The sequence below is a fragment of the Cellulomonas sp. URHE0023 genome (assembly GCF_000688475.1).
GTDB lineage: Bacteria > Actinomycetota > Actinomycetes > Actinomycetales > Cellulomonadaceae > Cellulomonas.
Genome location: NZ_JIAN01000010.1, coordinates 56,382 through 171,724 on the forward strand (window position 1 = coordinate 56,382; position 115,343 = coordinate 171,724).

General features: G+C 71.2%; 103 protein-coding genes, 1 tRNA gene and 1 riboswitch (2 of these 105 cut by a window edge). Of the genes, 45 read left to right on the plus strand and 59 right to left on the minus strand.

Translation table 11 applies throughout. The features are described from left to right. Positions 1 to 862, plus strand: the 3' portion of a protein-coding gene (locus N553_RS0118605) for a bifunctional UDP-sugar hydrolase/5'-nucleotidase (RefSeq protein WP_028047777.1). 974 nt of this gene lie to the left of the window's left edge; only the last 862 of its 1,836 coding nucleotides appear in the window; the start codon falls outside the window, past its left edge; the stop codon is at positions 860 to 862. 124 nt (positions 863 to 986) lie between these two features. On the opposite strand, the gene N553_RS0118610 is transcribed toward N553_RS0118605, so the two are convergent. Beyond that, the gene (locus tag N553_RS0118610) at positions 987 to 1,535 is read right to left on the minus strand and encodes a DUF1269 domain-containing protein (RefSeq protein WP_028047778.1); all 549 of its coding nucleotides are present in this window, start codon (positions 1,533 to 1,535) and stop codon (positions 987 to 989) included. Between the two features lie 56 nt (positions 1,536 to 1,591). Continuing rightward, positions 1,592 to 2,173, minus strand: coding sequence for a DinB family protein (locus N553_RS0118615; protein WP_028047779.1), 582 nt, complete (start codon positions 2,171 to 2,173; stop codon positions 1,592 to 1,594). Positions 2,174 to 2,259: 86 nt separating this feature from the next. Here N553_RS0118615 and N553_RS0118620 point away from each other — a divergent pair, with 86 nt between their 5' ends. From N553_RS0118620 to N553_RS0118660, 9 genes are all read left to right on the plus strand, one after another. Next, positions 2,260 to 2,583, plus strand: a complete 324-nt coding sequence (locus N553_RS0118620) for a helix-turn-helix transcriptional regulator (protein WP_034623437.1) — start codon at positions 2,260 to 2,262, stop codon at positions 2,581 to 2,583. Further along, positions 2,580 to 3,011, plus strand: a complete 432-nt coding sequence (locus tag N553_RS23660) for an SRPBCC domain-containing protein (RefSeq protein WP_034623439.1) — start codon at positions 2,580 to 2,582, stop codon at positions 3,009 to 3,011. Before N553_RS0118620 ends, N553_RS23660 begins: the two co-directional genes overlap by 4 nt. Next, on the plus strand, positions 3,008 to 3,790 hold the full coding sequence (locus N553_RS0118630; protein WP_028047781.1) for an alpha/beta fold hydrolase: 783 nt from the start codon (positions 3,008 to 3,010) through the stop codon (positions 3,788 to 3,790). The genes N553_RS23660 and N553_RS0118630 overlap by 4 nt, the downstream gene beginning before the upstream one ends. A 96-nt stretch (positions 3,791 to 3,886) precedes the next feature. Then, positions 3,887 to 4,513, plus strand: a complete 627-nt coding sequence (locus tag N553_RS25480; protein WP_028047782.1) for a hypothetical protein — start codon at positions 3,887 to 3,889, stop codon at positions 4,511 to 4,513. 106 nt (positions 4,514 to 4,619) lie between these two features. Continuing rightward, positions 4,620 to 6,764, plus strand: coding sequence for a glycogen debranching protein GlgX (gene glgX, locus N553_RS0118640; RefSeq protein WP_028047783.1), 2,145 nt, complete (start codon positions 4,620 to 4,622; stop codon positions 6,762 to 6,764). 411 nt (positions 6,765 to 7,175) lie between these two features. Further along, a complete protein-coding gene (locus tag N553_RS23665) occupies positions 7,176 to 8,303 on the plus strand; it encodes an ABC transporter substrate-binding protein (RefSeq protein ID WP_034623440.1) in 1,128 nt (375 codons plus the stop codon). Between the two features lie 32 nt (positions 8,304 to 8,335). Further along, positions 8,336 to 9,091, plus strand: a complete 756-nt coding sequence (locus tag N553_RS0118650; protein ID WP_034623506.1) for an ABC transporter ATP-binding protein — start codon at positions 8,336 to 8,338, stop codon at positions 9,089 to 9,091. Next, positions 9,081 to 10,001 carry an ABC transporter permease gene (locus N553_RS0118655; RefSeq protein WP_034623441.1) on the plus strand — a complete coding sequence of 307 codons (921 nt, stop codon included), beginning with the start codon at positions 9,081 to 9,083 and terminating at the stop codon, positions 9,999 to 10,001. Before N553_RS0118650 ends, N553_RS0118655 begins: the two co-directional genes overlap by 11 nt. A 55-nt stretch (positions 10,002 to 10,056) precedes the next feature. Next, complete coding sequence (locus N553_RS0118660) at positions 10,057 to 10,884, plus strand: alpha/beta fold hydrolase (protein ID WP_028047786.1); 828 nt, start codon at positions 10,057 to 10,059, stop codon at positions 10,882 to 10,884. Here N553_RS0118660 and N553_RS23670 read toward each other — a convergent pair whose 3' ends face one another. The 3 genes from N553_RS23670 to N553_RS0118675 are packed head-to-tail and all read right to left on the minus strand — an operon-like array spanning position 10,885 to position 14,204. Then, a complete protein-coding gene (locus tag N553_RS23670; protein WP_034623442.1) occupies positions 10,885 to 11,580 on the minus strand; it encodes an alpha/beta fold hydrolase in 696 nt (231 codons plus the stop codon). It abuts the gene before it with no gap. Between the two features lie 34 nt (positions 11,581 to 11,614). Then, positions 11,615 to 12,976, minus strand: a complete 1,362-nt coding sequence (locus tag N553_RS0118670) for an NtaA/DmoA family FMN-dependent monooxygenase (protein ID WP_028047787.1) — start codon at positions 12,974 to 12,976, stop codon at positions 11,615 to 11,617. Positions 12,977 to 12,992: 16 nt separating this feature from the next. Then, on the minus strand, positions 12,993 to 14,204 hold the full coding sequence (locus tag N553_RS0118675; protein WP_028047788.1) for an LLM class flavin-dependent oxidoreductase: 1,212 nt from the start codon (positions 14,202 to 14,204) through the stop codon (positions 12,993 to 12,995). Between the two features lie 33 nt (positions 14,205 to 14,237). Next, a riboswitch (SAM riboswitch) is annotated at positions 14,238 to 14,349 on the minus strand. Between the two features lie 394 nt (positions 14,350 to 14,743). On the opposite strand from N553_RS0118675, the gene N553_RS0118680 reads away from it, so the two are divergent. The 3 genes from N553_RS0118680 to N553_RS0118690 all read left to right on the plus strand — a co-directional run bounded on the left by N553_RS0118680 (position 14,744) and on the right by N553_RS0118690 (position 16,323). Next, on the plus strand, positions 14,744 to 15,202 hold the full coding sequence (locus N553_RS0118680) for a DUF6325 family protein (RefSeq protein ID WP_028047789.1): 459 nt from the start codon (positions 14,744 to 14,746) through the stop codon (positions 15,200 to 15,202). A gap of 31 nt (positions 15,203 to 15,233) precedes the next feature. After that, positions 15,234 to 15,557: an SHOCT domain-containing protein gene (locus N553_RS0118685; protein WP_028047790.1), complete on the plus strand. Its 324-nt coding sequence runs from the start codon at positions 15,234 to 15,236 to the stop codon at positions 15,555 to 15,557. A gap of 76 nt (positions 15,558 to 15,633) precedes the next feature. Then, a complete protein-coding gene (locus N553_RS0118690; protein ID WP_156043908.1) occupies positions 15,634 to 16,323 on the plus strand; it encodes a hypothetical protein in 690 nt (229 codons plus the stop codon). A 67-nt stretch (positions 16,324 to 16,390) separates the two neighbouring features. Here the strand turns inward: N553_RS0118690 and pyk are convergent, their stop codons facing one another. The 20 genes from pyk to N553_RS0118790 form a co-directional block, all read right to left on the minus strand. Next, positions 16,391 to 17,830: a pyruvate kinase gene (pyk, locus tag N553_RS0118695; protein WP_028047792.1), complete on the minus strand. Its 1,440-nt coding sequence runs from the start codon at positions 17,828 to 17,830 to the stop codon at positions 16,391 to 16,393. A gap of 98 nt (positions 17,831 to 17,928) precedes the next feature. After that, positions 17,929 to 19,395, minus strand: a complete 1,467-nt coding sequence (locus tag N553_RS0118700) for a glutamate synthase subunit beta (RefSeq protein ID WP_028047793.1) — start codon at positions 19,393 to 19,395, stop codon at positions 17,929 to 17,931. Continuing rightward, entirely contained in the window at positions 19,388 to 23,950 is a 4,563-nt protein-coding gene (gene gltB, locus N553_RS0118705) for a glutamate synthase large subunit (protein WP_034623445.1), read from the minus strand. Before gltB ends, N553_RS0118700 begins: the two co-directional genes overlap by 8 nt. Positions 23,951 to 24,068: 118 nt before the next feature. Continuing rightward, complete coding sequence (gene lgt / locus N553_RS23675) at positions 24,069 to 24,971, minus strand: prolipoprotein diacylglyceryl transferase (protein ID WP_051640361.1); 903 nt, start codon at positions 24,969 to 24,971, stop codon at positions 24,069 to 24,071. Next, the gene (trpA, locus tag N553_RS0118715; RefSeq protein ID WP_028047795.1) at positions 24,968 to 25,777 is read right to left on the minus strand and encodes a tryptophan synthase subunit alpha; all 810 of its coding nucleotides are present in this window, start codon (positions 25,775 to 25,777) and stop codon (positions 24,968 to 24,970) included. Before trpA ends, lgt begins: the two co-directional genes overlap by 4 nt. Beyond that, the gene (gene trpB / locus N553_RS0118720) at positions 25,774 to 27,051 is read right to left on the minus strand and encodes a tryptophan synthase subunit beta (protein ID WP_369796728.1); all 1,278 of its coding nucleotides are present in this window, start codon (positions 27,049 to 27,051) and stop codon (positions 25,774 to 25,776) included. Before trpB ends, trpA begins: the two co-directional genes overlap by 4 nt. A 35-nt stretch (positions 27,052 to 27,086) precedes the next feature. Beyond that, positions 27,087 to 27,899, minus strand: coding sequence for an indole-3-glycerol phosphate synthase TrpC (gene trpC, locus N553_RS0118725; RefSeq protein WP_028047797.1), 813 nt, complete (start codon positions 27,897 to 27,899; stop codon positions 27,087 to 27,089). A gap of 222 nt (positions 27,900 to 28,121) precedes the next feature. Continuing rightward, positions 28,122 to 28,430: a DUF2752 domain-containing protein gene (locus N553_RS0118730; RefSeq protein WP_231505323.1), complete on the minus strand. Its 309-nt coding sequence runs from the start codon at positions 28,428 to 28,430 to the stop codon at positions 28,122 to 28,124. Positions 28,431 to 28,533: 103 nt separating this feature from the next. Continuing rightward, the gene (locus tag N553_RS25875) at positions 28,534 to 29,295 is read right to left on the minus strand and encodes a DUF4190 domain-containing protein (protein ID WP_156043909.1); all 762 of its coding nucleotides are present in this window, start codon (positions 29,293 to 29,295) and stop codon (positions 28,534 to 28,536) included. A 156-nt stretch (positions 29,296 to 29,451) separates the two neighbouring features. Beyond that, a complete protein-coding gene (locus tag N553_RS0118740) occupies positions 29,452 to 29,757 on the minus strand; it encodes an HGxxPAAW family protein (RefSeq protein WP_028047799.1) in 306 nt (101 codons plus the stop codon). A gap of 80 nt (positions 29,758 to 29,837) precedes the next feature. Then, entirely contained in the window at positions 29,838 to 30,419 is a 582-nt protein-coding gene (locus tag N553_RS23685) for a Trp biosynthesis-associated membrane protein (protein WP_051640363.1), read from the minus strand. After that, on the minus strand, positions 30,416 to 31,996 hold the full coding sequence (locus N553_RS0118750) for an anthranilate synthase component I (RefSeq protein WP_028047800.1): 1,581 nt from the start codon (positions 31,994 to 31,996) through the stop codon (positions 30,416 to 30,418). Before N553_RS0118750 ends, N553_RS23685 begins: the two co-directional genes overlap by 4 nt. Beyond that, entirely contained in the window at positions 31,993 to 32,391 is a 399-nt protein-coding gene (gene hisI / locus N553_RS0118755; RefSeq protein WP_034623447.1) for a phosphoribosyl-AMP cyclohydrolase, read from the minus strand. Before hisI ends, N553_RS0118750 begins: the two co-directional genes overlap by 4 nt. Before the next feature lie 44 nt (positions 32,392 to 32,435). Continuing rightward, positions 32,436 to 34,235: an ABC transporter ATP-binding protein gene (locus tag N553_RS0118760; RefSeq protein ID WP_028047802.1), complete on the minus strand. Its 1,800-nt coding sequence runs from the start codon at positions 34,233 to 34,235 to the stop codon at positions 32,436 to 32,438. After that, positions 34,232 to 36,133, minus strand: a complete 1,902-nt coding sequence (locus tag N553_RS23690) for an ABC transporter ATP-binding protein (RefSeq protein ID WP_051640364.1) — start codon at positions 36,131 to 36,133, stop codon at positions 34,232 to 34,234. The genes N553_RS0118760 and N553_RS23690 overlap by 4 nt, the downstream gene beginning before the upstream one ends. A gap of 100 nt (positions 36,134 to 36,233) precedes the next feature. Then, positions 36,234 to 37,127, minus strand: a complete 894-nt coding sequence (locus N553_RS0118770) for an FKBP-type peptidyl-prolyl cis-trans isomerase (protein WP_028047803.1) — start codon at positions 37,125 to 37,127, stop codon at positions 36,234 to 36,236. 141 nt (positions 37,128 to 37,268) lie between these two features. Continuing rightward, positions 37,269 to 38,630 (minus strand): Pup--protein ligase, encoded by a 1,362-nt coding sequence (pafA, locus tag N553_RS0118775; RefSeq protein ID WP_028047804.1) that lies wholly within the window; start codon positions 38,628 to 38,630, stop codon positions 37,269 to 37,271. Positions 38,631 to 38,660: 30 nt separating this feature from the next. Then, positions 38,661 to 39,356: a proteasome subunit alpha gene (gene prcA / locus N553_RS0118780; RefSeq protein ID WP_028047805.1), complete on the minus strand. Its 696-nt coding sequence runs from the start codon at positions 39,354 to 39,356 to the stop codon at positions 38,661 to 38,663. Beyond that, positions 39,353 to 40,189, minus strand: coding sequence for a proteasome subunit beta (prcB, locus tag N553_RS0118785; protein ID WP_028047806.1), 837 nt, complete (start codon positions 40,187 to 40,189; stop codon positions 39,353 to 39,355). The genes prcA and prcB overlap by 4 nt, the downstream gene beginning before the upstream one ends. After that, complete coding sequence (locus N553_RS0118790; RefSeq protein WP_028047807.1) at positions 40,186 to 40,383, minus strand: ubiquitin-like protein Pup; 198 nt, start codon at positions 40,381 to 40,383, stop codon at positions 40,186 to 40,188. The genes prcB and N553_RS0118790 overlap by 4 nt, the downstream gene beginning before the upstream one ends. A gap of 166 nt (positions 40,384 to 40,549) precedes the next feature. Between N553_RS0118790 and N553_RS0118795 the strand changes: the two genes are divergently transcribed. After that, positions 40,550 to 44,179, plus strand: a complete 3,630-nt coding sequence (locus N553_RS0118795) for an SCO7613 C-terminal domain-containing membrane protein (protein ID WP_028047808.1) — start codon at positions 40,550 to 40,552, stop codon at positions 44,177 to 44,179. A gap of 2 nt (positions 44,180 to 44,181) precedes the next feature. On the opposite strand, the gene dop is transcribed toward N553_RS0118795, so the two are convergent. The 4 genes from dop to N553_RS0118815 form a co-directional block, all read right to left on the minus strand. Continuing rightward, positions 44,182 to 45,789, minus strand: coding sequence for a depupylase/deamidase Dop (dop, locus tag N553_RS0118800; RefSeq protein WP_028047809.1), 1,608 nt, complete (start codon positions 45,787 to 45,789; stop codon positions 44,182 to 44,184). 58 nt (positions 45,790 to 45,847) lie between these two features. Beyond that, positions 45,848 to 47,482: a proteasome ATPase gene (gene arc, locus N553_RS0118805; RefSeq protein WP_028047810.1), complete on the minus strand. Its 1,635-nt coding sequence runs from the start codon at positions 47,480 to 47,482 to the stop codon at positions 45,848 to 45,850. A gap of 163 nt (positions 47,483 to 47,645) precedes the next feature. Further along, complete coding sequence (locus tag N553_RS0118810) at positions 47,646 to 48,656, minus strand: tRNA (adenine-N1)-methyltransferase (RefSeq protein WP_034623451.1); 1,011 nt, start codon at positions 48,654 to 48,656, stop codon at positions 47,646 to 47,648. An 11-nt stretch (positions 48,657 to 48,667) separates the two neighbouring features. After that, positions 48,668 to 49,804, minus strand: a complete 1,137-nt coding sequence (locus N553_RS0118815) for a site-2 protease family protein (protein WP_028047812.1) — start codon at positions 49,802 to 49,804, stop codon at positions 48,668 to 48,670. A 92-nt stretch (positions 49,805 to 49,896) separates the two neighbouring features. Here N553_RS0118815 and N553_RS0118820 point away from each other — a divergent pair, with 92 nt between their 5' ends. Continuing rightward, the gene (locus tag N553_RS0118820; RefSeq protein ID WP_028047813.1) at positions 49,897 to 50,814 is read left to right on the plus strand and encodes a PD-(D/E)XK nuclease family protein; all 918 of its coding nucleotides are present in this window, start codon (positions 49,897 to 49,899) and stop codon (positions 50,812 to 50,814) included. A gap of 8 nt (positions 50,815 to 50,822) precedes the next feature. Here N553_RS0118820 and N553_RS0118825 read toward each other — a convergent pair whose 3' ends face one another. Then, positions 50,823 to 51,515 carry an HAD family phosphatase gene (locus tag N553_RS0118825; RefSeq protein WP_028047814.1) on the minus strand — a complete coding sequence of 231 codons (693 nt, stop codon included), beginning with the start codon at positions 51,513 to 51,515 and terminating at the stop codon, positions 50,823 to 50,825. Positions 51,516 to 51,599: 84 nt separating this feature from the next. Here N553_RS0118825 and N553_RS0118830 point away from each other — a divergent pair, with 84 nt between their 5' ends. After that, positions 51,600 to 52,454, plus strand: a complete 855-nt coding sequence (locus tag N553_RS0118830) for a PAC2 family protein (RefSeq protein ID WP_028047815.1) — start codon at positions 51,600 to 51,602, stop codon at positions 52,452 to 52,454. 4 nt (positions 52,455 to 52,458) lie between these two features. On the opposite strand, the gene mshC is transcribed toward N553_RS0118830, so the two are convergent. Beyond that, complete coding sequence (gene mshC, locus N553_RS0118835) at positions 52,459 to 53,706, minus strand: cysteine--1-D-myo-inosityl 2-amino-2-deoxy-alpha-D-glucopyranoside ligase (protein ID WP_028047816.1); 1,248 nt, start codon at positions 53,704 to 53,706, stop codon at positions 52,459 to 52,461. Between the two features lie 56 nt (positions 53,707 to 53,762). Here mshC and N553_RS23695 point away from each other — a divergent pair, with 56 nt between their 5' ends. Next, positions 53,763 to 54,788, plus strand: a complete 1,026-nt coding sequence (locus tag N553_RS23695) for a CorA family divalent cation transporter (RefSeq protein ID WP_051640365.1) — start codon at positions 53,763 to 53,765, stop codon at positions 54,786 to 54,788. Positions 54,789 to 54,792: 4 nt separating this feature from the next. Here the strand turns inward: N553_RS23695 and N553_RS0118845 are convergent, their stop codons facing one another. Next, a complete protein-coding gene (locus N553_RS0118845; protein ID WP_028047817.1) occupies positions 54,793 to 55,671 on the minus strand; it encodes an undecaprenyl-diphosphate phosphatase in 879 nt (292 codons plus the stop codon). 78 nt (positions 55,672 to 55,749) lie between these two features. On the opposite strand from N553_RS0118845, the gene N553_RS0118850 reads away from it, so the two are divergent. Next, on the plus strand, positions 55,750 to 56,709 hold the full coding sequence (locus N553_RS0118850) for an aldo/keto reductase (RefSeq protein ID WP_028047818.1): 960 nt from the start codon (positions 55,750 to 55,752) through the stop codon (positions 56,707 to 56,709). A gap of 8 nt (positions 56,710 to 56,717) precedes the next feature. Here the strand turns inward: N553_RS0118850 and N553_RS0118855 are convergent, their stop codons facing one another. Then, positions 56,718 to 57,005 (minus strand): hypothetical protein, encoded by a 288-nt coding sequence (locus tag N553_RS0118855; RefSeq protein WP_028047819.1) that lies wholly within the window; start codon positions 57,003 to 57,005, stop codon positions 56,718 to 56,720. Between the two features lie 111 nt (positions 57,006 to 57,116). Here N553_RS0118855 and N553_RS0118860 point away from each other — a divergent pair, with 111 nt between their 5' ends. Continuing rightward, entirely contained in the window at positions 57,117 to 57,371 is a 255-nt protein-coding gene (locus N553_RS0118860; RefSeq protein ID WP_028047820.1) for a DUF5703 family protein, read from the plus strand. 33 nt (positions 57,372 to 57,404) lie between these two features. On the opposite strand, the gene N553_RS0118865 is transcribed toward N553_RS0118860, so the two are convergent. The 4 genes from N553_RS0118865 to ald form a co-directional block, all read right to left on the minus strand. After that, positions 57,405 to 57,746, minus strand: a complete 342-nt coding sequence (locus N553_RS0118865; RefSeq protein WP_028047821.1) for a hypothetical protein — start codon at positions 57,744 to 57,746, stop codon at positions 57,405 to 57,407. An 88-nt stretch (positions 57,747 to 57,834) separates the two neighbouring features. Beyond that, a complete protein-coding gene (locus tag N553_RS0118870; protein WP_028047822.1) occupies positions 57,835 to 59,166 on the minus strand; it encodes a M20/M25/M40 family metallo-hydrolase in 1,332 nt (443 codons plus the stop codon). Positions 59,167 to 59,188: 22 nt separating this feature from the next. Then, the gene (locus N553_RS23700) at positions 59,189 to 61,261 is read right to left on the minus strand and encodes a M3 family metallopeptidase (RefSeq protein WP_034623454.1); all 2,073 of its coding nucleotides are present in this window, start codon (positions 61,259 to 61,261) and stop codon (positions 59,189 to 59,191) included. 74 nt (positions 61,262 to 61,335) lie between these two features. Next, positions 61,336 to 62,442: an alanine dehydrogenase gene (ald, locus tag N553_RS0118880; protein ID WP_028047823.1), complete on the minus strand. Its 1,107-nt coding sequence runs from the start codon at positions 62,440 to 62,442 to the stop codon at positions 61,336 to 61,338. Positions 62,443 to 62,543: 101 nt separating this feature from the next. Here ald and N553_RS0118885 point away from each other — a divergent pair, with 101 nt between their 5' ends. Next, on the plus strand, positions 62,544 to 63,068 hold the full coding sequence (locus tag N553_RS0118885; protein WP_051640366.1) for an Lrp/AsnC family transcriptional regulator: 525 nt from the start codon (positions 62,544 to 62,546) through the stop codon (positions 63,066 to 63,068). 168 nt (positions 63,069 to 63,236) lie between these two features. Here the strand turns inward: N553_RS0118885 and N553_RS23705 are convergent, their stop codons facing one another. Then, positions 63,237 to 64,139, minus strand: coding sequence for an aminoglycoside phosphotransferase family protein (locus N553_RS23705; RefSeq protein WP_034623456.1), 903 nt, complete (start codon positions 64,137 to 64,139; stop codon positions 63,237 to 63,239). A 131-nt stretch (positions 64,140 to 64,270) separates the two neighbouring features. Here N553_RS23705 and N553_RS23710 point away from each other — a divergent pair, with 131 nt between their 5' ends. From N553_RS23710 to N553_RS24505, 6 genes are all read left to right on the plus strand, one after another. Beyond that, the gene (locus tag N553_RS23710; RefSeq protein WP_051640367.1) at positions 64,271 to 65,182 is read left to right on the plus strand and encodes a matrixin family metalloprotease; all 912 of its coding nucleotides are present in this window, start codon (positions 64,271 to 64,273) and stop codon (positions 65,180 to 65,182) included. A gap of 48 nt (positions 65,183 to 65,230) precedes the next feature. After that, on the plus strand, positions 65,231 to 65,932 hold the full coding sequence (locus N553_RS23715) for an alpha/beta fold hydrolase (protein ID WP_231505324.1): 702 nt from the start codon (positions 65,231 to 65,233) through the stop codon (positions 65,930 to 65,932). Between the two features lie 48 nt (positions 65,933 to 65,980). Next, positions 65,981 to 67,315 (plus strand): DNA polymerase IV, encoded by a 1,335-nt coding sequence (locus tag N553_RS23720; RefSeq protein WP_051640368.1) that lies wholly within the window; start codon positions 65,981 to 65,983, stop codon positions 67,313 to 67,315. A 128-nt stretch (positions 67,316 to 67,443) separates the two neighbouring features. Further along, positions 67,444 to 67,809 carry a cupin domain-containing protein gene (locus tag N553_RS0118910; protein WP_028047825.1) on the plus strand — a complete coding sequence of 122 codons (366 nt, stop codon included), beginning with the start codon at positions 67,444 to 67,446 and terminating at the stop codon, positions 67,807 to 67,809. Positions 67,810 to 67,886: 77 nt separating this feature from the next. Next, entirely contained in the window at positions 67,887 to 68,501 is a 615-nt protein-coding gene (locus tag N553_RS0118915) for a dihydrofolate reductase family protein (protein WP_028047826.1), read from the plus strand. Between the two features lie 60 nt (positions 68,502 to 68,561). Beyond that, a complete protein-coding gene (locus N553_RS24505; RefSeq protein ID WP_028047827.1) occupies positions 68,562 to 69,269 on the plus strand; it encodes a peptidoglycan-binding protein in 708 nt (235 codons plus the stop codon). A 149-nt stretch (positions 69,270 to 69,418) separates the two neighbouring features. Here N553_RS24505 and N553_RS0118925 read toward each other — a convergent pair whose 3' ends face one another. From N553_RS0118925 to N553_RS0118935, 3 genes are all read right to left on the minus strand, one after another. Continuing rightward, on the minus strand, positions 69,419 to 69,907 hold the full coding sequence (locus N553_RS0118925; RefSeq protein ID WP_028047828.1) for a flavodoxin domain-containing protein: 489 nt from the start codon (positions 69,905 to 69,907) through the stop codon (positions 69,419 to 69,421). Positions 69,908 to 70,032: 125 nt separating this feature from the next. Continuing rightward, a complete protein-coding gene (locus tag N553_RS25490) occupies positions 70,033 to 70,359 on the minus strand; it encodes a hypothetical protein (RefSeq protein WP_028047829.1) in 327 nt (108 codons plus the stop codon). 586 nt (positions 70,360 to 70,945) lie between these two features. Further along, entirely contained in the window at positions 70,946 to 71,554 is a 609-nt protein-coding gene (locus N553_RS0118935; protein WP_028047830.1) for a hypothetical protein, read from the minus strand. A 97-nt stretch (positions 71,555 to 71,651) separates the two neighbouring features. Between N553_RS0118935 and N553_RS0118940 the strand changes: the two genes are divergently transcribed. From N553_RS0118940 to N553_RS0118950, 3 genes are read left to right on the plus strand one after another with little or no spacing between them, the layout of a single operon-like run. Continuing rightward, entirely contained in the window at positions 71,652 to 71,951 is a 300-nt protein-coding gene (locus N553_RS0118940; protein WP_156043910.1) for a hypothetical protein, read from the plus strand. Then, positions 71,948 to 73,657 carry a TNT domain-containing protein gene (locus tag N553_RS0118945; RefSeq protein WP_028047832.1) on the plus strand — a complete coding sequence of 570 codons (1,710 nt, stop codon included), beginning with the start codon at positions 71,948 to 71,950 and terminating at the stop codon, positions 73,655 to 73,657. The genes N553_RS0118940 and N553_RS0118945 overlap by 4 nt, the downstream gene beginning before the upstream one ends. After that, entirely contained in the window at positions 73,654 to 74,163 is a 510-nt protein-coding gene (locus tag N553_RS0118950; RefSeq protein WP_028047833.1) for a hypothetical protein, read from the plus strand. The genes N553_RS0118945 and N553_RS0118950 overlap by 4 nt, the downstream gene beginning before the upstream one ends. A 566-nt stretch (positions 74,164 to 74,729) precedes the next feature. On the opposite strand, the gene N553_RS0118955 is transcribed toward N553_RS0118950, so the two are convergent. Then, positions 74,730 to 74,812 (minus strand) — tRNA-Leu (locus N553_RS0118955). 140 nt (positions 74,813 to 74,952) lie between these two features. On the opposite strand from N553_RS0118955, the gene N553_RS0118960 reads away from it, so the two are divergent. After that, on the plus strand, positions 74,953 to 76,173 hold the full coding sequence (locus N553_RS0118960; RefSeq protein WP_028047834.1) for an AI-2E family transporter: 1,221 nt from the start codon (positions 74,953 to 74,955) through the stop codon (positions 76,171 to 76,173). Positions 76,174 to 76,177: 4 nt separating this feature from the next. Here N553_RS0118960 and N553_RS0118965 read toward each other — a convergent pair whose 3' ends face one another. The 3 genes from N553_RS0118965 to N553_RS0118975 are packed head-to-tail and all read right to left on the minus strand — an operon-like array spanning position 76,178 to position 82,435. Continuing rightward, the gene (locus tag N553_RS0118965; protein WP_051640369.1) at positions 76,178 to 79,840 is read right to left on the minus strand and encodes an error-prone DNA polymerase; all 3,663 of its coding nucleotides are present in this window, start codon (positions 79,838 to 79,840) and stop codon (positions 76,178 to 76,180) included. Continuing rightward, positions 79,833 to 81,659, minus strand: coding sequence for a DNA polymerase Y family protein (locus N553_RS0118970; RefSeq protein ID WP_028047836.1), 1,827 nt, complete (start codon positions 81,657 to 81,659; stop codon positions 79,833 to 79,835). The genes N553_RS0118965 and N553_RS0118970 overlap by 8 nt, the downstream gene beginning before the upstream one ends. Next, positions 81,656 to 82,435 carry a hypothetical protein gene (locus N553_RS0118975; RefSeq protein ID WP_028047837.1) on the minus strand — a complete coding sequence of 260 codons (780 nt, stop codon included), beginning with the start codon at positions 82,433 to 82,435 and terminating at the stop codon, positions 81,656 to 81,658. The genes N553_RS0118970 and N553_RS0118975 overlap by 4 nt, the downstream gene beginning before the upstream one ends. 223 nt (positions 82,436 to 82,658) lie before the next feature. Between N553_RS0118975 and N553_RS0118980 the strand changes: the two genes are divergently transcribed. From N553_RS0118980 to N553_RS0118990, 3 genes are read left to right on the plus strand one after another with little or no spacing between them, the layout of a single operon-like run. Continuing rightward, a complete protein-coding gene (locus N553_RS0118980) occupies positions 82,659 to 83,324 on the plus strand; it encodes a Pr6Pr family membrane protein (RefSeq protein ID WP_028047838.1) in 666 nt (221 codons plus the stop codon). A 7-nt stretch (positions 83,325 to 83,331) separates the two neighbouring features. Continuing rightward, entirely contained in the window at positions 83,332 to 83,874 is a 543-nt protein-coding gene (locus N553_RS0118985; protein ID WP_028047839.1) for a YbhB/YbcL family Raf kinase inhibitor-like protein, read from the plus strand. After that, positions 83,871 to 84,437, plus strand: coding sequence for a YbaK/EbsC family protein (locus tag N553_RS0118990; RefSeq protein WP_028047840.1), 567 nt, complete (start codon positions 83,871 to 83,873; stop codon positions 84,435 to 84,437). Before N553_RS0118985 ends, N553_RS0118990 begins: the two co-directional genes overlap by 4 nt. Here the strand turns inward: N553_RS0118990 and N553_RS0118995 are convergent. The 9 genes from N553_RS0118995 to N553_RS0119035 form a co-directional block, all read right to left on the minus strand. Next, on the minus strand, positions 84,412 to 85,497 hold the full coding sequence (locus N553_RS0118995) for a bifunctional 2-polyprenyl-6-hydroxyphenol methylase/3-demethylubiquinol 3-O-methyltransferase UbiG (protein WP_028047841.1): 1,086 nt from the start codon (positions 85,495 to 85,497) through the stop codon (positions 84,412 to 84,414). The genes N553_RS0118990 and N553_RS0118995 overlap by 26 nt on opposite strands. Next, a complete protein-coding gene (locus N553_RS0119000; protein WP_028047842.1) occupies positions 85,497 to 86,336 on the minus strand; it encodes an RNA methyltransferase in 840 nt (279 codons plus the stop codon). The genes N553_RS0118995 and N553_RS0119000 overlap by 1 nt, the downstream gene beginning before the upstream one ends. Positions 86,337 to 86,340: 4 nt before the next feature. Next, positions 86,341 to 87,579 (minus strand): sugar MFS transporter, encoded by a 1,239-nt coding sequence (locus tag N553_RS0119005; protein WP_028047843.1) that lies wholly within the window; start codon positions 87,577 to 87,579, stop codon positions 86,341 to 86,343. A 17-nt stretch (positions 87,580 to 87,596) separates the two neighbouring features. Next, the gene (locus N553_RS0119010) at positions 87,597 to 89,594 is read right to left on the minus strand and encodes an ABC transporter ATP-binding protein (RefSeq protein WP_028047844.1); all 1,998 of its coding nucleotides are present in this window, start codon (positions 89,592 to 89,594) and stop codon (positions 87,597 to 87,599) included. Continuing rightward, complete coding sequence (locus N553_RS0119015; RefSeq protein WP_028047845.1) at positions 89,591 to 91,327, minus strand: ABC transporter ATP-binding protein; 1,737 nt, start codon at positions 91,325 to 91,327, stop codon at positions 89,591 to 89,593. Before N553_RS0119015 ends, N553_RS0119010 begins: the two co-directional genes overlap by 4 nt. Then, positions 91,327 to 92,007 (minus strand): TetR/AcrR family transcriptional regulator, encoded by a 681-nt coding sequence (locus tag N553_RS23730; protein ID WP_051640370.1) that lies wholly within the window; start codon positions 92,005 to 92,007, stop codon positions 91,327 to 91,329. The genes N553_RS0119015 and N553_RS23730 overlap by 1 nt, the downstream gene beginning before the upstream one ends. 111 nt (positions 92,008 to 92,118) lie before the next feature. Then, complete coding sequence (locus tag N553_RS0119025; protein ID WP_028047846.1) at positions 92,119 to 93,258, minus strand: SPFH domain-containing protein; 1,140 nt, start codon at positions 93,256 to 93,258, stop codon at positions 92,119 to 92,121. Positions 93,259 to 93,329: 71 nt separating this feature from the next. After that, positions 93,330 to 93,764: an NfeD family protein gene (locus N553_RS0119030; RefSeq protein ID WP_028047847.1), complete on the minus strand. Its 435-nt coding sequence runs from the start codon at positions 93,762 to 93,764 to the stop codon at positions 93,330 to 93,332. Positions 93,765 to 93,835: 71 nt separating this feature from the next. Next, a complete protein-coding gene (locus N553_RS0119035) occupies positions 93,836 to 94,627 on the minus strand; it encodes an ABC transporter ATP-binding protein (RefSeq protein WP_028047848.1) in 792 nt (263 codons plus the stop codon). A gap of 99 nt (positions 94,628 to 94,726) precedes the next feature. On the opposite strand from N553_RS0119035, the gene N553_RS0119040 reads away from it, so the two are divergent. Then, a complete protein-coding gene (locus tag N553_RS0119040; RefSeq protein WP_028047849.1) occupies positions 94,727 to 95,515 on the plus strand; it encodes a hypothetical protein in 789 nt (262 codons plus the stop codon). 3 nt (positions 95,516 to 95,518) lie between these two features. Here N553_RS0119040 and glgA read toward each other — a convergent pair whose 3' ends face one another. After that, a complete protein-coding gene (glgA, locus tag N553_RS0119045) occupies positions 95,519 to 96,745 on the minus strand; it encodes a glycogen synthase (RefSeq protein ID WP_028047850.1) in 1,227 nt (408 codons plus the stop codon). 108 nt (positions 96,746 to 96,853) lie between these two features. Between glgA and glgC the strand changes: the two genes are divergently transcribed. Further along, a complete protein-coding gene (glgC, locus tag N553_RS0119050; RefSeq protein ID WP_028047851.1) occupies positions 96,854 to 98,098 on the plus strand; it encodes a glucose-1-phosphate adenylyltransferase in 1,245 nt (414 codons plus the stop codon). A 39-nt stretch (positions 98,099 to 98,137) separates the two neighbouring features. Next, entirely contained in the window at positions 98,138 to 98,794 is a 657-nt protein-coding gene (serB, locus tag N553_RS23735; RefSeq protein ID WP_034623459.1) for a phosphoserine phosphatase SerB, read from the plus strand. Between the two features lie 33 nt (positions 98,795 to 98,827). Here serB and N553_RS0119060 read toward each other — a convergent pair whose 3' ends face one another. The 3 genes from N553_RS0119060 to fabG are packed head-to-tail and all read right to left on the minus strand — an operon-like array spanning position 98,828 to position 100,937. Next, positions 98,828 to 99,349, minus strand: a complete 522-nt coding sequence (locus tag N553_RS0119060; protein ID WP_028047852.1) for a histidine phosphatase family protein — start codon at positions 99,347 to 99,349, stop codon at positions 98,828 to 98,830. Positions 99,350 to 99,395: 46 nt separating this feature from the next. Next, the gene (gene fabI / locus N553_RS0119065) at positions 99,396 to 100,163 is read right to left on the minus strand and encodes an enoyl-ACP reductase FabI (protein WP_028047853.1); all 768 of its coding nucleotides are present in this window, start codon (positions 100,161 to 100,163) and stop codon (positions 99,396 to 99,398) included. 42 nt (positions 100,164 to 100,205) lie between these two features. Beyond that, entirely contained in the window at positions 100,206 to 100,937 is a 732-nt protein-coding gene (fabG, locus tag N553_RS0119070; protein WP_028047854.1) for a 3-oxoacyl-ACP reductase FabG, read from the minus strand. A gap of 175 nt (positions 100,938 to 101,112) precedes the next feature. On the opposite strand from fabG, the gene N553_RS24510 reads away from it, so the two are divergent. From N553_RS24510 to N553_RS25210, 4 genes are all read left to right on the plus strand, one after another. Then, positions 101,113 to 101,481 (plus strand): DUF3099 domain-containing protein, encoded by a 369-nt coding sequence (locus N553_RS24510; protein ID WP_156043911.1) that lies wholly within the window; start codon positions 101,113 to 101,115, stop codon positions 101,479 to 101,481. Beyond that, entirely contained in the window at positions 101,478 to 101,720 is a 243-nt protein-coding gene (locus N553_RS0119080; protein ID WP_028047855.1) for a hypothetical protein, read from the plus strand. Before N553_RS24510 ends, N553_RS0119080 begins: the two co-directional genes overlap by 4 nt. Continuing rightward, a complete protein-coding gene (locus N553_RS23745) occupies positions 101,717 to 102,730 on the plus strand; it encodes an SURF1 family protein (protein WP_034623461.1) in 1,014 nt (337 codons plus the stop codon). Before N553_RS0119080 ends, N553_RS23745 begins: the two co-directional genes overlap by 4 nt. Positions 102,731 to 103,055: 325 nt before the next feature. Beyond that, positions 103,056 to 110,657, plus strand: a complete 7,602-nt coding sequence (locus tag N553_RS25210; protein WP_051640371.1) for a choice-of-anchor D domain-containing protein — start codon at positions 103,056 to 103,058, stop codon at positions 110,655 to 110,657. A gap of 57 nt (positions 110,658 to 110,714) precedes the next feature. On the opposite strand, the gene N553_RS0119095 is transcribed toward N553_RS25210, so the two are convergent. Next, positions 110,715 to 112,313 (minus strand): ABC-F family ATP-binding cassette domain-containing protein, encoded by a 1,599-nt coding sequence (locus N553_RS0119095; RefSeq protein WP_028047856.1) that lies wholly within the window; start codon positions 112,311 to 112,313, stop codon positions 110,715 to 110,717. 160 nt (positions 112,314 to 112,473) lie between these two features. Between N553_RS0119095 and N553_RS0119100 the strand changes: the two genes are divergently transcribed. From N553_RS0119100 to N553_RS0119120, 5 genes are all read left to right on the plus strand, one after another. Continuing rightward, positions 112,474 to 113,142: a biotin transporter BioY gene (locus tag N553_RS0119100; protein ID WP_028047857.1), complete on the plus strand. Its 669-nt coding sequence runs from the start codon at positions 112,474 to 112,476 to the stop codon at positions 113,140 to 113,142. Between the two features lie 3 nt (positions 113,143 to 113,145). Continuing rightward, on the plus strand, positions 113,146 to 113,868 hold the full coding sequence (locus N553_RS0119105; RefSeq protein ID WP_028047858.1) for an ABC transporter ATP-binding protein: 723 nt from the start codon (positions 113,146 to 113,148) through the stop codon (positions 113,866 to 113,868). Further along, positions 113,865 to 114,500: an energy-coupling factor transporter transmembrane protein EcfT gene (locus tag N553_RS0119110; protein WP_034623463.1), complete on the plus strand. Its 636-nt coding sequence runs from the start codon at positions 113,865 to 113,867 to the stop codon at positions 114,498 to 114,500. The genes N553_RS0119105 and N553_RS0119110 overlap by 4 nt, the downstream gene beginning before the upstream one ends. Before the next feature lie 96 nt (positions 114,501 to 114,596). Then, positions 114,597 to 115,067 (plus strand): TM2 domain-containing protein, encoded by a 471-nt coding sequence (locus tag N553_RS25495; RefSeq protein WP_028047860.1) that lies wholly within the window; start codon positions 114,597 to 114,599, stop codon positions 115,065 to 115,067. 36 nt (positions 115,068 to 115,103) lie between these two features. Beyond that, positions 115,104 to 115,343, plus strand: the 5' portion of a protein-coding gene (locus tag N553_RS0119120) for a neutral zinc metallopeptidase (protein ID WP_028047861.1). It continues 651 nt past the right edge of the window; the window shows 240 of its 891 coding nt (coding positions 1-240); the start codon lies at positions 115,104 to 115,106; its stop codon lies beyond the right edge, outside the window.

Consider the following 115,343-nt stretch of genomic DNA (forward strand, 5'->3'; position numbering starts at 1 on the left):
GTCGTTCGCGCGCGGCCGCTGGACCGTGCAGTCGGTCGGCGCCCAGGTACTGAACTCGAACACGGTTCCCGAGGACCCGAAGATCGTCCAGCTGCTCGCGGCCGACCAGCAGAAGGTCGTGACCTACGTGAACGGCGTGATCGGCACGGCGACCGAGGCGATGTCTGCGGCGACGGCCCGCTACGAGGACACGGCAGCACTCGACTTCATCAACTACGTCCAGGCCGGCGCCGTGAAGGCCGACCTGACCGGCGCTGACGCCGAACTGCCGGTGCTGTCCATCGCCGCGCCGTTCAACAAGGACGCGGCGATCCCGCAAGGCGACGTCTCGGTCCGCGACATCGCGGGGCTGTACATCTACGACAACACGCTTGTGGGCATCAAGCTGACCGGTGCGCAGGTCAAGGCGTACCTCGAGAAGTCGGCGGAGTACTTCAAGGCCGCACCGAGCCCGGGAACCTACGCCGCCGCGGACCTCACCAACGCGGTGACGCCCACGGCACCGAACGGGACGCCGGACTACAACTACGACGTCATGGGCGGACTGGACCAGCCCTTGACCTACGACATCGACCTCGCACAGCCCGTCGGCAGCCGCGTCACGGGGCTCGCCTACGGCGGGGTCCCGGTCACGGACGCACAGGAGTTCGTCGTGGCGATCAACAACTACCGGCAGTCCGGTGGCGGCAACTTCCCGGGCGTCGTGGGGGCGCCCGTCGTCTACAACCGGCAGGTCGAGATCCGGCAGCTGCTCATCGACTGGGTGACCCAGAACCAGGTGGTCGACCCGGCGACGTTCTCGGCCTCCAACCCTGACTGGCGGCTGACATCGGGCGGGGAGCCGCTCGCGATCACCCCCTGAACGTCCCTCAGACGTGCGGGCGCCGCGCCGGGCCTGGCTCCCGGCGCGCAACGAGGCCCTACACGCAACGGTGCCCTGGACGTCATGTCCAGGGCACCGTGTGCGGGTCAGAGGCCGACGACGACTAGGCGTCCGCTGCCTTCGCAGCGGCCTTGATGTCCTTGGCTGCCACGTCCTCGATCGCCTCCTCGACGATCTTGTCGGCCTTCTCGAGCGCCTTGCGGATCTCCACCTCGCCGGGATCGGAGACGAGCGCCAGCAGACCGGAGTGACCGGGCTGGACCACGTCCTCGAGCGACTTGAGGAGCTCGGCCCTGTTCCGCAGCTCGCGCACCTTGCCGGCCGCCGATCCGGCGCCACCGAGGACCGCAGCACTCGCGAGGATCGCGGGCGGGAAGATCGCACCGAGCACGACGCCACCGACGACGCCCCACTTCAGGCCCGAACGGGTGCTGTGGTCCGTCGCCTTCTGGACCTCCAACGTCCCGTCGGCGTCACGCTTCACCACGACGACGCCCTCGATCTCGACGCTGCTGCCGTCCTCGATCGACTTGAGGGTCTCGTACGCCTCCCAGGCGGCGTCGATGGTCGGGTAGTCCGCCAGCAGGAGCGTGTACGCCCCATCGCTCAGGACCGCGACTGCCTCGCTGTCGGGTGCAACCTCGTCTGACATGATGTCTCGCTCCTTCGGGTTGTGCACGATCCGGGCAAACCGACTGTAGCCGCCGGTCAGGCGCCGGTTGCCTCCGCCTGACGCGCGGCCGTCTCGATCCCTGCGACGTAGGCCACCCAGTCGATCTGAGGGATGTTCGGGTCGTCGGGGCGGCTGCCTACCGCGCCGTCGACGAGCTCCCGCACGATGTCGGCGTGCCCCGCGTGCCGCGCCGTCTCGACGCACATGTGGACGAGCACCTGCTGCAGGGTCACGCGGCGCCTCTCGGCGCTCCACCAGGACACCGTGCCCACCGCGTCCAGCGGCAACGCGTCGATCGTGGCGTCGCTGTGGGCAGCGCACCGGTGGTGCAGGTCGACGATCTGCTCGCGGCTCTCGTCGGCGGTGGCCCACATGTCCGCGTTGTCGGGCGCACCGTCAGCGAACCACGGGAGGTCGATGCCGGACGGCCGGTCGAACACCTCGCCGAAGTACCCGACCTCGACGCTGGCGACGTGCTTGACCAGGCCGAGCAGGTTGGTGCCCGTGCGGGTCAGCGGCCGGCGGATCCCGTACTCGTCCAGACCGTCGAGCTTGCTCAGAAGACTTGAGCGCTGGGCGCGAAGGTACCGGTGCAAGGTCTCCTTCTGGTGGTCCATCCGGACACTATGCCGTCGCCCTCGCGGGTGTGCGCTTTCACAACCAAAACGTTGTGCAACTTCACGGTTGTGGCTATTGTGCGGGGATGGCTGTGCTGGAGGACGACCTGACCCTGGTGTTCACCGCGCTCGCGGACCCGACCCGGCGCGCGATCCTCGAGCGCCTCTCGCACGGCGACGCGACCGTGCACCAGCTCGCCGCCCCGTTCGCCATGTCCCAGCAAGCGGTGTCCAAGCACCTGCTGGTGCTCGAGCGCGCCCAGCTCATCTCGCGTGCCCGAGTCGGCCAGTCACGTCCGTGCTCGCTGGACGCCGGGCGCCTCGCCGAGGCCGTGAGCTGGATCGAGACCAACCGGCAGGTCTGGGCCGAACGCCACGACCGCCTCGCTGCCCACCTGGAGACCCTGTGACCGAGCTGACCTTCCGTCGGATCCACCGGGCGACGCCCGATCTGCTGTTCACCTGCATGACGACCCCGGAGCACCTGAGCCACTTCTGGGGGCCGGACGGCACGACGACCCCGCTCGAGAACATCACCGTCGACCTGCGCCCCGGCGGCGCCTTCGAGACGACGATGGTCAACCAGTCCGACGGCAGCGCGTACACCATGCGCGCCGTCTACCTCGAGGTCGAGCGGCCGGTGCGGCTCGTGTGGCAGGACGTGGACAGCGACATGCTCACCAGGATCACGTTCGTGGACCTGCACGACGGCCGTACCGAGGTCGTGACGCACCAGAGCCGCGTACCGGCCACGGTCGCGAGCCCGCAGGCACAGGCCGGCTTCGTCACCAGCCTGGCCCGGTTCGCCGCCTACATCACGGACGGAGCACGAGCATGACCGTACTGACCTCCCCCGACGGCACGACCATCGCCTACACCCGCAGCGGCGACGGTCCCCCGCTGATCCTCGTGGACGGCGCGATGTGCTATCGCGGTGCCGGACCCATGGACGCCATGGCCGCGCTCATGCAGGACGCGTTCACGGTGTACACCTACGATCGCCGCGGCCGCGGGGCGAGCGCCGACACACTCCCCTACGCCGTCGAGCGCGAGGTCGAGGACCTGGCAGCACTGGTGGAGGTGGCGGGCGGCGAGGCCGGCGTCTACGCGATGTCCTCGGGCGGCGCCCTGGCACTGGCGACCGCCGCCGCGACGCCCGGGATCGCCCGCCTGGCCCTGTACGAACCTCCTTACACGGCCGAGGCCGGCCTGCAGGACCGCGCCGACCAGTACACGACCGAGCTGACCGACGCCCTCGGCGAGAACAGGCGAGGGGACGCCGTCGCCGCCTTCATGTCCTACGTCGGTGTGCCGGCACCCGTCGTTGCGGGCCTGCGGGCACAGCCCGGTTGGGAGCGCTTCGAGGCGATCGCTCCGACGCTCGCCTACGACAACGCCCTCATGGGGGGCAGCCGCATCCCGCGAGCGCTGACCGCGTCGATCGGCGTCCCGGGCCTCGTCGTGACCGGTGGCGCGAGCCCTGAGTTCCTGCAGAACGCCGGATCGGCTGTCGCTGACGCGTTGCCCGCGGGCGCGCACGCCACGCTCGCCGGCCAGACGCATGACCTCGACGCGTCCGCCCTGGCGCCCGTCCTGCGAGAGTTCTTCCTCCACTGACCGGTCGGATCCCCGTCTTCGACTCCCACGGCTGTTGACGGGCGCGCCGCGGGCAGCGAGTCTGCCTAGGGAGACTCGTCGAACCGGAGGCCGTGCATGCGTTCGTCCGCCCGCAGACCAGCGCTGAGCCTGCTCGTCGTCGCGCTCCTGACGCTCGCCGGCTGCTCGTCCGGCGAACCCGACGCCGAGCCCGCGCCCACACCCTCGTCCACCCCGACGCCGACGCCGACGGGTCTGTCCGCGTCCGCGTGGGCTGACAACGTGTGCGGCGCACTGGGCGACCTCACCACCGACATCCGCTCGGTCGCCGACGGCCTGAGCGTGCAGCTGGGCGGAGGCGACGCGCTCGACCAGCTGAAGTCCCAGCTGACGACGAACGCCGCGAAAGCCGGCCAGTCGCTCGAGGACCTCAAGACGGCCGTCGGCGACGCCCCGGACACCGAGGAGGCCACGGCACTCAAGGAGAGCCTCCAGAGCAGCTGGAGCGACATGACCTCGTCGACGCAGGATGCCAGGCAGGCCGCGCAGGACGCCGCCGACTCCGCGAACGCGGCGGAGTTCCTGGGGTCGGCGGGCACGGCGCTGTCCGAGACCTCGGCGGCCCTGGCGGCGGCGGAGGCGTACGCGACGACGCTCCTGGCAGCGGCCTCGGGCGCCCGCGGGAGTGTGCGGTCGGCGTTCGCGGACGCCGAGAGCTGCGCTGCGCTGCAGCAGAGCTCCTGAGGCGCGCACCGCAGACCGGCTCGTCCAGGAGCACGGCCGTGCCACGCTGGTGCCCGCACCGGAGCACCACCTGTGCCGGACCCACCACGCCCGCGAGGACGAGACCTTGAGCGCACCAGGCACGGCACCCACGACCGTCCGTTCCGCCACTCCTGGGTCGGCGTTCCCGCTCGGGGCCACGCTGATGCCCGACGGGACGAACTTCGCGGTGGCCTCCGACATCGCCGTCGCCATGACGCTGTGCCTCTTCGAGGCCGACGGCACCGAGCACCAGGTGCCGCTCCTGGACAACGACGCCGGGGTCTGGCACGCGTTCGTCCCGGGCGTCGGGGCGGGTACGGCGTACGGCTTCCGTGCGGCCGGACCGTGGGAGCCCTCGCGCGGGCAGCGGTGCAACCCGGCCAAGCTGCTGCTCGACCCCTATGCGCGCGCCATCAGCGGAGAGGTCAGCTTCGGCCCGGAGCTCCTCGACTACACGGTCGGCGACATGGACGCCCCCAGCACGCTCGACTCGGCGCACCACGTGCCCCGCTCGATCGTCGTCGACCCGGCGTTCGACTGGGAGGGTGACGTCCACCCCGGGACGAACTATGCCGACACCGTCTTCTACGAGGCCCACGTCAAAGGTCTGACGGAGCTGCACCCGGAGGTCCCGGCGGAGCTGCGTGGCTCGTACGCGGCGCTCGGGCACCCGGCCGTGATCGCGCACCTGGTGGACCTCGGCGTGACCGCGGTCGAGCTGCTGCCCGTTCACCAGAGCGTCCCGGAGGAGTTCCTCGTACAGAGCGGCCGCACCAACTACTGGGGCTACACCACGATCGGCTACCTGGCACCTCACGAGAAGTACTCCGCGCACGCGCGTGCCGGCCTCGTGGGCGGACAGGTGTCGGAGTTCAAGACCATGGTCAAGCGGCTGCACGCCGCAGGGCTGGAGGTGATCCTCGACGTCGTCTTCAACCACACCGCCGAAGGCGGTCACGGCGGCCCGACCCTGTGCCACCGAGGGCTCGACAACCCGGCCTACTACCGGCTGAGCCCGGCGGACCCCCGCTACTACGTGGACACGACCGGCACCGGGAACTCGCTGAACGTCGACCACGCGACGACGCTGCGGCTGATCATGGACTCCCTGCGGTACTGGATCCTCGAGATGCACGTGGACGGCTTCCGCTTCGACCTCGCGACGACCCTGGCCCGCGAGGACGGGAGCTTCGAGAAGACCGCCTCGTTCTTCGACCTGATCACCCAGGACCCCGTGGTGGGCCGGACCAAGCTCATCGCGGAGCCGTGGGACGTGGGGCAGATGGACAGCTACAGCCTGGGCCGCTTCCCGCCCCTGTGGAGCGAGTGGAACGGAAGGTACCGCGACAGCGTCCGGGACTTCTGGCGGGGGGCGGACGGGATGCTCGGAGAGCTCGCCACCCGGCTCTCGGGATCGTCCGACCTGTTCGGCGGCTCGGTCCGGCGCCCGTCGGCGTCCGTCAACCTCGTCACGGTGCACGACGGCTTCACGTTGCGGGACCTCGTCAGCTACGACCACAAGCACAACGAGGCGAACGGCGAGCAGAACCGTGACGGGTCGACCGACAACCGGTCCTGGAACAGCGGCGCCGAGGGCGTCACGCAGGACCCGACGGTGAATGCCGTGCGAGGGTTGCGCACCCGGGCGATCCTCACGACGCTGCTCACCTCGCTGGGCACGCCGCTGCTGCTCGGCGGCGACGAGCTGGGTCGGACCCAGGACGGCAACAACAACGCGTACAGCCAGGACGGCCCGATCACCTGGGTCGACTGGGCCACCGCGGACCAGACGCTGCTCGCCTTCACCCGTCGCCTCGTCGCGCTGCGCCGCGAGCACCCGGTCCTGCGCCGGCGGCGCTTCCTGACGGGCGCGCAGAGCGAGGAGATCGGCTGGTACTCGCCGACCGGCCGGTTCATGAGTGGTGCCGACTGGTCCGATCCTCGCGCTCGGTCGGTCGCCCTGTACCTCGACGGCGCGGACGCCCCTGACCGTGACGACCACGGCAGGCCCCTGGTCGACTCGGACCTGCTGCTGCTCGTGAACGGCTGGTCGGGCGCGGTCGACTTCACGCTCCCCGACCCTCGCCCCGGCGCGTCGTGGACCATCGCCCTCGACTCCTCCAGCCCGCTCGGCGAGCCCGCCGACGCAGCACGGCGGGGTGTCGGTGAGCAGGTGCGGGTGCCGGGATGGTCGGTGCTCGTACTCACGAGTCCCGTTCCGGGGCTCTGACCGCAAGTATCAAATTCCGACCTGCTTAGTCCAATATTCGAGACGCGGGTGTTGCGCGCGCCCTCGGACGGTCATCCTTCTTCACATGCAGACCATCCGCGCGGCCTCGACGTGCTGTCACGTCGCCATGGCTCCCGCGCGCACCTGCTGTCCGCGGACCTTCTGAACCTCGGCCCCGTCCCCCCTCGGCCGCACGTTCACCGCTCGGCCTTCGTCCTGCAGGACGGCCAGGCAGAACCGCGACCACCCCCGTCCCCCGCGGAGGAAACGCCCTCATGGCGTCCACCCAGATCGTCCCTGCCCGAGTCCGCGACCACGCCGTCGCGCCTGCACGCGCCGCCGCGCGATGTCGACGATGTCCGTCGCCCGCCCACCGCACGCGCTGACCGACTCGATCCCCAAGGACCCGACATGACTGCTCGCCCCGCGCACCGCGCGCGCCGCCTCGCCGCCACCCTCACAGCCCTGCTCACCGCGGGTGTCCTCACCTCTCTCGCGGCGTGCTCTGCCGACAGCGGAGCCGCCGCAGAACCGTCCGCGACGGCGTCGGACGACGCGCCCGCAACACTTGCCGAGGCCGACGAGCTGCGTCTCGGCTACTTCGCCAACGTCACGCACGCGATCCCCGTGATCGGCGTCGAGGACGGCACCTACCAGGAGACTCTCGGCGACACGAAGCTGACGACCGAGATCTTCAACGCCGGACCGGCGGCCGTCGAGGCGCTGTTCGGCGGCGCGATCGACGCCGCCTACGTGGGCCCGAACCCCGCGATCAACGCGTTCTCGAAGTCGGACGGCAAGGCGATCCGGATCGTCTCGGGCGCGACCTCGGGCGGCGCACAGCTCGTCGTGGTCGACGCCATCACGAGCCCGGCGGACCTCAAGGGCAAGACCCTCGCCACGCCGCAGCTCGGCAACACCCAGGACGTCGCGCTGCGCGCCTGGCTCGCCGACGAGGACCTGACCAGCTCGCTCACCGGCGCCGCATCCGACGTCAACGTCGTGCCGCAGGAGAACTCGCAGACGCTCGACGCCTTCAAGGCCGGCCAGGTCGACGGCGCGTGGCTCCCCGAGCCGTGGGCGTCGCGACTGGTCGACGCGGGGGCGCACGTGCTGGTCGACGAGAAGGACCTGTGGCCGGACGGCGACTTCGTCACCACCCAGCTCATCGTCTCCACCGACTTCCTCGACAAGTACCCCGGCACCGTCAAGAAGCTCATCGAGGCGGAGTACGCCACCAACGAGTGGATCACGGCGAACCCGGACGAGGCCAAGACGGCCGTCAACACGAACATCGAGAAGCTGACGGGCAAGCCCCTCGCAGACGGCGTGCTCGACCGGGCGTGGGACAACCTGCGCCTCACGCTCGACCCGATCGCCTCGAGCCTGCAGACGTCGGCGGACCACGCCGTCGCCGTGGGAACGTCCAAGAAGACGGACCTCACGGGCATCTACGACCTCGCGCTGCTCAACCAGGTGCTCGAGGCCAACGGACAGGAACCGGCCGACGACGCCGGGTTGGGAGCTGGCGGGAAGTGACCACCACCGCGACGGCGGCCGGCGGCCCGGGCATCGACGCCCCGGCCGCTGTTGCGGCGCGCCTCACCGACGTCACCCAGCACTTCGGTGAGGCCTCGCGCCCGCCCGTGCTCGAGCACATCGACCTGACGGTCCAGCCCGGCGAGTTCGTCTGCCTGCTCGGCGCCTCAGGGTGCGGCAAGTCGACCCTCCTGTCCCTGGTCGCCGGGCTCGACAAGCCCGTCTCGGGTCAGGTCGACGTGCCCGGTGGCCGACCGGCGCTCATGTTCCAGGAGCCGGCGCTCTACCCGTGGCTCTCCGCGGGCGCCAACGTCGAGCTCGCCCTGCGTCTGCGCGGCGTGCCGCGCAAGGAGCGCAAGGCCGAGGCCCAGCGGCTTCTGTCGCTCGTCCGGCTCGACGGCGCCGCTCCGAAGCGCGTCCACGAGCTCTCCGGTGGCATGCGCCAGCGCGTCGCACTGGCCCGTGCGCTCGCGCAGGAAGGCGACCTGCTGCTCATGGACGAGCCGTTCGCGGCTCTCGACGCGATCACCCGCGACGTCCTGCACGAGGAGCTCACCCGCATCTGGTCGGAGACCGGACGCGCCGTGATCTTCGTGACCCACAACGTCCGGGAGGCGGTGCGGCTCGGTCAGCGCGTCGTCCTGCTGTCGTCGCGACCCGGACGGGTGGTGCGCGAGTGGCGCATCGACATCCCGCAGCCGCGTCGCATCGAGGACGCCGACGTGTCCGCGCTCAGTGCCGAGATCACGGAGCACCTGCGTGAGGAGATCGCCCGCCATGGCCACTGAGACCAGCACCCCCGCCGCACCGGCGGTCCACGGCCGCCCGTCGGACAGCGCACTTGCCGCCGGGCTCGATGCGCTCGAGACGCCGATCGTCAACCCGCGCCCCTCGTTCGCCGTGTCCGTGTGGCGCTCGGCGTGGCCCGTGCTCGCCGCCCTCGCTGCGCTCGTCGTCGTCTGGCAGGTCGCGTACACGCTCGAGCTGAAGCCGCCCTACGCGCTGCCGAGCCCCGCCGACACCTGGCAGACGTTCGTCTCGACCGTCCAGGACGGGACCGCCTGGCTTGCCATGAGCACGAGCGTGCGCCGCGCGGCCGTCGGGTTCGTGCTGTCGGTCGTCGTGGGTGTCGCGATCGGCACGGCGCTCGCTGCGTCGCAGCTGTTGCGCCGTGCGTTCGGACCCATCATCACCGGACTGCAGTCCCTGCCGTCGGTGGCCTGGGTGCCCGCAGCGGTCATCTGGTTCGGCCTGACGGACGCCACGATGTACGCGGTCGTCCTGCTCGGTGCGGTGCCGTCGATCGTCAACGGCCTGCTCACGGGCACCGACCAGGTACCGCCCTTGTTCCTGCGCGTCGGTCAGGTGCTCGGGGCCCGCGGCTGGACCCGGATCCGGTACGTGCTCCTCCCGGCGGCGCTCCCTGGCTTCCTCGGAGGCCTCAAGCAGGGCTGGGCGTTCGCGTGGCGCTCGCTCATGGCTGCCGAGCTCATCACCGTGGCCATCGGCGGTGGCCTCGGCCAGCTGCTGGACACCGGCCGGAGCCTCAACGACATGTCCTTGGTGATCGTGTCGATCTTCCTCATCTTCCTGGTCGGCATCGCGATCGAGCTGATCGTCTTCTCGCCCCTCGAGCGCGCGGTGCTCCACTCGCGCGGCCTGACGGGTCAGACATCGAGCACGGGCCGCCGCAAGTAGTGCCGACCGGCGGTTCAGGCTCGATCTGAGTCGCACCCTCTGCCACCATCAGCACGTGACCACCCGCGATGCGATCTGGACCCAGGCACATCTGAGACTCGCCGGCCACGACGTCTTCTACCGACGTAGCCCCGACGTCGAGGGCGGCATCCCGATCGTGCACGTCCACGGGTTCGGGATCTCCGGCTCGTACCTCATGCCGACGGCCCGGCTGCTGACCGACAGGGGCGCCAACCTGGTGCCCGACCTGCCGGGCTACGGCCGGAGCGAGCGCTGGGACCGCACCCTGGGCATCCCTGCGCTCGCGCACGCCCTGCTGGAGATCCTCGACATCCTGGGGTTCGAGAAGGTCATCCTCGTGGGGAACTCTCTGGGATCGGTCATCAGCCTCGAGGTCGCGCACGCGGCGCGCGAGCGCGTGCACCGGCTCGTGCTCGTCTCCCCCGCCGGTGGCCAGCACAACCAGCCGCTGCGGCGCGCTCTGATGCAGCTCGCGACGGACGGCATCCGCGAGAGTCCGCAGATGGCGCGCGTCGCCGTGCCGGACTACCTGAAGTTCGGCCCGATCAACACGCTGAACCTCCTCTCCGAGCTCACGCGGTTCCCCTCGCTCGAGCGGCTCCTGCGGGTGCAGGTGCCCTCGCTCGCGGTCATCGGCTCCAAGGACCCGCTCATGCCGGCCCCGCCCCGGGTCCGGGAGGTCGGCACGAGCGCCCCCGACCACGTCACCGTCGTGCTCATCGAGGGCGCCGCCCACGCGATCAACTTCAGCCACCCGGGCGAGCTCGCGCACGTGATCACGTCGTGGTTGGACGACAAGGAGATCGTGGACGACCCCGACCAGCCGGGTTTGACGCGGGTGCTGCGGCTGCCGCGCGGCTGATCAGCCGGTCAGCCGCTCCAGCAGGAGCGCCCGGAGCTGCGGGTCTGCGAGGGGTCTGAAGTGCCCGGGGGTCTGCAGCACGACGTCCTGCGCACCGTCCAGGTGGCTGCCGGCCGGGATGTGCGGGTCCCAGAACGCGTGCGCCGACGTGATCCGGTGGTTGACCTCGACCTCCGCGGCCAGGGCCACGATCGTGGCGTCGGACGGGACGAACGCCCGGACGGACCGCATCGGGATCCAGCGCGCGTAGACCGAACCCGAGAACGGCGTGTTGACGGCCACCATCGAGGAGATCCGGCCCTGCGGGTCGTGCTCCAGCATGGCGAGCTTCCCGACGAGACCGCCCTTGCTGTGCGCGACCAGCACGACGTCGCGCAGGTCGTGCTCCTCGAGGAACTCGGAGAGCACCCGCGCGGTGTCGGGGACGGGTCGTCGGTTGTAGCCGAGCGTCGGCACGGCGTACACCCGCACACCGTGCGCGTAGAGCATCTCGGCGACCGGTCGCAGGAACTGCCAGGGCTCCCACACGCCCGGCACGAGCACGACGGGCGGGCCGACCGGCTGCTCAGGCTCGAGGTAGTCGTCCGAACCACGGGGGCTGCCCGCCTGCCAGCGCAGCACGCTGGCGTAGTCCCGGACCCGCCACCACAGGTGACGCACCGCCCCGGGGGCTGGTGGCGCGTCGGCGTCCGGCATGCGGCCATAGTGCCGCATGCCGGACCTCCGAGTCTCAGACTCGTGCAGGCTCTCGCACGCGGACGGGCACCGGCAGACCGAGGTTGTCGCGCAGCGTCGTCCCGGTGTAGTCCGCCCGGAGCGAACCACGCTCCTGAAGCAGCGGAACGACCTTGTCGACGAACTCGTCGAGCCCGGTGGGGACGAGGTGCGAGCCGACGATGAACCCGTCGGACCCGTCGTCCTGCACGAAGTCGTCGATCTGGTCGGCCACCTGCTGCGCCGTCCCCACGAACTCGGCCCGCGTGTACTGGTCGATCACGACCTCACGGGCGGACAGGCGCTTCTCGGCCGCCACCGCGCGCAGCCGCTCGGCCCAGACCAGCAGGTCGGACTCGAGCCGGGCACGGCCCTGGATGAACGGCGGTGCGTCGACGTCCGGATCGAACGACGGCAGCGGGCCGTCAGGGTCGAAGTCGGACAGGTCGCGGTTCCAGACCAGCTCGAGGAGTACGCGCGCGGTCTGCGGGGTGACCTGCTGCTCCCGCACCCAGACCGCCTTCTCCTGCGCCTCGGCCTCGGTGTCTGCGAGCACGAACGACCCGCTGGGCAGGAGCTTGACGTCCTGGGGTCGGCGCCCGAACGCGACCGCCCGCCGTTTGATGTCGGCGTAGTACGCCTTGGCCTCCGGCAGGTGCGTGAACGGCGAGAAGATCGCGTCCGAGTTGGCAGCGGCAAAGTCCCGGCCCTGAGGCGAGACGCCGGCCTGCAGGATCACCGGCTGCCCCTGCGGCGACCGCGGGACGGTGAACCGTCCGTGGACGTCGAACTGGGGCCCGGCGTGCCGGAACGCCCCGACGTCGCCCGAGCGCACGAACTGCCCGGTCGCCTTGTCAGCCACGATCTCGTCGTCGGCCCACGAGTCCCACAGCTCGCGGACCAGGGCCAGCGACTCCGCCGCCCGCTCGTACCGCGCCGACCGGTCGAGGAAGCCGCCGCGGCGGAAGTTCTGGCCCGTGAACGCATCGAACGACGTCACGATGTTCCAGGCCGCACGTCCTCCTGACAGATGGTCCAGGGACGCCAGCTGACGGGCGAGCTCATACGGCTCGTTGAAGGTCGCGTTGATCGTCCCGGCGAGTCCGAGGTGATCGGTCACCGCCGCGAGCGATGCGAGCACCGTGAACGTGTCCGGCCGGCCGATGATGTCCTGGTCGAAGATCTGCCCGCCGCGCTCCCGCAGTGCGAGCCCCTCGGCAAGGAAGAAGAAGTCGAACTTGCCGCGTTCGGCGGTCCTCGCCGTGTGCTCGAAGCTCGAGAACTCGATCTGGCTGCCCGACTCGGGCAGGCCCCACAGCGTGTGGTGGTTCACCCCGCCCAGGTAGGCACCGAGGATGATCTGCTTGCGTGTCGTCATGGTCGTCGTCCTCGTCTCAGCGGGCTGTCGCGTAGCGGTTGGGCACGTCGGTCGGCAGGCCGATCAGGCCTCGCAACGAGCCGGCGTCGTAGGCGGGGCGTGTCAGACCACGCCGCCGCAGCTCGGGGGCGAGGTCCCGGGCGATCAGGGCCAGGTCGTCGGGCAGCGTCGCGGGCCGCAGCCGCACGCCCGCGTAGCCGAGCTCGTGCCACGCAGCGATCTGGTCCGCGACGACGGACGCGCTGCCCGCCACCACCACGGCGTCCGTGAACCACGGCTCACCGGTCGCCGCGTCGAGCCGGGCCTTGCGATCGGCACCAGCCTCCTGCGGCGTGTCGAGCACGACCACGAGGTCGGCCCACACCTGCAGCGGCAACCCCGGGCGCCCGACGCGTTCCTCCGCGTCGCGCACCTCCCTCAGCGTCGCCACGGCACCCTCGTCGTCGTGCGGTGTCACGAAGACGAGGTCCGCGGCACGCGCGGCCAGCTCGTACGGGATCCGGGAGTGTGCCAGCACGGTGACCACAGGCTGTCCCTGCGGCGGTCGGGGTGTGATGGACGGACCTCGGACGGAGAACCGCGCACCCTGGAACTCGACGTGGTGCAGCTTGTCGCGGTCGATGAACCGGCCCGTGCCCACGTCCCGGATCTCCGCATCGTCCTCCCAGCTGTCCCAGAGCCGGCGGACCACCTCCACCACGTCGGCCGCCTCGTCGAACGTCTCGCTGACGTGCGGTGCGATGGCGGGGTCGTCGAGGTCGATGGGCGGGGCGAAGCTCGGGAACTCGCGACGACCGAACAGGTCCGCCTGGGAGGCTCCGGCGGACACGCGCACCTGCCAGCCGGCCCGACCGTGACTCGTGTGGTCCAGCGTCGCCAACGCCTTCGAGACGTGGAAGGGCTCGGTGTGCGTGACCGTCACGACCGGCACCAGGCCGATGCCCCTGGTGACGGGTGCGAGCCTCGCGGCGACGAGCTCGGCATCGAGGCGGCCCCGGACCTGGTCGGTGCGGTCGTCGGGGCCTTCGAACCGGGATGACTGCAACGCGAAGGTGTCCTCGATCGTGACGAGGTCGGCCACCGCCTCCTGAGCGGTGTGGACCAGGTCGGCCCAGTATCCGGCGGTGAACAGGTCGCCCGGTCGGGCGTGCGGCTCGCGCCAGGCCGCGGGGTGCCAGCCCGCGCCGTCGAGGGCGATCGCGAGGTGGAGACGGGCAGTGTCGGACATGGAGACGACCTCTCCGGGACGCTCGGGCGCCCCGCATCGCGCTTGCCGGACGAGAACCGCCCGGCCAGGTCTGCACCTGGAGGCACCCACCGTGCGGAGGGGTTGCCGACCGGCGAGCCAGGGCCCTCGCGCCGGTCTCGTGACCTTGGCGCGGAAAGTAGCAGCGAGTCTGGCGTGTGCAAGGTCCCCGGCACGACGTCTCGTCCATCGGACACGCCCGTGTCCTGCCGTTCGACATGCCCGCCCCGGAGGACGTCCACGCAGGCCTCCTACCAGGCCGGACCCTGTCATCGGCGGCCGGCTGACCTCCGGAGGGCCGCTCCCGAACGGATGAATGTGCCACCCGGACGAAGTCTCACAATTCGTCCGAACTGCGGCTAAGGTCGCAATGACGCACCACCTCATCCACGGCGGGTGAGGCGGGCGGGTACGTCGGCATCGTCCGATCCGGGCGAGGCTTGCGGGCACGCCTGGCACCGGTGGGTCGACCCCGGGCGACGAGCGCGCCCGGCAGAGAGCGCGACGAAAGGACTGCCCCCATGACCGACGAACTTGCCGGCTCGGCCAGCCTCGATGAGACCGGCCCCATCGACTACCTGGTCGTGGAGTTCCCCGGCAGCAAGTTCAACGGCGAAGCGTTCCCCCTGCTCCTGGACCTGGTGGACCAGGGTCTGATCCGGATCCTCGACCTCGTGTTCATCTCCAAGGACGAGGACGGCAACGTCGGCGCCCTGACGCTGGACCAGCTCGACGGGGGCGGGTTCGACCTGACGATCTTCTCGGGCGTCCAGTCCGGCCTGATCGGTGACGACGACATCACCGAGGCCGGTGTGGCGCTCGAGCCGGGCAGCGCCGCGGGAGTGCTCGTCTACGAGAACGTCTGGGCCGCGCCGTTCGCTGCCGCGCTGCGCCGCACCGGCGGCCAGCTCGTCGCCAGCGGCCGCATCCCCGTCCAGGCGCTTCTCGCGTCCCTGGACGCCCTCGACACCCTCGAGTGACCGACCCGCAACCTGAGAGAGAGGCCAGAACATGCCAGGACTGATCCGCGGGGTCGCCCGCACAGCCGTTGTCGCAGGAACCGCCACCGCCGTGTCCAACCGGGTGTCCCGCCGCCAGGCAGGTCGGTGGAACGACCAGGCGCAGCAGCAGGCGGCCCCGCAGTACGCGGAGCCGCAGTACGCGCCGCCGCCGCCCCCGCCGCCCGTCTACGCCGCACCCGCAGCGCCAGCACCCGAGGCTCCGGACATGGACGCCAAGCTCGCCCAGCTCGCGCAGCTGGGTGCGCTGCGCGACGCCGGCGTCCTGAGCGACATCGAGTTCGAGGTGCAGAAGAACAAGGTTCTCTCCTCCTGAGAAGACCCACGCAGGCACGCCCGGGGACGCCACGTCCTCGGGCGTGCGTGCGTCCGATGCCGGAGAGAGGTACCTGGTGACCGACGAGGTCCCCGCATCGGTGGCCACCTCGCCACGTTGGCACCGACACCTGGAGCTCACTGCGACGATCATGCTCGCGGTCGCCACCGTGATGACCGCCTGGTCGGCGTTCCAGGCCAACAAGTGGAACGCCGTGCAGACCCGCTCCTACAGTGCCGCGGGCGCCCACCGCACGGAGTCCACCAAGGCCTCGACCCTCGCGGGACAGCAGCAGATCATCGACGTCCTGCTCTTCACCGACTGGCTGCAGGCCACGGCCGACGAGACCGGCGGACGACTCCCCACCACGTACGTCGAGGACCCCGGCACCTACTCGACGTTCCTGTACCGCCGGTTCCGTCCGGAGTTCGAGCCTGCGCTGCAGGCCTGGTTGGCCGCCGACCCGGGCACCAACGCCTCGGCACCGTCCAGCCCTTTCGTCATGCCGGAGTACAAGCTCGAAGCACGGGAGAAGTCGGCAGCCCTGGAGCGCGCCGCCGAGGCGTCCGCCGCCACGGCTCGACAGGCGACGGCGCGGGCGGGCAACTACGTGCTCGCGACCGTCCTGTGCGCCTCGGTGCTGTTCTTCTGCGGCATCGGCCTCAAGCTGAGCTCACCGAGACGCCGAGCGTGGATGGTGGGCTGCGCCGCAGTGCTGCTGCTCACCACGCTGATCGTCCTGGCCACGTTCCCGGTGCAGCTCTAGCGACCGCGGCAAGCACGACGAAGGGCCCGGAGGCGATCCCCCGGGCCCTTCGTCCTACGCGTCTAGCTCAGGCGACGCGGCCGTTCGCTCGCTCGTCGTCACCGATCTTGTGCACCACGATCGAGTTGGTCGAGCCCACGACGCCGACCGGAGCTCCCGCGACGACGACGACGTAGTCGCCGATCTCGGCGAGACCGTTGGCGCGCAGGGTCGAGTCGACCTGGTTCACCATCTCGTCGGTGCTCTCGACCGACGGCGAACGGTACGTCTGGACGCCCCAGCTGAGCGACAACGTGTTGCGGACGCCGTCGATCGGCGTGAACGCGAGCAGCGGGATCGCCGAACGCAGTCGCGACATGCGCCTGGCGGAGTCGCCGGACTGGGTGAACGTGACGAGGTACTTCACGTCGAGCGTCTCGCCGATCTCGGCGGCCGCGCGCGTGATGGCCCCACCGCGCGTGTGCGGCGTGGAGCCCAGGGGCGCCATGCGCTCGCGACCCATCTCCTCGGTCGCCTCGATGATGCGTGCCATCGTGCGCACGGTCTCGATCGGGTAGTCGCCCACCGACGTCTCGCCCGAGAGCATGACGGCGTCGGCACCGTCGAGCACCGCGTTGGCGCAGTCCGAGGTCTCGGCGCGCGTCGGACGCGGGCTGGTCGTCATGGACTCGAGCACCTGGGTGGCGACGATGACCGGCTTGGCGTTGCGACGTGCGAGCTCGACCGCACGCTTCTGGACGAGCGGGACCTGCTCGAGCGGCAGCTCCACCCCCAGGTCACCGCGGGCGACCATGATGCCGTCGAAGGCGGCGACGATCTCGGCCAGGTTCTCGACGGCCTGCGGCTTCTCGATCTTGGCGATCACCGGGACGACCCGGTTCTCCTCTTCCATGATCCGGCGCACGTCGGCGTAGTCCTCGGCGGACCGCACGAACGACAGGGCGATGATGTCCGCCCCGACACGCAGGGCCCAGCGCAGGTCGTCCTCGTCCTTGTCGCTCATGGCGGGCACGGAGACCGCGACGCCCGGCAGGTTCAGACCCTTGTTGTTCGAGACGGGACCGGGGACCTCGACGCGGGTGACGACGTCGGAGCCCTCGACAGCGGTGACGCGAACCAGCACCTTGCCGTCGTCGATGAGGATCGGGTCGCCGACACGGGCGTCTCCGGTCAGACCCTTGTGCGTCGTGGAGACGCGCTGCTTGGTGCCCTCGATGTCGTCGGTCGTGATGGTGAACACGTCGCCGACCGCGAGGTGGTGCTTCTCGTCGTCGATGAACCGCCCCAGGCGGATCTTGGGGCCCTGGAGGTCGACGAGGACGGCGACCGAACGTCCTGAGGCCTGTGCCGCGGCACGGACGTTGTCATAGACGCGCTGGTGGACCTCGGTATCGCCGTGGCTGCGGTTGAGTCGCGCCACGTCCATCCCGGCGTCGACGAGGGCCTGAATCTGCTCTGCTGATTCTGTTGCGGGGCCGATGGTGCAGACAATCTTCGCTCTACGCATGAGGCGAGCCTATGCCTTCCTGGTTTTCGATGGTCGGGCCGAACGTCCCGTCCGACCCCATGGGTCAGACGGTTGTCGACGCCGGTCGATCGGGTGGTCTACGGCCGCAGCGCGACTGTGGAGGCGGTGACGGGCGACGGCAGCTCCGTGCTGCCCGAGAGATAGGTGTCGACGGCGGCGGCCGCGGCGCGCCCTTCCGCGATCGCCCAGACGATGAGCGACTGCCCGCGGCCGGCATCGCCGGCGACGAACACCCCGGGAACCGACGTCGCGAAGTCGTCGGACCGCGTGACAAGCCCTCGCGGGCTGAGCTCGATGCCGATCTGGTCGGTCAGCGGAGCCGTCTCCGGGCCCGAGAAGCCCATGGCGACCAGGACCAGGTCGGCCGGGATGTCGCGCTCGGTACCCGCCTGGGGAACCCGACGACCATCCGGGAGGTATTCCGTCGTGGCGAGCCGGAGCCGGTTCACGGCACCGTTCTCGTCCCCGACGAACTCGACCGTGGACGCGAGGTAGTCGCGGTCACCGCCCTCGGCGTGCGACGACGACACCTCGAACAGGATCGGGTCGGTGGGCCACGGCTGGTGCTCGGGACGGTCCAGCGGAGGACGCTTGCCGATGGCCAGCGTCGTCACGCTCGCCGCACCCTGGCGCAGGGCCGTGCCGAGGCAGTCCGAGCCGGTGTCGCCGCCGCCGATGATGATGACGTGCTTGCCGGTCGCGGTGATCTGGTCGGCGACCGGCTTGCCGGCCGCCACCGCGTTCGCCTGGTGCAGGTAGTCCATCGCGACGTGCACGCCGCTGAGCTCCTTGCCGGGCACGGTCAGCTCGCGCGGAACGGTCGCGCCGGTCGCGATGACGATCGCGTCGTACCGCGCCTGCAGCTGCGGCCACGTCACGTCACGTCCCACCTCGACGCCCGGGCGGAACCGCGTGCCCTCGGCCTCCATCTGCTCGAGGCGTCGGTCGATGTGGATCTTCTCCAGCTTGAAGTCCGGCACGCCGTACCGGAGGAGCCCGCCGATCGCGTCGTCCCGCTCGTACACCGCGACGGTGTGCCCAGCCCGCGTCAGCTGCTGGGCGGCAGCCAGGCCCGCCGGACCGGATCCCACGACCGCGACGGTGTGACCCGTGAGCCGCTGTGGGACCTGCGGCGTCACCAGACCCTGCGCGTAGGCCTCGTCGATGATCGAGACCTCGATGTTCTTGATCGTCACCGCGGGCTGGTTGATGCCGAGCACGCAGCTCGACTCGCACGGTGCCGGGCAGATCCGACCGGTGAACTCCGGGAAGTTGTTCGTCGCGTGCAGCCGGTCGATCGCGTCCGACCACTGCCCGCGCCACACCAGGTCGTTCCACTCGGGGATCAGGTTCCCGAGCGGGCAGCCGTTGTGGCAGAACGGGATCCCGCAGTCCATGCAGCGGCCGGCCTGCTCCTTGAGATACGGCTGCCCCTCCTGCAGGTGCTCGTGCACGTCTGCCCAGTCACGCAGACGCACCTCGACGGGCCGGTTGGGCGGGAGCTCGCGGTCACGGACCTTGAGGAAGCCGCGGGGGTCAGCCACGGGCCACCTCCAGGATCGTGTCCCACACGCCGGGCGCGGCAGGGTCGAGGCCGTCCGCCTCGGCCTGCGCGAGCGCGCGACGGACGCGGGCGTACTCGGTCGGGAGCAGGCGCGTGAACCGCGCCCGCGTGGACGGCATGTCCTCGAGGAGCTCGGCCGCCACCGGCGAGCCCGTCTCCTCGTGATGTGTGCGCAGGAGCCGCTCGACGACCGTGGCGTCCTCGTCGTCCAGTGGGTCCAGGGAGAGCTCACTGGTCCGCACGGCGTCGACGTTCACGAGTGCGGGCACGAGGTCGAGCACGTAGGCCGTGCCGCCCGACATGCCGGCGCCGAAGTTGCGGCCCGTCCGGCCGAGCACGAGGACCGTGCCGCCGGTCATGTACTCGCAGCCGTGGTCGCCGACGCCCTCGACGACGAGCGTCGCGCCCGAGTTGCGGACGCCGAACCGCTCGCCGACCAGTCCACGCAGGAAGATCTCCCCGGTCGTGGCGCCGTAGCCGATGACGTTGCCTGCGACCACGTTGTGCTCGGAGGAGAGCACCGCGTTCCGGTCGGGGCGGATCACGATGCGACCGCCGGACAGGCCCTTGCCCACGTAGTCGTTCGCGTCGCCGAAGAGCCGCAGCGTGACACCACGCGGCAGGAACGCCCCCAAGGACTGACCCGCTGAACCGGTGAGCGTGACGTCGATGGTGTCGTCGGGCAGTCCCGCACCGCCGAACCGCTTGGTCACCTCGTGCCCGAGCATCGTCCCGACCGTGCGGTTGACGTTGCGCACGGGTAGGTCGATCCGGACCGGCTCACGACGCTCGAGGGCGTCTGCCGCGAGCGAGATGATCCGGTTGTCGAGCGCACGCTCCAGGCCGTGGTCCTGCACCTTCGTCTGGTGCAGCTGGGTGCCCGCGACGGGCGCCGGGACGGCGAGCACGGGAGCGAGGTCCAGGCCCTCGGCCTTCCAGTGGTCGATCGCGGCGCGCGTGTTCAGCAGCTCGACGTGGCCGACAGCCTCGAGCAGCGTGCGGAAGCCGAGCTGCGCGAGCAGCTCCCGAACCTCCTGCGCGATGAACTCCATGAACGTGACGACGAACTCCGGCTTGCCCGTGAACCGCTCGCGGAGCTCGGGGTTCTGGGTGGCCACGCCGACGGGGCAGGTGTCGAGGTGGCAGACGCGCATCATGATGCAGCCCGACACGACCAGCGGGGCGGTGGCGAAGCCGAACTCCTCGGCCCCGAGCAGCGCGCCGATCACCACGTCACGGCCGGTCTTGAGCTGACCGTCGACCTGGACGACCACCCGGTCGCGCAGGTTGTTCAGGACGAGGGTCTGCTGCGTCTCGGCGAGGCCGATCTCCCAGGGCGTGCCGGCGTGCTTGAGCGACGTCAGGGGCGACGCGCCCGTGCCGCCGTCGTGCCCCGAGATGAGCACCACGTCCGAGTGCGCCTTGGCGACACCTGCCGCGATCGTGCCCACGCCGAACTCGCTGACGAGCTTGGTGTGGATGCGGGCCCGCGGGTTCGCGTTCTTGGCGTCGTGGATCAGCTGCGCCAGGTCCTCGATCGAGTAGATGTCGTGGTGCGGGGGCGGGGAGATGAGCCCGACGCCGGGCGTCGAGTGCCGCGTCTTGGCGACCCACGGGTACACCTTGTGCCCCGGCAGCTGGCCGCCCTCACCGGGCTTGGCGCCCTGTGCGAGCTTGATCTGGATGTCGTCGGCGTTGGTCAGGTACTCGCTGGTCACGCCGAACCGGCCGGACGCGATCTGCTTGATCGCCGAACGGCGCACCGGGTCGTGGAGCCGGTCCGCGTCCTCGCCGCCCTCACCCGTGTTCGACTTGGCGCCGATGCTGTTCATCGCCACCGCAAGCGTCTCGTGCGCCTCCGCCGAGATGGAGCCGTAGGACATCGCACCGGTGTTGAACCGCTTGACGATCTCGCTGACCGGCTCGACCTCGTCGATCGGCACCGGCGTGCGCACGCCGTCGTTGAACTCCAGCAGGCCGCGCAGCGTCATGAGCCGCGAGGACTGCTCGTCGACCCGCCTCGTGTACTGCTGGAAGATGTCGAACTGCCGCGTGCGCGTCGAGTGCTGGAGGCGGAACACGGTCTCCGGGTCGAACAGGTGGTCCTCACCGTCACGGCGCCACTGGTACTCCCCACCGACGGCGAGCCGCAGGTGTGCCTGGCGGTTCCCGCTCGCCGGGTACGCGTCGGCGTGCCTGGCCGCCACCTCGGCAGCGATGACGTCCAGGCCGATGCCACCGAGGCGGCTCGTCGTTCCCGTGAAGTACCGGTCGACCAGCGCCTGGGACAGGCCGATGGCCTCGAACACCTGCGCGCCGCGGTACGACGCGATGGTGGAGATGCCCATCTTCGACATGACCTTCAGGACACCCTTGCCGAGCGCCTTGATGAGGTTGGCGACCGCCTTCTCCGGGCCGACGCCGGGCAGGTACCCGGAGCGGGCGAGGTCCTCGACGGTCTCCATCGCCAGGTACGGGTTCACGGCTGCCGCGCCGTAGCCGATCAGCAGCGCGGTGTGGTGCACCTCGCGCACGTCACCGGCCTCGACGACGAGCGAGATCATCGTGCGGGTGTGCCGGCGCAGCGTGTGGTGGTGCACCGCGCTCAGGAGCAGGAGCGACGGGATCGGCGCCAGGTCGGCGTCCGAGTTGCGGTCCGAGAGCACCAGGAAGCTGACCCCGTCGGCCACCGCCGCGTCGACCTCGGCGAAGATCTCCTCGAGGCGCGCCTCGAGAGCCTCTCCCCCGCCGCTGACCTTGTAGAGCCCGCGGATGATCGTGGAGCGGAAGCCGAGGGACGGCTCCTTGGCCACGTGCACGATCTTGGCCAGCTGGTCGTTGTCGATCACGGGGAACGGCAGGATCAGCTTGCGGGCGTGCCCCGGACCGTCCTCGAGCAGGTTGGGCTCCGGGCCGATCGCGCCGCCGATCGCCGTGACCAGCTCCTCGCGGATCGCGTCCAGCGGCGGGTTGGTGACCTGCGCGAACATCTGCGTGAAGTAGTCGAACAGCATCCGAGGACGGCTCGACAGGACCGCGACAGGCGTGTCGGAGCCCATGGCGCCCAACGGCTCCGCACCCGCTGCGGCCATCGGGCTGAGCAGGATCTTGAGCTCTTCCTCGGTGTACCCGAACGCGCGCTGGCGGCGACGCACCGACGCCGCCGAGTGCGCCACGTGCTCACGCTCGGGAAGCTGGGCGAGGTAGACGGAGTTCTCGCGGACCCACTCGGCGTACGGCTTCTGCGCCGCGAGGGTGGCCTTGATCTCCTGGTCGTCGATGATCCGGCCCTTGCCGGTGTCGACGAGGAACATGCGACCCGGCTCGAGACGGCCCTTGGCGACGATCGTCGCAGGGTCGATGTCCAGGACGCCGGCCTCCGACGCGCAGACGACCAGACCGTCCTCGGTGACCCAGTACCGACCCGGGCGCAACCCGTTGCGGTCCTGCACCGACCCCACGAGGGTGCCGTCGGTGAACGTCATCGCGGCCGGACCGTCCCACGGCTCCATGAGCGTCGAGTGGTACTCGTAGAACGCGCGGCGTGCCGGGTCCATCTGGGCGTGGTTCTCCCACGCCTCAGGGATCATCATCATCACGGCGTGCGGGAGCGACCGACCCGAGAGGTGCAGGAGCTCGAGCACCTCGTCGAAGCTGCCCGAGTCGGAGCCGCCGGGAGTACAGACCGGCAGGAGCGGCGCGAGGTCGCCCAGCTCGTCGCTGGCGAGCGTGCCCTCGCGGGCCGCCATCCAGTTGCGGTTGCCGCGCACCGTGTTGATCTCACCGTTGTGCGCGACCATCCGGAACGGCTGCGCGAGCGGCCACGACGGGAACGTGTTGGTGGAGAACCGCGAGTGCACCAGGGCGATCTCGGAGGCGTACCGCGGGTCGGACAGGTCCGCGAAGAACGGCTCGAGCTGGCCGGTGGTCAGCATCCCCTTGTACGCGAGGGTCCGCGCGGACAGTGACGCGAAGTAGAGCCCGTGCTCGCGCTCCGCGCGCTTGCGCAGGCGGTAGGCGCGTCGGTCGAGGTCGACGCCGGAGAGCTCACGCGACGGGTCCGCCACGACGAGCTGGCGGAACACCGGCATGGATGCGCGAGCGGTGGGGCCGACGAGGTCAGCCGTGACGACGACCTCGCGCCAGGCGAGCACGTCGAGCTTCTCCTCGGCCGCGATGGACTCGATCGCGGAGACGGCGGAGCGCTGCTCGGCGTCGTCGACAGGCAGGAACGCCATGCCGATCGCGTAGTAGCCCGCGGGCGGCAGCTCGGCGTCGACGACGTCCCGCAGGAAGGCGTCCGGGATCTGCGTCAGGATGCCCGCGCCGTCACCGCTGTCCTCCTCCGCGCCCACGGCGCCGCGGTGGTCGAGGTTGAGCAGCGCGGTCAGTCCCGCGTCGACGATGTCGCGGCCGGGCGTGCCACGCAGGGTGGCCACGAATGCGAAGCCGCATGCATCGTGCTCGGCGGCTGGGTCGTACAGACCTTGCGGCGATGGCGCGTGCGCGCCAGGGCTCACCGGCGACGTCGACATCAGCACCGTCCTCACGGTCCCCGAGGGTCGGGGAATAGCACGAACATGGGGGGAACGTGGGACGCCGTCGGCCCAGACGTGGTGACGATACAGCGCGGTCCGCGGACCACACGCATCATCAGAGCTGAGAAGCGCTTCCGGCTTCCCGCGGGTCTGCGGGTGGGTCGGTCGTTGTCTTCTCGTCGTCCTGCGCGGTCGGGGGTGCCAGCAGGAGGGTCGTATCACGTCCGGGATGGCGGCGCCCGACCACAACGAACGCTACCAGCGCTCCGACGCCCACGATGATCGACGTCCAGACGTTGAGTCGAAGGCCGAGAATCTCGTTGGCCGGGTCGATGCGCAGAAGCTCGATCCAGAGGCGACCCGTCGTGTACATCACCACGTAGAGCCAGAAGACCCGGCCGTGACCGAGGCGGTAGCGGCGGTCGATCCAGATCAGCAGGGCTGCTGCGGCGAAGTTCCAGAGCATCTCGTAGAGGAACGTCGGGTGGAACAACGTCCCGGAGACCGCGCCCGCAGGCAGGTGCGCGTCATCGATGCGCAGGCCCCACGGCAGGGACGTCGGGCCACCGAACAGCTCCTGGTTGAACCAGTTGCCGAGCCGGCCGATCCCCTGAGCCACCAGCAGGCCGGGAGCGAGCGCGTCCGCGTACGGCGCGAGCCGTACCCCTTGGCGGCGGCAGCCGATCCAGGCACCGACCGCCCCGAACGCGACGGCACCCCAGATGCCGAGCCCGCCCTCCCAGATGTACAGCGCCCGGACCGGGTGTCCGCCTGCACCGAAGTACGCCTGGGGAGAGGTGATGACGTGGTAGATCCGACCGCCGACGATCCCGAACGGGACCGCCCAGAACGAGACCTCCAGAACCGTGTCGGCGTCGCCGCCGCGCTCGACCCAGCGCCGGCGCGTCATCCAGAGTGCGGCCGCGATGCCCAGCAGGATCGCGAACGCGTACGCGCGCAGCGGGAACGGGCCAAGGTGCCAGACGCCCTGCGAGGGACTCGGGATGGCGACGATCATCGAGCGGACCTCACACCGTCTGCGAGGGCGGACGTGACTCGAGCGAGCTCCGCGCGTCCGGCCGCGGCATCCGGTGCCTCGACCAGCGTCCGCACGAGCGCCGAGCCGACGATGACCCCGTCGGCGTAGCGCGCCACCTGAGCCGCCTGCTCCGGCAGGGACACCCCGACTCCCACGCACACCCGTCCTGCGCCTGCGGCGCGCGTGTCCGCGACCAGCTGCTCCGCCCTGGTTCCGAGGGTCGCACGCTCACCCGTCACGCCCATGGTCGACGCCGCGTAGACGAACCCGCGCGAGGCCGCGCTGGTCGACGCGAGCCGCTCGGGCGTGCTGCTCGGGGCCACCAGGAAGACGCGGTCCAGGCCGTGCGCGTCCGACGCGGCGACCCAGTCGGCAGCCTCGTCGGGAACGAGGTCCGGCGTGATGAGACCGGCGCCGCCCGCGGCAGCGAGGTCGCGCGCGAACGCGTCGACGCCGTAGCGGAGGACGAGGTTCCAGTAGGTCATGACGAGGATCGGCGCGCCCTGTCCCGCGACCTGCTCGACCGCCCGGAGGGTGTCGCGAACCTTGACGCCGCCGGTCAGGGCGGAATCGACGGCCTTCTGGATCAGCGGGCCGTCCATGACGGGGTCCGTGTACGGCATGCCGAGCTCGACGACGTCGGCGCCGGCGTCGATCATCGTGCGCACGGCGTCGATCGAGCCGTCGACGTCCGGGTACCCGACCGGCAGGTAACCGATCAGGGCCGACCTGCCCAGGGCGTCGAGGTGCTCCGCGACCTGCGAACGGACTCCGACCGCGGTCACAGCTGCTCCCCCTCGTCGGCGAGCACGACCGGCTCGTCCTCGATCAGGTCGAACCAGGCCGCCGCCGTGGCCACGTCCTTGTCGCCACGTCCGGAGAGGTTCACGAGCAGCACCGGCTCGTGACCGTCGTCGCCGGTCCAGCCTGCGAGCTCCTGGCCCAGCGCCATGGCACCCGCGAGGGCGTGCGCCGACTCGATCGCCGGGATGATGCCCTCCGTCCGGCACAGGATGCGGAAGGCTTCCATGGCCTCGACATCGGTGACAGGGCGGTACTCGGCACGGCCGATGTCGTGGAGCCACGCGTGCTCGGGTCCGACGCTCGGGTAGTCCAGACCCGCGGAGACCGAGTGGCTGGGCAGCGTCTGGCCGTCCTCGTCCTGCAGGAGGTACGACTTCGCCCCGTGCAGCACCCCGAGCTCACCGCCGGAGAACCGCGCCGCGTGCCGCCCCGACGCGATGCCCTCGCCGCCCGCCTCGAACCCGAACAGCCGCACGTCGGGATCGTCGAGGAACGCGTTGAAGATGCCCATCGCGTTGGAGCCGCCGCCCACGCAGGCCGCCACGGCGTCCGGCAGGCGGCCGATCTCCTCGAGGAGCTGCGCCTTGGCCTCCTCGCCGATGATCTTGTGGAAGTCACGGACCATCTCCGGGAACGGGTGCGGTCCCGTGACGGTGCCGAGCAGGTAGTGCGTCGTCTCGACGTTGGCCACCCAGTCGCGCAGCGCCTCGTTGATCGCGTCCTTGAGCGTGCGCGTGCCGATGGTCACCGGGATCACCTCGGCGCCGAGCAGGCGCATGCGCGCCACGTTCAGCGCCTGGCGACGCGTGTCCTCCTCGCCCATGTACACCGTGCACTCGAGATCGAGCAACGCGGCGGCGGTCGCGGTGGCGACGCCGTGCTGGCCCGCGCCCGTCTCGGCGATCACGCGCGTCTTGCCCATGCGCTTGACCAGGAGCGCCTGGCCGAGGACGTTGTTGATCTTGTGCGATCCCGTGTGGTTCAGGTCTTCGCGCTTGAGGAAGACACGCACACCGTCCGCCACGTGCCGCGCGAACCGTGGCACCTCGGTCAGCGGGCTCGGACGTCCCGTGTAGGTGCGGTGCAGCCTGGCCAGCTCGCGACCGAACGCCGGGTCGGTCAACGCCTTGTGGTACTCGGTGTCCAGCTCGTCCAGGGCCGCGATCAGGGCCTCCGGCACGAACCTGCCACCGAACTCACCGAAGTACGGACCCGCGTGCGTCGACAGCGGGCCGCCTGCCACGGCCTCGAGCAGCTTGTCGGACAACGGCCCGACCGACGGCCGACCGCTCACTGGCGCACTGCTCGCAGAGACGGGTGGGACCCTGCGGCGACGAGGTCCGCGACCGACTCACGGGGCGCGTCGTCGGTGACCAGGGCCTCGCCGACGAGGACCGCGTCCGCGCCGGCGCGGGCGTAGTCCATGACGTCGTGCGGACCGCGGACGCCCGACTCGGCGATCTTGATGATGTGCGCCGGGATGGCCGGGGCGACGCGCGCGAACGTGGTGCGGTCCACCTCGAGCGAGCGCAGGTCGCGGGCGTTCACACCGATCACTCGCGCGCCGGCGTCAGCCGCGCGCGCCACCTCCTCGACGTCGTGCACCTCGACCAGGGCCGTCATGCCGAGCGAGTGGACCCGCTCCACGAGCGACTCGAGGACGGTCTGCTCGAGCGCGGCGACGATGAGCAGCACGAGGTCCGCACCGTGCGCCCGCGCCTCCCAGACCTGGTAGGGCGTGACGACGAAGTCCTTGCGGAGGACGGGGATGTCGACCCGGGCGCGCACCGCGTCCAGGTCTGCCAGCGACCCGTGGAAACGGCGCTCCTCGGTGAGCACCGAGATCACGGCGGCGCCACCCTTCTCGTACTCGGCGGCCAGTGCGGCGGGGTCCTTGATGGCAGCGAGTGCGCCCTTGCTCGGGCTCGAGCGCTTGACCTCGGCGATGACCCGCACGGCGTCCTCGGCACGCAGCCGGTTCAGGCAGTCGAGCGCGGACTCGCGACGGTCCGCCTGCTCCTTGACCAGCGCGAGCGGCGTGGCCTCCTCGCGGACGGCAAGGTCCTGCCTGACTCCGGCGATGATGTCGTCCAGCACGGTCATCGAAGTCTCACTCTCTCCCCTGTCGGCACGGCCCGTGCACACCGTCGTGACGTGGCTCGGGACCGGGATCCATCGTAGAGGCGCAGAACCGGTGACCTGGACCACAACCGGTGGGTGGGACGCCACCCCTGCGACGCCGCCGGAGCGAACGCCCAGCCCACCGCGTCGGGGCCGGGCGGTGACGATCACCACGGGCCCGACGGCCCCCGCCCGCCGTCGCCGTCAGGGCGCGAGATACGGAGCCAGTGCAGGCAGGTTGCGCAGGACGCCGAACGCGACGAGGACGCCGAGCGTGATCCACGGCAGGCCTGCAGGGAGGCGACGCACCGTCTGTCCCCGGGCCCCCGCCACGAGCCAGCGCAGCCAGCCGAGCACGAGCAGCGGTGCGGCGACGACCCAGAGCGGGTTCATGCCCCACGCCGCAGCGACGTCTCCATGACCGAGGTCGTACGTGGCGCGCAGCCCGCCGCACAGCGGGCACCACAGGCCCGTCGCCGCATACAACGGGCAGACCCCGTAGCTCCCGGCCACGTGCGGATCGTGGAGCACGACCGCGAGCGCGCCCACCGCCACGGCGGCGCCGACGATCAGCGGCGCGCGGGGTGTACCCCGGCCGACCGTCGACAGCTCACGGCTAGAACTGGAAATCGCGGCTGAACCCCCGGACGGAGAACAGGCTCCAGTAGGCGAACCCGAACACCAGACCGATGATGCCCAGGACGAGTGCTGCCGTCGCCATCGACCCGTTGGTCGCCTCGCCGCGGGCGACGGCCTTGCGAGCGAGCGCACCAAGGACGACGGCGGCGATCGACAGAGCGAACACGCTGCAGAAGCACGGGATCACACCGACGATGCCCGTCACGAGCCCCCACACCGCGAGGGCGTTCTTGTTCTGCACCGGGTACGCCGGCGGGCCGTAGCCGCCGGGGTACTGCGCCGGCTGCCCGTACTGGGGCACCTCGCCGTACTGCGGAGGCTGCCCGTACTGGCCGTACGGCGGCGGCGGCCCGTACTGCGGGGCCTCGCCGTACTGCGGCTGGCCGTAGGGAGCGGACGTGCCGTACTGCGGTGAGCCGTACGGGCTAGGCGCCGGGTACTGCAGCGCACCAGGATCGACCGGAGGCGAACCGTACGGACTTGCCGGCGAGGGCTGTGGAGCGCCTGGGTCGACTGACGACGGCCCATAGGGATCGGGAGGTGAGGCCGGCGGCTCAGACGGTTCCGACGGCGCCGCGGGTTCCTGTGGCTCGCCCGCCTCACCCTGTGGATCGACCGGCTCGACCTGTGGCTCGACCGGCTCACGCTGTGGCTCGGCCGGCTCACCCTCTGACTCGGCCGCCGGTCCCTGCCGCTCACCGTCCCCGTGAAGGTCCTGCGGTTCGTCGGGCGTCGACATCTGACCTCCTGGGTCGCGGCTGCTCGGCATCCGAGGTCATGGCCTGGCGGCCGGGCGTCGTGAGGTGCCCGGCACTGTCCCATGACTGGTCGTGCGCCTCATCGTAGGGGCGGCCGGCGAACCGACACGGTTCCACACCTCGCGAGGGAGAGTGGGTCAGTGGCCGCCGTGGCTCGCCTGGGAGGCGCGAGTCTTGGCCCCGCCCTGGCCGTACCCGGCCGAGACCAGGAGCCGTGCCACGATCAGGCTCAGAGCGATGAGACCGATGCCTGTCCAGAAGAGCCACACCTGCGCGAAGGCGACGCCGAGCCCCGCCACCGTGAACGCGATGATGACCGCGTAGGTGGTGAACCACGCAGCGACGGTCTTGCCGTGGTTGGCCGGTGCCGCGGTGGGCGGCAGGTTCAGCTTCTCGGTGACGGTGACGTTCTGCGCGCGGTGCGCGAGGGTGTTGTCGGCCATGGTTGTTGCCTTCCGTGCTCGGTTCTGCGGCTCACCCTAGCCGACCGGACGCCCCCGTCGGTCGAGGTCGGACGTCACGCTCAGGACGGGTCGTCGCCGCGGCTCAGAGCGTCCCAGTCCGCCCGTTCGTCCGGGGCCGTCGCGAGTGCGGCGGGATCGGGCGTCGCCTGGTACCGGCGGGTCGGAACGTTCCAGCGACGCGATGCCACGACGAGCCAGACGGCGGCCACGAGGTCGACCACTCCCACCACCAGGGCGATCGTCGGCCAGGGGGTCGCGGTGACCGGTCCGGCAAGGTGTCCGACCCCGGTCTGCGTGGCGACCTCGGATGCGACGGCGGCTGCCGGGTCGGCGAGTGCGGACGCCGCCGTCGCGACGACGAGGCCCCCGCACGCTGCGACGACCAGAGCGACCACCCAACGCCCCGCACGACCGACGAGCCCGGTCGCCGCACCCGCGGCCAGGATCGCCACCGCCGCCGCGAGGATCGCCGGCGCGACGTCCGTGCCGCGAACCGCGATCTGGACCGTGCCCTCGAGTGCGGTCGTGCCACTCGTCGTGAACCACACAGGCACCGCCGTCAACGCGGTCAGGCCGGCGAGGACGACCAGCACGCCCGCGGCCCGGCCGCGACCGGCCCGTGCGCGAGCCGGATCGCTCACGCGCCTGCGCGCCGCAGCCGGGACGCGACCTGCACGGCGCGCACCGCGGCTGCGGCCTTGTTGCGGGACTCCTCGTACTCCAGCGCCGGCACCGAGTCGGCGACGATCCCGCCACCGGCCTGGACGCTTGCGCGGCCCTCCCGGATCAGGGCCGTGCGGATGGCGATGGCCATGTCCATGTCGCCCGCGAAGTCGAAGTAGCCGACCGTCCCGCCGTAGATCCCACGCCGGGACGGCTCGATCTGGTCGATGAGCGCGATGGCGCGGGGCTTGGGGGCGCCCGAGAGCGTGCCGGCAGGGAACGTGGCGATCAGCGTCTGCAGCGCGGTCGCGCCCTCCCGGAGCCGACCGACCACGGTCGAGCAGATGTGCATGATGTGCGAGTAGCGCTTGACCGCCATGAACTCGACCACCTCGACGCTGGTCGGTTCGCACACCTTGACGAGGTCGTTGCGCGACAGGTCCACGAGCATCACGTGCTCGGCGCGCTCCTTGGGGTCCGCTAGCACCTCGTCCTGCAGGCGCAGGTCCTCCTCCGGCGTCGCGCCGCGGGGTCGCGACCCCGCGATGGGGAACGTCACGACGCGTCCGGACGTGACCTTGACCAGCGTCTCCGGGCTCGAACCGACGACCGCGAAGTCGCGGCCGTCCGCGTCCTGCAGCTGCAGGTAGTACATGTACGGGCTCGGGTTGATGGTGCGCAGCACCCGGTAGACGTCCAGCGGGTCCGCCGGGCAATCGAGGTCGAGGCGCTGGGACAGGACGACCTGGAACACCTCGCCGTCCCGGATGGCCTCCTGGCCGGTCCGGACCGAGTCCTCGAACTCGTCGCGAGTGGACCGGAAGCTCAGCGCCGGTTCCTCGATGTCGGCCAGCACAGCCAGGCCCGGCTCCACAGGGCGCAGGAGCGCGTCCTGCATGGCGTCGAGCCGCGCGACGGCGTCGGCGTGCGCGTCGTCGACCCGCTCGTCGGTGTCGTCGAAGTTGATCGCGTTGGCCACCAGCCAGACCGAGCCGTCGTGGTGGTCCATGACCGCGAGGTCGGTGGCGAGCAGGAGCGTCAGCTCGGGCACGCCCAGCTCGTCGGGCGCGTTCGCGGGCAGCGTCGGCTCCCAGTGCCGGACGATGTCCCAGCCGAGCGCGCCCACCAGTCCGCTGGTCAGGGGCGGCAGCCCGCCGATCGCGGGCGTCCTCAGCGCGTCGAGCGTCCCCGCCAGCACGTCCAGCGCGTCACCGTGGGTCGGGACGCCGACCGGCACGTCGCCGATCCAGACCGGTGCTCCGTCGCGGACCGTCAACGTCGCGCGGGAGTGCACGCCCACGAACGAGTAGCGGTCCCAGGTCCCGTCGGCCTCAGCCGACTCCAGGACGAACGTCCCGGGACGACCTGCCGCGAGGGTGCGGTACAGGCCGACGGGCGTGAGGTCGTCGGCGAGCAGCCGACGGACCACGGGGATGACGCGGCGTTCCGCTGCGAGCGCTCGAAACGTGTCCAGGGAGGGCCACGTGCCGCCCCACGGGACCTCCGCCGCGGCGACGTGGGCAGGCGCCTGGACGGGCGCTGTGGGGGCGGTCATCTCGATCCTCCGGTCTCGGTCGGGCGGGCGCCGACCAGGGCGGGCAGGGGGCCGCCCGCCTCGAAGCACGTGCGGCTGCCGGTGTGGCAGGCGGCTCCGACCTGGTCGACCTCGACGAGAAGCGCGTCGCCGTCGCAGTCGAGACTGACCGCCTTGACGTACTGGGCGTTGCCGGAGGTGTCGCCCTTGCGCCAGTACTCCTGCCGCGACCGGCTCCAGAACACCACGCGACCGCTGGTCAGCGTCCGGTGCAGGGCCTCGTCGTCCATCCAGCCGAGCATGAGGACCTCGCGCGTGTCGTGCTGCTGCACGATCGCCGCCACGAGCCCGTTCGGGTCGTGGCGCAGGCGTTCGGCGACGGCGGGATCGAGCGTGGGGACAGGTGCGGACGACACCCCACGAATCCTGCCATGCGGCGGCCGCGGGTCCGGATGGCGTCTTACCGGGTCTGCGAGACCCAGGCGGCGTGCAGTGCGGCGTAGTGCCCCTCGCGGGCGACCAGGTCGTCGTGGTGCCCGGTCTCGACCACTCGGCCTGCGTCCACGACGACCACCGCGTCCGCCGCCTCCGCGGTGGACAGCCGGTGCGCGATCGTCACGGTGCTCCGGCCCTGCGTCAGGGACTCGAGCGCACGGGCGATGCGCACCTCGGTCGCCGGGTCGACCGCCGAGGTCGCCTCGTCGAGGAGCAGCAGGTCCGCGTCCGCGAGGTACGCACGGGCCAGCGCGACCAGCTGCCGCTCCCCCGCGGACAGCGACTCACCACGCTGGCCGACCTGTGTGCCGAGGCCCGCGGCGAGGTCGTCGACCCAGTCCGCGAGACCCAACGCGTCGACCGCTTCGCGTACCCGAGCGTCGTCGGGCGCGGCAGCGTGCGCGTCGCCGTCGGGCCGCAGGCCGTACGAGATGTTCTCCGCGAGCGTCCCGTCGAACAGGAAGCCCTCCTGCGGCACCAGCACGATCCGGCGGCGCAGCTGGTCCACGGGAATGTCGCGCAGGTCGACGCCGTCCAGCAGGACCGCGCCGGCCGTCGGATCCATGAAGCGGGCGACGAGCTTCGCGATCGTCGTCTTGCCCGAGCCCGTCGCCCCGACGACCGCGACCGACGACCCGGCGGGAACGGACACGTCGACGTCGACCAGCACGGCAGGACCGTCCGGGTAGTGGTAAGCCACGTCGCGCAGCTCGAGCGTCGCCGGGCCGCGCGGGCTAGGCACGCCGGCGGCGCCCGCGTCGACCACCTCGATGGGCGTCTCCAGAACACCGAGCACGCGGCGCCAGCCGGCGACCGCGTTCTGGAGCTCGTTGAGGACCTCCGTCGCCATCTGGACGGGCCCGGTGAACAGCTGGACCAGGAAGAGGAACGCGAGCAGCTTGCCGACGGACATCTGGCCGGCGACCCCGAGGTAGGTGCCCACGACGACCACCACCGCGAGAACGAGGTTCGCCACGAGGACGCCGCTGGAGAACACCACTCCGACCAGGTTCTGCGCGCGGACCATCGCAGCACGCGTCGCACCGACGGACGCGTCGATCCGTCGCTGCGTCCGCTCGCCGACACCGTAGGCGCGGATGGTCTCCGCGCCGACGACGGCCTCCGAGATCGCGCCGAGCATCGCGCCCACACGCTCGCGCACCACCGTGTACCGGCCGTTGACCCGTTTCTGCAGGGGGCGCAACGCGAGGAACAGCGGAACGAAGCCCGCCCAGACGACCAGCGTGAGCTGCCAGGAGTAGACCGCCATCAGGATGGTCGCGACGCCGATCTGCAGCACGGAGACGAGCAGCATGATCCCGCCCCACTGCACGAACAGCGAGATGGTGTCGACGTCCGACGTCACCCGGGAGACCAGCGATCCACGTCGCTCCGTGTTCTGGGTCAGGACGGACAGGTCGTGCACGTGGCGGAACGCCTGCGTCCGCAGCGAGAGCAGCCCGCTCTCGCTGGACCGGAACAGCCGGACGTTGACGTACCCGGAGCAGACCGCACCGACCAGCAGGCCTGCTGCGGCGACGCTCGTCAGGACGGCGACCCGACGGACGTCCGGGCCGCCCGGCGCGAGGATCCCGGTGTCCACCGTCTGCTGCACCGCGATCGGGACGAGGACGCGTCCGAACGACGCCACGACGGCCAGCAGGAACGTGACCTTCCAGCCGACGACGAGCTGCGGTGAGGCCGACAGCCCTCGCCGGAGCGTCGCGACGACGCCGAGCGAGCTCGCGGGTGCCATCGCGCTCATGCGGGGTCCTGCACGAACGAGTCGACGACCTCGTCGAGCGCCAGGGCGTCGGCCGACTCCGCTGCGCGTCGCGCTGACTCCTGCTCGTAGGCCGTGGCCAGCTCGCGGTACCCGGGATCGCGGGCCAGCAGCTCGTCGTGGGTCCCCCGATCCACCACGCGGCCGCCGGCGACGTGCACGACCTCGTCGGCGAGGAGGACGGAGGACATCCGGTACGCGACGAGCAGGACCGTCGGGCCACCCTCGCCCCGCAGACCCCGCAGGATCGCCTGCTCGATGCGCGGGTCGACCGCTGAGGTCGCGTCGTCCAGGACCAGCACGGCGGGCTGCCGCACGAGCGCCCTGGCGAGCGCCAGCCGCTGACGCTGCCCACCGGACAGGTTGGCGCCGCGCTCCCCCAGCTTCGCGTCCAGGCCTCCCGGCAGCGCACGCACCACGTCGTCGACGCGGGCGACGCTCAGAGCAGCCCACACGGCGTCGTCGTCCGGGACGCCGTGCTCGGACTCGTCGGCGAGCGTGACGTTGCTGCGCACGCTGTCCTCGAACACGAACGTCGACTGAGCGACGAGTGCGACGTGCCGGGCAAGGTCAGCTGGTCGCAGGTCACGCACGTCGACCCCGTCGACCCGCACGACGCCCGACGTCGGATCGGTCAACCGGCTGACGAGCGAGACGAGCGTGGTCTTCCCAGCACCCGTCGGCCCCACGATCGCCACCGTTCGGCCGGGAGAGATGTCCAGGTCGATGTCCTTCAGGAGTGCCAGCTCACCGCCGCCCGGCAGGCCGACCGTGAGCCCGACGTCGCGCAGCTCGACGCGTGCCCCGCCGCTCGGCGTCCAGGACCGACCACCGGGTGGGAGCTCGCTGCGCGCGTCGAGCACCCGGGCGATCCTGTCGTAGCCGACCAGCGCGCGAGGCACCTCGCCGAGCACCCAGCCGAAGGCCCGGACAGGGATGGCGAGGAGGGTCAGCAGGTAGGCCGCCGCGACGACGTCCCCCGTCTGGATGTGCCCGGCGCGGACCTGGACGGTGCCGACGACCAGGACGAGGAGCGTGCCCAGCCCGGGCAGGACGTCGATGACCGGGTCGAAGAGCGCACGCACGATGCCCACCCGGACGTTGGCGTCCCGCAGCTCCTGCGCCCTCTCGGTGAACCGCGCCTCCTCGCGCCCAGCGGTGCCCAGCGAGGTCACGAGCACAGCAGCCTCGAAGCTCTCGTGCGCGATGTCCGCGACGTCCGCACGCAGCTGCTGCGCGCGGATGGCCGCCGGCGACATCCGACGCTGGAAGACCAGGTTCGCGACGACGGCCACGGGCAGCACGACCAGCGCGGCCAGTGCCAGCCAGACGTCCGTCCGGAACAGCGCGACGGTGGCGACCACCAGCATGACGGCGACACCGAGCGCGAACGGCAAGGGGTTGAAGATGTTGGTCGCGGCCTCGACGTCCGCGCTGGCGTTCGACAGCAGCTGCCCGGTCGGGTGCTGACGGTGCCAGCTCATCGGCAGGTGCAGGTACTGGCGGGTCACACCCGAGCGGTGGTCCTCCTGGATGAGCGCGAACCCACGGCCGGCGAAGATGCGTCGCATCGCGACCGTCACGGCGAGCGAGACGGCAACGAGGGCGATCGCGGCTCCTGCGAGCCAGATCCGCCCCTGTGCCTCCTTCGAGCCCGCGATCGCGGGGACGACGACCTCGTCCGTGATCGTGCCGAGCACTCGGCTGACTCCCACGGTCAGCACACCGAACACCGCCGACGTGCCTACGGCGGTCACGTAGGTGCCCTTGTGCGCGCACATGCCTCGCCAGATGAGCTGCGTCGCACGGCGAGGAACGGACCCGGTCAGCGTCGTCGGTCGCGGTGGCTGGGCTCGCGTGGGCACGACACAACCTTCCATGGTGCACCGGGGGGTTACCAGCAAGTTTCGCACCCGCCAGGACCGGTCGCCCGCGGCGCGGACACCGCGCGCCTCGTGCTGAGGCGGCCCTGCGTCCGGATCAGCCGGCGGAAGCGCCCGCCGACGGGTGTCCTGTGTCGAGGATGTCGACCACGTACACCACCGTCTGCCCGGCCATCTCCTCGCTCTGGGTGATCCCCAGCGCGTAGGTCGGCGGCACCACGAGCATCACCTGGCTGCCGACCGGCTGGTCGACCAGCCCCTCGGACCAGGCCTGCACGTCCTGCAGGGAGAACGACACCGGCAGTCCGGTCCGCGACCACGTCGAGTCGAACGACTCCCCCGACGTCCATGAGAAACCTGTGTACTGGACGGTCACCATGTCGTTCGCCTGGACCTGCTCACCGGTACCCCGGATGAGCGGCTGCGCGACGAGCGCCCCAGGAGGCTCCGTACCCGTCGGGGCGATGCTCGGTGCGCCCGAGGGGTCGAGGGTCACGACGGGAAGGTCGGCGCGCACCGGGGCGGGCTCGCCCGATGCGCGGGTCGGCAGCACGTCGATCACGGTGACGGTCGGGTAGTCCGTGGCTCCGGTGCCGCTGCCTGGGCTGATCTGGAGCAACCGGGCTCCCACCTTCTGGCCCTGCAGGGTGTTGTACAGGTCCTTGCCCAGGTCGACCTCGGTGAGCAGCAGCGCCGTGGGCTTCGTGCTGAAGGACTCCTTGACCAGCGACGCGTCGGAGGCGTCCTCGAGCCAGAAGTCGATGAGCACGGCCTGCCCGTCGACGAGCGACGGTCCGTCGCCCGGCCAGATCTGCTCCGTGTGCGTCGACGTGACGTCCAACGGGGTGAGGTACGTGATCGTCGGCGCTTCGCCCGGCTCCCCGGTCACGTTGACGTCAGGGACGAGCGAGTCCTGGGGGCTGCACCCTGCGAGTCCGACGAGCGTCAGCGCCAGTGCCGCAGCCGCCGCCAGGGCACGCAGTCGTCGCACGTGTTTCCTCCTCGTGGTCGCAGCCCGCGGCGCGGACACGGCGTCGACCGGGACCACCGGACGACGCACCGGGACACTGTACGGTCCCGACCTGGGGCTCGAGGACTCCGTGCCGAGCAGCCACCGAGGCTGCCCGCACGCTCACATCGACTCGATGAGCCGGTCCACCCGCTCGTCGACACTGCGGAAGGGGTCCTTGCACAGGACCGTGCGCTGGGCCTGGTCGTTGAGCTTGAGGTGCACCCAGTCCACGGTGTAGTCACGCCGTGCGTCCTGCGCGGCGCGGACGAAGTCACCGCGCAGCTTGGCGCGCGTGGTCTGGGGCGGGACCGCGGTGGCCTCGAAGATCTCCAGGTCGGTGGTGACGCGCTCGACCATCCCGCGGGCCGCGAGCAGGTTGTACAGCCCTTCGGTCCGGGAGATGTCGTGGTAGGCCAGGTCGAGACGCTGCACGCGGACGTCCGACAGCTCGAGGTTGTGCTTGGCCCGGTAGCGCTCGATCAGCTTGTACTTGATCACCCAGTCGAGCTCCCGGTCCACGAGCGACAGGTCACCGGTGCGCAGCGCACGCAGCCCGCGCTCCCACAGGTCCAGAACCTGCTTGTTCTCGGGCGTCGGTCCCCCCTCGGAGGCCAGGAAGTCGCCGACGCGCGTCAGGTACTCCTCCTGCAGGTCGACGGCCGTGACCGTCCGCCCGTTGGCCATCGTGATCGGGTGCATCCCGGTCATGTCGTGGCTGATCTCGCGGATCGCGCGGATCGGGTTCTCGAGGGCCATGTCACGCATCGGAGCGCCGGCCTCGATCATGCGCAGCAGCAGGTCGGTCGTCCCCACCTTGAGCATGGTCGTCGTCTCGGACATGGACGAGTCGCCCACGATCACGTGTAGACGGCGGTAGTGCTCGGCGTCGGCGTGCGGCTCGTCGCGCGTGTTGATGATCGGACGCGACCGCGTCGTGGCGCTGCTCACGGCCTCCCAGATGTGGTCGGCGCGCTGCGAGAGGCAGTAGACGGCACCTCGGGGCGTCGCGAGGACCTTGCCCGCGCCCGTGAGGATCTGCCGCGTGATGAGGAACGGCACCAGAACGTCCGAGAGGCGCGAGAAGTCTCCCTGGCGCCGGACCAGATAGTTCTCGTGGCAGCCGTAGGAGTTCCCGGCAGAGTCGGTGTTGTTCTTGAAGAGGTGGATCTTGCCCGGAAGGCCTTCGTGCTCCAGCCGCTGCTGCGCGTCCGCCACGAGACCCTCGAGGATCCGCTCACCCGCCCTGTCGTGGGTGACCAGCTGCCGCACGTCGTCGCACTCCGCCGTGGCGTACTCGGGGTGCGACCCGACGTCGAGGTAGAGCCGCGAACCGTTGCGCAGGAACACGTTGGACGAGCGCCCCCACGCGACGACCTTGCGGAAGAGGTACCGCGCGACCTCGTCGGCCGACAGCCCCCGCCCGTCCTGAGCCGCGCACGTCACGCCGTACTCGGTCTCCAGACCGAAGATCCGCCTGTCCATCGCCATCCCTCCTTCGTGTGGTGCACGCCGTCAGTCGAGCAGGTCCTCCAGCAGGGCGCCGGCCAACCGACGGAACGTCCGGCGCGGTCGCGTCCGGTCCAGCACGGCCACCTCGAGCTGTGCGGCCGGGATCGCCCGCTGCTCACCGCCGTCCTCCGCCGGCGACCCGAGCGCCCCGACGGCCAGAGCGAGAACCTCGGGCAGGGTCATTCCTGCGTGCCAGCCGTCGGACACGACAGAGCCGAGACGTTCGGCCTGCCCGCCCATGACCACGAAGCCGTGCTCGTCGGTCACCGAGCCGTCGTAGGCGAGGCGGTAGATCTGGTCGCCCGACGCCTCGCGTCCGACCTCGGCCACGACGATCTCCACCTCGAGCGGCTTGGACTCCGTCGTGAACACCGTGCCGAGCGTCTGGGCGTACGCGTTGGCGAGGCCGCGCACGCTGACGTCCTCGCGGTCGTAGGAGTACCCCCGCAGGTCGGCGTAGCGGACACCGGCCACGCGCAGGTTCTCGAACTCGTTGTACTTGCCGACGGCTGCGAAACCGATCCGGTCGTAGATCTCGGAGATCTTGTGCAGCGCCCGTGAGGCGTTCTCGGTGGCGAACGCGATGCCGTCGTCGTACTGCAGCACGACGACCGAACGGCCCCGCGCGATGCCCTTGCGCGCGTAGTCGGCGCGGTCCTTCATCAGCTGCTCGGGCGACACGTAGAAAGGCATGCTCATCGCTGGCCACCTCCCCGCGCCCGGTGGGCACCCCGCCGCTGCTCCTCGACCTGCTCGACGATCGCCGCGAGCTGGTCGTCCGGCGCGCGCAGGTAGCCCGCTTCGGTGACGGTCGCGACAACCGGCCAGATACCCCGCGTCCGGTCCGGGCCGCCCGTGGCCGAGTCGTCGTCGGCCGCGTCCCACAGCGCCTCGACCGCCACGCGCACCGAGCTCTCAGCGTCCAGGTCGTGCTTCCACAGCTTCTTCAACGACCCGCGCGCGAACACGGAGCCCGACCCCACCGCGTGATGGTCGTGCTCCTCGTAGCGACCGCCCGTGACGTCGTAGGAGAAGATCCGGCCGGCGCGCCTGTCGAGGTCGTACCCGCCGAACAGCGGCACCACGGCCAGGCCCTGCATCGCGAGCCCGAGATTCCCCCGGATCATCGTCGCCAGCCGGTTCGCCTTTCCGTCGAGCGACAGCAGCGAGCCCTCGATCTTCTCGTAGTGCTCGAGCTCGAGCTGGAACAGCCGGACCAGCTCGATCGCCAGGCCGGCGGTGCCCGCGATGCCGACCGCCGAGTACTCGTCAGCCGGGAACACCTTCTCGATGTCCCGGCTCGCGATCATCGAGCCCATCGTGGCGCGACGGTCGCCCGCCATGACGATGCCGCCGTCGAACGCGAGCGACACGATCGTGGTGCCGTGTGGTGCCTGCAGCTCGCCGGCCGGTCGGTTGCCCGGGAGCAGGTGCGGCGCGTGGCTGGACAAGAACTCCACGAACGACGACGAGCCGGGCGTCGTGAACGCGTGCGGCAGCCGCCCGGAGGCGGACGTGTCGTACCGGTTCACTGGCCGCCCTTCTGGACGAACCCGCGGACGAACTGCTCGGCGTTGGACTCGAGGACGTCGTCGATCTCGTCGAGCAGGGCGTCGACATCGGCGTCACGGGACTGCGCGCTGGCGCTGGCAGGCGCCGGGGTGTCCGGCCCGTCGTCCGGCTCCTCGTCCTCGCGACGTGGGCGTACGTGTTCCTGACCAGCCATCGTGGGCCTCCCGGTGTGCCAGCTGACGCGTTCAGCTCCACCCTAGGCCCATCATCGGACGCACCTGGCTCCGGCGCTCGGCAGGCGGACGGCTGGATGGGCGAACGTTGTGCACAGTCGGGCCGATGCCGCGTCGCGGGGCCATCCGTACTGACACGATCTCCCGATGACGGACCCGGAGATCCACCTGACGCCCGCCCTGGCTCATGCACGGCGTCTGCTCCTCGACGCCAGACTCTGCCCTGGCTGCGACAGCACCATCGCCGGACCCACGTGCGGAACGTGCCGGCTCGAGCTGTCGGGCGACCGCGGAGCGCGACTCTGGCGGTCGTCGCTGGACGCCGTCGCCGCACTCGAGGCCCGTGCCGTGCTGGTGGCCGACCTCCGCGCCGCTCAGGCCGTGTCAGCACCCCGTGCCGCGACCGTCGTGCCGACTCCGCCCGACCGGCCGACACCCGTCTCGCTCCCCGCCTTCGCAGCTGCGCAGCCCGCCCACGCCGCCGGTGTACCCGTCCCACGCCCTCCGGCACGACCGTTCAGCGGGCCGCCACGGACCTCCGCTCCGCCCTCGGCGCCGTGGCGGGTGCAGACGGTGCTCCAGGTCCTGGGAGTCGCTCTGCTCGCCATGGCGAGCCTCGTGTTCCTCGTCTTCAGCTGGGACGTGATGAACGTGAGCCAGCGAGGTGCGGTCATCGGCCTCGGGACGGTCGTCGTGCTCGTGCTGGCGGTGTGGCTCAACCGGCGCGGCCTCGGTGCGTCGGCCCAGGCGGTCGGCGTCCTCGGCTCGGTGCTCGTGGTGCTCGACGCCTGGGCGGTCTACGCGATCGGCGTCCTCCCGGACGTCGACCCCGCGGCGTACGCAGCCGTCGCCTGTCTCGTCTGCGCGACCGGCCTCGCAGCGTACGGCTGGGCGACGGGGATCCGGTCGGGGACCGTCGGCGCGAGCCTCCTGCTCCCCCTCGCACCCGTGATGGTGCTCGTGCACGCGCAGAGTGCCGCCCAGGGTGGAGTGATCCTGCTCACCGCGACCGTCCTCGCCACCGTGCGCTTCGTGCCCGCGCTGACGCCGCTCAGGGCCGAGCGCACGCTGCTCTGCGTCGCGGCGACGTCCGGCGTCGTCACCGGCTGGATCGCGGCGCTCATCGGGGTCGCCTCGGACGGCGAGGCGTGGCCCCCCATCGGCGTCCTCGGAGCCGCGGCGGTGCTGGCGGTGCTGCAGGCCGTACTCGCGGCACGGGCAGCCGGCTCGGCCGGACGGCCCGCCAGGGCTGGTCGCGCCTGGGCCGCAGCTGCCGGCATCGCCGCCGTCTCGGCCGCGACGGCAGCGTCGGTCGAGCTCGACCTTGCCGGAACGGCGCTGCCGGCGCTGCTGGCCGTCGCACTCGTCGCAGCGCTGCCCCGTTGGCCGGTGACCCGGCCCGGACGTGGGCTCCTGCGCGCATGCGCTGACGGTGCGACGATCGCGACGCTCGCGGTCGGTGCACCGAGCGTGGTGCTCGCGCTGACGGCCGGGACGGACGTCGTCGCAGGGCTCGACGGCCTCGACCGGTCGGCGGCCGTCGAGCAGGTCGTCGGGTCAGCGGCTCTCGTCCTCATGCTCGTCGCCGACGCGATGTGGCGCGGTGGCCGGGCAGCGGCGGCGGCTCGCCATGCGTCGGCGGTGCTGACGATCGAGGTCGTGCTCGTCTCCGCCGCGCTCGTCGGTGCAGAGCGCGCGACGATCACCCTCCTCGCAGCGGGTGTCGTCGCGACGGTGGTCGGGCTGCTGCGGATCGGTTGGCTGCGCTGGTACGTCCGTGCCGGCGCGGCGCTCGGCGTGGCCGGTGCGCTCGCCGCGAGCCTCGGTGAGCCGTGGTGGACCGGCCTGGCCCTGGCTGCGTGTGCAGCGTTCGCGTTGTCCGCCCGCTGGTGGACCGACGCGGATCCTGCGCGTGCCAGCTCGACCTTCGCGACCGCGGTCCTCGCCTGGGCTGCGGTCGCCCAGCTGCTGTTCGCGGGTGACGTGGCGGCACCGGTGATTGTGGCCGCAGCGGTCGCCGTAGCGGTTCTCACGACGACGGCTCTCGGCCTGGCGCGGAGCGACGGGGACCGGCACGCGGCGCTCGCCGTGGCTGCCCTGGTCGGTGCGGGCTGCTGGGTGACCGGCGTCTCGCCCACGCCGGCGGTCGTCGGCCCGACCGTGGTGCTCGGAGCCGTGGTCGCCGCGGCGGTGCTGGCCGTCGCCGTCTGGGGGCAGGGTCGCCTCGTCGGGCCGGTCGTCGTCGTCGCCACCGCAGCCGTCGCCCCGGTGACGGCGCTCGCACTGGTCACCGCCCAGGCGCTCACGGGACAGCCGCCGGTGGTGGTCGCCTGCCTCCTGACCGTCGTCATCGGTGGAGCGGCAGCGGTGGCTGCTGGGGCGCTACCGCCGACCGTGGCCGACCGACGCATCCCCGTGGAAGCCGTGGGGTGGCTCGTGGTCGCCGCCGGGATCCTCGCCTCGGGCGCGCAGGGCGTCTCCACTGCCGCACTGGGCTTGGTGCTGGCCTCGGTCGTCGCCGCCGCGTGTGCGGCCCGGCGGGACCGGCGGGTCGAGCTCTGGGTGGCCCTCGGGCTGCTGGTCGCGGCATCGTGGTGCGCGCTCGTGATCAGGGATGTCGGCGTGCCCGAGGCGTACCTCGCCCCGCTCGGGGTGGTCCTGGTCGGGGTCGGCCTCGTGCGCTGGCGTTCGGGCGGTGCTGCGGCTGCCGAGCTGCTCGGCTGCGGGCTCGCCCTCGCGACCGTGCCGACCTCCGTGATCGCCGACCCACTGGTCGTAGGTGCGCTGGCTCTCGACCGGGCGGTTCTCGCGACCGCATCGTCCGCCGTGCTGGTGCTGGCCGCCTCCCTCGTCGTTCGCCGAGGTCATGCGCCCCCCACGGTGGGCCACGACCCCGTGCTGGCCCTCGCTGCGGTCGGGGGCGCTCTCGCGCTGCTCGGCCCGGCCCGCCGCGCCGTCATGATCACCGTCGAGAGCTGGACCGAGCCTCAGGGGTCCGTCGAGCTGTGGGCCCTTCCCGCCGCCATGCTGCTCGCCGGCGCGTGCACCACGTGGCTGCTGGCTCGGCCGGGACGCGACGCACACCTGCGACGGGCAGCCCCGTGGGCCGTGCTTGCGCTCGCGACTGTGCCCGCCCTGCTCACGCACGACGAGGGGCCCGCGGGACTGGTCCGGATCTGCGTGGGCGCCCTTCTCGGCACGTACCTCGCCGGCCGTGGGGCCGCGGGACGCGCCGTGCTGCCGGGCGTGCGCTGGTCACCGCCCGCGGACGACGTGCTCGGGATGGGGGCGATGGTGCTCGTCGCCAGCGCGGTTGCCGCTCTGAGTCGCACGTGGGCCGTGCCGCACGACGCCGTGCTCGTGGTGCTCGGGCTGATCGTCCTGCTCGTCGGCGGGGTGCGGATGCGCACGCGGCCGGCTACGGCCACCTGGCTGGCGTTCGGTCCCGGACTCGCCCTCGCCCTGGGGGTACCCACGCTCACGGCGCTGGCCACCGGAACCACCTGGCGAGTGGGGGTCGTGATCGCCGGTGGGATCCTCGCCGTCGTCGTCGGCGCCGTGCGGCGGTGGCAGGCGCCGTTCGTCGTCGGGTCGCTGGCGCTCCTGGTCCAGCTCGTGGTCCAGCTCGCTCCGGTGACCCGCGAGGCGATCGGCGGGCTGGGCTGGTGGCCGGTGCTCGCCCTCGGCGGCGCGGCGCTGCTCGGCCTGGGGCTCACCTACGAACGGCGGCTGCGGGACGCCAAGGAGGCTGTCCGGTACGTCGGGCAGATGAGCTGACGTCAGGCGCCGAGGGCCGCCAGCAAGGACGCAGCGTCAGGGCTGCGGTCGAGCAGGTCGCCGACGTGCGCGGCCGTCCCGCGTAGGGGGTCCCGCATGGGCACCCGCTGCAAGGTCGCGGCACCCTGCACGTCGAACACGACCGAGTCCCAGCTCGCCGCAGATATCTCCGCGCCGTAGCGCGCGACGGCCTCGCCGCGGAAGTACGCACGGGTGTCCCGTGGCGGGTGGAGCACCGCCTCACTCACCTGCTCGGGGGTGACGAGCAGCTCGACGGCCCCCGCGTTGACGAGGCGGTGGTAGAGCCCCCGCTCGGGCCGGACGTCCGACCACTGCAGGTCCATCGCGGCGAGGCGCGGGTGGTCCCACGCCAGGTGGTCACGATGGCGCATCCCTTCGAGCAGCCTCAGCTTGGCGAGCCACTCGACCTCACGTGCGCAGCTGGCGGGGTCGGTTGCCAGACGGTCCAGCAGCGACGCCCACCGCTGGAGGACGTCCTCGCTCTGCTCGTCGAGGTCGTCCCCGGTGTGCGCGAGCGCGGTCCGGACCGCCATGAGGTACTCACGCTGGATCTCCAGCGCCGTGAGGTGCCTGCCGTCCACCAGCTCGACGCGGGCGGTCAGGGTCAGGTCGTGGCTGATCAGGTGGACGGCCTGCACCGGGTCGCGGAGGGTCAGCCGGTCGACCGTGGCGAGCGCCCCGCCCGCACCACCTTCAGCGACGGCCCGTTCGATGAGCCACAGGACCAGCGACGTGGTGCCCAGGCGCAGGTACGTGGAGACCTCGAGCATCGTCGCGTCACCGATGATGACGTGCAGCCGGCGCCACCGGTCCGGGTCGGCGTGCGGCTCGTCGCGCGTGTTGATGATCGGACGCCGCAAGGTCGTCTCGAGGCCGATCTCGGCCTCCATGTAGTCGGCGCGCTGAGACAGCTGGAAGCCGGCAGCCTCCCCGCGCTGCCCGACGCCGACCCGGCCGGCCCCCGTGAACACCTGTCGGGTCACGAAGAACGGGATCAGGCGGGCGGCTAAGTCGTTGAACGGCACCGCGCGGTCCACCAGGTAGTTCTCGTGCATGCCGTAGGTGGCGCCCTTACCGTCCACGTTGTTCTTGTACAGCGCCACGTCCGGAAGAGCCTGGGTCGAGGCGAGGGCCCGTACCGACGCGAGCATGACGCGCTCGCCGGCCCGGTCCCACCGCACGACGTCGAGCGGGTTGGTGACCTCCGGCGAGGAGTACTCCGGGTGAGCGTGGTCGACGTACAGGCGAGCACCGTTCGTCAGGATGACGTTGGCCGCGCCCGGGTCCTCGTACTCGTCGGCGGTCGCCCGCGGCAGCGCTTGGGGCCCGTCGCCCGAGGGTGCCGGGGCCTCCGGTTCGTCGGTGAGCATCGACGGGTGGGCGGACGCTCGCTGCAGGTGGAACCCGCGGGCGTCGTGCAGCGGGTCCTCGTCGTCGTAGTCCCACCTGGCCCTGGTCCGCGCGCCCTCGCGAGCAGCCGCGTGCACCGCGACCACGTGCGACGACAGCAGCATCGGGTTGGCCAGCGGGCGTCCGGGCTGGAGGATCCCGTACTCGGTCTCGATCCCCATCACGCGGCGCACGGTCACGACACCACCCTAGGGTCGTCCCGCGACCGTGCGTCGACGTGTCCGCCGCGGCGGTGGTCTACAGGTACTGCCCGGTGCTCGTCACCGTCTCGATCGTCCGCGAGCCCTCCGCACCCTTCTTGCCCTGGACGATCGTCCGGATGAAGACGATGCGCTCGCCCTTCTTCCCGGAGATCCGCGCCCAGTCGTCGGGGTTGGTGGTGTTGGGCAGGTCCTCGTTCTCGCGGAACTCGTCGACGCACGCCGTGAGCAGGTGGTCGACGCGGATGCCGCGCGTGCCGCTGGCCAGGAAGTCCTTGATGGCCGACTTCTTGGCGCGGTCGACGACGTTCTGGATCATGGCGCCCGAGTTGAAGTCCTTGAAGTACAGGACCTCCTTGTCGCCGCTGGCGTAGGTGACCTCGAGGAAGCGGTTCTCGTCGCTCTCCGTGTACATCCGCTCGACCACGCGGCTGATCATCGCCTCGACCGCCTCGTTCGGCGACCCACCGTGCTCGGCCAGGTCGTCCGGGTGGATGGGCAGGCTGGGCACGAGGTACTTGGCGAAGATCTCGCGCGCACCCTCGGCGTCCGGCCGCTCGATCTTGATCTTCACGTCCAGGCGGCCGGGCCGCAGGATGGCCGGGTCGATCATGTCCTCGCGGTTCGAGGCGCCGATGACGATGACGTTCTCGAGCCGCTCGACGCCGTCGATCTCGGACAGGAGCTGCGGCACGATCGTCGTCTCGACGTCGCTCGAGACACCCGTCCCACGGGTGCGGAAGAGCGACTCCATCTCGTCGAAGAACACGACGACGGGGTGCCCCTGGGACGCCTTCTCCCGGGCGCGGGCGAAGATCAGGCGGATGTGCCGCTCCGTCTCGCCGACGTACTTGTTGAGCAGCTCCGGACCCTTGACGTTCAGGAAGAAGCTCTTGGTGTCGGCCGTGTCCTCCCCACGGGCAGCGGCCGCGGTGGCCGCGAGAGAGTGCGCGACGGCCTTGGCGATGAGCGTCTTGCCACACCCGGGCGGGCCGTACAGCAGGACACCCTTCGGCGGCTTCAGACCGTGCTCGCGGAACAGCTCAGGGTGCAGGAACGGCAGCTCCACAGCGTCACGGATCGCCTCGATCTGCGGGCCGAGGCCGCCGATGTCCTTGTAGTCGATGTCCGGCACCTCTTCGAGGACCAGGTCCTCGACCTCGGCACGTGGGATGACCTCGAAGACGAATCCGCTGCGCGAGTCGATGGTGAGCGCGTCACCGATGCGCACGTGTGCGTCACGGACCTGCCCGGCGAACCGCACGACGCGCTCCTCGTCGCCGCGTCCCACCACGAGCGCACGGTCGGTACCGAGCAGCTCCTTGACGGTGACGAGCTCGCCGACCTCTTCGTAGCCGCCCGCCTCGACGACCGTGAGGGCCTCGTTGAGCATGACCTCTTGGCCAGGACGGAGCCTGCCGACGTCGAGCGACGGGCTCGCGCCCACGTGCATCTTGCGACCTGCCGAGATGATGTCGACGCTTCCGTCGTCACGCGACCCCAGGTAGGTGGCGTAGGTGCCCGGCGGCTTCGCGAGGTCATCGACCTGGCGCTTGAGGTCCACGATCTGCTCACGTGCGGCCACGAGCGCGTCGCTCAGACGCTCGTTCTTGGCCGTCAGGACACTGAGCTCTCGCTGCAGGTCTCGCTCAGGGGCACCCGGATCTGTCATGTCGTCGGCCTCCGTTCCGCTCGCATGGTCTCCGTCGTCGACGCTCCGTCTCCATCGTGCACCGCGCTGTGCCTGCTGGTCCGACGACCCTAACCACAAGTGTCAACACCGGGCAGCGCGACGCGGCCGACTCGGCCGAACGTCCCGCTCCGCGGACAGCTGCTCAGGTGGTCGGTGCCTGGCCGACGTCACGGCGGGCACGGCGCAGCTTCTTGTCCGAGACGGCGCGCTCCCCCATGGCCTCGGACGACCAGAGCTCGGCGTCGTCCACGGCGGGTGCCCCGTCGGCCGCGACCGGGTACGCGCCCTTGGCCGGTCGACGCCGACGCTGCGGTGCGTCGACACCGTCCGCGAGCCGACGCGTGGTGAGCAGGAACCCCGTGTGCCCGATCATCCGGTGCTGCGGGCGGACCGCGAGACCTTCGAGGTGCCACCCGCGCACCATCGACTCCCACGCCTCGGGCTCGGTGTACCGCCCGTCGGAGCGGATGTCCTCGGCCAGGCGAGAGAGCTGCGTCGTCGTCGCGACGTAGGAGATGAAGACGCCGCCGGGGGCCAGGGCGACGGCGACCGCGTCGAGGTTCTCCCAGGGCGCGAGCATGTCGAGGACGACCCGGTCGACACTTCCGGGCCCTGCCACCGTCGGCAGGACGTCCGACAGGTCCCCGACGGACAGCTCCCACGCCGGGTGCGGGCCGCCGAAGAAGCCCTCCACGTTCCCGCGCGCGATGGCTGCGAAGTCCTCGCGCCGCTCGATGGAGTGCAGCGAGCCGGCGTCGCCGACGGCACGCAGCAGCGACATCGTCAGTGCGCCGGACCCGACGCCGGCCTCGATCACGCGCGCGCCGGGGTAGATGTCGGCCATCGCGACGATCTGGCCCGAGTCCTTCGGGTAGACCACGGCTGCGCCGCGCGGCATCGACAGGACGTAGTCGGCGAGCAGCGGGCGGACCGCGAGGTACTCGATGCCCGAGGTGTTGCGCACGACCGTGCCCTCCGGCGCGCCCAGGAGCGAGTCGTGCGTCAGGTAGCCGCGATGCGTGTGGAACGAGCCGCCCTCGGCCAGCGTGATGGTGTGAAGACGTCCGCGCGGGTCCGTCAGCTGCACGCGGTCGCCCGCTCGGAAGGGGCCGCGGCGTTGCGCGGCACCGGTGGACGTCTGCTCGGGGGTCACGGTCCCCGAGTCTAGGAGCGGATGGCCGCCACGACGTCCATCGCGCGGATCAGCCCGACCACCTTGCCGTCGACCAGAGCCGCGACGACCGGCGAGTGCCTCGTGGCCTCGCCGATCGCGCCCACGAGCGCCTGCCCGCTCAGCGTCCCGTCCACGAAAGCCCCGACGGGCAGGGGGATGGCGACGGCCGTGACCGGCGTGGCGCCGGCCGCCTCGGCCGGCACCGAGGCGGCCGCGGCACGGTCCACGTAGGCCGCGGGTCGGCCGTCGGGCGAGAGGATGACCACCTCGTCGGCCCCGGCTGCGGCCGCGACGGCCCCCGCGTGCGCCAACGAGTCGGTGTGGCCGACACCGACGGCGCGGCGGCCGACCGAGTCCAGCGTGATCTGCTGGACGGCCTTCTGCGAGCGCCCGCCCCGGACGGCCGTCGACGCCCCTGACCACAGGAACGCGCCGATCAGCGCGGACCACATGACGCTGCTGATCTCCGGCTGCCGACCGTTCAGGAGGGGAACCACGAGGGCCCAGGCCAGGACGCCGACTGCGACGACGCGCCCGGCCCACCCCGCGACGACGGTGCCCGTGTGCCGGTTCTTGGTGATGCCCCACACGGCGGCCTCGAGCACCCACCCGCCGTCCAGAGGCAGGCCGGGGATGAGGTTGAACAGGCCGAGGAACCCGTTCGAGACGGCACCGGACCACAGCAGCAGACCGCCGACGGTGTCCGTGCCGACCTGCGCCGCGAGCCAGGTGAAGACCCCCGCGAGCAGGAGGTTGCTCAGTGGGCCGACGATGGCGACCAGAACGCTGGTGAGCGGAGTCGGGGACACGCCACCGAAGCTCGTGTGGCCGCCCCACAGCGTCAGGACGAACTCGCGTGGCTGCTGCCCGCGGGCGCGGGCCATGAGACCGTGCGCGAGCTCGTGCACGAGCACCGAGCCGAAGAGGAGCACGACGAACCCGAGGGCGACCACGTAGATGCGGACACCGACGTCTCCGCCGAGCCAGCGGCGCACGCTCGGTGCGATGAACAACGTCAGCACGACCGCTGCGAGCACCCAGCTGGGCGCCAGGATGATCGGGGCGCCGACGACTCGGCCGATCACCCAGCCTGGCGTGCGACGTTCCGAGGGGCGGTCTGTGCTCACGTGCCCAGCGTAGGTGTGCGTCGGTCCGCGCCCGTGTCGGTGGTGACGCCTACTGTCGGAGGCATGCACCTCCCTGACCCGCCGGCTCCCTCATGAGCGCCGACTCCCTCGAGCTCGAGGTCGCGGACGAGGCGGTCGAGGACGCGGTCGAGCAGCTCGTCACGGGCGGCCGACCGCCGTCGCGACCCGGCCTGTCGCCGTCGCGGGCCAACGACTTCCTGCAGTGCCCCCAGCTGTTCCGGTTCCGGGTGATCGACAGGCTGCCCGAGCCGCCCAGTCCGGCTGCGGCCCGCGGCACCCTCGTGCACTCGGTGCTGGAGCACCTGTTCGACCTGCCCGCTCTCGAGCGAACCGTCGAGGCCGCCCATGCGCTGCTGCCGGTCGAGTGGGAGATGCTCCTCGAGCGGGACCCGTCCATCGGTGAGCTGTTCGCCGAGCCGGCCGACCTGACCGAGTGGCTGACGAGTGCAGAGTCGCTCCTGGCGACGTACTTCACCCTCGAGGACCCCACGCGACTCGAACCCCGTGAGCGCGAGCTGATGGTGTCGACCGAGCTCGACGAGAACGGTCCGCAGCTTCGCGGGATCATCGACCGCGTCGACGTCGCGCCGAACGGCTGGGTGCGCGTCGTCGACTACAAGACGGGCCGGTCTCCCCGTGCGGGGTTCGAGAGCTCGGCGCTCTTCCAGATGCGGTTCTACGCCTACGTGATCTGGCGCACCCGGGGCGTCCTGCCCAAACGCCTGCAGCTCGAGTACCTGGGCGACGGGGTGATCCTCACGCACGAACCGTCGGAGTCCGAGATGGCGACGATCGAGGCACGGGTGCGCTCGATCTGGGGCGGGATCGAGGATGCTGCGCGGTCGGGCGACTGGCGCCCCCGGCCCTCCAAGCTGTGCGACTGGTGCTCGTACAAGGCACTGTGCCCGGCGTTCGGCGGGACACCGCCCGAGGTGCCTGCGGGAGCGGTCGAGCGGTCGATCGGCATCGTGCCCGACGTCCGCCCCTGACCGCCCTCTCAGCCGGCGGTGCGCAGGTCGAGCACGGCGCCCTCGGCGACCCGCACCAGGTCGTCCAGGGACACCACCTCGAGGGACGCGACCCGGCTGAGGCCCTCGCGGTGCTCGACGCGGTGGTGCACCTCGATGGCGACCGTCCGGGCGCCCGAGCTGACCGCCGACGCGATCCCTGAGCGGGAGTCCTCGACCGCGACGCACGTGGCGATGTCGACCCCGAGACGTCGTGCGGCCAGCAGGTAGGGCTCCGGATCGGGCTTCGGCCGGCTGACCTCGTCGCCGCTGACCACGACGTCGAACAGGCCGACGGCCGCGGCGAACGGTTCGGCGAGCACCGCGAACGACGACGTCACGAGCGCCATCGGCACACCCGCCGCGTGCAGCGCGACGAGGAGCTCATGTGCTCCGGGCTGCCACGGGATACCGGCCGCGACGGCGGCCGCGACCCGCAGGTTCAGGAAGTCGACGATCTCGTCGTACGGCAGGTCGACACCGCGCGCGGCCAGGGCCTTGGCGCTGACGATCATCGGGTTTCCGACCATCGCCAGCCCGTCCTCATGCGTCCACACACCACCGTGGGCCTCGACCAGCTCGGTCTCCGCCGCGATCCAGAACGGCTCCGTGTCGATCAGGGTGCCGTCCATGTCCCACAGGACGGCGCTCAGACGGGGATCGTGGCCGGTGGCTGGGTTCACCGCGCCATCCTAAGAGGGGGCACCGACTCGCTCGCGCACGGTCCCGTCCGGCGGCTCGGCAACACCGCGCCCTAGGCTGGTCGGATGAGCACGCCACCCGCGGACCTTCCTGCCCACGAGACGGTGCTGCTCGCGGCGTTCGAGGGGTGGAACGACGCCGGGTCGGCAGCCACCCAGGCCCTGGAGCACCTGCACGAGGTCTGGGACGCCGAGCACGTCGACGAGCTCGACCCCGAGGAGTACCACGACTTCCAGGTGAACCGCCCGATCGTGGGTCTCGGACCGGACGGGCGCCGCGAGATCACCTGGCCGACGACCGCGGTCGCTGTCGCCACCGCACCGGGCAGCGGGAGACGCGTGGTTCTCGTGCACGGCATCGAGCCGTCCATGCGGTGGCGCCGCTACTGCACCGAGCTGCTCGACATCGCCGCCAGTCTCGGTGTGAACACCGTCGTCACGCTCGGCGCGCTCCTCGCCGACGTACCGCACACGCGCCCGATCCCCGTGAACGCCACCAGCGAGGATGCCGAGGTCCGAGACATCTTCGGCCTCGAGCCCAACAGCTACGAAGGTCCGACCGGCATCGTCGGCGTCCTGCAGCACGAGGCCGCCACCCGTGGGCTGCGTTCGCTCTCGCTGTGGGCAGCGGTCCCCCACTACGTCGCGCACCCACCGTCCCCGAAGGCCACGCTGGCGCTCCTGCACCGGATCGAGCAGCTGCTCGGCGAGCCGGTGCCGCTCGGTGAGCTCCCGGACGACGCCGCCGCCTGGCAGCACGGGGTCGACGAGCTCGCTGCAGAGGACGCCGAGATCGGCGAGTACGTGCAGCAGCTCGAGGAGGCCAAGGACACCGCCGACCTCCCGGAGGCCAGCGGTGAGGCGATCGCCCAGGAGTTCGAGCGGTACCTGCGGCGGCGCGACAAGGGCACCGGCGGCTGACCGGCTACAGGCGGATTCCCAGGAGCGCGTCGACGGTGCGTGCGATGACTCCCGGGGCACCCTCGACGGGGTCCGCCGTGCCGGCGAGCGAGAGGGCCGCCCAGGCGTCGACCACTGCGAGCGCGCTCGGCGTGTCAAGGTCGTCCGCGAGGGCGGCCCGCACCGCGGCGAGGGCAGCGTCGGGGTCGGGTCCGCCGTTGCCGGAGACCGCGTCGCGCCAGCGCTCCAGCCGCTCGCGTGCCTCCACGAGCCCGGCGTCGGTCCAGTCCCAGTCGTCGCGGTAACGGTGCGCCAGGATCGCCAGCCGGATCGCCATCGGGTCGACGCCCTGCTCGCGCAGCCGCGAGACGAGCACGAGGTTGCCGAGCGACTTGCTCATCTTGTGCCCGTCGAGACCGACCATGCCCGTGTGGACGTGTACTCGCGCACCGTGCCCGGCGTCGAGCAGGCGAGCGTGCGAGGTGCTCATCTCGTGGTGCGGGAACAGCAGGTCGGAGCCGCCACCCTCGACGTCGAACGGCAGTCCGAGGGCGTCGCGCGCGATGACCGCGCACTCGATGTGCCAACCCGGGCGGCCGGCCCCCAGGCTGCCGCCGTCCCAGGCCGGTTCACCGTCGCGGGCGCGGCGCCAGAGCAAGGGGTCGAGCGGCGCTCGCTTGCCGTGCCGTCCGGGATCCCCACCGCGCTCGGCAGAGAGCGTCCGCATCAGGTCGTCCTCCAGCCCGGCGACCTTGCCGAACGAGACGTCGGCCGACAGGTCGGCGTAGACGTCACCGAGCTCGTGGCCTTCCGTGGGCACCCGGTAGGCGGCACCGGCTGCGAGGAGCTTCTCCACGGCCTCGACGACAGCGGGAATGGCCTCGACCACACCCGAGTAGGCGTCCGGCGGGATGACGGCCAGTGCCGCCATGTCCTCGGCGTAGAGGGCGGTCTGCGACTGCGCGAGGTCACGCCAGTCGACGCCCGTGGCCGCTGCCCGCTCGAGCAGCGGGTCGTCGACGTCCGTGACGTTCGAGGCGTACCGGACCGTGTGCCCGGCGTCGCGCCACGCCCGGCCGAGCACGTCGAAAGCGACGTAGGTGGCGGCGTGACCCATGTGGGTCGCGTCGTAGGGCGTGATGCCGCAGACGTACAGCGTCGCCTCGGTCCGAGTCGCGGCGACGACGACCTGTCCGGTGGACGAGTCCAGGACCCTGACCGGGTCACCGGTCCCGGGGAGCGCAGGGACATGCGGCGGCGGCCAGGTGAGCACGGCGGCAGCCTAACCGCGTCCCCGCACCGCGTGGGTGCGAGGTCCACAATGCCCACGTGAAGGATGAACCGATCCACCTGCTCGACATCACCCCCAACGCCTCCGGCGAACGCGTGGTGGCACGCACGGCGACCGGATGGGGCGACCCGGCGCTCGCTCTGCGGCGAGACGGCACGCTCTGGGTGATCGTCGAGTCACGTTCCGACCTGGCCGCGGCCTGCCGCCGGCACGGCATCGGTGAGACCGCGCTGAACATGTTGGAGCACCGTGGGCCGGGTGCGCACCCGTCGTCCGCGGACCACCCGCTGCGGGCGCGGCTCGACCGCTCGCCCGACGGCGAGATCGTGCTCACGGTCCCGACCTTGTCCTACGTCGAGCAGACCAAGGATGTGCACACCGGCGCACTTGTCAGCGTCGTCGGCGCAGGAGTCGTGCTGATGTGCGAGCTCGGTGACGCGGACGTGGTCGGCCGCGCGCTGGAGAAGCTCACAGGAGGCATCCCCGTTCCCGACGAGGGCGTCCACCAGATCCTGGCTGCGACGCTGACGTCGCTCGTCGCGGAGGCGTCTGATGTCGAGGTCGGGCTCGGCGACGCCGTTGCCGCCGTCGAGGGCGCGGTGTTCTCCAGCAGCCGGCGCAGCCCCGTGCAGGAGATCTACGACCTCAAGCGCGAGATCGCCGAGGCACGGCGCGCGCTCAGCCCCGTCACCACGGTGCTGCCCGAGCTCGTCGCCGAGGCCGAGGAGGCCGACCAGCGCAGGCAGTCGCAACCGTGGCTGCACCGGCTGACCGCCTGGGTGGACCGCCTCGACAAGCACCTGGACGCCTACGACGACCTGCTGACCGACATGCTCTCCGCGCACCTGTCCCAGGTGTCGGTGCGGCAGAACGAGGACGTCCGCAAGATCTCGTCGTGGGCGGCGATCGCCGCCGCACCGACCCTGCTGGCCAGCGTCTACGGCATGAACTTCCGGCACATGCCTGAGCTCGACTGGACCTACGGCTATCCCCTCGCCGTCGGGGCGATGCTCGTGATCTGCGGCTCCCTGTACGTGCTCTTCCGCAGGTCCGGCTGGCTGTAGCGGCCTACGCGGTCGCGTTCGGCTCCAGCACGCCGGTCAGCAGGAGGATGACGACGAGGGCGGCCAGCCCGAGGCGGTAGTAGACGAACGGGCGGTAGCTGAACGTCGAGACGATCTTCAGGAACACGATGATCACCAGGTAGCCGACGACGAAGGCCACCAGCGTCGCGACGAGCGTCGCGAACAAGCCGGGCGTGCCGGCGGTGCCGAAGTCCCCGACGCTCTTGGCGAGCTGGAAGAGCCCCGACCCGAACACCGCGGGGATGGCTAGCAGGAACGAGTACCGCGCGGCCGCCTCTCGGGTGTAGCCCATGAGCAGGCCGCCGGTGATGGTGCCGCCGGACCGGGACACACCGGGCACGAGCGCGAGGGCCTGCCAGAACCCGAACTGGACGGCGTTCCTTCCCGTCATCTGCTCGAGCGCGAGGCGTTTCGCACCCACCTTGTCCGCCCAGCCGAGCAGCAACCCGAAGACCGCCAGCGTGAGAGCGATGAGCCACAGGTTGCGGAACGTCTTCTCGATCGCGTCCTGGAAGAGGAGTCCGAGCACGACGATGGGGATGGAGCCGAGCACGATGAACCACGCCATCAGGGCGTCGTGGTCAGACGTCTCACCGACCGGTGCACCGAGCCGCGCCTGCCAGGACGTGCCCAACGACCCGCGCAGCGCGGACCACCACGCCCGGGCGATCCGTGCGATGTCCCGCCGGAAGTACAGGAGAACCGCTGTCTCGGTGCCCAGCTGGGTGATCGCCGTGAAGGCCGCGCCGGGATCGGAACCGATCAGGTCGCCGACGATGCGCAGGTGCGCGCTCGACGAGATCGGCAGGAACTCGGTCAACCCCTGGACGAGCCCCAGCAGGATCGCCTCACCCACACCCATTCCCGAAGTCACGAGCCGAACCATAACGGTGCCGTGTTGCCCCGAACGTGCAGGCGGCGCCGATTAGTGTTGCGCCTCATGGAACAGCGCCACCTGGGCCGCACCGGTCTGCGGGTCTCCCGGCTCGGGCTCGGCACGATGACGTGGAGCCGCGACACCGACGCGCACGACGCGTCCGAGCAGCTACGCGACTTCGCCGACTCCGGCGGCACCCTGATCGACACGTCGGCCTCCTACGCCGACGGGGGTGCCGAAGAGCTCCTCGGCACGCTCCTGGGTGACGTGGTCCCGCGTGAGGAGATGGTGCTGTGCACCAAGGCGGGCATCCGCCAGACCGCCACGGGCGGGGTGGTGGACGCCTCACGCGGTGGCCTGCTCAGCTCGCTCGACGCATCACTGCGACGGCTGCGCACCGACCACGTGGACCTGTGGCTCGTCCAGACGCCCGACCCTCGCACCCCGCTCGACGAGACCATCTCGGCGCTGCGACTCGCGGTCACGAGCGGGCGCGCACGCTACGTCGGCCTGTCCAACCACGCCGGCTGGCAGGTTGCCCGAGCCGCCACCTTGCTCGAACGTGAGATCGGACTGACCGCCGTCGAGGCGGAGTACTCGCTGCTGCAGCGCGGGATCGAGCGAGAGGTCCTCCCCGCGTCCACCGTGCTGGGCGTCGGCGTGCTCGCCTGGTCGCCGCTCGGCCGTGGCGTCCTGACGGGGAAGTACCGCCGGACCATCCCGGCGGACTCCCGGGCGGCGTCACCTCACCTGGCCGGGTTCGTCGAGCCCTACCTGGCACGGTCGTCGGCCGCGATCGTCGAGGCGGTGGCCACCGCGGCAGAGGGACTCGAGCGCACAGCGCTGGAGGTGGCCCTCGCCTGGGTGCTCAGCCAGGGGATCTCGTCAGCGATCGTGGGAGCCCGGACCGCGACGCAGCTCCGGGCCTCGCTCGCCGCACAGGATCTCGAGCTCCCCGACGAGCTGCGTCGCGCGCTCAGCGAGATCAGCGCACCGGCTCTCGGGTACCCCGAGCGGTTCTAGGCGTCCGCTCAGGCCTCGGCCAGATCGTCGACAGACGCGTCGACGTCCTCGTCCTCGTACTCCTCGTCGTCCTCGTCGTCGTCCTCGTCGTCGTCCTCCTCCGCGAGGTAGAACGGCGTCGCCTCGCCGTGCACCGTGCCGAGGGCGTCGTCGTAGACCTCGAAGGCGTCAGCCAGGATGTCGTACGCGTCGTCGACTGCAGGGTCGTCCTCACCGTGGGGTGAGGCGACTGCTGTGTAGTGGGCCTCGAGGGCTGCGATCAGGCGGTCCAGTGCGGCACGCGGGTCGACGGTCATGCGACGACGTTAGCCTCCTGCGCGGCACAATGGCAGCGCGTAAGGTGTCTCGGCACCGGGAGGACTTCGAGTTGCGACGTGGGTCCGACCACGGCGAGGACGAGGTGACGGATGGCAGACGGTCAGACACGGACGAAGCGCCCCGACTGGGTCGCACAAGGCGGTCAGTACGAGTACCGCGTGCTCAGGATCCCTGCGGCCGTCTCACGCAACGACGCGCGCCGCATGCTCACAGAGCAGGCCGAGCTGGGCCGCTGGGAGCTCTCGAGAACACTCCTGTTCGCGGGCGGGGAACGCAAGGTCTGGTTGCGGCGCAAGGTGATCCGCGTCCGCTCGACCCTCGCCGAGACCACGACCTCCGAGTAGCCGCTGCGCCGCTGACGCGAAGCCGACGCTCGCTCAGGCGTGGGCGACGCGCCGAGCACGAGTCACGCGATCCCGTCCCCGGAACTCGTCCACGGTGATCGCTGGACGGCAGTCGCGGAGCCAGCTCTGGACCTCGATGAGGTTCGCCACGTCCCCGCCGGAGTCCTGGGTCTCGTCGTCCGCCGGATCCGCTGCGGCGCCGTCGTGGGAGACGGTGATCCCGAGGGCGGTGAGGAACGCCGTCGCGCGGTAGACGTTCAGCGTCCGGTCTGCGAGGTCCAGACGGTCCATGGCGATGCGCACCTCGCGCTCGTCGACCCGGTGGACCGGCGCGTCCAAGGGACCAGCCGTCCTGCTGTGCGCGTACTCGTTCATGGCCGACTCCCTCGTCGCGGGGCTTCCTTGCCCCCTCCATCGACAGCAGGTGCCCCGTTGAGGAGCAGTTCACCCCGACGAACAGAGATCAGCAGTCGCGCAGCAGCCGGTCGAGCACCCGGGTCCCGAACAGGAGTGCGTCTGTGGGCACGCGCTCGTCCACGCCGTGGAACATGCCTGCGAAGTCCAGCTCGGGGGGCAGTCGAAGCGGCGCGAAGCCGTAGCCGCGGATGCCCAGACGGGCCAGAGACTTGTTGTCCGTGCCGCCCGAGAGCGTGTAGGGCAGGACGACGGCGTCCGGATCCTCGGCGACGAGAGCGTCGACCATCCGGTCCACCAGGTCGCCGGAGAACGGGACCTCGAGCGCTTGGTCGTGGTGCAGCGGCGTGACCGTGACGTGCTCGCCCGCGAGCGCACGGACGGTCGTCAGGAACTCCTCCTCGTACCCCGGCAGGAAGCGCCCGTCGACCGTCGCCTCCGCCGAGCCTGGGATGACGTTCGCCTTGTAGCCGGCGGTGAGCTGCGTGGGGTTGGTGGTGTTGCGCAGCGTGGCGCCGACGAACTTGCCGGCGGGTCCGAGCGCGGCGACGAGGGCGTCGATCCCGGCAGGGTCCTCGGGGTCGTACGGGAGCCCGGTGAGCTTGCCGACGCCGTCGAGGAGCGCCCGAACCGTGGGCGTGAGCTGCAGCGGCCACGGGTGCCGGCCCAGCCGGGCGACCGCCTCGGCCAGGTGCGTCACCGCGTTGTCGACGTTCACCTGGCTTCCATGGCCCGCACGGCCGTCTGCGACGAGGCGCAGCCAGGACAGGCCCTTCTCGGCCGTCTGCAGCAGGTAGGCGCGGCGGCCGTCGACGTCGACGGAGAAGCCGCCGACCTCGCTGATCGCCTCGGTCGCACCCTCGAAGAGCTCAGGCCGGTGGTCGACGGCCCAGCGTGCACCCTTGGCGCCGCCCGCCTCCTCGTCGGCGAACATCGCGACCACGACGTCCCGCGCCGGCCGACGACCCTCCCGGGCCATCTGCCGCACGACCGCCAGGATCATCGCGTCCATGTCCTTCATGTCCACGGCCCCGCGGCCCCAGATCAGGCCGTCGACCTCCTCGGCGCCGAAGGGGTCCACCGACCAGTCGTCGGCCCGTGCCGGAACCACGTCGAGGTGCCCGTGCAGGACGAGCGCGGGGCGGGACGAGTCCGAGCCTTCGAGCCGGACGACGACGCTGGAGCGACCCGGTTCGCTCTCGAACAGCTCGGGGTCGAGTCCGACCTCGGTGAGCAGGCCCATCACGTGCTCGGCGGCTGCTCGCTCCCCCGGGCCCGAGTCGTCACCGTAGTTCGACGTGTCGATCCGGATCAGGTCCCGGCAGATCTCGACGACCTCGTCCTGGGCGGTCACGGGCGAGGACGGTCCGGTGGCGGGCATGGCGACCAACCTACCGGGGCCGTCAGGATGCCGTGGTGGCCGTCAGACCCCGCCGCACGAGCAGCGGCTCGATGATCGGGTCACGGCCACGCAGGTCGCGGAACGCCTCCATCGAGTCGACCGAACCCCCGCGCGAGAGCAGCTTCGTGCGGAACGTGTCGCCGTTCTCCCGCCGCAGGCCGCCGTTCTCGCGGAACCACTCGACCGTGTCCGCGTCCAGCACCTCCGACCAGATGTAGGAGTAGTAGCCGGCCGAGTAGCCGCCTCCGAAGATGTGGTTGAAGTAGCTCGTCCGGTACCGGGGCGGCACCGGCGTGAAGGCGACGCCCGCCTTCTCCAGCGCGGCCGCCTCGAACGCCTCGACCTGCGTGACATCGGTGGGGACCTCGTCGGGCGAGAGCCGGTACCAGGCCTGGTCGAGCAGCGCGGCAGCCAGGTACTCGGTCGTCGCGAAGCCCTCACCGTCCTGACGGGCGGCCAGGAGCGTGTCGACCCATGCGCTCGGCATGGGCTCGCCGGTCTCGTGGTGCAACGCGAACGCGCGCACGATCGAGGGCTCCCACGCCCAGATCTCGTTGACCTGGGACGGGTACTCCACGAAGTCCCGAGGCACCTCGGTGCCGGACTGGGACGGCCACCGCACCGCCGAGAACAGCCCGTGGAGGGCATGACCGAACTCGTGGAAGAGCGTGATCACGTTGTCCCAGGTCAGCAGCGTGGGCTCACCTGAGGGTGGCTTCGGGATGTTGAGGTTGTTCACCACGACCGCCGGCTCACCCAGGAGAGCGGACTGGTCGACGAGGTTGTTCATCCAGGCTCCGCCGCGCTTCGACTCCCTGGTCCAGAAGTCACCGAGGAACAGGCCGGTCCCGGTGCCGTCCTCGTCGAACACCTCGAACACCCGGACGTCCGGGTGGTAGCCCACCAGGTCGTGCCGCTCGGCGAACGTCACGCCGTACAGGTGGTTCGCGGCCCGGAACACCCCGTCGGCGAGCACCCGCTCGAGCTCCAGGTACGGCCGCAGCTGGTCCTCGCTCAGCGACCGCTTCTCCTTCTTGACCCGCTCGGCGTAGAACGCCCAGTCCCACGGCTCGAGGGTTGCGCCCGGGTGGTCACCCTCCAGGGCGGCAGCCAGCTCCGCCGCCTCGACCTTCGCGTTGGCGACAGCGGCAGGGGCGAGCTTCTCGAGGATGTCTGCCACGGCCTCGGCCGTCTTGGCCGTGGCGTCGGCGGCCACGTACTCCGCGTGGTGCGCGTACCCGAGCAGCTGCGCACGTTCGGCTCGCTTGCGGGCGAGGCCGAGCAGCGTCGCCCGTGTGTCGTGCGCGTCGCCTGCGGCACCACGGCCGATCGACGCGCGGAACACCCGCTCGCGCACGGCCCGGTCGGTCAGGGACGTGAGCGGCGCCTGCTGCGTCGGCAGCTCCAGCTCGATCAGCCAGCCGTCCTCGTGGCCACGGTCCCGGGCCGCCTTGGCAGCCGCGTCCCGCGCGTCCTCGGGGAGCCCGTCGAGCTCGCGCTCGTGCGTCACCAGGACGGCCGCGGCATTCGTGGCGGCGAGCAGGTCCCGACCGAATGCCGTCTCGAGCGAGTTGATCTCGGCGTTCAGGACGCGCAGGCGGTTCTGGGAGGGCTCGTCGAGACCCACACCCGACCGGACGAACTGGATGTACGTGCGCTCGAGAAGCCACGCGGTGTCGGGCTCGAGGTCCTTCGCCGACGCCTTGAGGGCCTCGATGCGGGCGAACAGCCGCGGGTCCAGGTAGATCGCGTCGTGGTGCGCGGCGAGCAGCGGGGCGATCTCCTCCTCGATCGCGTCGAGGCCGGGCGAGGAGTCCGAGCTGGACTGGTTGAAGAACGAGACCGCCGCACGATGCAGCAACCGGCCCGAGCACTCGAGCGCTGCCAGCGTGTTCTCGACCGTCGGGTCGTCCGGGTCGGACGCGATCGACTCGATCTCGGCGCGCTGCTCGGCCATGCCGGCGAGCAGCGCCGGACGGTAGTGCTCCTCACGGATTCGTGCATGGTCCGGCAGGCCGTACGGCAGCGTCGGCGGGGTCGCGAAAGGGTTGTCAGCGGCGAGATCGGTCGTCATGTCCTCATCATGTCCGACGTCGGAAGGGCGCTCCTCCCTGTTTCCGGTCCGTCGCCGTGCCGGCCGACTCGACGTCAGCGCGAGGCGAGGGCCTCCTCGTAGCCGTGCGCCTGCGCGACCGCGCTGTTGCGGAGCCTGCCCGCGTGCGTCGTCAGGCCCCTGCCGAGCGACGGCAGCGCAGCTGTCGCCGCATCCCAGCCGAGGTCCGCGAGCGCGGCGAGGTAGGGAAGCGTCGCGTTGGTGAGGGCACGGGTCGACGTCACGGGAACCGCGCCGGGCATGTTCGCGACGCAGTAGAAGACCGATCCGTGCACACGGAAGGTCGGGTCGTCGTGGGTGGTCGCCCGGGTGTCCTCGAAGCAGCCGCCCTGGTCCACGGCGACGTCGACGAGCACGGATCCCGGCTTCATCCGCGAGACGAGCTCGTTGGTGACGAGTCTCGGCGCCCGGGCACCGGTCACCAGGACGGCGCCGATCACCAGGTCGGCGTCCAGGACCTCGCGCTCGACGGCGTACGCGCTCGACGCCACGGTCCGCACGCGTCCGCCGAACGCCGCATCGGTCTCCCTGAGGCGCGGCAAGGACAGGTCGAGGACAGACACGTCCGCCCGCATGCCCACGGCGATCTCCGCGGCGTGACGCCCCACGGTCCCGGCTCCGAGCACGACGACCTTGGCAGCGTCCACGCCCGGCACCCCGCCGAGCAGGATCCCCGAACCGCCTTCGTTCTTCATCAGGTGGTACGCGCCGACCTGGGTGGACAAGCGGCCCGCGACCTCGCTCATCGGCGCCAGGAGCGGCAGAGACCCGTCGGGCAGCTGGACCGTCTCGTAGGCGATCGACGTGGTTCCGGCCGCGAGCAGCGCGTCCGTGCACGGACGGTCGGCCGCGAGGTGCAGGTAGGTGAACAGGAGCAGGTCGTCGCGCAGGTACCCGTACTCCGAGGCCACCGGCTCCTTGACCTTGCAGACGAGGTCCGAGCGACCCCACACCTCCGCCGCCTCGCCCACGACCGAGGCTCCGGCCGCGACGAAGTCGTCGTCGCTGATCGCGGAGCCGACCCCCGCTCCGGCCTGGACGAGGACCTCATGACCCGATCCGACGAGGTGGTGCACGCCCGCAGGCGTGATGGCCACGCGGTACTCGCGGTTCTTGACCTCGCTGGGGATTCCGACCTTCATCGCGGTGACGCTCCGTCCGGGTGCGTGTGGTGTCGCCGACAGTCTGAACTTCCTGTGTTACATGCGGGCGCGTTCAGCGCATCATTCGGTAGATTCGCCCGATGTCCGCAACCGATTCTACGTCGAGCCCTTTGGCCGACACGGGCCGAACGACATTCGGTGCCGGCACCGCACTCGACGATATCGACCGCGACATCCTGCGTGAGCTCGAGCGCGACGGTCGGATCTCCAACAAGGACCTCGCCACCCTCGTCGGCGTCGCACCGTCGACGTGCCACGCCCGCGTCCGGGCGCTGCGGGAGTCTGGCGTGCTGCGCGGCTTCCACGCCCAGGTGGACCCCGAGGCCGTCGGTCGGGGCCTGCAGGCGATGATCGCGGTCCGGCTGCAGGCCGCCGCCCGGTCACGGCTGTCCGAGGTCGCCCACCGCCTCGCGCAGCGCCCGGAGGTGCGCGACGTCTACCTGCTCGCCGGCGTCGACGACGTGCTCGTGCACGTGGCGGTGCGCGACTCCCCGGAGCTGCGCCGGTTCGTCCTCGAGCACCTGAGCACCCGCCCCGAGGTCGCACACACCCAGACGAGTCTCGTGTTCGAGCACGTACACGCTCCCGGCACGGCTGCCCTGTGACCCGGCTCGGCACCCTTGCCCACGCTCGGTGCCCTGCTCACGCTCGGTGCCCTGCCCACGCTCGACCGTCCCGGCCGGCCCGGCAAGTAGCACCAGGCTCGGCGCCCGCTTGCCGTGGAGCAGCTGACGACCCGGGTACCGGCGGAGTGGGTCACGGACGAGGACGCGTCATCCGAGGAGAGCGGCCACTCTCGCCCAGGTCCGCGCACGGTCCAGCCCGTCACGCGCGCCGGCCTCGTCGTCGAGCACGTCCCACCGCCACATCGCGGACTCCGTGGCCCGCGCCCTCCCCCACGCCGCGACACGACGCGGGTCGAGGCCCAGCAGGTCGGCGACGAGGCATACGCGCCGAGTGAGCACCGAGTCGTCGTACCTGAACGGGTCGTCGACCTGCTCCAGCAGCGGCCACAGGTCGTACGCGGGGTCCCCGCGCATCGGCTTCGGGTCGATCGCGAGCCACCGGTCCGCGCCCACCCGCAGGATGTTGCCCGGGTTGAGGTCGCCGTGCACGACCACCCCGGGGTCCGGCGCGGGCAGTGTCCGCAGCAGAGCGGCGGCAGCGCGGACATCGACACCGTGCAGGGCTCCACGGTGCTCCAGGACGTCGGCCCAGGCAGCACAGACCTCCGCCATCGGCGGGACCATCAGCGCCGCTGCGCCGGGCGCCTCGTACAGGCGCCGGGCGACGAGCGCTCCGGCCTCGAGCTGCTCCGCCGGGGTTCCGCTCAGAGGCGTCCCGGGAACCACGCGCTCGAGCAGGAGCGCCCAGTCGTCGGCGTCGTGGTCCAGCAGTGCCGGAGCACCTCCCCCGTCCCATGCCCCCAGCGCGGCCGCCTCGTGGCGCGCCTCGTCGTGAGGGAACGCGATCTTGAGCACCACATCTCGGCCGCGGCCGTCGCGCGCAGGCGCTGCCCAGCCCGACGCCCCGTCCTCGAACGGGTGATCCAGGACCAGGCCCCACCGTTGCACCGAACGGGTGACGAGCTCCGGCAGCCTGGACAGCCAGACCGCACCCTCCGAGGTGCGCCCGACGCCGTCCCGCACGGTCGCAGGGACGTGAAGGGCCGGCACCGGTCGAGGGTACCGACCCCGATCTCGCGGCCTGTGCGCGCTCGCGACGAGTTCCGACCGTGTGCGATCCTTCGCGGACCGGTGCGCTCGACGCAGAGTCGTGCCGGTCACGAAGGAGCAGGAGGCACGCGGTGAGCGGTGGAGACCCGCACGGGTTCGATCCGTGGGTGGACGCGCAGGGGAACGGGCGGCTGACCTCGTTGGTCCCCCGCCCTAGGTCACCGCTGGAGGACGAGTTCGGGATCCGGTTCCTCGGACCGCCCGTGCACGTGCGCCGCGGCCCCCGCCGAGGACTCGTGCTCGCCATGGCGTTCCTCGTCGCCGTCTCGGCGATGATCATCGGACGCTGGTGGGCGATCGGTCACGACTCCGTACCGCCGGCAGGGTACGAGGAGGCGGCGACACCGCTGGGCAGTCCCTCGTACGAGACGCTCGCGGCGACCGGGAACCACGCGTTCGCCGCCATGCAACCGGACGGAAGTGGACCGGTCGCGTGGAGCCCGTGCCGGCCGATCCACTTCGTCGTCCGGCAGGACGGCGCACCCCCGAACGGCGACCAGCTCGTCACGACGGCCATCGCGCGGATCTCGGCCGCGACCGGGCTGGTGTTCGTCGACGACGGAGCCACGCAGGAGGCGCCGAGCACCGACCGCGCGGCGTACCAGCCCGACCTGTACGGCAAGCGCTGGGCGCCAGTGCTCGTCGCGTGGTCGACACCCGAGGAGACGCCCGAGCTCGCAGGCGACACGATCGGGATCGGCGGCTCCGCACCCGTCACCCAGACCGGGCAGTCCGTCTACGTCACGGGCTCGGTGACGCTGGATGCTCCGGGCATGTCCGAGCTGCTCGCCACGCCGAACGGCGTGAACAGCACGATCGGGGTGATCACCCACGAGTTCGCCCACGTCGTCGGTCTCGACCACGTCGACGACCCCACCCAGCTCATGAACCCGCGCGCGTCGGCGGCGATCTCGACCCTCCAGCAGGGTGACCTCGCCGGACTTGCGGTGCTCAGCCTAGGAGCCTGCGCGCCCCACCTGTGACGCTCTCTCACGAAACTCCCAGGGGAGCCGATTACCCTCGTAGAGGCCGTGAACGTCCCACCGGCCACCCGAGGTCAGGAGCAAGCCATCCACCGTCGCCCGATCGTCTTCGTCCACGGCACACGGACGTCGTCGGCCATCTGGCGACGACAGGTCGACGCGCTCGAGCGCTCCGGGCACCGCACCATCGCCATCGACCTGCCCGGGCACGGCTCCCGCTCGAGCGAACGGTTCAGCCTCCCCGGGGCGATCGCCGCCATCGACGGTGCCGTCGAGAGCTGCTCCGAGCCGCCGCTGCTGGTCGGCCTGTCGCTCGGCGGGTACGCGAGCCTGGCGTACACGCGTGAGCACGAGGCAAAGCTCGCCGGCGTCGTCCTCGCGGGATGCTCCACCGAGATCAAGGGCAAGCCCGTCAGCGCCTACCGCCGGGTCGCCCACGTCGTCGCCCGCACCCTGCGCCCCGAGGGTGGCACCTGGCACGTCGTCACCGACATGCTCAGGTCGCTGGCCGGCTACTCCCCCTTGGAGGACCTGCGGAGCACGGCCGTACCCGTCTGGCTCGTCAACGGCAGCCGGGATCCCCTGCGCCTCGACGAGCGCCGGTACCTTGAGGCACGTCCGGGCGCCCAGCTGACCGTCGTCCCGCGCGCCGGGCACGACGTGAACGCGCACGCGCCCGTCGCGTTCAACCGCGTCCTGCTCAACGCCCTGCACGAGCTCAAGCCACGCGACTCGCTCGCCGTCGCCTGACACCGGACCGCTTCCCGGCAGGTCCCCCGCAGCGGGCAGAGTAGGGCCGTGATCGACCGCCAGCGCACCCGCGCGACCGTGCTGCACGCCGACGCGGACTCGTTCTTCGCCGCCGTCGAGCAGCGCGACAAGCCGTCGCTGCGCGGCAAGCCGGTCCTCGTCGGGGGAACAGGTCCGCGCGGTGTCGTCTCGACCGCGTCGTACGAGGCACGGCAAGCGGGTGCACGTTCCGCGATGCCGATGAGCCGCGCCCGCCGGCTGGCCCCGGCGGCGGCCGTGCTGTTCCCACGCTTCGAGGCGTACAGCGCGTACTCGCGGGCGATCATGACCGAGCTCGCGACGCTGTCACCGCTGGTCGAGCAGCTGAGCATCGACGAGGCGTTCGTCGACCTCGAGGAGGGTCCGTTCGCCGACGACCCGACGACGGCCGCGTCTGCGGTCCGCGCCCGGATCCGCACCCTGACGGGGTTGGCCGTCTCCGTCGGGATCGGCAGGACGAAGCTCGTCGCCAAGCTGGCCTCCGACGCCGCCAAGCCGGACGGCCTGCTGCTGGTCGAGCCGGCCGACGAGGACGCCTTCTTGCTGCCCCTCCCCGTGCGAGCGGTGCCCGGCATCGGACCGGCGACGGCGGCGGCCCTCGAACGGCTCGACGCGCGCACGGTCGCCGACCTGCGGCGGCAGCCTCTCGACATGCTGACCATGACGGTTGGCGAGTCGTCCGGCACGAACCTCTACCGGCTCGCCCGGGGGATCGACCCACGCCCCGTCTCGCCCGGCGCCGAACGCAAGTCGGTGGGCGCGGAGCGGACGTTCGCCGCGGACATCTTCGGGCACGACGCCATCAGCGCAGCCGTGGACGCCGTGACGGACGAGGCACTGCGCCGGCTGACGTCGCATGGCGGGGGCGCTCGGACCATCGTCGCCAAGGTCCGGTTCGCCGACTTCACCACCCTCACGCGCTCGGTCACGCTCGCGCAGCCGTCGGCGGACCCTGCCGAGCTGCGGGCCGCGGCGCACCGGGCCGCCATCGCCGCCGGGCTGACCGACTCGGTGCGCCTGCTGGGGGTCTCGTTCCACAACCTCTCTGCGCACGCACAGTTGACGTTGCCGTGGGACGCTCCCGACGAGGTCACCCCAGAGCCGCTGGACCTCCCGGCAGAGGACCCGACGCAGTCCCGCCCGCTGACGGAGGACAACGCACGACCCGGCCTCGACATCGAGCACCCGACGTTCGGTCGCGGCTGGGTCGTGCACGTGCGAGGCCGGGAGGCGACCGTCCGTTTCGAGTCGGTCGGCACCCCGCCGGCCCGCTCCCGCGTGCTCGACCTGGACGCCGACCCGATCCTGCTCGTCCCGCCGCTCGTCGCGCTCGAGCCCTTCTAGGCCCCGCGTCGGACGGCGGGACGGCCCGTCAGGCGCCCGCCCCGCAGGAGACGGCCAGTGCGACATCTCGGGCAGGTTTCGCGTCGTCGCTGCGGTCGTTCGCCCGGGACGCGCCCTAGTCTCGAGCGATGACGACCGTGCGCAACATCGGGGCCGCCCTCGACACCATCACGCACCCCTGGCAGCCCCATCTGCTCGCGAGGGTCAACGACTACGACGTCAAGGTGGTCAAGCTCGACGGCGAGTTCGTCTGGCACAGCCACCCCGACACAGACGAGCTGTTCCTCGTCGTGTCCGGGCGGTTGACCATCCAGCTGCGCGACGGTGACGTGGAGCTCGGCCCGCAGGACGTGTACGTCGTCCCCAAGGGAGTCGAGCACTGCCCCCGGGCGGACGGCGAGGTGTGCGCACTGCTCGTCGAACCGGCCGGGACGGTGAACACTGGTGACGCGGGTGGCGCCCGGACCACCGTGCTGCGCGAGCTCGAGCACTGAACGACGCCAGACCCGTTCGCTCGTCGACGCGGTCCGGCCGACCCGACAGCTGAGCTCCGACGACCACAGGAGGACCGATGGCGACGATCGTGTCGACGCTCTTCATCTCGCTCGACGGCGTCGTCGAGATCGACCCGGCATGGCACTTCCCCTACTTCGACGCGTCCATGGGCGCCGCCGTGGGCGACGACTACGCCGACGTCGACATCCTGCTGCTCGGACGCGTGACCTACGACAGCTTCGCGGGCGCGTGGCCGCTCCGCGAGGCTGCCGGCGGAGACGACGCGACGTATGCGGCGCAGCTGGGTGACACCCGCAAGATCGTCGTGACGCGAGGGAGCCAGGACCTCGGCTGGCGGAACGCGGAGCGGGTCGACGGCGACCTGGTCGCGGCTGTGACCGCTCTGCGCGCCGACCCGAACCTCGGCAAGGTCCTCGTCCCCGGGTCGATCTCCGTCGTCCGTCAGCTCCTCGCGGCCGGGCTGCTCGACGAGCTGCGACTCCTGGTCCACCCGGTCGCGGCACGGCACGGCGAGCGGCTCTTCGACGAGGGCGAGCCGATCTACCCGCTGACGCTGCTGCGCTCCGAGGCCTTCCCTACCGGGGTCGTGCGTCTGATCTACGCGCCGAGCGAGCTGCCCAGCGCGGCCGGGTACGAGGACGTCACCGACAAGGTGCCAGGGAACGAGTGACCTCTCGTCCTCGGCGGCGAGGACGGCCGACCACGACGCACCGTCCACGCAGGGGGATCGATGGGACTCGGACCGCAGGTCGGAACCGTCAACGCGCTCGTGACGTTCGCCCGCTGGTGCCAGCGGAACGGACTGAGCGTGGGAGAGATGTACGGCTTCGGACCCGTGCACAGTGGTCACGTCGACGGCAGCTGGCACCTCGACAGCCAGGGCGGCTTCGGGAAGGCCGCCGACATCAACCAGCCCGCCGGCGGGCAGACCGAACGCAACGCTCTCGCGGCGGCCTCCGACGTCGCCGTGCAGCTCGGGCTCGGCGCCATCTACGCGCGGTTCGGCACTGACGGCCCGAGCGCGCAGCACACGACGCACCTGCACGTCGATGTGGGCGGGTACACCAACCTCGGCGACGGAGAGCGGGCGGTCCCCGGCGGCGGTGACGTGGTCACCGAGCAGATCCAGCGAGCCGTGCACGCGGTGCCGGACCAGATCTGGGGTGCCGACACCGACCAGCGCATCGAGGCGGTACGCGCGGCGAGCCGCTACGCCGGACACACGTTCCCGTGGGGCGTCGCGTACACCCAGTCGGTGATCGGCACGACGCCTGACGGAACCTGGGGCCCGAGGAGTGCAGCCGCGCACGACGCGTCCGTGAGAGCGATCCAGGGGGCGCTGCGCTCGCGAGGTCTGTACTCGGGTGCCGTCGACGGCATCTGGGGACCCGGCACGGAAGCCGGATACCGAGCCGCCCGGGGAATCCGGAAACGCTAGTGACACGTCCGAGGCCAGCAGCCGTCCCGAGCGCTCGGCCCCGGGCTGGTTGAGCGCCGTCACCAGGCGCTCGACTGATCGAGGAGGCTGGGTGCCGGAGAGCCCTGCGACGAACACCGGGCGCGTGCTCGGGATGGCGCGAGGACGCACTACGACGTGAGGTGCGCCTCGAGCATGCCCACCCACCTGGCGATCTGCTCCGCGTCCCGCCAGTCGCCGGCCGAGCTCTTCGCCATGGCAGACGCAGGGAACCCCGTCGCATCGGCGAGCAACCGCCCGCCGAACGTCTGCGTTCCCCGCGCGCCGATCCGGTGTGCCGCAGCACGCACGTGGCCCACCGGTGCGATCTGCTCGGTCGCAGCGGACCCGTCGAGCGGGCCGGTGGCGACGAGCCAGACGGGACGCTGGGACAGCTCGCGCTCGTGGCGGTGGACGAACCGCCGCGCGTCCTTGTGCCACCGCCCGGCATAGAGGGCCCCCACGACGACGACAGCATCGACGTCGGCCACACCGTGGACCTCGGCAGCGGGCCGGACGACAGCCTCATGACCGTGCTCGCGCAGGTCATCGCCGATCATCCGCGCCACACCTTCCGTGCCGCCCCGGGTGGTCCCGTAGGCGACGAGCACGCGCGTCATGATGCCCTCCGCGGTCGAGGCGGCCGCCTCCGTCGGCGGCCGACACGTCGATCGTGGAACCGCGGCGGGTTCTGGACCAGGGCCGGAGGTCCTCTTCCCGACCCTGGTCGCCGCCCTACCAGCCCCTACTGGTCCGTGAACAGGCAGGTGATGACGAACCTGATCGGCTTGTCGAACGTGTAGGTGCGGTCCCCGTCGTTGGAGTCTCCGAGATCGCTGACGAAGTTCGTCTTTCCCGTCCTGATGACGACGAACGCGACCCCGTCCGGCTTGGTGTACGTCTTCGGGCCGTGCCGGTAGGTGACCTTGCTGCAGTCGTACACGCCGCCGTACTCGTACGTCACCGGGTCGGCCGACGGGTCCGGCGGACACGCGAGCCCGGCACTCGCCGAAGCGAGAACCAGTCCCCCGGCAACTCCGAGCGTGGTGAGCGAGCGGCGCAGACGTGCCATGAGATCCCCCTGATGGAAAGCGGCACCGCGGTCGCGGTGTCCGATTTGTCCACGTTAGGGGGCGGGCACGGGTCAGCAGAAGACGCTGAGCGGGCGAGCGGTGATTTCACCCCTGAGCTCGGTCGGCGTGTCCACGTCCTGCCCCATCGGCTGTCGCAACGTGCCTGATCGGCGTTGTGGTTGGGACCCGGTCGATGTCGCGACACCGTGAACGCGGTTGACCGGGCCACGAACCACGAACCCTTGCACCCCTCTGTCCGGGGAGCTGCGAGTCGAACGCCGCCTGGCACACCCGGGGAGGAGGGGCCCGGAAAACGCCCGACACACACAAACGGCTCCGACCCGGCGTTTCCGCGGGTCAGAGCCGATGTGTTCGCTGTCTCAACGAGTGTCCGGAGGGGGACTTGGCCGTGTGCGACACGAACGACCGCGATCCCCCTTGACCGCTGACACCTTGACCGACCCACGCGGACGTCGAGCCACGGTTCCTCCCATCGTCCACCGACTGCGATCCGGTGTCCCGACCATGGGCGGCGGAGCCTAAGCCTCGGGCGCCGCCGACGCGGCCGATCGTGCCTGGCCCCCCTCAGGAGCGCTCGGCCTCGGTCCGCAGGCTGGCAGCGAACGCCAGCAAGGCGTCGTCCATCGTCGGCGCGTGCTCGAGCGCGCTCGTCGTGCCGGTGAGCACCGCGAGCCAGATCGAGCCCGGAACGGGCGCCGCGATCTGCGACGTCACCCACTCGGCGCCCGCCGGGCCGTCCTGCAGACTCCTCGCGACGACGCCCGGCCCGAGGCCGGTCTCGACGGGCTGGCCGCCCGGCACGACCAGCCGGGCGAGGTCGAGGTCCGCGAGCACCGGCGCGGTGCGGAGCCACGTGAGCGTCACCGCGCTGACGGCCGGCTCGGCCCCGGGCTCGATCTCGTCGGCACGGCCGACGTGCAGCAGCGTCACGACGGCCCCGACCGATGCGCTCACCCGCGCCACCGAGGTCAGCACCGACCCGAGGCCCCGCCGGCGTCGGGTGTCGAGCTCCGCCCACAGCGGGGTGCGGGCGACGAGCGCGAACAGGTCGTCGCGCAGCGAGGGTGTGTCGCCCCGCAGGGTCTCCCAGCCAGGCGGGGCGGCAGCCGTGAACGCGAATGGTGGGCGGGCCGGTTCACCGGGTCGTCGGGTCGCTGCCTGGCTGTGGTCCACGACGTGCGACCCTAGCGGCCGTGCCGGCAGTCCGGGCGGCTGCGGTAGCGTTCCGCCAGACCGCGGCACGGCGGGGAGGTCGGTGAGAGGGGCGTCGGTGGCGGACCCTGTGGCGCGGGCGCAGGACCGAGTCGACGACCTCCGGGCCCTCCTCCGGGACTTCCGCTCGCGGCGGGCGCTGGCGCCGTCGCTCGACAGGCCCGCCGGCGCGGTGGGCGCGAGCGGCACCTGGACGGGAACGGCCGCCGAACGCCTGCATCGTGACGAGCTCGCGCCGGCCTCGCAGTCCATCCCCCGCGCCATCGAGCGCGCGGAGCGGGCCATAGCGGACGAGCTGAGTCGCGCCGAGCGCGCGCTCGGGAGAGCCGAGTCGGACGCGCGCGAGACGTCAGCATGACGCGCATCGTCGAAATCGACCCCGACGCGCTCGCCCAGGTGCGCCGCGACGTGGCCTCCACCCGAGACGCGGTGGAGGACCTCGGCTCGTTCAGGTGGCGGATGTCGAACCTCGGTGTCCCGACGGGAGCGCTGCACGAGGCCCTCGCCTCGTCCAGCCGGCTCGGCTCGAACGTGCTCCCTGTCCTCGACACCCACGTGCGGCGCGCCCAGGACCTCGCAGCCCTGCGCTACGGCGGCGCGTTCGGCGCGGCGATCCCGGTCGTCGACGACTTCCCCGACGTATTCACTCCCCCGTCCCCCTTCACCCAGACCGGCCTTTCCGACGGCTCCACCCTGCTGACGTGGACCGCCGCACCGGGCGAGGAGCAGGAGGCCGACAAGAAGGAGACGGAGAAGTCCCGCGGGATCGGCGGCTGGTTCTCCGACCGCTGGGACGACGTGTCCGACGCGGTTTCCGACGGCGCAGACTGGGTCGCGGACACGGCCGCCGACGCCTGGGACGAAGTCACCGACGCCGGCGCCGCGATCGCCGACTGGTGGGAGTCGGTCACCGCCGACCTGGGCGGGTGGATCGACGAGAACCTCGCCGACCTGCGCGAGTTCATCGGCAAGCACGTCGGGGTCTTCCGCTTCCTCGCGTCGGCGTGCCGCGTGATCGGCTGGGTCGTCGTGGCGATCGGAGCCGTGCTCACGATCGCCCTGACGATCATCGGGGCGATGGGCGGCGCCGGCATCGGGGCTGTCTTCGGGTTCGGCGTCGGCGCCGTCCCCGCGGGCGGGGCGGGCGCCGCGGCAGGAGCCTCGTTCGGCCTGAAGATCCTCGGCGTCGGCTTCGCGCTGGTGTCGGTCGGCGACTTCCTCGACGTGGCCGCCGACTGGGGCGAGGGCAAGATCGACGGCCAGGACCTCGTCAAGCAGGGCTCGCTGGAGCTCGTCTTTGCCATCACCTCGTTGGCCGGCGCAGGCGTGATCGGCAAGATCGGCCAGAAGGTCATCAAGCACCTGCCCGCGTCGTGGCGGCGGCCCCTCGACGACTTCATCCGTGGGCTCTTCACCAAGCACCGCGACCCTCTCGACGAGCCGCAGCGGCTCGACCCCCTGCGCAACGGCAACCCGTCGGGCACCGGGTGGACGCGCGGCTCGGACTACGGGCCGGACCCGCAGTACGGCCTGCCACGCACGCCGTCATCACCGCTGAACGCCGACAACCCTCTTCCGAGCACGCTGGGCGACGGCCTCGAGGGCGTCGGCGGCTCGCTCGACGACCTGTGGGGCACCAACCCGGCAACGGGCAAGCCGTTCACGCAGAGCGAGTGGATGGACCGGTTCTCGGACGGTGGCGGGGATATTCGCTGGCCCCCGAACGGAGGCGCCGTGCCGGGCTCGCGGGTGCTTTACAGCGACCCCGAGGAGTTCGTGTCGGTCTACGGTAACCAGCTGGACCGTGTCGGCGGGGAGGGTGGCGGCTTCCTGGGCATCCCGCCCGACGTGCCGTTCGCCCAGCGCTCGCTGCCGCCCACGACGCTCGACGACCCGCTGCACCAGTACGCGTTCACCGGCAAGCTGCCATCGGGCGTGACCATCGAGGTGTCCGAGATCGCGCCGGCGTTCGGCCGTCCGGGCGGAGGGATCCAGGTGAGGTTCATGGAAGGCACGAAGTCGTTGACGGTGAAGCAGCTGCGCGAGCTGGGCGTGCTGCGATGACGGCGCGGCTGGACCCCCGCGTCGCAGAACTAGCGCGCGAGAGCGGGCGCTGGGTTCGCGAGCAGGAGGACGGGTTCGCGATCGGCCGGAAGGAGGTGCACGTGGTCGTCACCGACGTCGAAGGAACGCTGACCGTCGAGGCCTTCGAGCGCGGCGCGTCCAACGGCGTCGAGCTCGTCACCGAGGACGACGACGTGCTGCAGCGCTTCCTGGTGACCTGGCTCCTCGACGGCTGGCGCTCGACCCACGGTTTCGGGCTCCTGCCGACGTCCGGCGCCCGGGAGGCGCCCGGGTACGAGGTGGTCGACGACGGGAACCCGCTCGCCCTCGACAGCCGGATCCGCCGGCGCTCCGACGGCGCGATCGTGGCGCACGGGCTGCTCGGCATGGACGCCCAGGCCCTCGTCGTCACTCTCCCGCACTCGCTCGACGACGTCCTGGCGGCCGCCCGTGACCGTGCCGGCGCTCCGGTGTGGGCCAAGGCACGACGCTGGCCGCGTCGTTGACGGCGAGGTCCGACGAGCGACCTCGTCGTCTGGGCGATGTCGAGCCCGGGGTCGCGGCGCAGGATCTCCGCCGACGCGTTCGCCCGGGCGCCCCGCTCACCCTCGTCGCTACGTCAGAGCCGTTCGAGTACCCGCACCCGGACTGGGGCGACCGTATCCGCATGGTCGGCGCACTGAGCTGGGAGCCACCGGCGAGCTCGCCCGCGTGGCTCGATGAGATCGTCGGGCCCGTCCTGCTGGTCACGCGTCGTGCGTCATGCCGTTCGGTCGAAACCAGTTCGAGGTGGCCGCTCGGGTCGCCCATGCACGCGCCGGCGTCAGGATCGCGCTGCGACGGCTCACGCCCGAGTCCCTACGCGACGCGGTCAGGCGAGCGAGGACCATGATTCGGTCGCCGCTTCCGTCTCCGCTGGGTACCGAACCGCGTCCTGACCTCGTCGTTCGCAACTGCGTGAACGTCCGTCGGTGCACGCCGAGAGCTGTAGGTGTTTCAGGACTCGAGACGAAGAATGCCCCCGGTCCGCGTCTCCGCAGATCAGGGGCACTTTCGTCGCTGTCTCAACGAGTGTCCGGAGGGGGACTTGAACCCCCACGCCCTTTCGGGCACTAGCACCTCAAGCTAGCGCGTCTGCCATTCCGCCACCCGGACAGGTGGACCGTGAGACACCCGGAGGCGCCCTCAGGTGCGGCAGAAAAGATAGCACGGCGCGGCTGGCAGGCACGCATCGGTCGCCCGGTGCAGACTGTGCGCGAGGTAGCGACAGGGCGCCGACGACCCATAGGAGCCTGATGACAGACCTGATCCAGCCGCCCGGGCGCGTACCTGGTCCGGCCGCGCGCAAGGTCGCGGGCGCCCGACGCAACCCGAGCGTGTACGGGAACGAGCAGACCGCACCGCGCTGGTTGCGGAACTCGGCAGGCGTGTCATGGCGACTCCTGGTCGTCCTCGCGATGGTCTACGTGGTCGTCTTCGTGCTGGCGAAGGTCCAGCTGCTGTTCATCGCGCTGTTCATCGCGTTCGTGTTCACCGCGGTCCTGCGCCCGATCGTCGACTTCCTGTCGAGGTTCCTCCCCCGAGGTCTGTCGACCGCCCTGGCGATCTTCGGTGGCTTCTTCGTCTTCATCGGGCTGCTCGCGTACGTGGCCTACTCGGTGGCGGGACAGTGGACCGACCTCACGAAGCAGTTCGGCGACGGTCTGAACGAGATCACCGACTTCCTGGAGAGCGGCACGCTGCCGTTCACCATCACGGCCGACCAGATCGCCGAGTGGATCAGCAACGGTCAGGCGTGGGTGCAGGACCACGCAGGTGACCTGGCCGGGCAGGCGGCCGCGGGAGCCGGCTCGGTGATCGAGGTGTTCACAGCCCTCGCCCTGGCGATCTTCTGCACGGTGTTCTTCCTGGCGCGGGGCCTGGACATGTGGACGTGGTTCCTCAACCAGCTCCCGACCCGCGTCCGAGGTACGTGGAAGACGGCCGCAGGAGCGGGCTGGTACACGTTCTCGGGGTACACGCGGGGCACGGTGTTCATCGCCCTCACCGACGGTCTGCTGGCGTTCATCCTGCTGCTGGTCCTGCACGTACCGCTGGCAGCGCCCCTGGCCGTCCTCGTGGTCATCGGCGCGTTCATCCCCCTGATCGGCGCCCCGCTCGCGATGGTCATCGCAGCGATCGTCGCCCTGGCCGCGAACGGGTTCTGGTCGGCCGTGTTCGTCACCGTCGGCATCGCCGGCATCGGACAGCTCGAGGGGCACATCTTCCAGCCGTTCATCATGGGCCGGCAGGTGCGGCTCCACCCGGTCGTCATCGCCCTGTCGGTCACGGCCGGAACGCTGACGGCGGGGATCCTCGGCGCGGTGATCGCCGTTCCCCTGGTCGCGGTGTGCTGGGCGATCTTCTCCCGGCTGCGCACCCTGGACCCACCCATGGAGCCGGAGGACGAGGACGAGGACGAGCCGTCGGACGCCGACGAGCTGATCGAGAGCGGCGAACCGGTCACCGACGCCTGAGCGGTCACTGGAAGTCGCGTGAGCTCGTCCGGACGCGCAGCGACATGGGCACCAGGTGCTCCGCGACCAGGTTGGTCGCCCCGTCGGAACGCTCCAGCCGCCCCCGCACCACCAGTGCGCGGGACGTGCGCGCCACCTTGCGGAACCGTTGCCACAGACCTGCCGAGCAGATGATGTTGAGCAACCCCGTCTCGTCCTCCAGCGACAGGAACGTGATGCCTCCGGCCGTCCCAGGCCGCTGCCTGTGCGTGACGACGCCTGCGACGGCAACCCGCCGGCCGAGCTCGTGCGTGTACGCCTGCTCCACCCGCAGGACACCGGCGGCGTCCAGCCCGTCGCGCACGAACTGCGTCGGGTAGGAGTCGACGGACACCCCTGTCGCCCAGACGTCCGCGGTGGCGACCTCGACGTCGCTCAGACCCGGCAGCGTCGGCGCGCTCACTCCGACCGACACCCCGGGCAGCGTGTCCGGCCCCTCCTGCGCCAGCGCACCCGCCGCCCACAGGGCCTCCCGCCGCGTGACCCCCAGGCTGTCGAGCGCCCCGGACGTTGCCAACGCCTCGAGCTGCGCGGTCGAGAGCTGGACGCGACGGACGAGCTGGCGCAGGTCGGCGAACGGGCCATGCGCCCGGCGTTCGTCGACCACGCGCTGCGCGACGTCCTCCCCCACCGACCGCACCGACGAGAGCCCGAGCCGGACCGCGAGCGACCTCGGACGGTCCGACCCGGCACCGGTGCGCACCCCCGGCGCGGTGACCGGTCCTGTACCGCTGGGGGTGGGAGCCAGGAGCGGCTCCCCACCGGGTGGCGTGGGCGCCAGGCGCTCGACGCACGCCTGGACGTCCGAGAGCTGGATGTCCGGCCGGAGCACCTCCAGGCCGTGCCGACGCGCATCGGCGGCGAGCGACTGCGGCGAGTAGAACCCCATCGGCTGCGCCGCGAGGAGCCCCGCGTAGAACGCAGCCGGGTGGTACACCTTCAGCCACGCGCTGGCGTAGACGAGGAACGCGAACGAGTACGCGTGCGACTCAGGGAACCCGAAGTCCGCGAACGCCTTGAGCTTGTCGAAGATCTGCTGACCGGTGTCGGCGTCGATCCCGTGCCCGGCCATCCCCTGGAGCAACCGCCCTCTGAGCGCCTCCATCCGCTCGGTCGACCGCTTGGACCCCATGGCACGACGCAGCTGGTCCGCCTCGGCCGGCGTGAAGTCCGCGACGTCGATGGCCATCTGCATGAGCTGCTCCTGGAACAGCGGGACACCCTTGGTCTTGGCCAGCGACTTCTCGAGCAGCGGGTGCAGGTACGTGACCGGCTGCCTGCCGTGCGCGCGCTCGATGTACGGGTGCACCGAGCCGCCCTGGATGGGGCCGGGCCGGATGAGGGCGACCTCGATGACGATGTCGTAGAACGTGCGCGGCTGCAGCCGCGGCAGCGTGCCCATCTGAGCGCGCGACTCCACCTGGAACACCCCCACCGTGTCGGCCGCGCTGAGCAGGTCGTACACCCGGACGTCCTCTGCAGGCAGCCCGTGCAGGTCGAGCTCCTTGCCCTCGTGCTCCTTCACGGACGTGAACCCGATGCGCAGTGCCGTGAGCATCCCGAGCCCCAGCAGGTCGAACTTCACCAGCCCGGCGTCCGCACAGTCCTCCTTGTCCCACTGCAGGACCGTGCGTCCCGGCATCCTCGCCCACTCGACGGGGCACACCTCGATCACCGGTCGGTCGCACATGACCATGCCGCCCGAGTGGATGCCCAGGTGCCGCGGGAGGCGCAGGAACCGGTCCGCCAGGTCGATGACCTGCTCGGGGATCTCGTCCAGGTCGCTCGCCGACGGCGGCAGGACCGCGGGGACCACGTCGTGCCCGTCCGCGGTGGCCAGCCCGGGCGTCTCCACCCCCTTCGGAGCCCGCAGGACGGAGGGTGGCTCCCACGTGTTGCCCCACATCGAGGCACGCGTGCGCCACCGCTCCTCGCGCGCGGTGACGACGGTGCCCGGTTGCTCGGGAAGCAGCCCGGTGTGGCCGACGTGCGGCCGGACGGACCGCACCGGCGCAGAGGGTGGACCGACGGCCTGCGCCCGGGTGCTCGTGTGGGGCCGTTCCGGTGGGACCGGCGACGGTTCGGCAGGCGGACGCAGGCTCCCCCAGCGCTCGATCGACGACGCCCACGCGTCCTGCTGACCGGCGTCGTACCCGAGTGCACGGGCGGCGTCCCGGACAGCGGACCGCGGTCGGTAGGAGATGACGTTGGCCACCTGCGCGGCATGCGACCGGCCGTGCTTCTCGTAGACGTACTGGATGACCTCTTCCCGGCGTGCGGACTCGATGTCCACGTCGATGTCCGGTGGACCGTCGCGCTCCGGGGCGAGGAACCGCTCGAACAGCAGACCGTGCCGCACCGCGTCGACCGCGGTCACTCGCAGCGCGTAGCAGACCGCCGAGTTGGCCGCCGAACCTCGGCCCTGAGCCATGATCCCGTTGCGGCGGCAGAAGTCCACCAGGTCGTAGACCACCAGGAAGTAGCCAGGGAACCCGAGGTCCTCGATCACCTGCAGCTCGTGAGCAAGCTGCGCGTACGCGCCGGGCACACGCTCCTCCTCCGGAGGTCCGTACAGCTCGAGAGCCCCCCGTCGTACCAGCTCGCGCAGCCACGTCGCCTCGGTGTGCCCGGGAGGAACCGGGTAGGGCGGCAGGTTCGGCGCGACGAGCGACAGGTCGAACGCGCACTCGTCGGCAAGGTCCGCCGCGGTACCGACCGCTGAGGGGTGCCGGCGGTGCAGCGCGAGCATCTCCGCGGGCGATCGCAGGTGCGCGCCCGGTCCCCCGGGAAGCCAGCCGTCCAGGTCCTCCAGCGACGACCGTGCGCGGACGGCTGCGAGCGCAGAGGCCAGATCGGCGTCGCTCGGGGTGGCGTAGTGGACGTTGCCGGTTGCGACGAGCGGGAGGCCGGCCGAGGCCGCGAGGTAGGCGAGGGCGTCGGCGCGCTCGGCGTCGTACGGGTCCCCGGCCGCTGTCGTCTCGACCGCCACGTTGTCCCGTCCGAACAGGGCGACGAGCCGGTCCAGCTCCTTGCGTGCGGCGTCGACGCCCGAGGCGCTGACGCCGGCGACCCCAGACGGGTCTCCGCCGGCGAGTGCTCGCCGGACCGATCCCTTGCGACATCCCGTGAGTACCAGCCACTGCCCCGCGGCCGCCTCGGCGAGCTCCTCGAGCCGGTAGTCGGCCGCACCCTTCTTTCCGGTGCGCAGGTGAGCCTCCGCGATCGCGCGGGACAGTGCGCGGTACCCGTCGGCGCCCCGCGCGAGCACCAGCAGGTGTGACGCACGTGGGTCCGGTACACCGGTCGGCAGATCCAGCACCGGCGGCCCCGGGGTAAGCCGGGTCTCCCTCGGGTGGCGACGACCGTCCGGTGCCGGCAGGTGCAGCTCGGCACCGAACACCGTGGGCAGCCCGACCGCCCGGGCGGCCTGCGCGAACCGGACCACGCCGTAGAGCCCGTCGTGGTCGGTGACCGCGAGCGCCCGCAGACCGAGCCTGGATGCCTCGGCTGCCAGCTCCTCGGGTTGGCTCGCCCCGTCCAGGAAGCTGAACGCCGAGTGCGCGTGGAGCTCGGCGTAGCGCAGCGACGCACTCCCGTGCTGCGTCTTCTCGGCCTTCGGGTCAGTCATACGTCGCCTCGCACGTCCACCCCGTCGCCGTGCAGGCCAGGAGCACGGCACGACCGTCATCGAACGTCACCTGCAGGTGCGCGCGCAGCCCTGGGCGGTCGTCTGTCCACCACCGTTCGCTCAGCAGCCACGGCCCAGCCCACCCGACGACGGACCGCACCTCGTCACCGGCCGCCTGGGCGACGTTGCGCCGACGCTGGCGCACCTTCCGACCTCCGACGGAGTACCCGTCCGCGCGCACACCACGACCGGAGGCACTCTCGAGACCCTCGTCGTCCTCCCGCGGTAGCCAGCGCACCCATGCGGGCTCCCCGGTCGTCCCCGTGCGCACGTCGAGCTGCACGGGCATCCCCAGGGCATCGCGGACCTCGACGCGCTCGGGCGGATCGAGCACCGTCGCCGGTGCGGGGTCGGGCAGGCGCCCCGGCCAGGGTCGGTCCAACGGTCGCGCCGGCTCGGTCTGCTCACCCCACGACCGCAGGTGCACCTGGTCGCGGACGTCACGACCTCCCTGCAACGTCGCCACGAGGATCCCTGCACCACCGACGATCCCCTGCACCCTGTCGAGGGCTCGGTGGGCACGAAGGTCACCACCTGACGGTCCGCCCCAGAGCCGCCCTTGCTCGGCACCCGCCGGAGCGACGTCCAGGGCGCTGACCGCGAGGTGCACGAGCGTGACGGGACGCGAGTCGTCGGGCCACGGGTCCACGGGCAGGTCGTCGTGCGCCCATGGGTCCTTGCCCGAGGCGACGGCGGCCCGAGCACCTGCGGAGCGTGCGCGTGCCGCCGGGTCGTCCAGGGAACGCCCGCGTGCTGTCTCGACCGCGGTCGTGGCCAGCCAGCCCTCCAGCTGCCAGCGGATCCGGTCGGTGATGCGTGCGGGCGTCAGGCCGCCCCAGCCGCCGAGGTCGGTGCGCCAGGTCCTGACCAGGTCCTCGCCCTCGTCGGTGCGCGCGGCGATCTGCAGGCGTCCGCAGGTCACGGAGTGCTGCACCAGCAGCTCGTGCAGCTCCTCGGCCAGCCGCCGACCGGCGAAGGTCGCCGAGTCGACCCGGTCGAGCGGAGGGTCGAGCTCCGTGGACACCTCGAGGTCCGCCTCAGGACGACGCCGGGCGGGAGGCCGCTCGTCGTCGCCGCGCGCGAGCAGCTGCGCCCAGGCACCCAGGCGACCGAACCGGGCGTGCACGTCTGTGGGCGGCAGAGCAGCGAGCTGCCCGAGGGTGCGCAGCCCGAGCCGGTGCAGCAGGTCCACCAGGTCCGCGACCGCGGCCGCCGCCTCGTCGGTGACCGCAGCGTGCACCAGCTCGGTGACACCGTGCCGGGCGAGGTAGGCGGGCGACCCACCGGACGGCACCACGGACCCCGATCGGGTGGCCAGGACCGCGGCGAGCAGCCCGTCGGCCGTGCCGACCGCACACTCGTGCCCCGACCTGGTGGCGACCGCGTCGACCAGCAGCTCCGCGAGCACCTCCTCGGACCCGTGGTACCGGCTCGCGCCACCCGCGGGCAGCAGGAGCATCCCTGCGCGCACCACCTCGATGCCCGCCACGACGGTCTCCGCGGCGGCAGCGACAGGCTCGAACATGCGCACGTCGCGAGTGTCGTCGGCGGGCAGCAGGACCAGCTCGGGGCAGACCCCTTGCGCCTGCCGACGCCGCATCCCCCGCCGCACACCCTCGGCTCGTGCCACGGCGGACACTGCGGTGAGCCGCTGCCCGTCGTGGACCGCCGTGGGCAGGTGAGCGGGCACACCGTCGGTGGCAGCCGCGGCCACCACCGGCCAGTCAGGGACCCACAGCACCGTGGTCCGCGTACTCATCCGACGAGCCTCAGTCCCGTCAGCGGTGCGGTGGGGGCGGCGACCGGTTCAGCACCCAAGGGCAGGGTCAGGTCGAGCGACTGCGGCACAGCGGCGCTTCCCCGGCCGGTGCGCGCGACCCGGATCTCGTGGGTCCGCAGCCGTCCCTCGCCCGAGTCCACCCCGGTCCACCGTCCATGCTGCACCGTGAGCACCACACCGGCACCGGACCAGTCGGCGGTGGACAGCAGCACGGAACCCCGGTCGCGCGCACGCGCGGACAGACGCCTACGGTCGGCGTCGGTGAGCGCGACCTGCGGTCCGACGATCACCACGTCCACCCCGTCGAGCAGCGCCGCGATCACGGTCGGCGACTCGAGCCCGGGCCGCGGCACCACGGCCAGCCGGTCCAGCGACACCCCCGCCTGCGCCGCGGCGAGCAGCCCGATGGTGGGCTGCCCGACCACAGCGGCCCACGCCCCACCGGCACACGCGTGCGCGAGCATGGTGAGCACGAGCGAGGTGGAGCCGCTCACGACGGTCGTCGCGCCACGGCGCAGCCCCTCCGGCAGGAGCGGGACGAGCGCCGGAGGCACCGCCATGGGTGGCCGTTCGGTGGTGAGGATCCCGGCGGTGACGACCGGATCCGCCTCGGCGGGTACCAGCGCCACGACGGGAGCCTCAGGCCGGTCACCGATCGGCAGCACGCTGCGTGCGCCGGTCCGTTCCTCGGCGCGCGCGAGGGCCGCGCGAGCAAGCCTGACCCGGTCCTCGCGGCTCAGAGTTCCGGCGGTCATGCGCACCTCCCTCGTCACGATGCAGTTGGCGATCCAGTTGGCCATGTCGGCGGGTCGACGTCGTTGGTCCATGTAGCTCGCCCATCGACACAGTCATCGAACATCTGTTCGAAGTATCTCAGTACACGCTGACATCCACGACACTGTCAATCCGCCGATGGACCACTCGGGGGATGTACGTTTTCGCGACCGGCAGCGTCGCCGGCAGGCCAGAAGGGCAGTCATGGGAGTCGTCGTCGGGGTCTACCGCCTCGCACTGGCAGCGGTCACGTTCGTCGCACTGTTCTGGTCGCCGAGCGACGGACTCGGGTTCGACCTGCAGGACTACGTCTACTTCACCAACCAGTCGAACCTGCTGCTCGCAGCGGTCATGCTCTGGGGTGGCGTCGCGGTCCTCGCCCGCCGGCCGGAGCCGCAACCGTGGCTGTGGGGCGCCGTCACCCTCTTCATCCTGATCACCGGGCTCGTCTCGTACCTGATCCTCGACCCTGCCCCGCCCGGCGAGGAGATCATCACGCTCGGGCTCACGCACGACCAGCTGGTGCACCGGCTGACACCGATCGCCGCGTTCGTGCACTTCCTGCTGATGGTCCCCCACCGCCGGCTCCACATCCGGACGGCCGCCCTGTGGCTCACCTACCCGGTCGCCTACTGCGCGTTCAGCACGACCCGCGGCGAGATCAGCCCTGGGAGCGCCTACCCCTACGGGTTCGTCGACGTCTCCGAGCTCGGCTACGGCGGGCTGCTGAAGAACGTCGTGATCTATGCCATCGGTTTCTTCGTGCTCGGCCTAGCCCTCGTCGGGATCGACCGACTGCTTCCGGCACGGGCCCTGGTCGGCCGCCGCGAGCCGGAGACGACGCGCACGGAGGTGCATGCCGCGACATGATGGCGCCATGGCCGCGAACCTCACCCGCCCCGTCGCCCCGGATCCTTACTCGCTCCTGCCGAAGGTGCCCGACTTCTCGCTGACCAGCGAGGACATCGCCCACGGCGAGCCCGTGCCCGACGTCCACACCAACACGGGCGACGACCGCAACGTGTCGCCGCAGCTGTCCTGGTCAGGGTTCCCGCAGAGCACGAAGTCGTTCCTGGTGAGCTGCTTCGACCCCGACGCTCCCGGTCCGGCGGGCTGGTGGCACTGGACTCTGGCGGACGTCCCCGCAGACGTCACCTCGCTCGACCGCGGTGCCGGCAACCCGGACGGCTCAGGCCTTCCGCCAGGCGCCGTCCAGCTCAGGGGCGACGACGGTGTCGCAGGCTACGTCGGGGCCGCCCCTCCCCCCGGCGACCAGGTGCACCGCTACTTCTTCGTCGTGCACGCGCTCGACACCGGCTCGCTCGGGCTGTCGCCGGACACCATGCCCGGAGCCGCCAACACCGCGGTCACCTTCCACACGCTCGCGCGCGCGATCCTCGTCGGGACCTATCAGCGATGACCTTGGGCACGCTCACCTGGAACCGTGCGCTCGACCACCCCCATCTCCTCGCAACCTCGACGCTCGCGACCCTCACCGCGTGGGCAGACGAGGAGCCGGACGTGGCCGACGCCGTGCTGGTCACCCAGATCGACCCGGACCTTGCCGACACAGCGACCCTCACCGCGTCGTTCGCCCTGCCGCCGGCCGCGTCTGCCAACTGCGTGCTGGTCGCCGGCCGACGGGAGGGCGAGGAACGCGTCGCGGCGTGCGTCGTGCGGGCCACCACCCGCGCCGACGTGAACAACGCCGTCAAGCGGCTGCTCGACGTGCGCAAGGCGTCGTTCCTGCCGATGGACCGCGCCGTCGAGGAGTCGGGCATGGAGTACGGCGGCATCACGCCACTGGGACTGCCGCAGCGCTACCGGGTCATGGTGGACGCTCGTGTGGCGCTCGACGACCCGGACGCCGGCGGGGTGGTCGTCATCGGCAGCGGCCTGCGCCGGTCCAAGATCGCGCTGCCCGGCGCGTTGCTCGCGCGTGCACCCGGCGTCGAGCTCATCGAGGGTCTTGCACTGGCATGAGCAGGCGGTAGAACCGCAGCAGGTCGAGCCCGACGGGCAGGATCTCGATCCCCGCGAACCCGGCGTCGCGCGCATACCGTTCCAGCGTGGCCGGCCGCATGACGGTGCCCGTCGCGACGCTGGGTGAGGTGGACAGGCCGTCCGGCAGGCACACGGACAGCGACCAGCCGTAGAAGAGCCGCTCACGGGGACCCGCGGGCGCGGAGAACGTCTCCTGCGTGGCTTCGTCGGCCACCAGCACGTAGCCGTCGTCGCGGACCATCGCTCGTGCTGCCGCGAGCACGGCGACCGGGTCGGCCATATCGTGCACGCACTCGAAGAACGTGACCGCGTCGTACCGCGCGCCTCGCACCGACGCCGCGTCGGCATGCTCGAACAGGACGTCCACCCCGACCGCCGAGGCGTTCGCGCGCGCTGCGTCGATCGAGGGTGCGTCGACGTCGATGCCGGTGACGATGGACTCGGGGTACGCCTGCGCGATGGCGATCGACGACCAGCCCTGTCCGCAGCCGACGTCCGCGAGCCGTCCACCGCGTCGCAGCATCGCGTGCAGCACCGCGATCGACGGCAGCACCTCCTCGACGAGCGGACCGAGGAACAGCGGGCGGTTGAGCGCGGCCTGCGCCGTCCGGGCGTCGTCGCCCAGCCGCTCCCACGACACCCCACCTCCTGTGCGGTAGGCGTCGACGAGGTCGTCCACGACTCGGCCCGACGCAGCCTGCATGCGCCCGAGCGGTGCCAGGAACGACGGTGAGTCGACGTCGGTGAGCACTTCCCGCGCACCGTCGGTCAACGTGAAGCGTCGGTCGTCGTCGACCGTGACGTAGCCCGCGACAGCCTGGTGCTCGAGCCACTCACGCACATAGCGCTCATCGGTGCCGGTGCGCTCGGCCAGCTCCGTCGACGACGACGCACCGTGTGCCGCGAGCGCCGCGTACCACCCGAGCCTGTCACCGGCGTAGACGGCGAACAGCTCGTGCGCCCCCAGCTGTGCCGCGAGCAGCCGGTCCGCGACGTCGTCCGCACTCGGTCCGACCGGCAGGAACAGGTCCGTAGACATCAGCCCATGGTGTCAGGAACCCGCGTCGCCCAGAAGGCCACCGCCGCCGCGGAGGCAACGTTCAGCGAGTCGACGCCACCGGCCATCGGGATGCGGACGACGAGGTCGGAGCCGGCGATCGTCGACGGCTTGAGCCCGTCGCCCTCGGCGCCGAGGATCAGTGCCAGCTTGTCCGGCGGGTTGGCGGCCAGCACATCGAGCGAGATCGAGTCGTCGGTGAGCGCCAGCGACGCGGTCACGAACCCGAGGGAGCGCAGAAGGTCCAGCCCGGAGGGCCACGGGTCGATGCGCGTCCACGGCACCTGGAACACGGTCCCCATCGAGACACGCACAGACCGCCGGTACAGCGGGTCGGCGCAGCGCGGCGTGATGAGCACCGCGTCGAGCCCGAACGCGGCGCACGCGCGCATCGCTGCACCGACGTTGGTGTGGTCGACGATGTCCTCGAGCACCGCGACCCGCCGCGCACCGGCGAGGACGGTCTCGACCGGCAGGGCGGGCGGACGATGCATGGCTGCGAGCGCTCCGCGGTGCACATGGAAGCCGGTGATCGCCTCGAGCACGGGCTCGTCGGCAACATACACGGGGACGACGACGTCGTCGGACGGGAGCGCGGCGAGCATCCGCTCCAGGTCCGGCACCCAGCGCGGAGCGAGCAGGACCGACCGCGGCCGGTGACCCGACGCGAGGGCCCGACCCAGGACGGTCGAGCTCTCCGCGATGTAGAGACCCTTGGACGGCTCGAGCTTCGAACGCAGTTCGACGTCGGTCAGGGAGACGTAGTCGGTGAGGCGTTCGTCGTCGGGCGAGGTGACGGGCTGGAGCTCAGGACGGGGCACGCGGTCATCTTTCCAGGGCGACCGCGTCGGTCTGCGCCCCGACGACCCGACGGATCGCGCGGCCGCCAACCACCGCGGCGACGCAACCCACCAGGGCGACGACGGGGATCAGCACGAACGCCCGGTGGGTGCCGAACTCGTCGGCGAGCGCGCCGAGCGCGAAGGGCGCGACGCCGATCGCGAGGCCGACCGCCAACGTCGCGCGCGCCTGCGTGGCGTCCGGCCGGTGCGGGGCGGTGGCCAGCAGCAGAGCGACCGACAGCGGGTACTGAAGCCCGTAGCCGAGCCCGGAGACGACGAGGCCGACCATCGCGATCGCGGGGGTCGTCGCGGTCCACAAGATGGTCCAGCCACAGATCGCCAGCAGGAACGAGCCTGCGAGCAGGAGCGCCGGCGAGATGCGGAGCGACAGCGGGCCCGCGACGAACCGGATGGTCGACATCCCGAGCAGCAGGCCGGCGGTCGTGGCCGCCGCGATACCGGCACCGGCCTCGGTCTGGTCGATCACGAGGCTCGTCGCCCAGTAGGTCGTGGCGAACTCCATGGCGACCGCCGACACGAGTGTCGCGAAGAAGCACAGGGCGGGAACGGCGCTGCGTCGAGCCGGTGCGCTCGAGGCGACGGGGGCCGGGGCCGCGGGCTCGTGCGCGGGCGTCATCGCCCCGCCGACGGGGATCCGCGCGAGCATGAGCGCGGAGACCACCGCGAGCAGTGCGGTCACCAGGACCGCGGGCCGCCAGCCCCATCCCACGGCCACGAACGCCCCGACGACCAACGGGCCGACGAGCCCGACCGACGACCCGATGCCGTTCGCCTCTGTCAGGGCCGCCGACGACGCTCGACCGTGCCGGATGGCCAGACCCGGCTGGGTGGCGGTCAGCGCCGCGTTGCCCCCGAGCGCCACCACGAACATCGCGCCGAGGCTCCACGCCAGCGTGGGCGCCAGGACCAGCGCGACCACCCCGACCGCGATGAGGGAGACGGACGCGACGACCGTCGCCCGGCGGCCGCGCCGACGGACCAGGCGCGGCATGACGAACGCAGCGAGGATCGCGCCTGCGGCCATCGACGTCCCGTGCAGTCCGGCCTGGGCGTCGGAGATGCCCAGGTCGTCGGCGAGGAGCGCGACGCTCGGGTTGAAGCTGTAGAGGAGCCAGCCCCACACGGCGAACGTGCTGTAGAAGGCGACGGTGATCCGGTCCCGCGTGAAGCCGGTGCGCTCGGCGCCGGGGAGCGTAACCATGATCCGAAGGGTACGGGTCAGTCGACGGGCGCCACCGCTGCGGCGAACTGGCTCGCATATAGCCGCGCGTAGGCGCCGCCGGCTGCGAGCAGCTCGTCGTGCGAGCCTTGCTCGACGATCGCCCCGTCCTCCATCACCAGGATGACGTCCGCGTCACGGATCGTGGACAGCCGGTGCGCGATGACGAACGAGGTCCGGCCGTGCCGCAAGGCGTTCATGGCCTGCTGCACGAGCACCTCGGTTCGGGTGTCCACCGAGGACGTCGCCTCGTCGAGGATGAGGATCGCGGGGTCCGCGAGGAACGCCCGGGCGATCGTGAGCAGCTGCTTCTCCCCCGCCGAGACGTTCGCGCCCTCGTCGTCGACCACCGTGTCGTAGCCATCGGGAAGCGTGCGCACGAACCGGTCGACGTGGGTGGCCACGGCCGCCTCGACGATCTCCTCGTGCGTGGCGTGCTCGACCCCGTACGCGATGTTCTCGGACAGCGTGCCGCCGAACAGCCAGGTGTCCTGCAGGACCATCCCGATCTCCGAGCGCAGCGCGTCCCGGGTCATGTCGCGCACGTCGACGCCGTCGAGGGTGATCCGGCCGCCGTCGACCTCGTAGAACCGCATGATCAGGTTGACCAGGGTCGTCTTTCCCGCACCGGTAGGCCCGACGATGGCGACCGTCCGGCCCGGCTCCGCCACGAGGGACAGGTCCCGGATCAGGGGCTTGTCGGGCGAGTAGCTGAAGGCGACGTTCTCGAACGCGACCCGGCCCCGGATGGGCTGGTCGGGCTGGATCGGCGTAGCGGGGTCGGGCTCCTGCTCGTCGGCGTCGAGCAGCTCGAACACCCGCTCCACCGACGCGACACCCGACTGGAGCAGGTTCGCCATCGACGCGATCGCCGTGATGGGCTGCGTGAACTGGCGGCTGTACTGGATGAAGGCCTGCACGCTGCCGAGCGACAGGGCGCCCGAGGCCACCTGCAGGCCACCGACGACCGCGACGATCACGTAGTTGAGGTTGGCGACGAAGCCGAGCGCCGGCTGGATGATCCCGGAGATGAACTGGGCCTTGAAGCTCGACTCATAGAGCCGCTGGTTGCGCTCCGCGAACGTCTCCGCCGACTCCTTCTGCCGGCCGAAGACCGTCACCAGGGAGTGTCCGGTGAACATCTCCTCGATGTGCGCGTTGAGCTGACCGGTGACCGCCCACTGCTGCATGAACTGGGGACGTGAACGCTTCGCGATCATCGCCGCGATCCACATGGACAGCGGCACGGTGATGAGCGCGATGACGGCGAGCAGCGGCGAGATGAGGAACATCATCACGAGCACGCCGATGACGGTGAGCACCGAGGTGATCAGCTGCGACAGGGTCTGCTGGAGCGTCTGGGCGACGTTGTCGATGTCGTTGGTGACGCGGCTGAGCAGCTCACCGCGCGGCTGGCCGTCGTGGTACTTCAGCGGCAGCCGGGACAGCTTCGCCTCGACGCGCTGGCGCATCTGGTAGACCACGCGCTGCACGACGACGGCCGTCATGCGGCCCTGCAGCCACCCGAACACGAACGAGCCCAGGTAGATCACCAGGACCACGAGCAGGATGGTGCGCAGCTGCGTGAAGTCGATGCCGACGCCGGGCACGGCGCCCGACGACTCGACGATGTTGGCCTGGGACGTCTGCCCCGCGGTCCGCAGCGTCTCGACGGCCTCGGCGTTCGTCGTCCCGGGCGGGAAGGCCTGCCCGGTGAGGTTCTTGCCGATGACTCCGTCGAAGATCACGTTCGTCGCGTTGCCGAGGAGCTTGGGCCCGGTGACCGCGAGGACCACCGATGCCGTACCCATCGCGAGGATCGCGACCAGCGGCCACCGTTCACCGCGCATCTCGCGCAGGAACCGGGCGGCGGAGCCGCGGAAGTTCATCGACTTCTCGCCCGGCATGCCCATGTTCATCATCGGACCGCCGCCGCCGGGGCCGCGGCGCTGGGGAGGGATCCGCTGCGGCGGGGCCTGACGCTCGTCGGTGCTCATGCTGCCTCCTCCACGCTGACCTGCGAGTAGACGATCTCCCGGTAGGTCTCCGACGACTCGAGGAGCTCGGCGTGGGTGCCCACGCCGACCACGAGACCGTCCTCCATGACCACGATCGAGTCCGCGTGCCGGATGGTGGCGACGCGCTGTGCGACGACCAGCACGGTGGCCTCGCGGGTCTCCGGGACCAGCGCCGCCCGCAGAGCCGCGTCCGTCGCGTAGTCGAGCGCCGAGAACGAGTCGTCGAAGAGGTACACCGACGGTTTGCGGACGAGCGCCCGGGCTATGGCGAGGCGTTGTCGCTGACCGCCGGACACGTTGGTGCCGCCCTGGGAGATCGGCGCGTCGAGCCCTTCGGCGAGGGCTTCGACGAACGGGCGCGCCTGGGCGACCTCGAGCGCGTGCCACAGCTCGTCGTCGGACGCGCCCGGCTTGCCGTACTCGAGGTTCGACCGGACCGTCCCGGCGAACAGGTAGGGCTTCTGCGGCACGAGGCCGATCTGCGTCCACAGCTCGTCAGGGTCGAGCTCGCGCACGTCGACGCCGTCGAGGAGAACCGCGCCACCCGTCACGTCGAACAACCGCGGGATCAGGTTGACGAGGGTCGTCTTGCCGGAGCCGGTCGAGCCGATGATCGCCGTGGTCCTGCCCGGCTCGGCGACGAGGTCGACACCGTGCAGGACCGAGCGCTCGGCACCCGGGTACCGGAACTCGACGCCACGCAGCTCCAGGCGACCCGAACGGGTGCCGGGCAGCGGGACGGGGTTCGTCGACGGGACCACCGATGTCTCGGTCTCGAGCACCTCACCGATGCGCTCGGACGAGACGACGGCGCGCGGCACCATCACGAACATCATCGTGGACATCATCACCGCGATGAGGATGTAGGCGATGTACGACAGGAACGCGGTGAGCTGGCCGATCTGCATGTCCCCCGCGTCGACGCGGTAGGCGCCGAACCACAGCACCGCGACGCTCGTCAGGTTGAGGACCGCCATCACCGACGGGAACATCAGAGCCATGAGCTTGCCCACCCGCAGGGACGTGTCGTAGAGCTCGGCGTTCGCACCGTCGAACCGCTCGGACTCCCGCCGCTCGCGGACGAACGCGCGGACCACGCGGACACCGGCGATCTGCTCGCGCAGCACCCGGTTGATACCGTCGATGCGCTTCTGCATGGTCCGGAAGTACGGCACCATCCGGGAGATGATCAGGCCGATGATCAGGCCCAGGACCGGCACGGAGACCAGCAGGATCCCCGACAGGACCACGTCCTCGCGCATGGCCATGATCACGCCGCCCACCAGCATGATCGGCGCCATGATCATCATGGTGAACGTCATCATGGTGACCATCTGGACCTGCTGGACGTCGTTGGTCGTTCGCGTGATCAGCGTCGGCGCACCGAACTTGGCCACCTCCTGCGCCGAGAACGACTGGACCTGACCGAAGAGCCGTTCTCGGACGTCGCGGCCGAACGCCATGGCGGTGCGGGACCCGTAGTACACCGCGACGACCGCGGCGATGACCTGCACGAAGCTCACCGCGAGCATCACGCCGCCGAGGCGCAGGATCTCTGCGGTGTCGCCCTGGACGACGCCGTCGTCGATGATCCGGGCGTTGAGGCTCGGCAGGTACAGCGTGGCCATCGTCTGCACGAGCTGGAGCAGGACGACAGCGATCACGGCACCCTGGTACGGCTTCAGGTGCACCTTGAGCAGCTTGATCAGCATCAGGCGCTCCTCTCGGGACTTCCGGTCTGGGCTGGAGGTGGGATGAGCACGACACCGTGCAGGACGAGGTCGACGAGCTGTTCGGCGTCCGGCGGCGGGATCGCGAGGTTCCGGCGCCTGGCGTCGACGGCCTGCATCGTGGCCCCCATCAGGACGGTGGTGAACAGCGCTACGGCCTGGTCGACCGGCATCCGGAGGGACGAGGCGTCGGGTCCGATGACCCGCTCCACGGCAGCGCGCACCGCCGCGCTCCCAGCGTCCTGCTGCCGGCCCCACTCCTGCATCCGCTTTTCGTTGTCCTCCGGCGCCGGCTGGTTGCGAGTGACCTCGTGCAGCAAGGTCATCCACCGCATCATCACGTCCATGCGTGCGAAGCCCAGCCGCATGACCGCGATGAGCCGGTCCCGCAGCGGAAGCGTGCGGTCGACGGCGTCGATCTCCGGTACCGCGTCGGCCGGGTCGATCGCCGTCCAGATCGCGGCGCGGATCAGCGTGACCTTGTCGGTGAACACCCGGAAGAGCGTCCCTTCCGCCACGCCGGCGGCCTCCGCCAGCTCGCGCGTGGTGACACCCGCCCCTCGCTCGAGCAGGACGGGCTGGATGGCGAGCAGGATCGCCGCGCGCCGTTCGTCCGGTGGCAGCGGGGCGGCCCGACCCTTGGCCGGAGCAGCAGTCTCCATGCCGGCGACATTAACTGAGTGAGCACTCACTCCACCATCTGTTCACTATGAGCGAACAGATGTAGAGCGAACAAGGGGGCCGAGCCGGCGCGGCACGGCCCCCTCGCCGGATCAGACGGCGTCGCTCGGAGGTTCCGACGTCCGCGGCGGCACTGCTCCCCTGCCAGGCCTCTGCCCGAGCTCCACAGCCGGGTCGAACGGCACCCCGCTGAGCGTGCCCGAGCTCGTCGCGTCCGCCGTGGCGGCCGCCGACTCACGACGAGCCTCCGCGAGCGCCTCGGCCGGATCCCGCAAGGTGGTCGGTGGAAGGTCGTCGCCCAACGGAGACGTACCCGCCGGACGAGCCTCACCCTCGTCGGCCAACGGACCACCGAAGCCCTTCGCGAACGTGCCCAGCGCGCTCGTGAGCTCCGAGGGCAGGAACCACATCTTGTTCGACGGGTAGGCGGCGATCTTCGGCAGCGTCTGCAGGTACTGGTAGGCCAGCAGCTTCGGGTCCGCGTCCCCACGGTGCACGGCGTCGAACACCTGCAGGATCGCGCGAGCCTCACCCTCGGCGTTCAGGATCGCCGCCTGCGCGTTGCCCTCGGCCCGCAGGATCGCTGCCTGCTTCTCGCCCTCAGCGGTGAGGATCGCGGACTGCTTGATGCCCTCGGCCGTGAGGATCGTGGCGCGCCGGTCACGCTCGGCACGCATCTGCTGCTCCATCGACCCCTTGATGGAGTCCGGCGGGTCGATCGACTTGAGCTCGACCCGGTTGACGCGCACGCCCCACTTGCCGGTCGCCTCGTCCAGCACACCGCGCAGCTGGCCGTTGATCTGGTCGCGGCTGGTCAGCGTCTGCTCGAGGTCCATGGACCCGACGACGTTGCGCAGGGTGGTGACCGTGAGCTGCTCGATGCCCTGGATGTAGTTGGCGATCTCGTAGACCGCGGACTTCGGCTCGGTCACCTGGAAGTAGATGACGGTGTCGATGCTCACCACGAGGTTGTCCGAGGTGATCACAGGCTGCGGCGGGAACGACACGACCTGCTCGCGCAGGTCGACGCCCGCGCGCACCCGGTCGACGAACGGGATGAGCAGGTGCAGGCCGGCGTCGAGCGTCCGCGAGTACCGGCCGAGCCGCTCGACGACCACCGCAGTCGCCTGCGGCACGATCCGCACCGCGCGTACGAGCGCGATGATGACGAACAGCAGGATCAGACCGCCGACGATGTAGGCGGCGATCGTTCCTGATCCAAGGTCGTCCATGAAGCCTCCGGAGGTCACGCGGGCACGCGGCCCGCTGGGTCGAACGTGGGTCGTACAGGGTGGTGCGGGCGTCAGAGCCCGGCGACGGGTGCGACCACCGCGGTGGCGCCGTCGATGCGCGACACGCGCACCTCCGTGCCCGGCGGGATGGCCTGCACGGCGTCCACGCGCGCGCTCCAGACCTCGCCGTTGAGCTTCACGCGGCCACCCTCGACCGTGACGGTCGAGACGACGACGGCCTCCTGGCCGACGAGCGCCGCGGAGTTGGTCTCGACGAGCGGGGTCCGCTCACGCAGGTGCTTGAGCAGGAACGGACGCAGCGTGGCGAGCAGAAGGACCGAGGTCAGTGCGGCGACGGCGATCTGCACCCCGACGGGCGCACCGAGCGCCCACGCCGCGGCGCCCGCGAGGCATCCCCCGGCGAACATGATCAGCACGAGGTCGAGCGACAGCACCTCGAGGATGCCGAAGACCACTGCGAGACCTACCCACCACAGCCAACCCATCGGGCTCACTCCCCTGCATCTGGCGGTTCCGACGTCGGACCCGTCGTCCTGATACTAGGTCCGCGCCGACCTCAGCGAGGGCTGATGGCGCGGGCCGACCACCGGCCGTCGATCTTGTCCACCGCGAGCTCGACGTCGAAGGCACCCGACAAGGTCTCGGCGGTGAGCACCTCGTCGACCGGGCCGGCCGCGAAGACCTTGCCCTGGCGCAGGAGCAGCAGGTGCGTGAAACCGGGCGGGATCTCCTCGACATGGTGCGTGACGAGCACGAGCACGGGCGACCTGTGGTCCGCAGCCAGCTCGGCCAGCGCGCCGACGAGCTCCTCGCGGCCGCCGAGGTCCAGACCTGCGGCAGGCTCGTCGAGGAGGAGCAGCTCGGGGTCCGTCATCAGCGAGCGGGCGATCTGGACGCGCTTGCGCTCACCCTCGCTGAGCGTGCCGAAGTACCGGTCGCTCAGGTGCGCCACACCGAACGCGCTCAGCAGGTCCGCGGCCCGCGACTCGTCGAGGGACTCGTAGTCCTCCCGCCAGCGGCCCGTCACGCCGTACGCCGCGGTCAGCACGACGTCGCGAACCGTCTCACCGGCCGGGATCCGGTCCGCGAGCGCAGCACTGGACAGCCCGATGCGGGGCCGCAGCTCGAACACGTCCACATGACCCAGGCGCGAGCCCAGCAGGTCGGCGGTGCCGCTCGTCGGGTGCATGCGGCCGGAAGCGATCTGGAGCAGGGTCGTCTTGCCCGCACCGTTGCGGCCGAGGACCACCCAGCGCTCGCCGTCACGGACCGTCCACGACACGTCGTCCAGGATCGTCGTCGTCCCGCGGCGGATGGTCACGGCCTGCAGGTCGAGCACGTCGGTCATGGGGACGACCCTAACCGGCACTCGCGGTCCCGTGGCGCCACGACCGGCCGCGCGGTCGTGGGTGACGTCACCTGGGCCCGCACCCCCTACCGTTGTCGGGTGGACGTTGCTCTGGAGCTCCCCCGCTCCGTGCTGCTGGCCCTGTGGCTGGGTGGTGACGGTGCTGGTCGTGGACCCCTGCTGAGCGCGGTCCAGTCCGACGACGAGCCGCACGCGGTGCGGTACGAGCCCGGCTCGAACGAGGCGATCCGCGACGACGTCACCACCGAGCCGCTGTCCTCCCTGCTGGACGCGCTCGAGCCCGGCCCCCGCGAGACGGCGACCGTCCTGCCCGCGCCGGGCGACCTGGGCGCGACACCCGCCGTCGTCAGTGCTGCCGCCACCGAGGCGGGCGAGGCGGTCCTCGTGCGGACCCGTCACACGTGCCTGGTCGCGGTGCCGGTGGTGGAGCGGTTCGGGTCCGACCTCGAGCCGGGGCACCTGGTGACCTGGGAGGTCACCGAGGTGTCCGACTGGCGGCATGCGGTCCACGCCCGCACCGGCACGCTCGCCGAGGCCGAACGCGACCTCCAGCAGGGACTCATCCAGGTGACCGAGGCGCTGCAGCGGCTCGACGTGGCGCGCTGGCGGCCGGACGCCGCCGAGTCGATCGTGGCCCTGCGCGACATCGGGCTCCCCACCTGGCGCCTGCCGGACGGTCTCGACGGACGGGCCGTGCGCGTGCTGACGAGCGCCGCGCGCCTGCGCGCGATCGTCACGCTCGCCTCCCAGGACGACGGCGCCGCGGTCAACCTCTGGCAGGCCGACCAGCGCTCGACCGCGTTGCGGGACGTCGACCGGCTCGCGCGTCGCGCGATGAGCGCCGCGGCGACGACGCTGACCGTCTGAGGCTCAGGCCAGCGCCCCGCGGTACACCGCGAGCGTGCGCTCTGCGACGGCCTCCCAGGAGAAGTGGTCCTCGACGCGCCGCCTCGAGGCGAGGCCCCACTGCGCCGTGCGCGACGTGTCGCTGACCGCGTCGGCGAGCGCCGCACCGAGGTCCGCGACGAAGGCGGCAGGGTCCACCGGCGTCCCGGTGCCGTCCTGCAGCTGGTCGATGGGGACCAGTCGCCCCGTGACCCCGTCGTCGATGACCTCCGGGATCCCGCCGGTCGCGGTGCCGACGACCGGGAGCCCGACCGCCATGGCCTCGAGGTTCACGATGCCGAGCGGCTCGTACACCGAGGGGCACGCGAACACGGTCCCGTGCGACAGGATCGCGACGACGTCCTCTCGCGGGAGCATCTGCTCGATCCACACGATGCCCGTGCGGCGGGTGCGCAGCTCCTCGACCAGCCCGGTGACCTCGGCGAGGATCTCCGGGGTGTCGGGGGCTCCGGCGCAGAGCACCACCTGCACGTCCGGGGGCAGCAGCTCGACCGCGCGCAGGAAGTAGGGCAGGCCCTTCTGGCGGGTGATCCGGCCCACGAACACCACGGTCGGCCGGGACGGGTCGATACCCAGGGCGCGAACCGTGGCGTCCGCGCGGGCGACGGCCTCGTCCGTGGTCGGTCGCCGCCACTGGTCGAGGTCGATCCCGTTGTGGACCACCTTGACCCTGTCCGGGTCGACCGTCGGGTAGGAACGCAGGATGTCCTCGCGCATGCCGCCGCTCACGGCGATCACCGCTGCGGCCCCCTCGTACGCCGTCTTCTCCGCCCAGCCGGACAGCGCGTAGCCACCCCCGAGCTGTTCGGCCTTCCACGGTCGCAACGGCTCGAGGCTGTGGGCCGTGACCACGTGCGGGATGCCGTGCAGCAGGCCGGCCAGGTGCCCGCCGAGATTCGCGTACCAGGTGTGCGAGTGCACGAGGTCGGACGCGACCCCGTCGGCACCGACCCGGCCGACCGCGTCTGCCATCTCCAGGTCGACCCCGAAGGTCTGCAGCGCCGCGTTCGCCGTTGCGAGGTCCGTCGGGACCGAGTAGCCGGAGACTCCGACCTCGTCTCGAGGGCCGTCGAAGCAGTGCACCCGCACGTCGATCGTGCGGGCGAGCACCCGGGTCAGCCCGACGACGTGCACGCCGGCGCCGCCGTAGACGTTCGGGGGGTACTCCCGGGTCAGCAGATCAACACGCATGCGAACCATCCCCTCCCACCGGTCCGACGACCGGACTTCTCGCGACACGCTAGCGCGTGAGCGCCTCCTGCCCTCGCTGTGACCGCAGTAGGGGCCTAGGGTCGTGACATGGCACCGCCGCGCGTCCTCGCTATCGTCCTCGCAGGTGGGGAAGGCAAACGCCTCATGCCCCTGACTGCCCACCGAGCCAAGCCGGCGGTCCCCTTCGGAGGCCTGTACCGACTGATCGACTTCGCACTGTCGAACGTCATCAACTCGCGGTACCTGCACGTCATCGTGCTGACCCAGTACAAGTCCCACAGCCTGGACAGGCACGTGTCCAAGACGTGGCGGATGAGCTCGCTGCTGGGCAACTACGTGGCCGCGGTCCCTGCGCAGCAGCGCGTCGGCAAGCACTGGTACCTGGGCAGCGCGGACGCCATCTACCAGTGCCTCAACATCATCGACGACGAGCGGCCGGACATCGTCGTGGTCGTCGGCGCCGACCACGTGTACCGGATGGACTTCTCCCAGATGGTCGACGCGCACATCGCGTCCGGCGCCGAGTTCACGGTCGCCGCCATCCGGCAGCCGATCGAGGAGGCCGACCAGTTCGGCGTCATCGAGGTCGACCCGAACGACCCGACCCGCATCGGGCGGTTCCGCGAGAAGCCGACCGACCCGGTCGGGCTCGCGGACTCCCCCGGCGAGATCCTCGCGTCGATGGGCAACTACGTCGCCAATGCCGACGCCCTCGTCGCGGCGGTCACCGCCGACGCGGAGGACGTGAACTCGCGGCACGACATGGGCGGCGACATCGCCCCGTGGTTCGTCGAACGTGGCACGGCCGGCGTGTACGACTTCCTGCGCAACGACGTGCCCGGCTCGACGCCGCGTGACCGCGACTACTGGCGCGACGTCGGGACCATCGACGCGTTCTACGAGGCCAACATCGACCTCATCTCGATCGAGCCGGTGTTCAACCTCTACAACAACGCCTGGCCGCTCTACAACGGCTACACCTCGCTCGCTCCGGCGAAGTTCGTGCACGCGGGGCCCGGCCGCCTCGGGCACGCGGTCGACTCGATCGTGTCACCGGGTGCGGTCATCTCGGGCGCCACGATCAGCGGCTCGATCCTCTCGCCCGGGATCCGTGCGCGCTCGTGGGCGCAGGTGACCGACTCGGTGCTCATGGACGACGTCGAGGTCGGGCGCTACGCGCAGATCCATCGCGCGATCATCGACAAGAACGTCGTGATCCCCGAGCGCGCGCGGATCGGCCTCGACCACGAGCACGACCTGGCCCGCGGGTTCACGGTCACGGAGTCCGGCATCACCGTCGTCCCGAAGGGCGCCGTCATCGAGCGGGACTGATCGACGGTCACGCGTCCGCACGCACTACCCTCGCGTCTCGTGGACTCCCTCGACCTCACCGCCGGCCGCCGACTCCTCGTGATGGACGTGGACTCCACGCTGATCACGGGCGAGGTGGTCGAGATGCTGGCCGCTCGTGCGGGCTCCGAGGCGCTGGTCACCGAGATCACCGAGCGAGCCATGCGCGGCGAGCTCGACTTCGCGGCATCTCTCCACGAGCGTGTCGCGACGCTGGCGGGCCTGCCCGTCTCGGTGTTCGGCGACGTCCTCGACGAGGTGCAGCTCTCCCCCGGCGCGGTCGAGCTGATCGCGGAGATGGCGGAACGTGACTGGCCGGTCGGTCTGGTGTCCGGCGGGTTCATCGAGATCGTCGGCCCGCTGGCCGCTCGGCTCGGCATCACCTTGACGCACGCCAACAAGCTCGAGGTGCTCGACGGGCGCCTGACGGGCCGGGTCGACGGAGAGGTCGTGGACCGCGCCGCCAAGGCCGTCACGCTGCGTGCCTACGCCGCCACGGTCGGCCTGCCGGTCAGCCGCACGATCGCGATCGGCGACGGCGCGAACGACATCGACATGGTGACGACGGCAGGCTTCGGGATCGCCTACAACGCGAAGCCGCTGCTGTGCGAGGCGGCCGACGCGGTGGTCCGCGACCGCCTGGACGCCGTGCTGTCGCTCCCCGTCTTCACCGCCTGACGCCAGCCCTGCCACGACGGGCCCGGCTCGTCGCTACTCCGCGAGCGTGAGCCCTCGGAGGGTGGCGCCGCCCGAGTCCAGCTCACGCCAGGGCGTCCCGACGGTGAGCAGCGACCAGCTGGCGGTCGGCACGCCCGCCCGGACACGAGCAACTGTCGCGGGGTCCGACTCGGGACCCGCGAGCGCCGCAGCGAGGTGCGACACCGTGGGCTCGTGCCCGACGACGAGCAGCGTGCGCACGTCGTCGGACACCTCGCGGACGATCTCCAGCAGCTCCCGGGCTCCCGCGTAGTAGATGCCCTCCTCGAACCTGACGTCCGGCGTCGAACCGAGCGTCGCCCTCGCGAGCTCCCACGTCTGACGGGTGCGGACGCTCGCCGAGCACAGCACGAGGTCGGGCACCATGCCGTCGGCGGCCAACGCGGCACCGACCTGGCCCGCCTGGCGACGCCCGACGAGCGAGAGAGGCCGCTGGATGTCGGTCACCCTCTCCGGGTGCTCGGCCTTGGCATGGCGGAGCAGGATCAGGCTCCGAGGTCCGGGCTCCGACGTCACCGGCTCAGCGTCCCATCAACGACTGCGTCCGCGCACGCGTCGACGTTCACAGACCCATCGCGTGGACGCCGCCGTCGACGTGCACGATCTCGCCGGTGGTCGCCGGGAACCAGTCCGAGAGCAGGGCCGCCACGGCGCGCGCGGTCGGCTCCGGGTCGTTGACGTCCCACCCGAGGGGGGCGCGGTCCGACCAGCCCTCCTCCATGGTGTTGAAACCCGGGATGGACTTGGCGGCCGTGGTGCGCACGGGGCCGGCCGAGACGAGGTTGACCCGGATCCCCTCCGGTCCCAGGTCGCGGGCGAGGTAGCGCGCGGTCGACTCGAACGCGGCCTTGGCCACGCCCATCCAGTCGTAGACGGGCCAGGCGTAGCGCGCGTCGAACGTGAGGCCGACGACGGCGGAGCCCTTCGTCAGCAGCGGCTGGGCAGCAACCGCGAGCGACTTGAGCGAGTAGGCACTGACCTGCAGCGCGGTCGCGACGTCGTCCCACTCCCCTGCGAGGAAGTTGCCGCCCATGACGGACTGCGGTGCGAACCCGATGGAGTGCACGGCACCGTCGAGGTGGTCGGCGTGCTCGCGCACCCGCTCCTCGAGCGCCGCGAGGTCCTCCGCCGACGTGACGTCCAGCTGGAGCACGGGTGCGGGCTTCGGCAGGCGGCGGGCGATCGCCTGCGTCAGGCGGAACTGGCGGCCGAACGACGTCAGCAGCACCTCCGCACCCTCCTCCTGTGCGAGGCGCGCCACGTGGAAGGCGATCGAGCCGTCCGTGAGGACGCCGGTGACCAGGAGTGTCTTGCCGTCGAGCAGACCCATGAGTGCGTTCCGTTCTCTAGTTCACAACGAAGAAAGAGGAGGTCAGTGGCCCATTCCGAGGCCGCCGTCGACAGGGATGACTGCGCCGGAGATGTACGCCGCGGCGTCCGAGGCGAGGAACTCCACGACGCCGGCGACCTCGTCCGGGTCTGCGAACCTGCCCAGCGGGATCGACTCCCGGTAGGCCTTCTGCCGGTCCTCGGGCAGAGCGCGCGTCATGTCCGTGTCGATGAATCCCGGGGCGACGACGTTCGCCGTGATCGCACGTCCGCCGAGCTCGCGCGTGATCGAGCGCGCCATGCCCACCAGGGCGGACTTGGAGGCCGCGTAGTTGACCTGGCCCGCCGAGCCGTACAGACCGACGACCGAGGAGATGAAGATGATGCGTCCGCGACGCAGCCGGATCATGCCCTTGCTGGCGCGGCGCGCGCACCGGAACGAACCCGTCAGGTTGACGTCGAGCACGTCCGCGAACTCCTCGTCGGTCATCCGCATCAGGAGCTGGTCGCGGGTGACACCGGCATTGGCGACGAGGACCTCGACCGGCCCGTGGGCGGCCTCGATCTCGGCGAACGCCGCGTCGACGCTGGCCGTGTCCCGCACGTCGCCGACGACGCCGAGCACACCGGCGGGCAGGTCGCCCGAGCGGTAGATCGTGGCGACCTTGTCGCCGTTGGCCACGAACCGCTCGGCTATCGCGCGGCCGATCCCGCGGTTGGCGCCCGTCACCAGGACGCTGCGGGCAGTGGTCGTGTTGTCGGAAGTCTCAGGCACGGGACACGACGTTATCCGACGTCCGCCCCACGTCACGGCACCGCCCGCGCACAGGTTCGCGGGGTGCTGTTGTGGGACCTGCACAAGGACCGTTCGTCGGCCGAACCTGAGAACGGCTCAGGAGCGCGCACCGCCCCGGCGGGGCACCGTACGTGGTCCGGACTACCATCAGGTGGTGAGCAGCAACCGCCGGCATGACGCGCCCGTGGGCGAGGTGCACAGGATCACCGACGCCCCGGAGCCGCTCGCCGCCGACATGTCGCGGCGCCAGAGCCGGTACCTGATCCAGATGACCATCCGGGTCGTCGCCTTCCTGCTCGCGGTGCTCACCTGGAACCACATCCCGATGTGGGTGTCACTCTTCCTCATCATCGCTGCGGTCGTCCTGCCGTACGTGGCAGTGCTGTTCGCCAACGCGGGCCGCGAGCGCAACGTCGGCGACGTCGACTTTCTCGACCCGCGGGAGATCGGCGCCGGCCACGGCGACCTCGGCGGCCTGGGCCCTGCACCGGCCCCGGGTCGAGGTCCGGAGTCGGACGCGTGAGCGTGCTCGGTCCGGTCCCCGATGCCGTCGACGAGCTGATCTGCAGCGCCCGCGGCTGCCGCGCGACCGCTACGTGGGGTCTGTTGTGGAACAACCCGAAGCTGCACACCCCGGAGCGTCGCAAGGTCTGGCTGGCCTGCGACGACCACCGGGAGCCTCTGTCGCAGTTCCTGGGTGTCCGCGACTTCCTGCGGGACGTGGTGCCGGCGTCGACCCTCGAGCAGGTCGACGCGTCATGAGCCCGGCGGTCCGACGCGCGACGGGCCTGGTCGTGGTCGCCCTGGTGCTCGCGGTCGCGTGCTCGTTCCTCGGTCGCTGGCAGTGGAACCGGCACGTCTGGCGGGACAACGCCATCGCGGTCGTCAAGGCCAACGAGCAGGCCGAGCCGGTGCCGCTCGACGAGATCCTGCCGACGACCGGCGCGCCCCTGTCCCCGGACGACGTCTGGCGCCGGGTCGAGGCGGTCGGGCACTACGAGCCGGATGCGACCGTCCTGCTGCGCAATCGCCCCGCCGGTGGGACGGCGGCCTACCACGTGCTCGTCCCGTTCGTGGTCGAGGACGCCTCTGCCGGTACGGCGGCCGAGCCGACCCTGCAGGGTTCGGTGCTGGTGGTCGACCGCGGCTGGGTCGCCACGGGTGAGACGTCGGCGGCCGCGGTGGACCCTCCCCCGCCGCCGGCCGGGACGATCACGGTCACGGTCAAGCTGCGCCAGGGCGAGCGCGCGTCGGGCCGTTCGGCACCGGCCGGCCAGGTCCAGGCCATCGCCGTCGACCAGGTGCTCGACGCGGCGGACCTGGCAGGTGCGCCGACGTTCGAGGCGTACGGCGGGTTGACGGCGGAGTCGCCCGCTGCCGCCGCGAGCCTGGGACCGCTCCCCGCGCCCAGCAAGGATCCGGGATCCCACCTGTCCTATGCGTTCCAGTGGTGGCTGTTCGCCCTCGGGGGCCTGGTGGCCTTCGTGTACATGGCGCGCCGCGAGCTTCTCGAGTCGCAGGACGAGGGCCAGCCCCAGGACGCACGGCTCGTGGACGACGAACCACGCGGTGCATCCTCGCCGTCGCAGGGGGACGGTCCGGCGCTCTGGCCGACGCGTGACGACCCGCGCCCGCCTCGCAGACGCCCGGTGCCGCGGCGCTCGCCCGCGGACCCGAACATCCCGCACCGCCGAGGCGGTCGCGACGAGGACGCCGAGGACGCCCTGATCGACGCGCAGATCGCGGCATCCCAGCAGCACCCCTCGCACTGACCCGCGCCGACCCGAGGACGCCTGTCTACGCGCGTCCTCCCACACCGGCGAACGCAAGAAGTCGCACATTTTCGAGCGATTATGACGAAACTTGCAGTCGGATATCGTCCTCTTGCATCACTGTGTCTGGATCGCTACGGTCTAGCGAATCGGTCATACGGCCGATGACTACCAGCACGGACCAAGCGCTCTCCACGGACGCGTGGAGTCTGCGAGGCAGCGTCGCCTCCGCCCCTTTCCGAGCCCTCACTCGGACCCTCGCGCCAACGACGGCCGAGCCCCGGGCGGCCCCAGACCGCGTTCCACTTGTCGAGAGTGAGCACCCATGTTCGCCATGCGAACCCTTCGAGGGCGTCGCCACGTCGCCGCCCTCGCGGCCAGCGCGACCGTCATCGCCGCCGGCGTCGTCGCCGTGACCGGGACGGCGGCCGCCGCGGTCGCGACCGGTGGCGTCGGCGCGACCCTGCCGTACACCGAGGTACAGGCAGAGAGCGCCAGCACGAACGGCACGATCATCGGCCCGTCGGCGGAGTACAACACGCTGCCCGGTGAGGCCTCCTACCGCAAGGCCGTCACCTTGACGGGCCAGGGCAAGTACGTCGAGTTCACGACACCGACGGCGACGAACTCGATGGTGTTCCGATACAGCATCCCGGACTCCTCGAACGGCGCTGCCTACAACGCCCCGATCTCGCTGTACGTCAACGGCGCCAAGCAGACGAGCTTCACGCTGACCAACGCGTACAGCCACTTCTACTCGAGCTACCCGTTCTCCAACTCGCCGAGCACCAACCACCACCACTTCTACGACGAGGTTAACCGGCTGTTCGGGCAGACCTACCCGGCGGGCACGACGTTCCGGCTACAGGTCGACGCCGACTCCTCCGCATCGTCGTACACGATCGACTTCGCCGACTTCGAGAACGTGGCAGCGCCCTTGACGCAACCCGCCGGGTCGGTCTCGATCGCGAGCTTCGGCGCGGACCCCACCGGCGCCGCCGACTCCACCAACGCCATGAAGCAGGCCATCAACTCAGCCGGCGCAGGAGGGACGGTCTGGATCCCCGCCGGGACGTTCAAGATCGTCGACCACATCATCGTGAACAACGTCACGATCAAGGGCGCCGGCATGTGGCACTCCAGGACCACCGGCGACCGGATCGGGTTCTACGGCACCTACGCGCCGAACCCGAGCGCGAACGTGCACCTCGCCGACTTCTCGATCTTCGGCAACGTGCAGGAGCGCAACGACGCCGACCAGGTCAACGGCATCGGCGGCGCCATGACGAACTCGACGGTCGACCGGGTGTGGATCGAGCACACCAAGGTCGGCGCGTGGATGGACGGGCCGTTCGACAACCTCGTCATGAGCGGGCTGCGGCTGCGCAACTTCAACGCGGACGGCGTCAACTTCCACAACGGCGTGACCAACTCGCGGGTCACCAACAGCGACGTGCGCAACGCGGGCGACGACGGTCTGGCGACGTGGGCGGAGCAGAACGCCGACGTGAACGACTCGTTCGACCACAACACGGTCCAGTACCCGATCCTGGCGAACGGCATCGCCATCTACGGCGGGCACGACAACGTCGTCTCTGACAACCGGGTCATCGACGCGGGACTGTCCCAGGGCGGCGGCATCCACGTCGGGCAGCGGTTCGCGTCAACGACGCTCGGACGCACCGACGTCCTGCGCAACACGATCATCCGGTCGGGCAACGTCGACCCGAACTGGCAGTTCGGCGTCGGAGCGCTGTGGTTCGACGCGCGCGACGGGACGATGTCGGGCCTGACCAACGTCGACAACCTGCTGATCCAGCAGAGCCCCCACGAGGCGATCCAGTTCGTCTCGGGCTCCAACATCAGCAACGTCAAGATCAACAACGCGACCATCCAGAACACCGGCACGTTCGTCGTGCAGGAGCAGGTGGCGGGCGCCGCGACGATCACCAACAGCACCGCGACCGGCACACAGGGCCCGTCGTCGATCTACAGCTGCAGCAACCAGTTCGCGCTGACCGACGGTGGCGGCAACTCCGGAATCTTCGGCACGCCGTACTGCGGTCCGTGGCCGACGCCGACGCTCCCGCCGTACCTGCCGGACAACGTCTCCGGCGTCAGCGTGAGCCCGGCTGCGGTGTCGTTCGGGTCGGTGGCCACCGGCGCCACGGGCCCGGCTCAGGCCGTCACGGTGACCAACACCGGCACGACGTCCGCCACCGTCGGCGCCATCGCCGTCACCGGTGACTTCAGCCAGACGAGCACCTGCGGCACCTCGCTCGCCGCCGGCGCTTCCTGCACGGTCTCGGTGAAGTTCGCCCCGACCGCCGCGGGCAACCGCACCGGCGCCCTGTCGGTGACCGCGAACGGGTCGGCCAACGTCGTCGCGCTCTCCGGCACCGGCGTCGCACCGGGGCCGATCCTCGGGGCCAGCCCGGGTTCACTGTCCTTCGGCAGCACGGTCGTCGGCGCGACGAGCGCGGCCCAGACGGTGACCGTCGCCAACACCGGCACCACCGCGGCGAACGTCTCGGCGGTGGCCGTGACCGGCGACTACACGCAGACGAACACCTGCGCGTCGGTGGCCGTCGGGGGCTCCTGCACGGTCACGGTGGCGTTCAAGCCGACCGCGTCCGGCACCCGCACGGGGACGTTGACCGTGACGAGCAACGCGAACAACAGCCCGACCGCCGTCGCGCTGTCCGGTGCGGCGATCGACTCCACGACCAACATCGCGCAGGGCAAGACCGCCTCCGCGAGCTCGGTGACCAACAGCGCACAGGCCGCGGCCAACGCGGTCGACGGCGACGCCAGCACCTACTGGGAGAGCGCGAACGGCGCCTTCCCGCAGTGGCTCCAAGTGGACCTCGGCGCCGCCACCAGCATCGGCAAGGTCACCCTCAAGCTTCCGCCGGCCCCGGCGTGGGCGACCCGCACCCAGACGCTCTCGGTGCAGACCAGCACCGATGGCACGACGTTCGGCACCGTCGCGTCCGGGACGTACACCTTCAACCCGGCAGACGCCACGCCCAGCACCGCCGCGATCACCGTCCCGCCCGCCACCGCGCGGTACGTCCGCGTGAACATCACGGCGAACTCGGGCTGGCCGGCCGGCCAGGTCTCGGAGCTCCAGGTGTTCCCGAGCGGGAACGTCACCCCGACGGCAGTGCTCAGCGCCGCCCCCGGGTCGCTCACCTTCGCCGGTCAGACGGTGAGCTCCACGAGCGCGGCCCAGGCGGTCACCGTCACCAACACGGGCACGGCCGCGGCGACGCTGCAAGGCATCGTGCTCGGCGGCGACTTCTCCCAGACGAACACCTGCGGCGCCTCCCTGGCCGTCGGTGCGTCGTGCGCGGTCTCGGTGAAGTTCACTCCGACCGCCACCGGCAGCCGCACGGGCACCCTGACCATCACCAGCAACGCGTCGAACAGCCCGACCGCCGTCGCACTGAGCGGCACGGGCACGTCGGCGGCGACCGCGTCGCTGTCGGCCAGCCCGTCCTCGCTGACGTTCGGATCGACGACGGTCGGCTCGCCGAGCGCCGTGCAGAACGTGACGATCACGAACACGGGCGGCGCGGCCGCCGCGGTCTCGGGTGTCACGTCGACCGGTGACTTCTCGCAGACGAGCACCTGCGGCTCGTCGATCTCCGCCGGTGCCACCTGCACCGTCGCCATCACGTTCCAGCCGACCGCGACCGGCGCCCGGACGGGGTCGGTGACGGTCACCAGCAACGCCACGAACAGCCCGACGACCGTCGCCCTCACCGGCACGGGCGCGGGTCAGGCCACCGGGAACCTCGCCCTGAACAAGGCCACGAGCGAGTCGTCGCACGCCGACGTCTACCCGTCGGGCAACGTCACCGACGGCAACGCGAGCAGCTACTGGGAGAGCGCCAACAACGCGTTCCCGCAGTGGGTGCAGGTGGACCTCGGGTCGGCACAGTCGATCAACAAGGTCACGCTGAAGCTGCCGGCCACGTGGGGAGCCCGGGACCAGACGCTCTCGATCCAGGGAAGCGCGAACGGCACCACCTGGACGACGCTCTCGCCGTCCGCCGTCGCGCAGTTCCTGCCGGCGAGCACCAACACGGTGAACCTGAGCTTCCCGACGGCCAACGCGCGGTACGTGCGGGCCAACGTCACCGCCAACTCGAGCTGGCCGGCCGGTCAGCTCTCCGAGGTGGAGGTCTACGGGCCCGGGAGCACGGGGACGGCCACGCTGGCCGCCTCCCCCGCGAGCCTGTCCTTCGGCAGCACGACGGTCGGCGCCACGAGTGCCGCACAGACGGTGACGATCAGCAACACGGGCGGCGCCTCGGCCAACGTCTCGGGCGTCACGATCGGCGGCGACTTCGCGGACACGACCACCTGCGGCGCCACCCTGGCCGCCGGTGCGACGTGCACCGCGAGCGTGACGTTCCGGCCGACCGCTACCGGGACGCGCACCGGGACGCTCACGGTCGCGAGCAACGCCAGCAACCCGTCCCTGACGGTCGCCCTCACCGGGACGGGCGCCGCGCCGTCCTCGGCCACGCTGACCGCCAACCCGACGAGCCTCACGTTCGCGGGCACCACGGTCGGGTCGTCGGCGGCCACCCAGAACGTGACCATCACCAACACCGGGTCGGCCGCAGCCTCTGTCTCCGGGGTGTCGGTCAGCGGCGACTACACGGACACGACCACCTGCGGCGCCTCGCTGGCCGCCGGTGCCTCGTGCACCGTCACCGTGACGTTCCGACCGACCGCGACCGGCACCCGCCCGGGCACCGTGACGGTCGCGAGCAACGCCACCAACCCGACGTTGGCCGTGCCCCTGTCGGGCACGGGCAACGCCGCCTCGACCGCGACGATCACGGCCAACCCGACGAGCCTCGTGTACGGCGCCACCGCCGTGGGCTCGTCGAGCGGGCCCCAGAGCATCACCTTCACCAACACCGGCGCCGCCTCGGCGACGATCACCGGGGTGACGGCCGGCGGCGACTTCAGCCGGACCACCACCTGCGGCACGACGCTCGGCGCCGGCAGCACGTGCACGGCGACCGTCACCTTCACGCCCACCGCGGCGGGCAGCCGCACGGGCAGCCTGACGTTCTCCAGCACCGCGACGAACAGCGCGCTCACCGTGCCGCTGTCCGGGACGGGCGGCACCAGCACGGCGACCGACCAGGCCGTCGGCAAGACGATGACCTCGTCGTCCGACACCTTCACGTTCGTCGCGGCCAACGCCAACGACGGGTCGCTCACGACCTACTGGGAGGGTGCGGTCCCGGCCTGGCTCAACGTGGCCATGCGGGCGAACGTCGCCGTGTCGTCCGTCGTCGTCAAGCTCAACCCCGACCCGGCCTGGGGCACGCGCACCCAGACGTTCTCGATCGAGGGCCGGGACCAGGCGGGCGGCACCTGGACGACCATCAAACCGTCGGCGACGTACACCTTCACGCAGGGCAGCAACGTCGTCACCATCCCGGTGAGCACCACGGCGGCCGACGTCCGCCTGTCCTTCACGGGCAACTCGGGCGCGTCCGGCGGTCAGGTCGCCGAGCTCCAGGTGCTGGGCGTCCCCGCGCCGAACCCGGACCTCACGGTCAGCAACGTGACGTCCTCCCCCGCGAGCCCGATCGAGACCGACTCGGTCACGCTCAGCGCCAAGGTCACCAACATCGGAACGGCCTCCGCCGCGGCCAGCACGGTGAGCTTCTACCTGGGCACGACGAAGGTGGGCACGGCGAACGTCGCCTCCCTCGCCGCCGGAGCCTCGGCGACGGTCTCGTTCAACGCCGGACCGCAGACGGCCGGCACCTACGCGACGTCGGCGGTCGTCGACGAGACCAACGCCATCGTCGAGCAGAGCGAGGCGAACAACAGCGCAGGTGGCCCGGCTCTCACCGTGGCCGCCGTGCAGAGCGCCGACCTCGTCGCGACCACCGGCTGGTCGCCGGGCTCGCCCTCGGGCGGGCAGACCGTCACGTTCACCACGACGGTCAGGAACCAGGGCAACCAGCCGTCGAGCTCGGCGGCGCACGGCGTGACGGTGACGATCAAGGACCAGACGGGAGCGGTCGTGAAGACGCTGACCCCGACTGTTCCGTCCGGCGTGCTGGCGGCCGGAGCGAGCGTCAACATCACGGCGGGCACCTGGACCGCGGTGAACGGCAAGTACACGGTGACGACGACGGTCGCCGCGGACAGCGCCGAACTCTCGGTCAAGCAGACGAACAACACTGCGGTCCAGGCCCTGTCGGCCGGACGCGGCGCCTCGATGCCGTACGACTCGTACGAGGCGGAGGACGGCACGCTCGCGGGCGGGGCGACCACGGTCGGACCCAACCGCACGATCGGTGATCTCGCCGGTGAGGCGTCCGGCCGCAAGGCGGTCCGGCTGAACGCCACGGGCAAGTCGGTCTCCTGGACCACCCGGGCGGCGACCAACACGATCGACGTCCGTTACTCCATCCCCGACGGCACCACGACGACCCTCGGGGTGTTCAACGGCTCGACACAGGTCGGAACCGTCAACCTCGTGTCGAAGTACGCGTGGCTGTACGGGTCCGAGTCCTCTCCGCAGAACTCCGGCACCGGCCCGCGGCACATCTACGACGAGGCGAACGTGGTCCTGACCAGCACCGTCCCGGCGGGCTCCACGCTCTCGGTCCGGAACACCACCGGTGCCGACATCACGGTCGACTTCGTCCAGCTCGAGCTGGCGACGCCGATCGCGAACCCCGACCCCACGCACCTCGTGACGGTCGACGGCCTCGACCAGTCGGCGATCCAGGCGGCCCTCAACACGGCCAACCAGAGCGCCACGGCCACCGGCATCTACCTGCCGGCGGGCGACTACCAGGTGTCGCAGAAGTTCCAGATCGGCCAGAAGCCGCTCCAGGTCGTCGGCGCCGGGCCGTGGTTCACGCGGCTCTACGCGCCTCAGGGCCAGGAGAACACCGACGTCGGCTTCACACCCAACGGAGCCGGTGCCACGGGTTCGCAGTTCCGGAACTTCGCGGTCTTCGGCAACACCACCAGCCGCACGGACGGCTCCGGTCAGGTGTTCGGGCTGACCAACGTCAGCAGCATCACGATCGACAACGTGTGGGTCGCCCACACGGTCGTGATGGTCTGGGGCCAGAACGTGGACAGCTCGACGTTCACCAACAACCGGATCGACGACACGTTCGCCGACGGCATCACGCTGGCGAACGACAGCTCGGGCAACGTGCTGCGGAACATCGCGGCGCACGCCACGGGTGACGACAGCTTCGCGCTGTTCAACGCCCAGGACGTGCACGCCGGGACGGTCTCGAACAACCTGTACGAGAACCTCACCGCGACCCTCACGTGGCGTGCCGCAGGGTTCGCGATCTACGGCGGTACGGCGAACACGTTCCGCAACCTGTACGCGGCAGACATGCTCACCTACCCGGGCGTGACGATCTCGTCGATCAACTTCGGGATCCCGTTCGTCGGCTTCAGCGGGACGACGACGTTCGACAACATCTCGATCGTCCGGTCGGGTGGCCACTTCTGGGGCCAGCAGGTGTTCCCGGCGCTCTGGCTCAACTCCGGCGACGGCGCGTTCACCGGCATCCGGGTGAGCAACGTCGACATCATCGACCCCACCTACGACGGGGTCATGTTCCAGACGAAGTACGTGGGGAGCAGCGCCACCAACCCGATCGCCGACACGGTGCTGACCAACGTCACGGTCGACCGGGCCAACGAGCCCCGGCCGGACGGCAGCAACGTGGACGCGACGGCGACGTTCCCGCTGACCGGCCGCACGGGTAACGCCGTGTGGTGCAACGCCGCACCGGAGCCTGGGCAGGGCCCGGCGATCGGCGCGGTGACGTTCACCAACCTGGTGCTGACCAACAACTCGCACGACATCGTCAACACCTGCCCGAACTTCACCATCACGAGGAACTGAACGGCCGAACGGCCGGTGCCCCCACAGGGGTACCGGCCGTTCGTCGTGCCTGAAGGGTCAGGCGAGCGCGATGAGGTCCAGGTAGGCCGGGCTCCACAGGTCCTCGTCACCGTCCGGCAGCAGCAGGACACGCTCGGGGTCGAGCGCGGCGACGGCACCCTCGTCGTGCGAGACCAGGACGACCGCACCGGTGTACCCGCGCAGCGCCGCCAGGATCTCCTCGCGGGACGCGGGGTCGAGGTTGTTCGTCGGCTCGTCGAGGAGCAGGACGTTGGCCGACGACACGACGAGGGCCGCGAGCGCGAGGCGCGTCTTCTCTCCGCCCGACAGGACGCGCGCCGGCTTGTTCGCGTCGTCGCCGGAGAACAGGAACGAGCCGAGCACGGAGCGCACCTGGGTCTCGGTGAGGTCCGGCGCGGACGACTTCAGGTTCTCGACGACCGTCCGGTCCAGGTCGAGCGTCTCGTGCTCCTGCGCGTAATAGCCGAGCTTCAGCCCGTGCCCGGGCCTGACCTCGCCCGTGTCCGACGCCTCGACGCCGCCCAGGATGCGCAGCAGCGTCGTCTTGCCCGCGCCGTTGAGGCCGAGCACGACGACCTTGCTCCCCCGGTCGATCGCCAGGTCGACGCCCGTGAAGACTTCCTGCGAGCCGTACGTCTTGGACAGGTCGGCCGCCGTGAGAGGCGTCTTGCCGCACGCGGCAGGTTCCGGGAACCGCAGGCGCGCCACCTTGTCGGACGCGCGGACGTCCTCGAGGCCCGACAGCAGGCGCTCGGCACGGCGCGCCATGTTCTGCGCCGCGACGGTCTTGGTGGCCTTGGCACGCATCTTGTCGGCCTGCGCCATGAGCGTGGAGGCCTTCTTCTCGGCGTTGGCCCGCTCGCGGCGTCGGCGCTTCTCGTCCGTCTCGCGCTGCTGCAGGTAGGCGTCCCAGCCGAGGGCGTACTGGTCGAGCTGCGAGCGGTTGGCGTCCAGGTGGAACACCTTGTTCACGACGGCGCGCAGCAGGTCGGCGTCGTGCGAGATGACGATCAGCCCGCCGGTGTACGACTTCAGGTAGTCGCGCAGCCACATGATCGAGTCCGCGTCGAGGTGGTTGGTCGGCTCGTCGAGCAGGAGCGTCTCGACGCCGGAGAACAGGATGCGCGCGAGCTCAACCCGGCGGCGCTGCCCGCCGGAGAGCGTGCCGATCGTCTGGCCCAGCACCCGCTCGTCGAGGCCGAGGTTCGACGCGATCCGGTGCGCCTCGCTCTCGGCCGCGTAGCCACCAGCGGCGTTGAAGCGGGCGTCCAGGCGGGAGTACCTGTCCATCGCCTTGTCGCGCACCGCGTCGTCCTCGCTGGCCATCGCGGTCTCGGTGGCGCGCAGGGACCGGACGATCTCGTCGAGACCGCGAGCGCCCAGGACCCGGTCCATGGCGAGCTGCTCGAGGTCACCGGTGCGCGGGTCCTGCGGCAGGTACCCGACGTCGCCCGAGCGGACGATCTGGCCGCCCGTCGGCTGCGTCTCGCCCGCGAGGGTCTTGGTGAGAGTCGTCTTGCCGGCGCCGTTACGACCGACCAGACCGATCCGGTCGCCGGCCGCGATGCGGAACGACGACTCCTCGAGCAGCGTGCGTGCGCCGATGCGCAGCTCGACAGCCTGGGCGGTGATCACTTGACGGTTTCCTCCGATTTCGCCGTGCGGCTCTTGGTCGCCGGCACAAACGCCAGCAAGTCTACGTGCGGCTAGCGTTGCTGGCGGTCGCTGAGTCGCAGGACACAGCCTCCGATCCGCGGGATCACCCGCTCACCACGACGACGATCGAGGGGTAGCCATGTCCAGCGCACCTGACAATGCTCTACCCGCACTCACCGAAGACACCGCCCTGGCCGCACCCGTGGAACGGTCCTCCGTCGCCACCGACGTCGCCCTCATCGCGACGTTCGCGGCATTCATCGCCGTGTGCGCCATCATCGGCGAGATCCAGACGGGGTCCAGCGTCCCGATCACGCTGCAGACCTTCGGTGTCATCCTGACGGGTCTCGTGCTGGGGTGGTGGCGGGGTGCGCTCGCGGTCCTGCTCTACCTGGCCCTGGGGCTCGTCGGCCTGCCGATCTTCGCCGAGCACACCGGGGGCGTCGCCGTCCTCGGCAAGGCGTCCGCCGGCTACCTGCTCGCCTTCCCGCTCGGCGCCGCGCTCGCCGGGTTCTTCGCCACCATGACGATGCGCGCCGTCGACCGCTACGTCCCCGAAGGGCGGCCTGCGCTGCGCTCGGCGTGGCGGTACGCCGCACTGTTCATCTCGGGACTGGCCGCGAGCTTCCTGACCATCCACGCCGCGGGCATGGCAGGCCTCATGCTCCGGCTCGGGATCACGTTCCGTGAGGCGCTCGCGATCGACGTCGTCTTCTGGGCCGGCGACGTCATCAAGAACCTCGCCGCCGCCGCCGTCGCGCTCGCGATCTTCCGTGCGTTCCCCGACCTGCTGCGCAACCGCCGCTGACCCGTGCCGACCATCTCGCTCGACGACGTCCAGGTCACCGCGTACAGCCCTGACCCGGCCGGCGGTGCGGACCGCATCGTGCGTCTGCTCGGCCCGGTGACCCTGGACCTCGTCGAGCGCCGCATCGCGATCGTCGGCGCCAACGGCTCCGGAAAGTCGACGCTCGCGCGCCTGCTCAACGGGCTCGTCCTGCCCTCGTCGGGCACCGTCCGGGTGGACGGCCTCGACACCGGGCGGGACGGGGCCGCCGTACGTCGGCGCGTCGGGTTCATGTTCACCGACCCCGACGCGCAGCTCGTCATGCCGACCCCGGTCGAGGACGTCGCGCTCTCGCTGCGGCGGCTGCGCCTCGACGCCCCCGCCAGGGACGCCGCCGCACGGGCCGCGCTCGCGCGCTTCGGTCTGGCCGACCGTGCCGAGGTTCCCGTGCACTCGCTGTCCGGCGGTCAACGGCAGCTGCTCGCCCTCGCCTCGGTGCTCGCCACCGACCCCGACATCCTGGTGTGCGACGAGCCGACGACGCTGCTCGACCTGCGCTGGCGCGGCGTCGTGGACACCCTCCTGGCGGGCCTCGACCAGCAGGTCGTGGTCGTGACGCACGACCTCGACGCCGCGCTGCGCGCCGAGCGCGTGCTCGTCGTCGAGCAGGGGGACGTCGTGTTCGACGGCGACCCTGTGGCCGCCGTCCGGTTCTACCGCGACCTCATGACCGTGGGCCGGCCATGAGCCGTGGACCGCTGCGCTCGCCGTGGGCGGGGCCGCTGGGGCTGTACCACCCGGGCTCGAGCCTGCTCCATCGTGCACCGGCCGGCCTCAAGCTCACCGTCCTGGCCGGCTTCGCCGTCGCGGTGACCGTCGTGAACGGGCCGCGGTCGGCGGTCGTCGCGCTCGGCGTCGCGGTCCTCCTGCAGGTCGCCTCCGGCGTCCCGTGGCACCGGACCACCCGCGGGCTCGTACCGACCCTGGCGGTCGCCGCGAGCATCGGTGCGTACCAGTGGTGGGCGCGCGGGTGGGAGATCGCCGTCGAGGTGTCGTTCGATCTCGTCGCGCTGGTCCTGGTCAGCACGCTCCTGACGGCCACCACCAGGGCCGACGCGCTGCTCGACGTGCTCGCGCGCCTGGGCCGGCCGCTGAGGCACGTCGGCCTGTCCCCCGACCTGTTCGGACTCACCGTGGGCCTGTTCCTGCGCACGGTCCCGGTGCTGGTGCGGACCACCTCGGAGACACGCGACGCCGCACGGGCACGCGGTCTCGAACGGAATCCCCGAGCCGTCCTGGTCCCTGCGGCGGTGCGCATGGTGGCCCACGCGAGGGCGACGGGGGACGCGCTGGCCGCACGGGGTCTCGGCGAGGACTGATCGCGAGCGCTGGCTGCGATAGTTTCGGCGAGACCACGCGCGCCGAGATGCCACCTCCAGCGGCGCACCGTAGACGAGCACCCAGGAGCAGGTCGGATGAGCGAGCCCACAGAGCCACGTCCCGACACGCCGCCGCCGTACGGCACGCAGCCCGGGGAGCCGTCGCCGCAGGGACCCTATCCGCCGCCGCCCGTCCACGGCGCCTACCCGCCGCAGGCGCCGTACGGGCAGCCGGGTGGGTACCCGCCACCGCCGTACGGGCAGCCCGGCGGCTACCCGCCGCCCTACGGGAGCCCCTACCCGCACGACCCCGCCGAGAAGTCGAAGATCGCTGCGGGGCTCTTAGGCATCTTCCTCGGCGGCTTCGGCATCCACCGCTTCTACCTGGGCTACACGGGCATCGGCCTGACCATGCTCCTGGTCGGGATCATCGGCGGCGTCCTCACGTTCGGGATCCTCTGGGGTGCCGTGTGGCTCTGGGGGTTCATCGAGGGGATCCTCTACCTCGTCGCCTCACCCGGGACGTCCTACTCGCACGACTCGACCGGTCGTCCGCTGCGCAGTTGACGAGCGGACCGTCGCCACTGCAACTACGTTGCGACGATGACGTTCCAGGAGGGTGGCAATTTCGATGCGGGCCGCGTGCGCAGGCGTGGACCCGGCAAGGGCGGTGTCGCGGTCGGTGGTGGCATCGGCGGGATCGCGGTGGTCGCGCTGATCCTGATCCTGCAGGCCACCGGCAACAACGACCTCGCGAACGTGGTCAACCAGGTGGCAGGCGGTGCGGCTGGCGGCGGGCAGCAGGCCGAGAGCACCCTCGCGCCGTGCACCGTCGCGCAGGCC

Coding starts and splice junctions, on each gene's coding strand:
- N553_RS0118610 (WP_028047778.1), bottom strand. CDS start 1,535: ATGTCAGACGAGGTTGCACCCGACAGCGAGGCAGTCGCGGTCCTGAGC.
- N553_RS0118615 (WP_028047779.1), bottom strand. CDS start 2,173: ATGGACCACCAGAAGGAGACCTTGCACCGGTACCTTCGCGCCCAGCGC.
- N553_RS0118620 (WP_034623437.1), top strand. CDS start 2,260: ATGGCTGTGCTGGAGGACGACCTGACCCTGGTGTTCACCGCGCTCGCG.
- N553_RS0118630 (WP_028047781.1), top strand. CDS start 3,008: ATGACCGTACTGACCTCCCCCGACGGCACGACCATCGCCTACACCCGC.
- N553_RS25480 (WP_028047782.1), top strand. CDS start 3,887: ATGCGTTCGTCCGCCCGCAGACCAGCGCTGAGCCTGCTCGTCGTCGCG.
- N553_RS23665 (WP_034623440.1), top strand. CDS start 7,176: ATGACTGCTCGCCCCGCGCACCGCGCGCGCCGCCTCGCCGCCACCCTC.
- N553_RS0118655 (WP_034623441.1), top strand. CDS start 9,081: ATGGCCACTGAGACCAGCACCCCCGCCGCACCGGCGGTCCACGGCCGC.
- N553_RS23670 (WP_034623442.1), bottom strand. CDS start 11,580: ATGCCGGACGCCGACGCGCCACCAGCCCCCGGGGCGGTGCGTCACCTG.
- N553_RS0118670 (WP_028047787.1), bottom strand. CDS start 12,976: ATGACGACACGCAAGCAGATCATCCTCGGTGCCTACCTGGGCGGGGTG.
- N553_RS0118675 (WP_028047788.1), bottom strand. CDS start 14,204: ATGTCCGACACTGCCCGTCTCCACCTCGCGATCGCCCTCGACGGCGCG.
- N553_RS0118680 (WP_028047789.1), top strand. CDS start 14,744: ATGACCGACGAACTTGCCGGCTCGGCCAGCCTCGATGAGACCGGCCCC.
- N553_RS0118685 (WP_028047790.1), top strand. CDS start 15,234: ATGCCAGGACTGATCCGCGGGGTCGCCCGCACAGCCGTTGTCGCAGGA.
- pyk (WP_028047792.1), bottom strand. CDS start 17,830: ATGCGTAGAGCGAAGATTGTCTGCACCATCGGCCCCGCAACAGAATCA.
- gltB (WP_034623445.1), bottom strand. CDS start 23,950: ATGTCGACGTCGCCGGTGAGCCCTGGCGCGCACGCGCCATCGCCGCAA.
- lgt (WP_051640361.1), bottom strand. CDS start 24,971: ATGATCGTCGCCATCCCGAGTCCCTCGCAGGGCGTCTGGCACCTTGGC.
- trpC (WP_028047797.1), bottom strand. CDS start 27,899: ATGACCGTGCTGGACGACATCATCGCCGGAGTCAGGCAGGACCTTGCC.
- N553_RS25875 (WP_156043909.1), bottom strand. CDS start 29,295: ATGTCGACGCCCGACGAACCGCAGGACCTTCACGGGGACGGTGAGCGG.
- N553_RS0118740 (WP_028047799.1), bottom strand. CDS start 29,757: ATGGCCGACAACACCCTCGCGCACCGCGCGCAGAACGTCACCGTCACC.
- N553_RS0118750 (WP_028047800.1), bottom strand. CDS start 31,996: ATGACCGCCCCCACAGCGCCCGTCCAGGCGCCTGCCCACGTCGCCGCG.
- N553_RS0118760 (WP_028047802.1), bottom strand. CDS start 34,235: ATGAGCGCGATGGCACCCGCGAGCTCGCTCGGCGTCGTCGCGACGCTC.
- N553_RS23690 (WP_051640364.1), bottom strand. CDS start 36,133: ATGGAAGGTTGTGTCGTGCCCACGCGAGCCCAGCCACCGCGACCGACG.
- pafA (WP_028047804.1), bottom strand. CDS start 38,630: ATGGACAGGCGGATCTTCGGTCTGGAGACCGAGTACGGCGTGACGTGC.
- prcA (WP_028047805.1), bottom strand. CDS start 39,356: ATGAGCATGCCTTTCTACGTGTCGCCCGAGCAGCTGATGAAGGACCGC.
- N553_RS0118790 (WP_028047807.1), bottom strand. CDS start 40,383: ATGGCTGGTCAGGAACACGTACGCCCACGTCGCGAGGACGAGGAGCCG.
- N553_RS0118795 (WP_028047808.1), top strand. CDS start 40,550: ATGACGGACCCGGAGATCCACCTGACGCCCGCCCTGGCTCATGCACGG.
- arc (WP_028047810.1), bottom strand. CDS start 47,482: ATGACAGATCCGGGTGCCCCTGAGCGAGACCTGCAGCGAGAGCTCAGT.
- N553_RS0118820 (WP_028047813.1), top strand. CDS start 49,897: ATGAGCGCCGACTCCCTCGAGCTCGAGGTCGCGGACGAGGCGGTCGAG.
- N553_RS0118830 (WP_028047815.1), top strand. CDS start 51,600: ATGAGCACGCCACCCGCGGACCTTCCTGCCCACGAGACGGTGCTGCTC.
- N553_RS0118845 (WP_028047817.1), bottom strand. CDS start 55,671: ATGGGTGTGGGTGAGGCGATCCTGCTGGGGCTCGTCCAGGGGTTGACC.
- N553_RS0118850 (WP_028047818.1), top strand. CDS start 55,750: ATGGAACAGCGCCACCTGGGCCGCACCGGTCTGCGGGTCTCCCGGCTC.
- N553_RS0118855 (WP_028047819.1), bottom strand. CDS start 57,005: ATGACCGTCGACCCGCGTGCCGCACTGGACCGCCTGATCGCAGCCCTC.
- N553_RS0118860 (WP_028047820.1), top strand. CDS start 57,117: ATGGCAGACGGTCAGACACGGACGAAGCGCCCCGACTGGGTCGCACAA.
- N553_RS0118865 (WP_028047821.1), bottom strand. CDS start 57,746: ATGAACGAGTACGCGCACAGCAGGACGGCTGGTCCCTTGGACGCGCCG.
- N553_RS0118870 (WP_028047822.1), bottom strand. CDS start 59,166: ATGCCCGCCACCGGACCGTCCTCGCCCGTGACCGCCCAGGACGAGGTC.
- N553_RS23700 (WP_034623454.1), bottom strand. CDS start 61,261: ATGACGACCGATCTCGCCGCTGACAACCCTTTCGCGACCCCGCCGACG.
- ald (WP_028047823.1), bottom strand. CDS start 62,442: ATGAAGGTCGGAATCCCCAGCGAGGTCAAGAACCGCGAGTACCGCGTG.
- N553_RS0118885 (WP_051640366.1), top strand. CDS start 62,544: ATGTCCGCAACCGATTCTACGTCGAGCCCTTTGGCCGACACGGGCCGA.
- N553_RS0118910 (WP_028047825.1), top strand. CDS start 67,444: ATGACGACCGTGCGCAACATCGGGGCCGCCCTCGACACCATCACGCAC.
- N553_RS0118915 (WP_028047826.1), top strand. CDS start 67,887: ATGGCGACGATCGTGTCGACGCTCTTCATCTCGCTCGACGGCGTCGTC.
- N553_RS24505 (WP_028047827.1), top strand. CDS start 68,562: ATGGGACTCGGACCGCAGGTCGGAACCGTCAACGCGCTCGTGACGTTC.
- N553_RS0118925 (WP_028047828.1), bottom strand. CDS start 69,907: ATGACGCGCGTGCTCGTCGCCTACGGGACCACCCGGGGCGGCACGGAA.
- N553_RS25490 (WP_028047829.1), bottom strand. CDS start 70,359: ATGGCACGTCTGCGCCGCTCGCTCACCACGCTCGGAGTTGCCGGGGGA.
- N553_RS0118945 (WP_028047832.1), top strand. CDS start 71,948: ATGACGCGCATCGTCGAAATCGACCCCGACGCGCTCGCCCAGGTGCGC.
- N553_RS0118950 (WP_028047833.1), top strand. CDS start 73,654: ATGACGGCGCGGCTGGACCCCCGCGTCGCAGAACTAGCGCGCGAGAGC.
- N553_RS0118960 (WP_028047834.1), top strand. CDS start 74,953: ATGACAGACCTGATCCAGCCGCCCGGGCGCGTACCTGGTCCGGCCGCG.
- N553_RS0118965 (WP_051640369.1), bottom strand. CDS start 79,840: ATGACTGACCCGAAGGCCGAGAAGACGCAGCACGGGAGTGCGTCGCTG.
- N553_RS0118970 (WP_028047836.1), bottom strand. CDS start 81,659: ATGAGTACGCGGACCACGGTGCTGTGGGTCCCTGACTGGCCGGTGGTG.
- N553_RS0118975 (WP_028047837.1), bottom strand. CDS start 82,435: ATGACCGCCGGAACTCTGAGCCGCGAGGACCGGGTCAGGCTTGCTCGC.
- N553_RS0118980 (WP_028047838.1), top strand. CDS start 82,659: ATGGGAGTCGTCGTCGGGGTCTACCGCCTCGCACTGGCAGCGGTCACG.
- N553_RS0118985 (WP_028047839.1), top strand. CDS start 83,332: ATGGCCGCGAACCTCACCCGCCCCGTCGCCCCGGATCCTTACTCGCTC.
- N553_RS0118990 (WP_028047840.1), top strand. CDS start 83,871: ATGACCTTGGGCACGCTCACCTGGAACCGTGCGCTCGACCACCCCCAT.
- N553_RS0118995 (WP_028047841.1), bottom strand. CDS start 85,497: ATGTCTACGGACCTGTTCCTGCCGGTCGGACCGAGTGCGGACGACGTC.
- N553_RS0119005 (WP_028047843.1), bottom strand. CDS start 87,579: ATGGTTACGCTCCCCGGCGCCGAGCGCACCGGCTTCACGCGGGACCGG.
- N553_RS0119010 (WP_028047844.1), bottom strand. CDS start 89,594: ATGAGCACCGACGAGCGTCAGGCCCCGCCGCAGCGGATCCCTCCCCAG.
- N553_RS0119015 (WP_028047845.1), bottom strand. CDS start 91,327: ATGCTGATCAAGCTGCTCAAGGTGCACCTGAAGCCGTACCAGGGTGCC.
- N553_RS23730 (WP_051640370.1), bottom strand. CDS start 92,007: ATGGAGACTGCTGCTCCGGCCAAGGGTCGGGCCGCCCCGCTGCCACCG.
- N553_RS0119025 (WP_028047846.1), bottom strand. CDS start 93,258: ATGGACGACCTTGGATCAGGAACGATCGCCGCCTACATCGTCGGCGGT.
- N553_RS0119030 (WP_028047847.1), bottom strand. CDS start 93,764: ATGGGTTGGCTGTGGTGGGTAGGTCTCGCAGTGGTCTTCGGCATCCTC.
- N553_RS0119035 (WP_028047848.1), bottom strand. CDS start 94,627: ATGACCGACGTGCTCGACCTGCAGGCCGTGACCATCCGCCGCGGGACG.
- glgA (WP_028047850.1), bottom strand. CDS start 96,745: ATGCGTGTTGATCTGCTGACCCGGGAGTACCCCCCGAACGTCTACGGC.
- glgC (WP_028047851.1), top strand. CDS start 96,854: ATGGCACCGCCGCGCGTCCTCGCTATCGTCCTCGCAGGTGGGGAAGGC.
- fabI (WP_028047853.1), bottom strand. CDS start 100,163: ATGGGTCTGCTCGACGGCAAGACACTCCTGGTCACCGGCGTCCTCACG.
- N553_RS23745 (WP_034623461.1), top strand. CDS start 101,717: ATGAGCCCGGCGGTCCGACGCGCGACGGGCCTGGTCGTGGTCGCCCTG.
- N553_RS25210 (WP_051640371.1), top strand. CDS start 103,056: ATGTTCGCCATGCGAACCCTTCGAGGGCGTCGCCACGTCGCCGCCCTC.
- N553_RS0119100 (WP_028047857.1), top strand. CDS start 112,474: ATGTCCAGCGCACCTGACAATGCTCTACCCGCACTCACCGAAGACACC.
- N553_RS0119110 (WP_034623463.1), top strand. CDS start 113,865: ATGAGCCGTGGACCGCTGCGCTCGCCGTGGGCGGGGCCGCTGGGGCTG.
- N553_RS25495 (WP_028047860.1), top strand. CDS start 114,597: ATGAGCGAGCCCACAGAGCCACGTCCCGACACGCCGCCGCCGTACGGC.